General features: G+C 71.8%; 96 protein-coding genes and 1 pseudogene (2 of these 97 running past the window's edge). 49 read left to right on the forward strand and 48 right to left on the reverse strand.

The window, feature by feature from the left end:
• Together ACMTAK_RS08445 and ACMTAK_RS08450 are read right to left on the reverse strand one after the other, a co-directional pair.
• Window positions 1–906: the 5' portion of a YceI family protein gene (locus ACMTAK_RS08445; RefSeq protein WP_413812828.1), read on the reverse strand. Its footprint begins 9 nt before the window's first position; the window shows 906 of its 915 coding nt (coding positions 1–906); the start codon lies at window positions 904–906; its stop codon lies beyond the left edge, outside the window.
• Between the two features lie 91 nt (window positions 907–997).
• Window positions 998–2,746 carry an FAD-dependent oxidoreductase gene (locus ACMTAK_RS08450; RefSeq protein WP_413805608.1) on the reverse strand — a complete coding sequence of 583 codons (1,749 nt, stop codon included), beginning with the start codon at window positions 2,744–2,746 and terminating at the stop codon, window positions 998–1,000.
• Window positions 2,747–2,935: 189 nt separating this feature from the next.
• Here ACMTAK_RS08450 and ACMTAK_RS08455 point away from each other — a divergent pair, with 189 nt between their 5' ends.
• From ACMTAK_RS08455 to fxsT, 6 genes are all read left to right on the forward strand, one after another.
• Window positions 2,936–4,780 (forward strand): sigma-54-dependent Fis family transcriptional regulator, encoded by a 1,845-nt coding sequence (locus ACMTAK_RS08455; RefSeq protein WP_413805609.1) that lies wholly within the window; start codon window positions 2,936–2,938, stop codon window positions 4,778–4,780.
• 65 nt (window positions 4,781–4,845) lie between these two features.
• The gene (locus ACMTAK_RS08460; protein ID WP_413805610.1) at window positions 4,846–5,403 is read left to right on the forward strand and encodes a hypothetical protein; all 558 of its coding nucleotides are present in this window, start codon (window positions 4,846–4,848) and stop codon (window positions 5,401–5,403) included.
• 69 nt (window positions 5,404–5,472) lie between these two features.
• The gene (locus ACMTAK_RS08465) at window positions 5,473–6,618 is read left to right on the forward strand and encodes a phosphorylase family protein (protein ID WP_413805611.1); all 1,146 of its coding nucleotides are present in this window, start codon (window positions 5,473–5,475) and stop codon (window positions 6,616–6,618) included.
• 383 nt (window positions 6,619–7,001) lie between these two features.
• Window positions 7,002–8,498 carry a VMAP-C domain-containing protein gene (locus ACMTAK_RS08470; protein ID WP_413805612.1) on the forward strand — a complete coding sequence of 499 codons (1,497 nt, stop codon included), beginning with the start codon at window positions 7,002–7,004 and terminating at the stop codon, window positions 8,496–8,498.
• Window positions 8,495–9,676 carry an AAA family ATPase gene (locus tag ACMTAK_RS08475; RefSeq protein WP_413805613.1) on the forward strand — a complete coding sequence of 394 codons (1,182 nt, stop codon included), beginning with the start codon at window positions 8,495–8,497 and terminating at the stop codon, window positions 9,674–9,676. Before ACMTAK_RS08470 ends, ACMTAK_RS08475 begins: the two co-directional genes overlap by 4 nt.
• The gene (gene fxsT / locus ACMTAK_RS08480) at window positions 9,673–14,037 is read left to right on the forward strand and encodes an FxSxx-COOH system tetratricopeptide repeat protein (protein WP_413805614.1); all 4,365 of its coding nucleotides are present in this window, start codon (window positions 9,673–9,675) and stop codon (window positions 14,035–14,037) included. Before ACMTAK_RS08475 ends, fxsT begins: the two co-directional genes overlap by 4 nt.
• A 46-nt stretch (window positions 14,038–14,083) precedes the next feature.
• Here the strand turns inward: fxsT and ACMTAK_RS08485 are convergent, their stop codons facing one another.
• The 3 genes from ACMTAK_RS08485 to ACMTAK_RS08495 form a co-directional block, all read right to left on the reverse strand.
• A complete protein-coding gene (locus ACMTAK_RS08485) occupies window positions 14,084–15,922 on the reverse strand; it encodes an HEXXH motif domain-containing protein (protein ID WP_413805615.1) in 1,839 nt (612 codons plus the stop codon).
• A 48-nt stretch (window positions 15,923–15,970) separates the two neighbouring features.
• Complete coding sequence (locus ACMTAK_RS08490) at window positions 15,971–16,156, reverse strand: hypothetical protein (protein WP_413805616.1); 186 nt, start codon at window positions 16,154–16,156, stop codon at window positions 15,971–15,973.
• A gap of 162 nt (window positions 16,157–16,318) precedes the next feature.
• Window positions 16,319–16,684 (reverse strand): DUF4232 domain-containing protein, encoded by a 366-nt coding sequence (locus tag ACMTAK_RS08495; RefSeq protein ID WP_413805617.1) that lies wholly within the window; start codon window positions 16,682–16,684, stop codon window positions 16,319–16,321.
• Between ACMTAK_RS08495 and ACMTAK_RS08500 the strand changes: the two genes are divergently transcribed.
• The gene (locus tag ACMTAK_RS08500; protein ID WP_413805618.1) at window positions 16,677–17,063 is read left to right on the forward strand and encodes a hypothetical protein; all 387 of its coding nucleotides are present in this window, start codon (window positions 16,677–16,679) and stop codon (window positions 17,061–17,063) included. The two genes, ACMTAK_RS08495 and ACMTAK_RS08500, sit on opposite strands and share 8 nt — an antisense overlap.
• A gap of 275 nt (window positions 17,064–17,338) precedes the next feature.
• Window positions 17,339–17,758 (forward strand): LysM peptidoglycan-binding domain-containing protein, encoded by a 420-nt coding sequence (locus tag ACMTAK_RS08505; RefSeq protein ID WP_413805619.1) that lies wholly within the window; start codon window positions 17,339–17,341, stop codon window positions 17,756–17,758.
• An 87-nt stretch (window positions 17,759–17,845) separates the two neighbouring features.
• On the opposite strand, the gene ACMTAK_RS08510 is transcribed toward ACMTAK_RS08505, so the two are convergent.
• Both ACMTAK_RS08510 and ACMTAK_RS08515 read right to left on the reverse strand, forming a co-directional pair.
• On the reverse strand, window positions 17,846–18,115 hold the full coding sequence (locus ACMTAK_RS08510; protein WP_037952439.1) for a DUF1876 domain-containing protein: 270 nt from the start codon (window positions 18,113–18,115) through the stop codon (window positions 17,846–17,848).
• A 32-nt stretch (window positions 18,116–18,147) separates the two neighbouring features.
• Window positions 18,148–18,795, reverse strand: a pseudogene (locus ACMTAK_RS08515) (phosphoribosyltransferase); the annotation flags it as partial.
• A 139-nt stretch (window positions 18,796–18,934) separates the two neighbouring features.
• Here ACMTAK_RS08515 and ACMTAK_RS08520 point away from each other — a divergent pair.
• Window positions 18,935–19,174 (forward strand): hypothetical protein, encoded by a 240-nt coding sequence (locus tag ACMTAK_RS08520; RefSeq protein WP_413805620.1) that lies wholly within the window; start codon window positions 18,935–18,937, stop codon window positions 19,172–19,174.
• Window positions 19,171–19,929 (forward strand): DUF72 domain-containing protein, encoded by a 759-nt coding sequence (locus tag ACMTAK_RS08525; RefSeq protein ID WP_413805621.1) that lies wholly within the window; start codon window positions 19,171–19,173, stop codon window positions 19,927–19,929. The genes ACMTAK_RS08520 and ACMTAK_RS08525 overlap by 4 nt, the downstream gene beginning before the upstream one ends.
• 18 nt (window positions 19,930–19,947) lie before the next feature.
• On the opposite strand, the gene ACMTAK_RS08530 is transcribed toward ACMTAK_RS08525, so the two are convergent.
• Genes ACMTAK_RS08530 through ACMTAK_RS08545 form a run of 4 tightly spaced genes read right to left on the reverse strand, consistent with a single transcriptional unit; the run spans window position 19,948 to window position 24,251 of the window.
• The gene (locus ACMTAK_RS08530; protein ID WP_413805622.1) at window positions 19,948–20,772 is read right to left on the reverse strand and encodes a carbohydrate ABC transporter permease; all 825 of its coding nucleotides are present in this window, start codon (window positions 20,770–20,772) and stop codon (window positions 19,948–19,950) included.
• Window positions 20,769–21,677 (reverse strand): carbohydrate ABC transporter permease, encoded by a 909-nt coding sequence (locus tag ACMTAK_RS08535; protein ID WP_413805623.1) that lies wholly within the window; start codon window positions 21,675–21,677, stop codon window positions 20,769–20,771. Before ACMTAK_RS08535 ends, ACMTAK_RS08530 begins: the two co-directional genes overlap by 4 nt.
• Entirely contained in the window at window positions 21,674–23,092 is a 1,419-nt protein-coding gene (locus tag ACMTAK_RS08540; protein WP_413805624.1) for an extracellular solute-binding protein, read from the reverse strand. Before ACMTAK_RS08540 ends, ACMTAK_RS08535 begins: the two co-directional genes overlap by 4 nt.
• 22 nt (window positions 23,093–23,114) lie before the next feature.
• A complete protein-coding gene (locus ACMTAK_RS08545) occupies window positions 23,115–24,251 on the reverse strand; it encodes a carbohydrate kinase family protein (protein ID WP_413805625.1) in 1,137 nt (378 codons plus the stop codon).
• A 142-nt stretch (window positions 24,252–24,393) separates the two neighbouring features.
• Here ACMTAK_RS08545 and ACMTAK_RS08550 point away from each other — a divergent pair, with 142 nt between their 5' ends.
• The 8 genes from ACMTAK_RS08550 (at window position 24,394) to ACMTAK_RS08585 (ending at window position 33,207) form a co-directional block, all read left to right on the forward strand.
• Window positions 24,394–25,155, forward strand: coding sequence for a DeoR/GlpR family DNA-binding transcription regulator (locus ACMTAK_RS08550; RefSeq protein WP_413805626.1), 762 nt, complete (start codon window positions 24,394–24,396; stop codon window positions 25,153–25,155).
• Window positions 25,152–26,492: a 6-phospho-beta-glucosidase gene (locus tag ACMTAK_RS08555; RefSeq protein WP_413805627.1), complete on the forward strand. Its 1,341-nt coding sequence runs from the start codon at window positions 25,152–25,154 to the stop codon at window positions 26,490–26,492. The genes ACMTAK_RS08550 and ACMTAK_RS08555 overlap by 4 nt, the downstream gene beginning before the upstream one ends.
• Window positions 26,493–26,770: 278 nt before the next feature.
• Window positions 26,771–27,532 (forward strand): DeoR/GlpR family DNA-binding transcription regulator, encoded by a 762-nt coding sequence (locus tag ACMTAK_RS08560; protein ID WP_020866433.1) that lies wholly within the window; start codon window positions 26,771–26,773, stop codon window positions 27,530–27,532.
• Between the two features lie 52 nt (window positions 27,533–27,584).
• Window positions 27,585–28,934 carry an ABC transporter substrate-binding protein gene (locus ACMTAK_RS08565; protein WP_413805628.1) on the forward strand — a complete coding sequence of 450 codons (1,350 nt, stop codon included), beginning with the start codon at window positions 27,585–27,587 and terminating at the stop codon, window positions 28,932–28,934.
• The gene (locus tag ACMTAK_RS08570) at window positions 28,931–29,896 is read left to right on the forward strand and encodes a carbohydrate ABC transporter permease (protein ID WP_413805629.1); all 966 of its coding nucleotides are present in this window, start codon (window positions 28,931–28,933) and stop codon (window positions 29,894–29,896) included. Before ACMTAK_RS08565 ends, ACMTAK_RS08570 begins: the two co-directional genes overlap by 4 nt.
• Window positions 29,893–30,771, forward strand: coding sequence for a carbohydrate ABC transporter permease (locus ACMTAK_RS08575; RefSeq protein WP_413805630.1), 879 nt, complete (start codon window positions 29,893–29,895; stop codon window positions 30,769–30,771). The genes ACMTAK_RS08570 and ACMTAK_RS08575 overlap by 4 nt, the downstream gene beginning before the upstream one ends.
• Window positions 30,768–31,757 carry a zinc-dependent alcohol dehydrogenase family protein gene (locus ACMTAK_RS08580; RefSeq protein WP_413805631.1) on the forward strand — a complete coding sequence of 330 codons (990 nt, stop codon included), beginning with the start codon at window positions 30,768–30,770 and terminating at the stop codon, window positions 31,755–31,757. The genes ACMTAK_RS08575 and ACMTAK_RS08580 overlap by 4 nt, the downstream gene beginning before the upstream one ends.
• Before the next feature lie 79 nt (window positions 31,758–31,836).
• Window positions 31,837–33,207 carry an NAD(P)/FAD-dependent oxidoreductase gene (locus ACMTAK_RS08585; RefSeq protein ID WP_413805632.1) on the forward strand — a complete coding sequence of 457 codons (1,371 nt, stop codon included), beginning with the start codon at window positions 31,837–31,839 and terminating at the stop codon, window positions 33,205–33,207.
• A gap of 26 nt (window positions 33,208–33,233) precedes the next feature.
• Here ACMTAK_RS08585 and ACMTAK_RS08590 read toward each other — a convergent pair whose 3' ends face one another.
• Window positions 33,234–34,001, reverse strand: coding sequence for an HpcH/HpaI aldolase family protein (locus ACMTAK_RS08590; RefSeq protein WP_413805633.1), 768 nt, complete (start codon window positions 33,999–34,001; stop codon window positions 33,234–33,236).
• A gap of 212 nt (window positions 34,002–34,213) precedes the next feature.
• Here ACMTAK_RS08590 and ACMTAK_RS08595 point away from each other — a divergent pair, with 212 nt between their 5' ends.
• Window positions 34,214–35,011, forward strand: a complete 798-nt coding sequence (locus ACMTAK_RS08595; protein WP_413805634.1) for a DeoR/GlpR family DNA-binding transcription regulator — start codon at window positions 34,214–34,216, stop codon at window positions 35,009–35,011.
• Between the two features lie 113 nt (window positions 35,012–35,124).
• On the opposite strand, the gene ACMTAK_RS08600 is transcribed toward ACMTAK_RS08595, so the two are convergent.
• The gene (locus tag ACMTAK_RS08600; protein ID WP_413805635.1) at window positions 35,125–35,694 is read right to left on the reverse strand and encodes a snapalysin family zinc-dependent metalloprotease; all 570 of its coding nucleotides are present in this window, start codon (window positions 35,692–35,694) and stop codon (window positions 35,125–35,127) included.
• A 158-nt stretch (window positions 35,695–35,852) separates the two neighbouring features.
• Here ACMTAK_RS08600 and recQ point away from each other — a divergent pair, with 158 nt between their 5' ends.
• Window positions 35,853–37,742 (forward strand): DNA helicase RecQ, encoded by a 1,890-nt coding sequence (gene recQ / locus ACMTAK_RS08605; protein ID WP_413805636.1) that lies wholly within the window; start codon window positions 35,853–35,855, stop codon window positions 37,740–37,742.
• Between the two features lie 215 nt (window positions 37,743–37,957).
• On the opposite strand, the gene ACMTAK_RS08610 is transcribed toward recQ, so the two are convergent.
• Both ACMTAK_RS08610 and ACMTAK_RS08615 read right to left on the reverse strand, forming a co-directional pair.
• Window positions 37,958–40,111, reverse strand: a complete 2,154-nt coding sequence (locus ACMTAK_RS08610; RefSeq protein ID WP_413812829.1) for an OmpL47-type beta-barrel domain-containing protein — start codon at window positions 40,109–40,111, stop codon at window positions 37,958–37,960.
• A gap of 62 nt (window positions 40,112–40,173) precedes the next feature.
• Window positions 40,174–42,651, reverse strand: a complete 2,478-nt coding sequence (locus ACMTAK_RS08615; protein WP_413805637.1) for a ThuA domain-containing protein — start codon at window positions 42,649–42,651, stop codon at window positions 40,174–40,176.
• Between the two features lie 223 nt (window positions 42,652–42,874).
• Here ACMTAK_RS08615 and ACMTAK_RS08620 point away from each other — a divergent pair, with 223 nt between their 5' ends.
• Window positions 42,875–43,879: a multicopper oxidase domain-containing protein gene (locus ACMTAK_RS08620; protein WP_413805638.1), complete on the forward strand. Its 1,005-nt coding sequence runs from the start codon at window positions 42,875–42,877 to the stop codon at window positions 43,877–43,879.
• 75 nt (window positions 43,880–43,954) lie between these two features.
• Here the strand turns inward: ACMTAK_RS08620 and ACMTAK_RS08625 are convergent, their stop codons facing one another.
• Together ACMTAK_RS08625 and ACMTAK_RS08630 are read right to left on the reverse strand one after the other, a co-directional pair.
• A complete protein-coding gene (locus ACMTAK_RS08625; protein WP_413805639.1) occupies window positions 43,955–45,148 on the reverse strand; it encodes a S1 family peptidase in 1,194 nt (397 codons plus the stop codon).
• A 142-nt stretch (window positions 45,149–45,290) separates the two neighbouring features.
• Window positions 45,291–46,001, reverse strand: coding sequence for a FadR/GntR family transcriptional regulator (locus ACMTAK_RS08630; protein WP_413805640.1), 711 nt, complete (start codon window positions 45,999–46,001; stop codon window positions 45,291–45,293).
• Between the two features lie 232 nt (window positions 46,002–46,233).
• On the opposite strand from ACMTAK_RS08630, the gene ACMTAK_RS08635 reads away from it, so the two are divergent.
• On the forward strand, window positions 46,234–47,505 hold the full coding sequence (locus ACMTAK_RS08635; RefSeq protein WP_413805641.1) for an SLC13 family permease: 1,272 nt from the start codon (window positions 46,234–46,236) through the stop codon (window positions 47,503–47,505).
• A gap of 38 nt (window positions 47,506–47,543) precedes the next feature.
• Here ACMTAK_RS08635 and ACMTAK_RS08640 read toward each other — a convergent pair whose 3' ends face one another.
• From ACMTAK_RS08640 to ACMTAK_RS08650, 3 genes are all read right to left on the reverse strand, one after another.
• Window positions 47,544–49,961 (reverse strand): glycoside hydrolase family 65 protein, encoded by a 2,418-nt coding sequence (locus tag ACMTAK_RS08640; protein WP_413805642.1) that lies wholly within the window; start codon window positions 49,959–49,961, stop codon window positions 47,544–47,546.
• A gap of 98 nt (window positions 49,962–50,059) precedes the next feature.
• Entirely contained in the window at window positions 50,060–50,515 is a 456-nt protein-coding gene (locus ACMTAK_RS08645; RefSeq protein ID WP_413805643.1) for a lamin tail domain-containing protein, read from the reverse strand.
• 247 nt (window positions 50,516–50,762) lie between these two features.
• Window positions 50,763–51,506 carry an SDR family NAD(P)-dependent oxidoreductase gene (locus ACMTAK_RS08650; RefSeq protein WP_413805644.1) on the reverse strand — a complete coding sequence of 248 codons (744 nt, stop codon included), beginning with the start codon at window positions 51,504–51,506 and terminating at the stop codon, window positions 50,763–50,765.
• A gap of 252 nt (window positions 51,507–51,758) precedes the next feature.
• On the opposite strand from ACMTAK_RS08650, the gene ACMTAK_RS08655 reads away from it, so the two are divergent.
• Window positions 51,759–54,320 (forward strand): PA14 domain-containing protein, encoded by a 2,562-nt coding sequence (locus ACMTAK_RS08655; RefSeq protein WP_413805645.1) that lies wholly within the window; start codon window positions 51,759–51,761, stop codon window positions 54,318–54,320.
• Window positions 54,321–54,377: 57 nt separating this feature from the next.
• Here ACMTAK_RS08655 and ACMTAK_RS08660 read toward each other — a convergent pair whose 3' ends face one another.
• Entirely contained in the window at window positions 54,378–55,043 is a 666-nt protein-coding gene (locus ACMTAK_RS08660) for a TetR/AcrR family transcriptional regulator (RefSeq protein ID WP_413805646.1), read from the reverse strand.
• 201 nt (window positions 55,044–55,244) lie between these two features.
• On the opposite strand from ACMTAK_RS08660, the gene ACMTAK_RS08665 reads away from it, so the two are divergent.
• The 9 genes from ACMTAK_RS08665 to ACMTAK_RS08705 all read left to right on the forward strand — a co-directional run bounded on the left by ACMTAK_RS08665 (window position 55,245) and on the right by ACMTAK_RS08705 (window position 66,628).
• Window positions 55,245–56,852, forward strand: a complete 1,608-nt coding sequence (locus tag ACMTAK_RS08665; protein WP_413805647.1) for a fatty acyl-CoA synthetase — start codon at window positions 55,245–55,247, stop codon at window positions 56,850–56,852.
• Window positions 56,853–56,970: 118 nt separating this feature from the next.
• Window positions 56,971–58,413, forward strand: a complete 1,443-nt coding sequence (locus ACMTAK_RS08670; protein WP_413812830.1) for an MFS transporter — start codon at window positions 56,971–56,973, stop codon at window positions 58,411–58,413.
• Window positions 58,414–58,944: 531 nt separating this feature from the next.
• Window positions 58,945–60,093, forward strand: coding sequence for an LLM class flavin-dependent oxidoreductase (locus ACMTAK_RS08675; RefSeq protein WP_413805648.1), 1,149 nt, complete (start codon window positions 58,945–58,947; stop codon window positions 60,091–60,093).
• Window positions 60,093–60,605: a GNAT family N-acetyltransferase gene (locus tag ACMTAK_RS08680; protein WP_413805649.1), complete on the forward strand. Its 513-nt coding sequence runs from the start codon at window positions 60,093–60,095 to the stop codon at window positions 60,603–60,605. The genes ACMTAK_RS08675 and ACMTAK_RS08680 overlap by 1 nt, the downstream gene beginning before the upstream one ends.
• A 178-nt stretch (window positions 60,606–60,783) precedes the next feature.
• On the forward strand, window positions 60,784–61,692 hold the full coding sequence (locus ACMTAK_RS08685; RefSeq protein WP_413805650.1) for an amino acid ABC transporter permease: 909 nt from the start codon (window positions 60,784–60,786) through the stop codon (window positions 61,690–61,692).
• Window positions 61,689–62,477, forward strand: coding sequence for an amino acid ABC transporter ATP-binding protein (locus tag ACMTAK_RS08690; protein ID WP_121825730.1), 789 nt, complete (start codon window positions 61,689–61,691; stop codon window positions 62,475–62,477). The genes ACMTAK_RS08685 and ACMTAK_RS08690 overlap by 4 nt, the downstream gene beginning before the upstream one ends.
• Window positions 62,474–63,727: a dipeptidase gene (locus ACMTAK_RS08695; RefSeq protein ID WP_413805651.1), complete on the forward strand. Its 1,254-nt coding sequence runs from the start codon at window positions 62,474–62,476 to the stop codon at window positions 63,725–63,727. Before ACMTAK_RS08690 ends, ACMTAK_RS08695 begins: the two co-directional genes overlap by 4 nt.
• A 46-nt stretch (window positions 63,728–63,773) precedes the next feature.
• Window positions 63,774–64,718, forward strand: coding sequence for a transporter substrate-binding domain-containing protein (locus tag ACMTAK_RS08700; RefSeq protein WP_413805652.1), 945 nt, complete (start codon window positions 63,774–63,776; stop codon window positions 64,716–64,718).
• Window positions 64,719–64,726: 8 nt separating this feature from the next.
• Window positions 64,727–66,628, forward strand: coding sequence for a CocE/NonD family hydrolase (locus tag ACMTAK_RS08705; RefSeq protein ID WP_413805653.1), 1,902 nt, complete (start codon window positions 64,727–64,729; stop codon window positions 66,626–66,628).
• Between the two features lie 21 nt (window positions 66,629–66,649).
• On the opposite strand, the gene ACMTAK_RS08710 is transcribed toward ACMTAK_RS08705, so the two are convergent.
• The 14 genes from ACMTAK_RS08710 to ACMTAK_RS08775 all read right to left on the reverse strand — a co-directional run bounded on the left by ACMTAK_RS08710 (window position 66,650) and on the right by ACMTAK_RS08775 (window position 76,966).
• Window positions 66,650–67,741 (reverse strand): DUF5937 family protein, encoded by a 1,092-nt coding sequence (locus tag ACMTAK_RS08710; protein WP_413805654.1) that lies wholly within the window; start codon window positions 67,739–67,741, stop codon window positions 66,650–66,652.
• Between the two features lie 122 nt (window positions 67,742–67,863).
• Window positions 67,864–68,169 (reverse strand): gas vesicle protein K, encoded by a 306-nt coding sequence (locus ACMTAK_RS08715; protein WP_413805655.1) that lies wholly within the window; start codon window positions 68,167–68,169, stop codon window positions 67,864–67,866.
• A complete protein-coding gene (locus tag ACMTAK_RS08720) occupies window positions 68,159–68,383 on the reverse strand; it encodes a gas vesicle protein (protein ID WP_413805656.1) in 225 nt (74 codons plus the stop codon). Before ACMTAK_RS08720 ends, ACMTAK_RS08715 begins: the two co-directional genes overlap by 11 nt.
• Window positions 68,380–69,189: a GvpL/GvpF family gas vesicle protein gene (locus ACMTAK_RS08725; protein WP_413805657.1), complete on the reverse strand. Its 810-nt coding sequence runs from the start codon at window positions 69,187–69,189 to the stop codon at window positions 68,380–68,382. Before ACMTAK_RS08725 ends, ACMTAK_RS08720 begins: the two co-directional genes overlap by 4 nt.
• Complete coding sequence (locus ACMTAK_RS08730) at window positions 69,186–69,578, reverse strand: gas vesicle protein (RefSeq protein ID WP_413805658.1); 393 nt, start codon at window positions 69,576–69,578, stop codon at window positions 69,186–69,188. Before ACMTAK_RS08730 ends, ACMTAK_RS08725 begins: the two co-directional genes overlap by 4 nt.
• Window positions 69,575–70,048: a gas vesicle protein GvpO gene (locus tag ACMTAK_RS08735; RefSeq protein WP_413805659.1), complete on the reverse strand. Its 474-nt coding sequence runs from the start codon at window positions 70,046–70,048 to the stop codon at window positions 69,575–69,577. Before ACMTAK_RS08735 ends, ACMTAK_RS08730 begins: the two co-directional genes overlap by 4 nt.
• Window positions 70,049–70,051: 3 nt before the next feature.
• The gene (locus ACMTAK_RS08740; protein WP_413805660.1) at window positions 70,052–70,303 is read right to left on the reverse strand and encodes a gas vesicle protein GvpG; all 252 of its coding nucleotides are present in this window, start codon (window positions 70,301–70,303) and stop codon (window positions 70,052–70,054) included.
• Window positions 70,304–70,305: 2 nt separating this feature from the next.
• On the reverse strand, window positions 70,306–71,091 hold the full coding sequence (locus tag ACMTAK_RS08745) for a GvpL/GvpF family gas vesicle protein (protein WP_413805661.1): 786 nt from the start codon (window positions 71,089–71,091) through the stop codon (window positions 70,306–70,308).
• Window positions 71,091–71,534: a gas vesicle protein GvpJ gene (gene gvpJ, locus ACMTAK_RS08750; protein WP_413805662.1), complete on the reverse strand. Its 444-nt coding sequence runs from the start codon at window positions 71,532–71,534 to the stop codon at window positions 71,091–71,093. The genes ACMTAK_RS08745 and gvpJ overlap by 1 nt, the downstream gene beginning before the upstream one ends.
• Before the next feature lie 30 nt (window positions 71,535–71,564).
• Window positions 71,565–72,587 (reverse strand): SRPBCC family protein, encoded by a 1,023-nt coding sequence (locus tag ACMTAK_RS08755; protein WP_413805663.1) that lies wholly within the window; start codon window positions 72,585–72,587, stop codon window positions 71,565–71,567.
• Between the two features lie 5 nt (window positions 72,588–72,592).
• Window positions 72,593–73,093, reverse strand: coding sequence for a hypothetical protein (locus ACMTAK_RS08760; protein ID WP_413805664.1), 501 nt, complete (start codon window positions 73,091–73,093; stop codon window positions 72,593–72,595).
• Between the two features lie 143 nt (window positions 73,094–73,236).
• The gene (locus tag ACMTAK_RS08765) at window positions 73,237–74,382 is read right to left on the reverse strand and encodes a glutathione-independent formaldehyde dehydrogenase (RefSeq protein ID WP_413812831.1); all 1,146 of its coding nucleotides are present in this window, start codon (window positions 74,380–74,382) and stop codon (window positions 73,237–73,239) included.
• Between the two features lie 187 nt (window positions 74,383–74,569).
• On the reverse strand, window positions 74,570–76,087 hold the full coding sequence (gene glpK, locus ACMTAK_RS08770; protein ID WP_413805665.1) for a glycerol kinase GlpK: 1,518 nt from the start codon (window positions 76,085–76,087) through the stop codon (window positions 74,570–74,572).
• Between the two features lie 36 nt (window positions 76,088–76,123).
• On the reverse strand, window positions 76,124–76,966 hold the full coding sequence (locus ACMTAK_RS08775) for an MIP/aquaporin family protein (RefSeq protein WP_413805666.1): 843 nt from the start codon (window positions 76,964–76,966) through the stop codon (window positions 76,124–76,126).
• 227 nt (window positions 76,967–77,193) lie between these two features.
• Here ACMTAK_RS08775 and ACMTAK_RS08780 point away from each other — a divergent pair, with 227 nt between their 5' ends.
• A complete protein-coding gene (locus ACMTAK_RS08780; RefSeq protein ID WP_413805667.1) occupies window positions 77,194–78,465 on the forward strand; it encodes an FAD-binding protein in 1,272 nt (423 codons plus the stop codon).
• Between the two features lie 19 nt (window positions 78,466–78,484).
• On the opposite strand, the gene ACMTAK_RS08785 is transcribed toward ACMTAK_RS08780, so the two are convergent.
• Together ACMTAK_RS08785 and ACMTAK_RS08790 are read right to left on the reverse strand one after the other, a co-directional pair.
• Window positions 78,485–80,878, reverse strand: a complete 2,394-nt coding sequence (locus tag ACMTAK_RS08785; RefSeq protein ID WP_413805668.1) for a phosphoketolase family protein — start codon at window positions 80,876–80,878, stop codon at window positions 78,485–78,487.
• 115 nt (window positions 80,879–80,993) lie between these two features.
• Window positions 80,994–81,881: a universal stress protein gene (locus tag ACMTAK_RS08790; protein ID WP_413805669.1), complete on the reverse strand. Its 888-nt coding sequence runs from the start codon at window positions 81,879–81,881 to the stop codon at window positions 80,994–80,996.
• Window positions 81,882–82,137: 256 nt separating this feature from the next.
• Between ACMTAK_RS08790 and ACMTAK_RS08795 the strand changes: the two genes are divergently transcribed.
• The 7 genes from ACMTAK_RS08795 (at window position 82,138) to ACMTAK_RS08825 (ending at window position 89,126) form a co-directional block, all read left to right on the forward strand.
• Window positions 82,138–82,740, forward strand: a complete 603-nt coding sequence (locus tag ACMTAK_RS08795; RefSeq protein ID WP_413805670.1) for a CBS domain-containing protein — start codon at window positions 82,138–82,140, stop codon at window positions 82,738–82,740.
• On the forward strand, window positions 82,737–83,642 hold the full coding sequence (locus ACMTAK_RS08800; RefSeq protein WP_413805671.1) for a universal stress protein: 906 nt from the start codon (window positions 82,737–82,739) through the stop codon (window positions 83,640–83,642). Before ACMTAK_RS08795 ends, ACMTAK_RS08800 begins: the two co-directional genes overlap by 4 nt.
• Window positions 83,643–84,168: 526 nt before the next feature.
• Complete coding sequence (locus ACMTAK_RS08805) at window positions 84,169–85,023, forward strand: universal stress protein (protein ID WP_413805672.1); 855 nt, start codon at window positions 84,169–84,171, stop codon at window positions 85,021–85,023.
• A gap of 78 nt (window positions 85,024–85,101) precedes the next feature.
• A complete protein-coding gene (locus ACMTAK_RS08810; RefSeq protein ID WP_413805673.1) occupies window positions 85,102–86,169 on the forward strand; it encodes an alcohol dehydrogenase catalytic domain-containing protein in 1,068 nt (355 codons plus the stop codon).
• A 16-nt stretch (window positions 86,170–86,185) separates the two neighbouring features.
• Window positions 86,186–87,019 (forward strand): universal stress protein, encoded by an 834-nt coding sequence (locus tag ACMTAK_RS08815; RefSeq protein ID WP_413805674.1) that lies wholly within the window; start codon window positions 86,186–86,188, stop codon window positions 87,017–87,019.
• A 66-nt stretch (window positions 87,020–87,085) separates the two neighbouring features.
• Window positions 87,086–88,489, forward strand: a complete 1,404-nt coding sequence (locus ACMTAK_RS08820) for a nicotinate phosphoribosyltransferase (protein ID WP_413805675.1) — start codon at window positions 87,086–87,088, stop codon at window positions 88,487–88,489.
• Window positions 88,461–89,126, forward strand: coding sequence for a CBS domain-containing protein (locus tag ACMTAK_RS08825; RefSeq protein ID WP_413805676.1), 666 nt, complete (start codon window positions 88,461–88,463; stop codon window positions 89,124–89,126). The genes ACMTAK_RS08820 and ACMTAK_RS08825 overlap by 29 nt, the downstream gene beginning before the upstream one ends.
• An 81-nt stretch (window positions 89,127–89,207) precedes the next feature.
• On the opposite strand, the gene ACMTAK_RS08830 is transcribed toward ACMTAK_RS08825, so the two are convergent.
• Window positions 89,208–89,789 (reverse strand): Rv1733c family protein, encoded by a 582-nt coding sequence (locus tag ACMTAK_RS08830; RefSeq protein ID WP_413805677.1) that lies wholly within the window; start codon window positions 89,787–89,789, stop codon window positions 89,208–89,210.
• A gap of 147 nt (window positions 89,790–89,936) precedes the next feature.
• On the opposite strand from ACMTAK_RS08830, the gene ACMTAK_RS08835 reads away from it, so the two are divergent.
• The gene (locus tag ACMTAK_RS08835; RefSeq protein WP_413805678.1) at window positions 89,937–90,641 is read left to right on the forward strand and encodes a response regulator; all 705 of its coding nucleotides are present in this window, start codon (window positions 89,937–89,939) and stop codon (window positions 90,639–90,641) included.
• A gap of 123 nt (window positions 90,642–90,764) precedes the next feature.
• The gene (locus ACMTAK_RS08840) at window positions 90,765–91,769 is read left to right on the forward strand and encodes an Acg family FMN-binding oxidoreductase (protein ID WP_413805679.1); all 1,005 of its coding nucleotides are present in this window, start codon (window positions 90,765–90,767) and stop codon (window positions 91,767–91,769) included.
• A gap of 234 nt (window positions 91,770–92,003) precedes the next feature.
• Here ACMTAK_RS08840 and ACMTAK_RS08845 read toward each other — a convergent pair whose 3' ends face one another.
• Window positions 92,004–93,716 carry a sensor histidine kinase gene (locus ACMTAK_RS08845; protein ID WP_413805680.1) on the reverse strand — a complete coding sequence of 571 codons (1,713 nt, stop codon included), beginning with the start codon at window positions 93,714–93,716 and terminating at the stop codon, window positions 92,004–92,006.
• A gap of 191 nt (window positions 93,717–93,907) precedes the next feature.
• Here ACMTAK_RS08845 and ACMTAK_RS08850 point away from each other — a divergent pair, with 191 nt between their 5' ends.
• Complete coding sequence (locus ACMTAK_RS08850) at window positions 93,908–98,497, forward strand: glycoside hydrolase family 2 TIM barrel-domain containing protein (RefSeq protein WP_413805681.1); 4,590 nt, start codon at window positions 93,908–93,910, stop codon at window positions 98,495–98,497.
• Between the two features lie 28 nt (window positions 98,498–98,525).
• On the opposite strand, the gene ACMTAK_RS08855 is transcribed toward ACMTAK_RS08850, so the two are convergent.
• Together ACMTAK_RS08855 and ACMTAK_RS08860 are read right to left on the reverse strand one after the other, a co-directional pair.
• Window positions 98,526–99,029 carry an NUDIX domain-containing protein gene (locus ACMTAK_RS08855; RefSeq protein WP_413805682.1) on the reverse strand — a complete coding sequence of 168 codons (504 nt, stop codon included), beginning with the start codon at window positions 99,027–99,029 and terminating at the stop codon, window positions 98,526–98,528.
• Window positions 99,030–99,079: 50 nt separating this feature from the next.
• Window positions 99,080–99,850, reverse strand: a complete 771-nt coding sequence (locus ACMTAK_RS08860; RefSeq protein WP_413805683.1) for a class I SAM-dependent methyltransferase — start codon at window positions 99,848–99,850, stop codon at window positions 99,080–99,082.
• A 141-nt stretch (window positions 99,851–99,991) separates the two neighbouring features.
• Here ACMTAK_RS08860 and ACMTAK_RS08865 point away from each other — a divergent pair, with 141 nt between their 5' ends.
• The 5 genes from ACMTAK_RS08865 to ACMTAK_RS08885 all read left to right on the forward strand — a co-directional run bounded on the left by ACMTAK_RS08865 (window position 99,992) and on the right by ACMTAK_RS08885 (window position 104,572).
• On the forward strand, window positions 99,992–100,540 hold the full coding sequence (locus ACMTAK_RS08865) for a winged helix-turn-helix transcriptional regulator (RefSeq protein WP_413805684.1): 549 nt from the start codon (window positions 99,992–99,994) through the stop codon (window positions 100,538–100,540).
• Window positions 100,541–100,601: 61 nt separating this feature from the next.
• Window positions 100,602–101,066: a DUF2267 domain-containing protein gene (locus ACMTAK_RS08870; protein WP_413805685.1), complete on the forward strand. Its 465-nt coding sequence runs from the start codon at window positions 100,602–100,604 to the stop codon at window positions 101,064–101,066.
• 992 nt (window positions 101,067–102,058) lie between these two features.
• Window positions 102,059–102,760: a peptide deformylase gene (locus ACMTAK_RS08875; protein ID WP_413805686.1), complete on the forward strand. Its 702-nt coding sequence runs from the start codon at window positions 102,059–102,061 to the stop codon at window positions 102,758–102,760.
• 202 nt (window positions 102,761–102,962) lie between these two features.
• Window positions 102,963–103,718 (forward strand): GNAT family N-acetyltransferase, encoded by a 756-nt coding sequence (locus ACMTAK_RS08880; RefSeq protein ID WP_413805687.1) that lies wholly within the window; start codon window positions 102,963–102,965, stop codon window positions 103,716–103,718.
• On the forward strand, window positions 103,715–104,572 hold the full coding sequence (locus ACMTAK_RS08885; protein WP_413805688.1) for a lysophospholipid acyltransferase family protein: 858 nt from the start codon (window positions 103,715–103,717) through the stop codon (window positions 104,570–104,572). The genes ACMTAK_RS08880 and ACMTAK_RS08885 overlap by 4 nt, the downstream gene beginning before the upstream one ends.
• Before the next feature lie 135 nt (window positions 104,573–104,707).
• Here ACMTAK_RS08885 and paaK read toward each other — a convergent pair whose 3' ends face one another.
• Window positions 104,708–106,015 (reverse strand): phenylacetate--CoA ligase PaaK, encoded by a 1,308-nt coding sequence (gene paaK, locus ACMTAK_RS08890; RefSeq protein ID WP_413805689.1) that lies wholly within the window; start codon window positions 106,013–106,015, stop codon window positions 104,708–104,710.
• Between the two features lie 257 nt (window positions 106,016–106,272).
• Here paaK and ACMTAK_RS08895 point away from each other — a divergent pair, with 257 nt between their 5' ends.
• Entirely contained in the window at window positions 106,273–106,791 is a 519-nt protein-coding gene (locus ACMTAK_RS08895; RefSeq protein ID WP_413805690.1) for a hypothetical protein, read from the forward strand.
• Window positions 106,792–106,968: 177 nt separating this feature from the next.
• Here the strand turns inward: ACMTAK_RS08895 and ACMTAK_RS08900 are convergent, their stop codons facing one another.
• The 6 genes from ACMTAK_RS08900 to ACMTAK_RS08925 all read right to left on the reverse strand — a co-directional run.
• The gene (locus ACMTAK_RS08900; RefSeq protein WP_413805691.1) at window positions 106,969–107,745 is read right to left on the reverse strand and encodes a sugar phosphate isomerase/epimerase family protein; all 777 of its coding nucleotides are present in this window, start codon (window positions 107,743–107,745) and stop codon (window positions 106,969–106,971) included.
• Entirely contained in the window at window positions 107,742–109,685 is a 1,944-nt protein-coding gene (locus ACMTAK_RS08905; protein ID WP_413805692.1) for a DUF2264 domain-containing protein, read from the reverse strand. The genes ACMTAK_RS08900 and ACMTAK_RS08905 overlap by 4 nt, the downstream gene beginning before the upstream one ends.
• A 50-nt stretch (window positions 109,686–109,735) precedes the next feature.
• A complete protein-coding gene (locus tag ACMTAK_RS08910) occupies window positions 109,736–110,716 on the reverse strand; it encodes a hydroxyacid dehydrogenase (protein WP_413812832.1) in 981 nt (326 codons plus the stop codon).
• Between the two features lie 47 nt (window positions 110,717–110,763).
• Window positions 110,764–111,675 (reverse strand): carbohydrate ABC transporter permease, encoded by a 912-nt coding sequence (locus tag ACMTAK_RS08915; protein ID WP_413805693.1) that lies wholly within the window; start codon window positions 111,673–111,675, stop codon window positions 110,764–110,766.
• Window positions 111,675–112,634, reverse strand: a complete 960-nt coding sequence (locus ACMTAK_RS08920) for a carbohydrate ABC transporter permease (protein WP_256649549.1) — start codon at window positions 112,632–112,634, stop codon at window positions 111,675–111,677. The genes ACMTAK_RS08915 and ACMTAK_RS08920 overlap by 1 nt, the downstream gene beginning before the upstream one ends.
• A gap of 66 nt (window positions 112,635–112,700) precedes the next feature.
• A protein-coding gene (locus tag ACMTAK_RS08925; RefSeq protein WP_413805694.1) for an ABC transporter substrate-binding protein crosses the window boundary here: on the reverse strand, window positions 112,701–113,767 show its 3' portion. Its footprint extends 253 nt past the window's final position; 1,067 of the gene's 1,320 nt are visible here — the last part of the coding sequence; its start codon lies beyond the right edge, outside the window — the gene reads right to left on this strand; its stop codon occupies window positions 112,701–112,703.

A 113,767-nucleotide genomic window follows, 5' to 3' on the forward strand; every position in this document is an offset into this window, starting at 1 on the left:
CGGCGTCGGCGTGTCGTGGTTGCGGTACATCGCCTGGATGTCGAGTTCCAGCTTGACCGTGGGGCCGACCACGGCGATGCCGCGGGCGAGCATGTTGCGCCAGTTCAGCGTGTAGTCCTCGCGGTGGAGTTCGGCCGTGGCGAGGGCGGCGCAGCGCAGTTCCTGTTCGTAGCCGCCGTTGACGGCGCCGAGGTACGTGGTGTCCAGGGTCACCGAGCGGCTCACGCCGTGCATCGTGAGGGGGCCCTGGAGGGTCCACTTGGGACCGCTGCGCCAGGTGAAGCGGTTGCTGGAGAAGTGGATCTCCGGGAAGTTCTCGACGTCGAGGAAGTCGGCGGAGCGCAGGTGGGCGTCGCGGGTGTTGTTGCCGGTGTTGATGCTGGAGGCGTCGATGACGACCTCGACGCGGGAGTCCTCCATCCGCTCGGCGATGTGGATACCGCCCCGGAAACGGGTGAAGCGGCCGTGCACATTGGCCATGCCGACGTGGCGGGCGATGAAGCGGATGGCGGTGTGCGGCGGGTCGAAGAGCCAGGTGCCGGGCGGGGGGAGCTCAAGCGCTTGCGAGGGCTCCATCTGCACCCTGCGGGGAGGTTCGCTCTGGCCGGGGGCGATGTCGACGGTAAGGCGGTTGGGCCGCAGACCGCTTCCGGTGAGCAGCACCGTGTACTGCCCCGGCTCGAGCGTGGCGAGGAACAGTCCATGCGGATCGGTGGTGGCCTTGGCCACCGTACGGGCGGCGCCACGCGTCTCGGTGACGGTGACCTCCACGCCGCCCAGGGCCTGGCCAACGGGGTCCAGGACCTCGCAGCTGAAGGCTCCGGCACCCACGGGGAGGGGGAGTCTCAGTCCTGATCCTCGGTCCGGACGCCTGGTGCGCATGCGCCGGAGCAGTGCGAGGGGCATTGCAGTCATCTCACTAACGGTTTCTCTGGGGATGGGGGGGCGCGTCCATGATGAAGCCCCAGGTCGGGCTCCGGACGGCGGGGGGTGGGTGTCAGCCGTGGCCGAGGATCTTACGCAGCGCGCCGAGCAGCAACGCCCGTGCCTGCGGGGAGGCTTCGGCGTGGCGGAAGCCGATGTGGTTGTCGGGGCGGGTCAGCAGGGCGCCGCAGTCGCCGATTTCGCGCAGCCGGGCCCAGTCGCCGTAGGGGTCCTCGTACTCCTGGCCGGGGCCGATGGAAACGGTGGCGAGTTCGACGCCCAGTTGCTGACGGACCGCCGCGGCCGCCTCCTCCCAGCAGCCACCGCCGATGCCGGTGAAGAGGGTGAACCGGCCGTGACCGCCGAGGTCGAGGGTCGACAGCCGCTCACGGCCCCGGACGACCCAGGCGTGCGGCAGCTTGGCGCCGGGATGGGTGGTGGGCTGGTGGTGCAGCTCCGGGTCGCGGTCGAAACCGGGGTCGGGGGTGCCGTCGGAGACGACGGCGTCCGAGACGTACCGCTGGTTCATCTCCACACCGTGCGCGTTGAACTCGTACACCTTGGCCGCGATGGCCTCGCGCAGCCGCTGCCGTTGCTTGGCGCCCTCGGGTGTGGCGTCCTTACGGGCGTCGACATTGCGCCACATCTGCTCGGGATCGGAGGTGGAGAGCAGATCCAGCGCCTCGAAAACCGGCGCGGTCTCACCGATGCTCCGGTTGGCGCGCTCGACGGTCTGCCGTCCCACCGGGGCCCGTTCGGCGGAGTAGGTGTCAAGGAGGGCCGGGGCTGCGGTTCCGTCGAGGACCAGCCTGAGCTTCCAGGCGAGGTTGTAGGCGTCCTGGATGGAGGTGTTGGAGCCCAGCCCGTTGGACGGCGGATGGCGGTGGACGGCGTCGCCCGCGCACAGCACCCGCCGGTCGGCGTAGGTCTCGGCGTACAGATGGTTGACGGTCCACGCCGAGGTGGAGGTGATGCGCACGGGGATCGTGTCGTCGCCGAGCAGCCGGTGCACCACGGACCGCGCGAACTCCTCGGTGAGGTCCGGCGGGCCCGCGTCGAGGTCGTAGCCCCACACCACCATCCACTCGGTCCAGGGGCGCACACAGCGCACCAGGCCCGCGCCGATGCCGCCGACGGTCGCGCCGGGGGCGAGCACCCAGTAGAGCGTGGAGGGGCGATGGGCGGTCAGACGGGTCAGATCCGCCTCGAAGACGATGTTGAGGCTGCCCGCGACACCCATCCGGCCGACCGTGGGCAGTCCGGCGTTCTCCACGACGCGGCTGCGCCCGCCGTCGGCGCCGACCAGATAGCGGGCCCGGACCCGGTAGGTGTCCCCGCGCAGCCGGTCCTCGACCAGCGCGGTCACGGCGTCGTCCGACTGCTCGTGGGAGAGGTACTCGGTGTGGAAGCGCAGCGCGGTGCCCCGGGAGACCGCGGCGTTCACCAGCACCGGTTCCATCAGGTGCTGCGGCATGTCGCACATCCGGCTGGGGCTGGCCAGTTCGTGCCCGGCCTGGACGAGCGGGTCATTGCCCCAGGAGCGCAGCCGCCCCAGCTCCTCGCCCGCGAGGCTGGTGCAGAAGACGGTGTTCCCCATCAGCGGCTGCGGGGTGGCCAGGGCGGTGACCTGGTCCTCGACGCCGAGGTCGCGCAGCACCTCCATGGTGCGCTGGTTGGTGATGTGCGCGCGGGGCGTGTCCGCCAGGCCTCCGTACCGGGTGACCATGACGTTGGGCACGCCGTAGGTGCTCAGGGCGAGCGCCGTCGCGGCTCCGGCGGGGCCGCTGCCCACGACCAGTACGTCGGTCTCGACGGTCTCCACTGCTGAAGGGCTCCTCTCGGTCCTCTCCCCGTCCTCTCCCCCGTGATGGCCGGTCTCCCGGCTCCACCGTGATGGCCGGTCCGCGGCCCGATCGGTGATCGCCGGCCGGCCATTGATGATCTTGTTCCAGAACCCGGACCCCGAGGTGTCTCATTTCGAAACAGTGGCGACGTATACGGTGGAGAGGTTGTGACGACCACCGACGACACCCCCGCCGACCCGGCCCTCTCGTCGCTGCGCCGGGCGCGGGACCGGTTCTTCAGCGGACGGCCGCCGGGCGACGGGGTCCCCGAGGACCTCGCCCAAGCCTGGCGGCGGGCGCGGTTCTTCGGCGTACCGCGCGATCTGGCGACCCCGCCCAGGGTCCGGCCGCCGGTGGACTCACCGCTGCTGGCCGCCGCGCGCCCCGTGCTGGACCGCGTGGCGCCCACGCTGAGCGGCGCGATGGGGCTGATGCTGGTCGACTCCCGCTGCCGGGCGCTGTGGTCGGGCGGCGGCCGTTACACCGGTACGCCCGAGCCCGACGGGATGGCCGGTCTCGATCTGTCGGAGAAGGCGGTCGGGCACAACAGCGCCGCGCTCGCGCTGCGCACGGGGCGCCGGGCCGAGGTCCACGGCCCGGAGCACTTCCTCGATCTGTGGCAGGAGGTGTCGGCGGTCAGCGTTCCGCTGTACGAGCCGATGGCGGGCCGCCCGGCCGGCACCGTCACCGTGGTGGCCCCGCTGGCCGAGGGCCGCACCGCCCACCCGGGCGCGGCGCTCGCCGAGGCCACCGCGCACGCGATCGAGACGGAGCTACGGGGCCGGGCGCGCCCGGCGGAGCGGGTGCTGCTGGACGCTTATCTGCGGCAGCGGGCCGAGGGGGCGGCGGTGGTGGCGCTCGACGGCAGCAGCCGCCTCGTCAGCCCGGAGGCCGCGCGGCTGCTGTCGCACGAGACGCTGGCGTGGCTGGAGCGGCATGCCACGGCCCTCCTCAGGGACGCGGATACGGGACCGGCGACGGGGCCGGATACGGGGCCGGATACGGGGCCGGAGGAGATCCCCGTACCGGACGGCGAGATCCCCGTACCGGACGGCGCCGGGCTCACCGTAAGGATGACGCGCCTGATGCACGGCGGCGAGGTCATCGGGGCCGTGGCCACGGTGTGCACGGCGGCCCGGCGGGCGCGGTCGGCGGAGCGGCGGGGCCATGACCGGCTCCCGGGGCTCGTGGGCACGTCCCGGCCCTGGCGGCTGACCGTCTCCCGGGCGACGGAGCTGGCGCGGACCGTGGAGCCGCTGCTGCTGATCGGCGAGCCGGGCGTGGGCAAGACCGCGCTGGCCCGCGCCCTGCTCGGCCCGCGGGGCACGGCCGCGCCGCGTGTCGTCGACGCCGCCGAGCAAGCGCCCGGCGAGGTCCCGCGCTGGTGTCGCGCGCTCGCGGAGCTCCCGGAGCCGGAGGCGGACGGCGGCACGCCGCCGCTGCTCCTGCGCCACGCCGAGCGGCTGGGCCAGTCCGATGTGGCCGCGCTGCTCTCGCTCCTGGCCGAGCGGCCCGCGGTGCCGCTGGTGGCGACGCACACCCCGGACGCGCCCACCGGTCCGTGTCTGAGCCGGCTGCTGGGCATCCTCGCGGCCCGGTCGGTGACGCTGCCGCCGCTGCGCGAACGCGTCGAGGACATTCCGGCGCTGCTGGCGGGCCTCGCCCGGCGCCCCTCCCCCGGGCGTCCCCCGCTGACCTGGAGCCTGGACGCGCGCCGGGCGCTGGAGCAACACACCTGGCCGGGCAATGTGGCCGAACTCGCCCACGTCGTACGGGAGGTGGCCGAGCGCCGCCGGGCCACCGGGCCGGTGCGGCGCGAAGAACTGCCGTACGGGCTGCGGGTGCCACCGGCCACCCGCCGGCTGAGCGGTATCGAAAGGGCGGAGCGCACCGCGATCCTGGAGGCGCTGCGCCGGCACGGGGACAACAAGGCGCGGGCCGCCGAGTCCCTGGGCATCGGCCGGGCCACGTTGTACCGGAAGTTGCGGGCGTACGGAATGGACCAGGCGTAGCGGCGGAAACAGTCACCAGGGGGCCGGTCACACCGGAGCCGGTCATGGGCCGCGGAGGGGGCACGGTGACGCGAGACAACAGCGCCGAGAGCGAGGCGGTCACGGGCAGGCTGCTGATCCTGGAGTACGAGCAGGTGAAGGAGGAGCAGCGGGCGCGGATCGGGTTCCGCGACAATCTGCTCTACGCGACGCTGGCCGCGATGGCCGCCATCATCACCTTCTCCCTCCAGAGCCATGGGCGCCCGGAGCTGCTGTTGCTGCTGCCCCCGGCGTCGGCGCTGCTGGGGTGGGCCTATCTGGTCAACGACGAGAAGATATCGGCCATCGGACGGTATGTCCGGGAGGATCTGGGGCCCCGGCTGACGGCGCTCGCCCCGGGCCGGCCGCCGGTGTTCGGCTGGGAGCGGGCCCATCGCGACGACGGCCGCCGGGTCTCCCGCAAGCGGCTTCAGCTCGCGGCGGACCTGCTGCTGTTCACGGTGGCACCGATCGCCGCGCTCATCGTGTACTGGGTGTCGGAGCCGGTGCGGGCGGTGCTGCTGGCGGTGTCGGTGGCGGAGGTGGCGCTGGTCGTCGTACTGGCGGTGCAGATCGTGCTGTACGCGGATCTGCACCGGCCGTGATGTGCGAAGACCCGTGGGAGCTCGTCGGGCTCCGTAAGGTGTCGGCAAGGGCAGTCCTAGGGGGGATCCGTGGGCGCTGAGGGCGATGGGGGTACGGCGCGGGCCGATGTGGTGGTCCTGACCGCGCTGGAGGTCGAGTACCGGGCGGTGCGCGCCCATCTGGAGGATCCACGTCCGGTCCAGGCGGAGCGGGGCGCGCTGTTCGAGCTGGGTGTGTTCCGCGACCGGTCCGCCGAGCGGAGCGTCGCCATCCATATGACGGGCCCCGGGAATCCGGGCGCCGCGGCCTCGGTCGAGCGGGCGGCGGCGCTCTTCGCGCCCCGGGCGGTGCTGTTCGTGGGGGTGGCGGGCGGCGTCAAGGATGTCGCGCTGGGCGATGTGGTGGCCGCCGACGCGGTGTACGACTACGAGACCGGCAAGGACACCGAGACCGGGTTTCTGCCCCGGCAGAAGACCTATCAGTCCGCTTACGGGCTGGTGCAGCTGGCCCGGCTGGTGACGGCGGGCGACACGTGGCAGCGGCGGATCCACCCGGGGGACGACGCGCCGCGCCCCCGTGCCCATGTGAAGCCCCTCGCGGCGGGCGGCCGGGTGGTGGCGCACCACCGCTCGGACGTCGGGCTCAGGCTCGCGGCCAGTGCGGGTGACGCGCTCGCGGTGGACATGGAGGGCTTCGGCTTCCTCGCCGGCGCGTATGTCAATCAGCAGCTGGACGCGCTGGTGATCCGCGGCATCTCGGATCTGCTCGGGGACAAGGGCGAGGCGCACGACAAGCGCTGGCAGCCGGTGGCCTCCCGGAACGCGGCCGCCTTCGCCTTCGAGCTGATCGGCCGCATCCCGGTCGCGGCGGACGCCGCGACAACGGTCCGACCGCTCGCCGCCGGTACGCGATCCCTCGCCGCCGGTACGCCGCCCGAGGGCCCCCGGCGGCGCAGGCTGGCCATCCGTGACCTCGGCGTACTCGCGGACACCCTGCTGGCCGTGCCCGGGATGACCTCCCCCGTGCGCTGGCAGCAGCTGCTCGACGAACTGCCCACCGTCGGCACCGCGGTGGGCCGTCAGTCGGCGAGCCGCGCGGAGGCTCTGTCCCTGCTGCGCGTCTGCGAGGCGCGGCGGGCGATGGGCGAACTCGTGGAGGTGGTCGCGGTGCTCGCGCCGGACGATCCGGCCGCCGCCGAACTCGCCCGGCGCGTCGCGGAACTCGGATTGGAGTGACCCTCCTCACCCTCCCGCCCCCGCGGGCGACGGCCGCGGGCCGCCCTCATCCGCGCCCACTCCGGGCCACCCGGGAGGGCGCCCCCGCGCGAGCTCAGCGGAACCGTCCAGGTGGGCCCCTGAGGAGGACGGCCCTCCGCCTCGCGGTCGCCGTGGACGCGGGCTCCCCCGTCCACCGCCGGGAGGTGTCCCGGCCGCGCCCGGGGCCCGCCCCGGGCGCGGGGGACGGTGCCACAGACATACTCGCCAGGGGTGTCACGAGAGGCTTGCGGGGCATACAAGTTGTCCCGGAGTCCCGGCGGGTGGCACCCGCGTATGGCAGGGTCTCCGGCGGGATCATCGGCGGCGGGGACCGATGATGCGGCCTCGGGGGAGGGCACGGCATGGCGGCCATGGGGGAAGGTGGCCTGAAATCGGTCGGCAACCTCGTCACGGCGTTGAAGGAGTTCCGCTGTCTGACGGATCCGGATCTGCGCACGCTGTGTCTGGATCTGGTCGCCATGGAGCTGGAGATGACCAGCGTCCCCGTGCGCGCCCACCGGGTGACCGACTACTTCCTGGTGGAGCTGGCCCGCGAATGCCTGGAAAACGTGCGGATCATGCACGCGCTACGCGCGTCCCTCGCGGTGATGGCGGCGGCGGACGAGGACGCGATCAAGCGGCTCGACTCGGTCATGGAGCAGCTGACGGCCCGTCCGGCGCTGCCCGAGACCGCCATCGCGAAGCTGCGGTCGCTGCTGGAAGGGCTGGAGATCGAGCAACTGGGCCAGTTGTGCCGTACGGCGGCGGGGCCGCTGCAGGACGTCCCCGCGGTCACCGGCCCGTGGCACGCCTTCGAAGTGCTCAGCCGGATGAACGCGCAGCCGGGCGGGCTGCCGCCGCAGCTCGCCCTCGTGGAGTACCTCGCGGCGGCGGCGCGTCCGCTTCAGCGGGCCGACGCGCTGCGCGACTGGGCCGATGAGCAGGCGCGGCAGCTGGGCCTGACGCCCCAGCTGCGGTCGCTGCGGCAGCAGGTGGGGCATGCCGCCCCGGCCGGTCCGGTGGACGCCTATCTGGTGATCCGGCTGCTGCCGCAGGAGGAGGCCGGGGCTTACGAGCTCTCGTCCTGGCACCAGTACGACCCCACCGGCTGGCATCCGGTCCGCGGCCCGGTCACCCAGGTCACCGCGGAGACCGCGGAGCGGGCGGTCCAGACGCTGGTGTACCAGGCGGCCGAGGAGTGGGACGACGCCCGCGCGATCCACATCGAGTTCATGCTCGGCCAGGATGACCTGAATCTGCCGGTCCACCGCTGGCGTCTGGAGCTCGACAGTGAGCTGCCCATCCCGCTGTACATGCACTACCCGGTGGTCGTACGGAGCCTGGAGCGCAGCCGGACCAGGCGCTGGCACCGGGAGTGGAAGCACCGCTGGAACCTCCTCGACCAGCAGCCCGAGCGCGCCAAGCAGCTCGTCGTGGACGGCGAGGACCCGGACAGCCCGCGCTCCGGCGACCCCACCGCCCTGCTGGCCCGGCTCAAGGCCGATCCGCAAGTGGTCGCGCTGGTTCTGACCTCGCCCCCGGGCATGACGCCCGAGGGCACCTCGGAGGCGCTGACCGCCTGGCGGGCCGGGATTCCGGTGGTCGCCTGGGACGGCCGGGCGACCCGGGCCCCCGGCTTCGTCCAGCAGCTGAGACAAAATCAGGCCGACGCCAGCGGGAACCTGGCACGGCTCCGCGAAGCCGTGACAGAGTTACGTCTGGACGCCCATACGATCGACTCCGCGGAGCGGGAGCATCACCTGGGGCAGCATGTGGTGCTCGTTTGGGACGACCCGACCCGTCCCGTGGAACCGCAAGGGCGCATTACGGGGCCGGACGAGGGGGTGGGTGGTCGATGAGCGACGAAGAGCCTGCGCGGCGCCACAACGGACGGTTCCACCAGGATTCCGGTTCCGCCTCGGCCGCCCTGCCGTCCGGGATACCGCGCCCCTGGTGGATCTACCAGGGCACCGGACGCCCGCTGCACGATGTGAGCCTGGAGGAAATCCTTCCGCCGCCGCCCCCGTGGCGCGCCTTCGGCGGGGTCTCGGCCTGCCCGGTCGAGGGCAACGGCCGGTCCGGCGCGTTATCGGACGCGGACGACACCCCGACCGAGCCCCCGGCGCCGTCGGAGGACGAGCAGGACGCCGCCCGGCGGCTGGGCACCACCCCCCTCGGGGTGCGCTCCGACCCGGAGGAGGCCGATCTCGTCAACGCGGCGCTGATCCTCAGGCGTCCCCTTCTGGTGACCGGCCGCCCGGGCACCGGCAAGTCCACGCTCGCGTACCGCATCAGCCGGGAGTTGGGCCTGGGCCGGGTGCTGCGCTGGCCGATCACCACGCGTTCGACCCTGCGGTCCGGGCTTTACGGCTACGATGCCGTCGGCCGTGTGCACGCCGCCGCGGCCGGCCAGGCGTCGGAGGGGGACACGTACGAACCCGGACCGGAGGACATCGGCGACTTCCTCCAACTCGGGCCGCTGGGCACGGCGATGCTCCCGCACCGCCTGCCGCGCGTCCTGCTCATCGACGAATTCGACAAGAGCGATATCGATCTGCCCAATGACCTCCTCGACATCTTCGAGGCCGGCGAGTACGCCATCCCCGAGCTGGTGCGCATCCGCAGACGCCGGCCGGCCGTATCGGTCCTCACCGACGACCCGGAGCGCAGTACCGTCATCGCCTCGGGGCGGGTGCGCTGCCGCGCCTTCCCCGTCGTCGTCATCACCAGCAACGGCGAGCGGGACTTTCCGCCCGCGTTCCTGCGGCGCTGTCTCCAGCTGCGGCTGCCCGACCCGGACGCGGACCGGCTCGCCGCGATCGTGGCCGCGCATCTGGGGCGGGCAGACGATCCGCGTGCGCGGGAGCTGATCCAGATGTTCCTCGAGCGCAGCGAGCGCGAAGGCGGCCTCGCCGCCGACCAGTTGCTCAACGCGGTGTATCTGGTGACGTCCCAGTCACATGTTCCGGGGCCCGAGTGGGAGGAGCTACTGCAGGCCGTCTGGCATCGGCTGGACAGCGCAGCGGGCTCGACATGACACACGACCCAGGCGGCAGGTCCGCCGGGCCGGGCCCACGGGACCTCGACTGGCGGCAGCTCGCCGACGCCCTGTGGCTGGCGGTCTGCAAGGCCGAGACGGACCGTGGCCCCGGGCCGCCGGACCCCGGCCCCCTCCCCGGGACACCGGAGGCGGACGCCCCGCCGCCCGGTGACGAGCCGTCGGACGAGCCGCGGCAGGACCGGCGGGGGGAGCGCCCCTCGTCCGGGCCCGAGGCGGCGCCCGCGGTGTCGGCACCGCTGCTCCCCGCGGAGCTGGTCGGCGTGTCCGCGCCGCCCGGCGAGGCGGAGCCGGCGACCGTCGCGGAGGCCTTCGTGCCCGCGCGCCGGCCGTCCGCCGACGGGCCGCCGCTGCCCGAGCGCGCCCTGTCCCGGGCGCTGCGGCCGCTCAAGCGCACCGCGCCCTCGCCGGTCGAGACGGAGGTCGACGAGGAGGCCACGGCCGAGCGCGCGGCGCGCGAGGGGCTGTGGGTGCCCGACCTGGTGCCCGTGCGCGAGCGCTGGATGGACGCCGTCCTGCTGGTGGACTGCGGCAGTTCGATGGTGGTGTGGCGGCGGACGGCCGCGCATCTGGTCACCGTGTTACAACGCACCGGCGCCTTCCGGGATGTGCGGGTGCACCGGGTGAATACCGACCATCCGTTACCCGAGGAGGACCGGTCGCCGGTGGCGGGGATGCCGCCGCGCGGCAAGCGGACGGTGCTGGTGCTGACCGACGGCATCGGCCCGGCCTGGGCCGATGAGAGCGCCCAGCGCGCGCTGGCCGGCTGGGCGCGGCAGGCGTCGGTCGCGGTGCTGCACGTCTTGCGCCAGGGCCGCTGGCACCACACCGGAGTGGCGCCGGAGCGGGTGCGGGTGCGGATCCCCGAACCGGGCGCCCCCAACGGCAGCTGGCGGCGGGCGGACGGCGGCTCCTGGCCGGGCGGCGCGCCGCCGGTCCCGGTGCTGGAGCTGGACGCGCGGTGGATGGCCAACTGGGCGCGGCTGGTGGCCCGCCCGTCGGCGCGCGGCGAGGACACGATGGCGCTGCTGCCCGGGGTGCCCGCCGAGCGCTGGGATCCCGAACCGGAACCGAGCGCCTGGGACCGCGTCTTCCGGTTCCGCGCCACCGCCTCGCCGAGCGCCTTCCGGCTGGCGTCCCGGCTGGCCGCGGCCCCGTTGAACATTCCCGTGATGGAGTTCGTGCAGGGCATCCACCAGCCGGAGGGCAGTCCGGGCGATCTGGCCGAGATCCTGCTGGGCGGGCTGCTGCGCAAGGTGGGGACCGCCGACCCGCTGGACGAGACGGGTATCGGCTACGAGTTCCACGACGGGGTGCGCGAGCTGCTGCTGTCGGCCGGGATGCGGGACGAGTCGCTGTACATCCTCGGCAGCGTCCTGGACCGGCTGGGCCGCCGCTGGAAACCGCTGCTGATGCTGCGGGATCTGCTCAACCACCCCTCGGGCTCGGTGGGGGACCTTCCCAGGACGGAGCGGCTGCTGCCGTACATCCGTCTTCAGGAGCAGGTCTACCAGGCTCTTTCGGGGCCGTATCTGGAGGGTGCGCGCTCCTTTCGCGCCCTGGTCCTGGCCCATCAGGCGCTCGTCCGCTCGGGGGAAACCCCGCCCGATCCAGTTGAAGACGCATCACACAGGGGAAAATATGTGGTCTCCGAGGCGGTTGCGGCCATGACTGACTCCACGACTCCCCGACCAGACCCGCTGTCCCAGGCCGACGATTCACCATCCCCGCCGGCGCACGGCACGCCGGGCCCGGCGGGGGAGCATCTGAGAGGAACATTCGTGTCCGTGACCGCTGCCCGGACCCTGCCCACCGTGGAGGAGCGCCAGCCCGGGGAACCCCCGTCCATCTGGGGAAATGTACCGCCCCGGAACAACAACTTCACCGGTCGGCAGACGTTGCTCGACACTCTCCACGAGCGGCTGAAGAGCGAGGGCACCGCCGCCGTGCTGCCCGAGGCCCTGCACGGGCTGGGCGGGGTGGGCAAGTCACAGATCGCCCTGGAGTACGTCCATCAGCACGCCGCCGACTACGACGCGGTCTGGTGGATCCCGGCCGAGCGCCCCGAGCAGATCCGCCAGGCGTTGGTCCAGCTCGCCGACCGGCTCGGACTGCACGCGGGCATGGAGGCCAACACGGCCGTGCCCAGCGTGCTGGACGCGCTGCGCACCGGACGCCCGTGCCGCAACTGGCTGCTGGTCTTCGACAACGCCGAGGAGCTGGAGACGGTTCGGCCGTTCTTCCCCGCGGGCGGGCCGGGCCGGATCCTGGTCACATCGAGGAACGCCCAGTGGTCGCGCGCCGCCCGCACCGTCGAAGTGGACGTCTTCGAGCGGGAGGAGAGCATCGAGCTGCTGCGCCGCCGGGGGCCGGAGCTGCCGCGCGACCAGGCGGACCGGGTCGCCGACGCCCTCGGGGACCTTCCGCTGGCCATCGAGCAGGCGGCCGCGTGGCTCACCGAGACGGGGATGCCGGTCGACGAGTATCTCCAGGTCTTCGAGGACGAGCGGGCCGATGTCTCCACCCGACGCAATGAACTGCTGGCGGCGGGCGTTCCGGTGGACTACCCCGAACCGGTCGCCGCCGCCTGGAACATGTCGCTGCGGCGGCTGGCCGAAACCCATCCCGGTGCGCTCCAACTCCTCCAGATGTGCTCGTTCTTCGCGCCCGAGCCGGTTTCCCGCCGGCTCTTCTCCGGCGTGCGCGGGGTATCCCTCTCCCCCGAGCTCTCGGAGGTGCTGCAGGACCCGATCAAGCTCGGCCACGCGATCCGTGAGATCAACCGCTACGCCCTGATCAAGATCAATCACCGCAGCAACACGATCGAGATGCACCGGCTGGTGCAGGCCGTGCTGATCGGCCAGATGTCCACACAGCAGCAGGCGGACATGCGGCACAGCGCCCATGTGCTGCTGGCCTTCGGCGACCCCAATGATGTCGCTCCCGCGAACTGGGGGCGGTACGCCGACCTCCTCTCCCATGTCCGGGCGTCGCGCGCGATGGAGTGCGATGACAAATGGGTGCGGCAGATGGTGCGGAATCTGGTCCGCTTCCTCTATGTCTGGGGCGACCACGAGGGCGCGCTGGAGCTCGCCACCCAGGTGCGCAGGGAATGGGTGGCGAAGCTCGGCGAGGACAGTGCGGAGACGCTGGCCGTCTCCCGGACCCTGGGCCATGTGCTGACCGTGCTCGGCCACTTCAAGGAGGCCAGAGAACTCAACAGCCGGACGTTGGAGCTCCAGCGCGCCAAAGATGGCGACGACCACGAGAACACCCTGGTGACTCAGGGCGCGGTCGCCGTGGACACCCGCTACCAGGGTGACTACGCGCGCTATGTGGAGTTGGAGAAGGACCGCTGGACCAGGACCCTGCGGCTCTTCGGGGACGAGGACCCGTACTCCATCGCCGCGACGAACGACTACGCCGTGGCGCTGCGCGCGGCGGGGGACTACGAGCACGCCAGGCAGCTGGACGAGGGCGCACGGCGCACCGCTGGTCTGGTGCTCGGCGAGGACGCCCTGCTCACCATCCTGGTGGAGGCCAACCTGGCCATCGACGTCCGCGAGGGCAGGGACTATATGGCGGCCCGCGACATGCTGGAGCAGACCTGTAGCCGTGCACGCCAATTGTTCCCGCCGAACGCGCCCACCGTGGTCTACGCCCTGCGCAACCTCGCCGTGGCGCGTCGTAAGGCGGGCGACCACGAGGGCGCGCTGGACCTCAGCCGGGAGGTGCTGGAGCGCTACCGGCTGCGCTACACCGAGCCCAACCTCCACATCACCAACACGGCCTTGGCCCTCTCGATGGATCTGCGGCAGACCGCCGATCTGGAAGGCGCCCGTGAGGTCGGCCGGAAATGTCTCGACGATATGCGCGTCCTGCTGGGGGAACGGCATCCGGCGACCCTGGGCGCGGCGATCGACCTCGCCGTGACGCTGCGGCTGCTGGGCGAGACGGATGAGGCGCTCGCGCTGAACAAGGAGACGCTGCCGGTGCTCGTCGAGCGTCTGGGGGCCGACCATCCCACGTCGCTGGCGTGCGCCATCAACACGGCCAGCGACCACTACACCCTCGCGGACTACCAGGAGGCCCACGACCTGGACACCACGACCCTCGCTGCCTGCCGGTCCCGGCTCGGTGAGGACCACCCCACCACGCTCGCGTGTGCGGTCAATCTGTCGGGGGATCTGCGCGCACTGGGCGAGGGCAGGCAGGCGGAGGAGCTGCACCAGGACGCGCTCGGCCGGCTGCGCCGGGTGCTGACGGCCAGCCACCCGGCGACGGTCGCGGCGGCCCGGGGGATCCGGGCGGACTGCGATGTGGAGTCGATCTCCATCTGAACCGGCGTTCGCGTCGCCGTTCGCGGGGCCCCGTGCCGCGCGCCGTTCACCCGCGCGTAGGCGTCCCGATCCACCGCGCCAGAGCCACCGGATCGGGACCCGTGTCCGGCGCGGTGCGCAGCTCCCGGTGGACGGCCAGGACCAGTTCGGGGTGGTTGAGCAGGGTCGTCCTGGCCGCGCCGTCCGGCAGGCCGAGCGCGAGCCCCGCCCATGCCGCGATGTCGTCCGGGTCCGCTTCCAGACGGGCCCGGTAGCCGCGCAGCGCGGCCGCGGTGTCCCCCGCGGCCCAGTCGAGGTCGGCCCGGTCGGGGGCGTCACCGCCCCCGGGCAGCCCCGCTCCCCCGGATAACCCCCCGGACAGCCCCGCTCCCCCGGATAACCCCCCGGACAACCCCGCTCCCCCGCCCTCGCACAGCCGCGCGAACCCCGCCGGATCCGCGAGCCGGAGCCGGGCGAGCGCGGGGCGCGCCGACGCCTCCGGACGGGTCGGCCGGACCGAGGTGCCCGGCAGCTCCCCGGGGGGGTCGGTCCGCTCCCGCCAGGCCCGTGCCCACTGTGCGGTCGGCTCCGGGTCCGCCGCCAGGTGGCGCATGCGGTGGACGAGCCGGTGATCGTGGATCAGATCCGACGCCAGGCGCTTCGGCACGGAGGGCACCCGCTGCGCGAGCCACAGGGTGAGCCGGTCCTCCAGCCGGTGGAGGAACTCCTCGCCCCTGGGGGTCAGTTCGGCGTGAGCGAGGAGCGTGCGCAGCCCCGAGGCGGTCTGCGCCCGGCGCAGGGCGAACTCGAACGCGGCGGTGTCCCGGGCCGGTCCGGGCTCGGCGCGCCGCAGCCGGTCCCACCAGAATCCGGTCACGCCCAGGAACGCGTAAACCCCCTGAAGGAGCCCGCGCAGCGGTCGCGGGTCCAGCCGCCAGGGCGCGTAGTGGATCTCCTCCAGGCCCCCTTCGATCAGGGGCACCAGATCCATCAGAGCGCTGAGCTTGATGTGCTGGGCCTCGTGTACCAGCGCGGCGGCGAGGGTCAGCGGATCCGTGGCCCCGTTGAGCAGCACACAGCCGTACGCCTCCGGCGATGAGGCGCTGAACGGTTCGGGCCAGGCGGCGTACGGCACGGGCACGACGGAGGACAGGCAGGCCCCGATCCCCCGCGGGTCCACCTGGCGCTGTTCCGAGACCAGCCGCCACGCATCGCCGAATCTCTCCTGCCAGCCCTGCCACTCTTCGCCGCCGAGCCGCTCGGGCTCCCGGATCCGGAGAAAGTCACGATAGGGGTCGAGGTCGTCGACAAGGGGGGCACAGACAATCCCCTGGTGTTCTCCGCGCAGCCGCCGCAGCCCGTGCCAACCGGGAGCGTCCTCGGAGAAGTCGGCGGGCAGCGTCACTGAATGCGGGCCGGATGAGACCGCCGCCTTCTGCCCGCTCATGACGACCTCGACGACATCGGTCGTGTCCGGAATGCGGGCGAATCCCAGGGCCGGCAATATCACCCCGTCCTCGCGCGCCGGGACAACGCCACGAAAGTCGATTCCGGCGAGAAGAGCGGCCGAGGCGGCTGTGGCATGCAGATGACCGACCGCGCTCCACAGCGGTCCGTCCCCCGATTCCAGACCGCGCAGCCTGCGCAGACAGCGGTTGAGCCATACGCCCGTGGGAGGGTGCAGCAGCAGCCTGTCCACGGCTGCCGGGGAGCGGTTCTCGGCCCGAATCAGCAGGTGCCAGGCCTCCCGGGGCGAGGGAAGGGGGCCGGGCAGGGCGGGGTGCGCGGAGGCGATGTCCACCAGGGCGCGCAGCAGCAGTATGGTCCGGCTGCGCTGTCCCGACCTCAGCTCGGCCACGGCCGAGGGGCCGCCCGAGCCCCGCGCCAACTCGGCGAAACACTCCACCGATAAACGATGGTTGAGACCCCGCGTGGCGGAGGACGTCATAGCCGGTTAACTCACACATTCGCCGGTCGAAGACGACGACGACGAGTTGCCGCCGACCGTCGGCGGGCGCTGGACGATATCCAGCAGCCGCTCCGTCACCGCGGAAAGCCCTTCGTGCCGGTCGAGGTCCTCGAGTGTCGCCCCCGAAAGGTCCAGCAGCTCCGTCTCGACCTCGGTCGCGACCCGCTCCATGACACCGTCCCCCTCCGGACGCTCCCTAACGGCTCATATGAGGCATCCCTATGGTGGCCTACCCCTAATGATTGCGAAAGAGTGAACACGGCCAGTCGGCGCCTGCGTTGTCAAGATTTTCGGACACTTCCGCGCGCCTGGGAGCCCCCCGATATGCCGGTGTCATCCCCCGGTTCCGGATTGCATCGCCTCGACCTCGAACACGCCTCCGCACACCCGGAACGACCGCGCCGAGACGTTCATCGCGTCGAAGGAATCCGGCGGATAGACCCGGACCCGCGTGGCGGTGCGCCGGCACGGGGTGTCGTTCATGCCCTCGTTGAGCGTGTGCAGACTGCTCGAGGCGCTGCCGCCGGGCGGCAGGGAGACCGGGGAGCGCGTGGGGCCGCGCCGGGTGGCGGGGTCGCCAATCACCGCGCCGGTGGAGTCGAGCAGCGAGACACCGGGGTATCCGGTGAGGGTGCAGGTCGTGGAGGACTTGTTGGTGAACACCAGGGGCAGATACACATTGCCGGCGCCTATGTCCATCCGGCCGACCGCCAGCGTCAGCTGCGCCTTGGAGCAGACGCGGCGCACCCCGGACGCGGCGGCGGGCCGCGAGGAGGACGGGCGCGAGGAATGCGCCGAGGGCGGAGGGGACTGCGCGGTCCGCGAGGCGGGCCGTTCGTTCCGGGAGGAGCCGCTCTCGGACGAGGCCGAGGAGGCGGCCGAAGGGGAGGAGGGTGGCGCGGCGGAGGCGGAGGTGACGGACGAGGCGCGCCGCGCGGAGTCCCCGTCCCCGGTGTCGCTGCCGCACGCGGTGACCGTGGCCAGCGCGCCGATCAGCAGGGCGCATAAGACGGGCGGCCGGGACCGCGCTGCCGTCGTGCGCCGAGTCCTGCGCCGAGGAGCCGAACCGTTCCGTTGACTCATGAGCGACCTCCCGAGGTCAGCGGTCTGCCGGGGGTCACCGGCATCGAGGGCGGGTGCCCCGATGCCTCCGGTGCATTCCCCCTGGGACTCCCTTCCCCGCGCGCGTTCTCTTATGTCCGGGGCACATTGATCGCGTCGGGGCTCAAATTCCTCACATTGGATTCTCTACCGCAAACATCCGAACGCCTTGTCCACGTCGGAACCCTGGGATTACTGTTCGGCAGCCATCGCACTCGCCAACTGACGTACCAGGACAGGAAGAAGGACTCCATGGCCGCACGCGGACGTCATCGCCGGCCCCGGCCCCACCGTGTCTCCCGCACCTCGCTCGCGATCACCGCGGGCGGCGCCGGCGTCGCCCTGCCCCTCATCGGCATCGGCCAGGCGAACGCCGCCTCAGCCCCCGCGCCCACCTCGCCGACCCCGGCCGCCACCACCGTCACGGCCGTCACGGCCACGAAGGCCCAGCCGCTGCTCATCGTCCCGAAGGCCGTGCCCGAGCCACCGGCCAAGGCTCAGCCCCGGGCCGGGTCGTACACCGTCGTCCGCGGCGACACCCTCTCGCGGATCGCGGACCGGCAGGGAGTGGCGGGCGGCTGGGAACGGCTCTACGAGATCAACCGCCAGGTCATCGGCGCCGACCCGGATCTGATCCGGCCCGGCCAGCAGCTCACCCTCGGCCACCGCTGAACGAGCCCGCGCACGGGCAGCGCATACGCACAGGAGCCTCCGCCCGCGGTGGACCACCGCGGCGGACGCTCCTTCGCCTCAACGGCCTTACATCACCAAATGCGCCTTGGAATGGGTGACTTCCTCAATATCGCCGCCCGCCTTGCCGATCAGCCGGTGCGCCAGATTGGTCAGTGCCCGCGCCGCCGCGATCTCCTCGCCGACCCTCGGCTGTGCCGGGTCGTCGGGGTTGCGGTTGGCACGGCCCTGGGCCAGCATCTCCGTACCGTCGTGCATCCTCAGCCGGACGACCGCTTCGGTCAGCGGACCGATCTCACGGAACTCCATCTGAATGTCGCATCCCACGATCGTCTCCATCGCGCTCACCTCCTGCGTCACCTTCCAGGATGCGCCTCACCGGACTCTCCGGTCGACCGGGACAGCAACTCCACCACCTCGTCGTCCGCGGTCTGCGAGAAGTCCTCGTACCACTCCCCCACCGCCGCGAAGTCCGAGGGGGTGGAGAGGGCCACCACCTCGTCGGCGTCCTCGCGCAGCGCGGCGACCGCGTCCGGCGGCGCCACCGGCACGGCGAGGACCACCCGCGCGGCGCCCTGGGCCCGTGCCACCCGGCAGGCGGCCTGGGCCGTGGCGCCGGTCGCGATGCCGTCGTCCACGATGATCACGGTGTGGCCCTCGACCGGGATCCGTGAGCGGCCCTGCCGGAACCGGTGCGCCTTGTCGGCCAGCTCCTCCCGCTCGGCCCGCTCCACCTCGGCGAGATCCTTCTCATCGGCCCGGCTCATCCGGACGATCGCCTCATGGATGACCCGTACATCGCCCTCGCCGATGGCGCCGAACCCCAGCTCCCGGTGGTAGGGGACGCCGAGCTTACGGACGATGATCACGTCCAGGGGCGCATGGAGCGCCCTGGCCACCTCGAAGGCCACCGGCACCCCGCCCCGCGGCAGCCCGAGTACGACCGGGTTCTCATCCGCCAAGGGGCGCAGCGCCTCGCCGAGGCGCCGCCCGGCGTCCGTCCGGTCAGTGAAGATCATGACTCACCCCCATTCCTGAAGGACTCATCCACGTATCAAGCCGATATCCATCAAACCGGCGGTCCGTCCATCCGCGCACCGGCGTTTCCCGGCCGCCGGCCGGGGCGCGCGGATACCGGAGACCCGGCACCCTGGAGGTATGGAGAACGCCACCGGCCCGGACGAGTCCGATTACCCCGTCTTCGTCGAGTCAATCGAGGCCGACGGCCGCTACCGGCTGGTGCGGCTGCGTGGCCTGGGGTGCGAACCGCTGGAACGGGAGGAGTTCGAGCCGCGCGTCCGGCAGGTCTTCCCCGATATCGACCTGGACGACCCGGCCCAGGTGCACTGGGAGGACCGGCCCGGGCAGTGGCCGCCCTGGCATCCGGGCGAGGCATGACCGCTCTGATCGGCACCTCGGGATGGCAGTACCGGGACTGGCGCGGCGATCTCTACCCCGAGGGCTGTCCGCAGCGGCTGTGGCTGGAGGAGTACACCCGCGCCTTCGCCACGGTGGAGAGCAACAACGCCTTCTACCGGCTGCCCTCGTACGACCAGTTCGCCACCTGGCGGCAGCGGCTGCCGGAGGGCTTTGTGATGGCGCTCAAGGCGAGCCGCTACCTCACCCACATCAAGCGGCTGCGCGATCCGGAGGAGCCGGTGGAGCGGCTGATGTCCCATGCGGCCGGGCTCGGCGACCGGCTGGGCCCGGTGCTGGTGCAGCTGCCGCCCACCCTGCGGGCCGACGGCGAGCTGCTGGACCGCTGCCTTGGCTGCTTCCCCTCCGGGACGCGGGTGGCCGTCGAACCGCGGCACCCCTCCTGGTGGACCGAGGAGATCCGCGCGGTGCTGGAGCGCCGCTCGGCCGCGCTGTGCTGGGCCGACTCCGGCTCCCGGCCGGTCACCCCACTGTGGCGGACCACCGGGTGGGGGTATCTGCGCTTCCACGGCGGCCTCGCCCGCCCGGCCCCGCGCTACGGGCGCCAGGCGCTGACCACCTGGGCGCGGCGGATCGGGGACACCTGGCCGGCCGACGCCGAGGTCTACGCGTACTTCAACAACGACACGGGCGGGGCGGCGGTGCACGACGCGGCCGTCTTCGCCCACGCCGTGGCCCGCCTCGGCCGCCCGGTCAGCCGCACCCCCTCGGCATAAGCCCGGTGCCCGCCGGGCTCACTCCTTCACCGCCCCGCCCAGCATGCCCTCGATGAACCGGCGCTGGAGTGCCACATAGACCACGACCACCGGCAGGGCGATGAGCACCGAGGCCGCCGCGAGCAGCGCCGCGTCGGAGCTGTGCTGGCCCTGGAAGAAGGCGAGGCCCAGGGGGACCGTGCGATGGGCCTCGTCGCTGACCATCACCAGGGCCATCAGGAACTCGTTCCAGGTCCACATGAAGGTGATCACGACCATGGTGGAGATCGCCGGGCGGCCCATCGGGACCAGCACCCGCCACAGCGTGGTCCAGGTGTTCGCCCCGTCGATCCGGGCCGCCTCGATGACCGCCCGTGCGCTGCCGCGGAAGTACGTGCGCATCCAGAAGACCCCGAAGGCCAGGGACTGCGCGGTCTGCGGCAGGATCAACGCCCAGTAGCTGTCGGTGAGTTCGGCATAGCGCAGATCGAAGTAGAGCGGGACGACCAGCGCCTCCTGGGGCAGCGTCAGCCCGATCACGAAGAGGTGGAACAGCACCGTGGAGCCGGGGAAGCGCATCACCCCGAAGGCGTACGCGGCGAGGATGGCCAGCACGGTGGTGGCGGCCACCACGACCGCCGTGACCAGCACCGAGTTCCCCAGATAGGTGCCGAAGTGGCCACGGCTCCAGGCGTCGGCGAAGTTGCTCCAGTGGAGCCCGTCCTTGGGCAGTGAGAAGCCGGTGTCCAGGGAGTTCTGTGAGCCGAAGGCCGTGGAGAGGATGCCGATCACGGGGGTGAGGGCGAGGACGGTGAAGAGGGCGAGGATGCCGTAGGTGACGTTGCGTTCCAGGCGTGTGGTCATGCCCGCCGCCCTTCCACGAGCCGGGAGACCGTGACGGTCAGGACGAAGATCAGGACCGTGAGGGCCACGCCGACGGCGGCGGCCGAGCCGACCTGGTTGGTCTCGAAGGCCCGGTGGTAGACCTCGTAGGCGGGGACGGAGGTGGCGTTTCCGGGGCCGCCGCTGGTGGTGATGTAGATCAGGTCGAAGTTGCGCAGCCCCGCCACGATGGTCAGGGTCAGCGCCACCGCGATCTGCGGCCGCAGACCGGGCAGGGTGACGGTGCGGAACTCGCGCAGCGGTCCGGCGCCGTCGATCCGCGCCGCCTCGTACAGCTCGCGCGGGATGCGCTGGGCCCCGGCGAGGAAGAGGACCATGCACAGCCCGGTGCCGACCCAGGTGCCGACGACGCCGACGGCGGGCAGCGCCCAGGTGTAGTCGCCGAGCCAGGGGCGGGCGAGGCCACCGAGGCCGACGGCGCGGAGGGCGTCGTTGAGCAGCCCGTCGGGGGCGAGGATCGAGCGCCAGGCCACGCCGACCACGATCAGCGCCAGGACCTGCGGCAGGAACAGCACCGTACGGAAGAAGGTCATCCCCCGGACCCGGGCCCGGGACATCACGGCGGCCAGCAGCAGCCCGATGGCCACCGGCAGGGCCGCGTAGAAGACGAGCAGCAGCAGCGCGTGGAGGAAGGGGGCGCGCAGGCTCGCGTCGGTGAACAGCGCGCGGTAGTTGTCGAATCCGGCGGGGGTGGCGACCGTCAGCCCGTCCCAGTGCACGAAGGACAGCCACACCGACTGCCCGAACGGGTAGAGCAGGAAGACGGCGTACACGATCAGCGCGGGCAGGATGTAGAGGTAGCCGATGGCGCGCGGCTCACCGGGCGCGCGGCGGCGGTAGGCCCTGGTCAGGGCGGCGAGCCTCATCGGGGCCCGGCCGAGGTGTGCTGCTCGCGCTGCTTCTTCATGAAGGCCCCGTAGTCCTTCTGGAGGGTCGCGGCGAAGCTGTCCGGGGAGGTCTTGCCGCTGACCACGCCCTGGAGGGCGGCCGAGAGGGTGTCGTAGAAGGTGGGGGTGGAGTAGTCGAGGTACGGGACGAGTCCGTCGGCGGCGCTCAGCCGCTTCCATCCGGCGATCATCTGGCCGTCGGCGCTGTCCGGGCTCACTCCCGCCGCGGCCTTCGCGGGGACGGCGGGCAGTACTCCGTGCCGGGTCATCACGTCCGCGGCGTGTGCGTCGGTGAGGAAGTCCAGATAGGCGGCGGCCACCTCCGGGTGGCGGGAGCGGGAGGTGATGGACCAGGCCAGGCCCTGGCCACCGGTGGTGACGGGGGCGCCGCCGGCCTTGGCGGGCGGGGGCGGCATGATGCCCAGCTTGTCCCCCATGGGCTTCTTCAGGTCGGCCAGCTGCCAGGTGCCGGTCAGCAGATACGCGCCGTCGCCGGAGGCGAACTTCTTGGCCGCTTCGTCGTAGCCGAGGCCGTTGGCGCCGCCGGGCAGATAGCCGCGCTTGGCCCAGTCGGCGAGGGTGGCCGCGGCGTTCTTGGTGGCGGCGTTGTCGAAGCCGTCGCCGCGGCCGAGGACGGTGTCGCGGGCGTCGGCGGCGCCGAGCTGGTCGTGCAGCACCCCGAAGGTGTGGATGGCGGGGTACTTGTCGAGGTTGCCGAATTGGATCGGCAGCTCGCCGCGGTCCTTGAGCCGGGCCAGGCCGTCGGTGAACTCGCCCCAGGTGCGCGGCGGTTGGAGCCCCGCCTTCTCCAGCACGTCCTTGTTGTAGTAGAGGCCGATGTACTCGCCGGTCTGGGAGATGCCGTACAGCCGCCCCCTGCCGAAGTCGTTGCCGTCGGCGGAGACCCGGTTGAGGCCCAGCAGGGTGGCGGGGTAGCGGGTGTTCCAGTCGTAGATCCCGGCGTAGTTGTCCAGCGGGGCGAGCAGCCCGGCCCGGACGAAGGCCACCATGTCCGGGTAGCCCTGGTTGGCCTGGATGACATCGGGCGGATGGTTACCGGAGACGGCCAGCTTCAGGGTGGTCTTCAGATCGGTGAAGCTCCGGGCGACCCGCTTGATCCGCACATTGGGGTACTTCCGCTCGAACTCCCGGTTCAGCTGCTGTATCTCGCCGTTGGTCCCGCCACGTATCTCCTGGTCCCACACGGTCAGCGTGGTCTTTCCGGCCTTCGCCGGATCGGGTATGGCGGTGGCCGCGCCGGTCCCGGCACCGGCGGCCCCCGAGCCGTCGGTGCCGGGGACACACCCCGCGGCGAGCAGGACGACGCCGATGGCGAGCGCGGCCGGGACGGCTCTGCCGCGTGTCCGGCGCGCCCCGGTACGGGCGAGTTCCATGGGGTTCTCCTCGATGCGGTGATCAGGACCGCCGGGCGTCGTCATGCACCCGGAAACCGATGGTGGGCAGGGCCCGCAGCCGTGGGCAGCCGCGCACCCGGTCCGGGATCAGATCGCCCAGGAAGGCGTAGCGGCGGGCGAGTCCGGCCGCGTCCGCCCCGCCGTCGGCCGCCCGGCGCGCACGGTTCCACCAGGCGGCCACCTCCGGCCAGCCGGGCGCGGCCAGGGAGCCGCCGAAGTGCTGGACGGACAGGGCGGCGGTGAGGTTGGCGAAGGCGAGCCGGTCGGCGAGCGGCCAGCCCGCGAGCGTGCCGGTCATGAACCCGGCCACGAAGACATCGCCCGCGCCGGTCGGGTCCAGCGCGTCCACGGGCAGCCCAGGCACCTCGGCGCGCTCCCCGGTGAGCGAGTCGATGGCCACGGCGCCCTCGGCGCCCCGGGTGACGACGGCGATCGGCACCAGCTCCGCCAGGGCGCGCACCGCCCGCTCGGGGCTGTCGGTGCGGGTGTAGCGCTGGGCCTCGGCGGCGTTCGGCAGGAAGGCGTGGGCGTAGGGCAGATCGGGGAGCGCGGCGGGGTCCCAGCGGCCGGTTTCGTCCCAGCCGACATCGGCGAAGATCTCGCTGCCCTGGGCGTGCGCCCGGCCCACCCAGTCCTCCTGGCGCCCCGGTTCGAAGGTGGCCACACAGGCGCGGGAGCGGGGCGGTGCGCCCCGGACGGCGGGCGGTGGGGCCGGGTGCTCATGGGTGACCATGGTGCGCTCGCCCTCGTACGCCATGGAGACGGTGACCGGCGAGTGCCAGCCGGGGACACGGTGGGAGGGGGTGAGGTCCACGCCCTCGCCGAGGGCCAGGCTCTCCCAGCAGTAGTCGCCGTAGACATCGGTGCCGAAGGCGGCGGCGAGCGTGGTGTGCAGGCCCAGCCGGGCCAGGGCGGTGGCCATGTTGGCGATGCCGCCGGGGCTCGATCCCATGCCGCGCGCCCAGGACTCGGTGCCGCGGACGGGGGCGTGGTCGAGCCCGGTGAAGATGATGTCCAGGAACACGGTGCCGGTGAGGTAGACGTCGTGCTCGGGGTCCGTGGAGGCGCGCAGCGCCGCGAGCGGGTCGATCGGGTGGATCGGGTGGTTCGGATCGGGGGTTCCGGCCGTGGTGCTCACCGACGTGCCTTTCCTTGTGCGGCAGGGCCTGTTCGCGCCCAGGACCCTGGTGGCGTGAGCGACACCTTGCACCGCACCCGGGGTGAATGCAAGAGGTCGATCAGAGTCGCGCACACTCGCTCACCTGGAGTACGTTTCCACCATGCTGCGAGAGAGCCGCCACGAGAAGCTGCTGAGCATCCTCGGCGAGGAGGGCGTGCTGCCCATCGGGGAGATCGCCACGCGTCTCGGCGTCAGCGAGGCCACGGCCCGGCGGGACATCACCGAGCTGGGCCGGGCGGGGCGGCTCACCCGGGTCTACGGCGGCGCGGTGGCGGCGCCCACTCAGGACGAGGAGCGCCCGTTCAGCGAGGTGGTGGTCGACGACCTGGCCGACAAGGAGGCCGTGGCCCGCGCCGCCGCCGAACTGGTGGCGGACGGCGATGTGCTGCTGCTGGACATCGGCACCACCACCCTCCAGCTCGCCAAGCTGCTGCGCTGCCGTCCGGTCACCGTGGTGACCAGCAATCTCGCGGTCTACGACGAGCTGCGCGACGACCCGCGGGTGACCCTGATCCTGCTGGGCGGGCAGGTGCGCGCCAACTACCGCTCCGTGGTCGGCTTCCTCACCGAGTCCAACATCCGCCAGCTGCGGGTCGGCCGGCTCTTCCTCGGCGCGAGCGGGGTGCTCCCCGACGGCAGCGTGCTGGACAGCACCCATGTGGAGGTGCCGGTCAAACGGGCCATGCTCGGCGCGGCCCGGGAGGTGGTGCTGCTGGTCACCGCGGGGAAGTTCCCCGGTGACACGGGCCTGGCCCGGATCTGCGGACCGGAGGGCATCGACACCCTGATCACCAACAAGACCTCCGACCCGGCGACGCTCGCCGTGTTCCGCGAGGGCGATGTGGAGGTAGTGACCGTATGAGGCTGACCGTGCTGGGCGGCGGAGGGTTCCGTATGCCCCTGGTGTACCGGGCGCTGCTCGATGACACCGGGGACGCGGCGGGGCGCTGCACCGAGCTGGTGCTGTACGACACCGACCAGCGCCGGCTGGACGCGATCCGCGCGGTCCTGGCCGAGCAGGCCACCGGCCGCCCCACCGCCCCCGCGGTCCGGGCCACCACCGATCTCGACCAGGCGCTGCGCGGCGCCGACTTCGTCTTCTCGGCCATCCGCGTCGGCGGTCTGGAGGGCCGGGCGAACGACGAGCGGATTCCGCTCGCCGAGGGGGTGCTGGGACAGGAGACCGTCGGCGCGGGCGGGGTGCTCTACGGGCTGCGCACCCTGCCGGTGGCGCTGCGGATCGCCGAGCGGATCGCCACCGTGGCCCCGGACGCCTGGGTCATCAACTTCACCAACCCGGCGGGCATGGTCACCGAGGCGATGCAGCGGGTGCTCGGCGACCGGGTGATCGGCATCTGCGACTCCCCGGTCGGCCTGTGCCGCCGCGCCGCGCGGGCGGTCGGCGCCGATCCGGACCGGGCCACGTACGACTATGTGGGGCTGAACCATCTGGGCTGGCTGCGCCGGGTGGTGGTGGACGGCCGGGACCGGCTGCCGGAGCTGCTCGGCGACACCGGCGCCCTGGAGTCGTTCGAGGAGGGCAAGCTCTTCGGCGCCGAGTGGCTGCGGGCGCTGGGCGCGCTGCCCAACGAGTATCTGCACTACTACTACTTCAACCGGGAGGCGGTGGCCTCGATCCGGCAGGCCCCGGCCACCCGTGGCGAGTTCCTCCGCGACCAGCAGGCCCGGTTCTACGAGACGGCGGGCTCGGGCGCGCCCGGGGCACTGAGGGAGTGGGAGCGCACCCGGCTGGAGCGCGAGGCCACGTACATGGCGGAGAGCCGCGAGGCCACGGGCGGCTGGGAGCGCGACTCCTGCGATCTGGACGGCGGCGGCTACGACCGGATCGCGCTGGCCATCATGCGGGCCATCGCCCGCGATGAGCGCGCCACGCTGATCCTCAATGTGCGCAACCGGACGGCCGTCCCCGGTCTTGACGAGGACGCCGTGGTGGAGGTGCCCTGTCTGGTGGACGCGGGCGGGGCGCGGCCGCTGGCGACCGGCGCGGTGGCGCCGGACCAGCTCGGCCTGATGCTGTCGATCAAGGCGGTGGAGCGCTCGGCCATCGAGGCGGCCACGACCGAAGCGGGCAGCGATTCGGGCATCGCCCGCGGTGCGGCCCTGCGGGCCCTGGCGCTTCACCCGCTGGTGGACTCGGTCAAGGTCGCGGGCCGGATTCTCGACGCCTCCGGGGCATAGCACATGTCCGTTCGGGCATTCCCCAGTATCTGAACCCGCCCGGACGGGCTCCGTTCACGCCCTCTTTCGGCAAACGGGCGAGAAACGGGCCCGCCGGGTGGACAATCAGGCATCCGGGTTCCTCACGGTCCGTTGCCTCATCCGCCATGACCTGCTCTTATAACGGTTGTAAAACGGGCGCATACGGTCACGATCTCTGTGGTGCCAAGACTGGCTTCCCCTGTTGCACGCTTGTAAAACTGCCACGCAAGCCGAAAGACCTAGGCAGGAGGTGCGGCGTGGACGCGGAGGAACGCCGTCGGGAGATCCTCGACACGGCTCGCCGTGCCGGCGTCGTCGACGTCGGCAAGCTCGCCGCCGACCTCGGGGTGTCCAAGGAGACGGTCCGTCGCGACCTGCGAGTCCTGGAACAGCACGGACTGGTGCGGCGCACCCATGGCGGCGCCTACCCCGTGGAGAGCGCCGGTTTCGAGACCACCCTCGCCTTCCGCACCACCATGCACGTACCGGAGAAGTCGCGGATCGCGACCGCGGCGGCCGATCTGCTGGGCGATGCCGAGACGGTCTTCATCGACGAGGGGTTCACCCCGCAGCTGATCGCGGAGGCCCTGCCCAGGGACCGGCCGCTCACCGTGATCACCGCTTCCCTCACGACCGCCACCGGCCTCGCCACCCGTGACAACACCACCGTGCTGCTCCTCGGCGGACGGGTGCGCGGGGGCACGATGGCCACCGTCGACCACTGGGCGACGCATATGCTCTCGGGCTTCGTCATCGACCTGGCGTTCATCGGCGCCAACGGCATCTCCCGCCAGTACGGCCTGACCACCCCGGATCCGGCGGTCAGCGAGGTCAAGGCGCAGGTGGTGCGGGTGTCCCGGCGGAAGATCTTCTCCGGGGTGCACACCAAATTCGGAGCCGTCAGCTTCTGCCGGTTCGCAGATGTCTCGGACTTCGAAACGATCGTGACCGACACGGGTCTACCGCTGACCGAGGCACACCGCTATTCGCTGCTGGGCCCTCAGATCGTCAGGGTCTGACGCCCTTCCCTCGCTGTTTTTCCTTCCCCACGTCCCTTCGATTGGACCCGTTATGCCAGTCCTGACTCTTCGTGCTGCCCGGATACCGGTGGTGGCCCTGACCGCGGGCGCGCTCCTGACCGGTTGCGCCGGTATGGGGGGCGGCAGCTCAGGCGACAAGACCATCCGCGTCCTGATGGTGAACAACCCGCAGATGGTGGACCTGCAAAAGCTCACCAAGAAGTATTTCACCAAGGAAACGGGCATCAGGGTCGATTTCACGATGATGCCCGAGAACGAGGTCCGCGACAAGATCAGTCAGGACTTCGCCAATCAGGCGCGCCAGTACGACGTGGCCACCATCAGCAATTTCGAAGTGCCGTTCTACGCGAAGAACGGCTGGCTGATGCCGCTCGACGGCTACGCCGCCAAGGACAAGGCATTCGACCAGAAGGACGTCCTCCCCTCGATGCGGCAGTCGCTGACCGCCGAGGACGGCAAGCTCTACGCCGAGCCCTTCTACGGTGAGTCGTCGTTCCTGATGTACCGCAAGGACGTCCTCGCCGAGAAGCATCTGAAGATGCCCGAGCGGCCCACCTGGCAGCAGGTCGCGGACATCGCGGCCAAGGTGGACGGCTCCCGCAAGGGGATGAACGGCATCTGTCTGCGCGGACTGCCCGGCTGGGGTGAGCTGATGGCCCCGCTGACCACGGTGGTCAACACCTTCGGCGGCACCTGGTTCACCAAGGACTGGAAGGCGAAGCTGGACTCGCCGGAATTCACCAAGGCGACCAAGTTCTATGTCGACCTGGTGCGCAAGCACGGTGAGGCCGGAGCGGCCCAGTCGGGCTTCGCCGAATGCCTGAACAACCTCACCCAGGGCAAGAGCGCCATGTGGTACGACGCCACCTCGGCCGCCGGGTCGCTGGAGGCGAGCAAGTCCCCGGTCAAGGGCAAGATCGGATATGTCCAGGCACCGGTGGTGAAGACCCGGAGCTCGGGCTGGCTCTACACCTGGGCGTGGGGCGTCCAGAAGGCATCGCGCCACCCCGACAACGCGTGGAAGTTCATCTCCTGGGCATCCAGCAAGAAGTACGAGTCCCTGGTCGGCAAGACCTTCGGCTGGGCCAATGTGCCCGCGGGAAAGCGGTCGTCCACCTACACCACTCCGGAGTACCGCGAGACCGCCGGCAGCTTCTCCGAGGAGACCCGTAAGGCGATCCTCAGTGCCAAACCGCGTGATCCGGGAGTGCAGCCGCGGCCGACCATCGGCATCCAGTTCGTCGACATCCCCGAATTCGCCGACCTCGGCACCAAGGTCGCCCAGGAGATCAGCGCCGCCATCGCCGGAAAGCAGTCCGTCGAGACGGCATTGAAGAATTCGCAGAAGCTGGCCGAGAAGGTCGGCGAGGAGTACCGATGAGTAATCCGACGACGGCAGTACCCGTGAGTGGCCAGCGGCCACCGAGCGCGGCCCCCACCTCCGCGGGGCGCCCCACGGCGACCCGGAACCGGGCCCGGGAGTGGGCCACCCGGGCACCGCTGCTGCCCGCGCTGATCTTCCTGATCGTGGTCACCCAGCTCCCGTTCGTGGCCACGCTGGTGATCTCGCTCTTCGACTGGAACTCCTTCCGGCCCGACCGCCGTGCGTTCGCGGGGCTGGAGAACTACAAGACGGTGCTCAGCGACGAGTCGCTGCGCGAGTCCATCGTCACCACCGTGCTGCTGACCGCCTCCGTGGTGATCGTCAGTGTGGTGCTGGGGCTGCTGCTGGCGCTGCTGCTGGACCGCAAGTTCCGCGGCCGGGGCCTGGTCCGCACCATGCTCATCGCGCCGTTCCTGCTGGTGCCGGTGGCCTCGGCGCTGCTGTGGAAGCACGCGCTGTACAACCCCGAGTACGGCCTGTTCAACGGCGTGCTCAACTGGCTGGGCGGGCCCCAGCCGGAGTGGCTCACCGATACGCCGCTGATCGCGGTGGAGGCGTCGCTGATCTGGCAGTGGACGCCGTTCATGATGCTCATCCTGCTGGCCGGGCTCCAGAGCAAGCCGCTGGACATGGTCGAGGCGGCCCGGCTGGACGGGGCCGGCAACTGGCAGATCTTCCGCTTTCTGACGCTTCCGCATCTGCGCCGCTATCTGGAGCTCGGCACCCTGCTGGGGTCCATCTACATCGTGCAGAACTTCGACGCCGTCTTCACCATGACCCGCGGTGGCCTGGACACCGCGAACCTCCCCTACACCATCTACGAAACCTTCTACAACGCCCACGAGTACGGGCTGGCATCGGCGGCGGGAGTCGTGGTGGTGATCGGCACGATCATCATCGCCACCTTCGCGCTGCGCGTGGTGTCGTCCCTCTTCCGTGAGGAGGCGTCCCGCGCATGACCGCCGTGAGCACCCCGGTGCCCATCACCTCCGTTCCGGAAGCCACCCGCCGGGCCAAGCGGCGCGGTGCCGCGCTCGGCGTGCTGGCCTGGTTCGTCGGCATCGTCTTCGTACTGCCCGTGCTGTGGATGCTGTTGACCTCGTTCCACTCCGAGGCCGACGCCGCCACCAACCCGCCGTCGCTGGCCGCTCCGCTGACCCTCGACGGGTACAAGGACTTCTTCGGTGTGGGCGGCGGGGCGAGCCCCTGGCCCGCGCTGCTCAACTCCGTGGGCACATCCCTCTTCTCCACCTGCTTCGTGCTGCTGCTGGCGCTTCCGGCGGCGTTCGCGCTGTCGATCCGGCCGGTGCGCAAGTGGACGGATGTGATGTTCTTCTTCCTGTCCACGAAGATGCTGCCGGTGGTGGCCGGACTGCTGCCGGTGTTCCTGTTCGCCAGGAACATCAGCTTCCTGGACAACGTCTGGCTGCTGGTCATCCTCTACACCTCGATGAACCTGCCGATCGCGGTGTGGATGATGCAGTCCTTCCTGGCCGACATCCCGGTGTCGATCATCGAGGCCGCCCAGATGGACGGGGCCCGGCTGCCCACCATCCTGTGGCGGGTCGTGGCCCCGATCGCGGGTCCGGGCATCGCCGCCACCTCGCTGATCTGTTTCATCTTCAGCTGGAACGAGATGCTCTTCGCCCAAGTGCTCACCGGTGTGGTCGCCCAGACCGCCCCGGCGTTCCTGACCACCTTCGTGACCAGCCAGGGGCTGTTCCTGGCCAAGGTGTGCGCCGCGTCGATGGTCATTTCCCTGCCGGTGCTCGCCGCCGGTTTCGCCGCCCAGGACAAACTGGTCCAGGGCCTGTCGCTAGGAGCAGTCAAATGAGGGCCGCAGTCATCGAAGCGCCCGGGAAGGTCACCGTCGCCACTGTCGCGGACCCCACCCCGGGTCCCCGTGAGGTCGTGGTGGATGTGGCGGCCTGCGGGCTGTGCGGCACCGATCTGCACATCCTGCAAGGGGAGTTCGCGCCCACGCTGCCGATCGTCCCCGGGCATGAGTTCGCCGGTGAGGTCGTCGGTCTGGGCAGCGATGTCACCGAGGTGGCGGTGGGCGACCGGGTCGCCGTGGACCCCTCCCTGCACTGCCATGAGTGCCGCTACTGCCGGATCGGCCGGGGCAATCTGTGCGACAACTGGAACGCGATCGGGGTCAGCGTCCCCGGCGGGGCCGCCGAGTTCGCGGTGGCCCCGGTGGCCAACTGCGTCAAGCTGCCCGAGCAGGTGGACGTGGCCGACGCGGCCCTGATCGAGCCGCTGTCCTGCGCGGTGCGCGGCTATGACGTGCTCAACGGCAACCTGGGCGCCGAGGTGCTCATCTACGGCTCCGGCACCATGGGGCTGATGATGCTGGAGCTGGCCAAGCGGACCGGCGCCACCAGTGTGGACATGCTCGATGTCAACTCCGAGCGGCTGTCCACCGCCACCACCCTCGGCTGCTCCCGGTCCGCCGCCTCGGCGGACGAGCTGGACCAGCCGCGGGGCTGGGACGTGGTCATCGACGCCACCGGCAACCAGGCCGCCATTCAGGACGGCCTGGGCCGGGTGGCCAAAGCCGGAACATTCCTGCAGTTCGGTGTCTCCGACTACGCGACGCGGGCCACCATCGAGCCGTACAAGATCTACAACCAGGAGATCACCATCACCGGCTCGATGGCCGTGCTGCACAGCTATGAGCGTGCCGCCGGGCTGTTCGCGAGCGGGGTGCTGGACCCGAAGATCTTCATCAGCCACCGGATGCCGCTGGAGGAGTACCCCGAGGCGCTCGACCAGTTCAAGGCGGGAGTGGGCCGGAAGATCGTGGTCGTCCCGTAACCGTGTGTGGTTGACGGCCCAAGCCCGGGGTACCAGGCTTGGGCCGTTATCGATCACGGTCGGCGGGAGGTGCGGGCAAATGGGCAAGGGCGACGCCGTGGTGGTGGGCGGGGGTCTCGCGGGCACGCTGGCGGCGGGCGCGCTCCTCGGCCACGTCGACACGGTCACCCTGGTGGAGCGCGACCGCTACCCGGACCGGCCCGCCTTCCGCAAGGGCGTGCCCCAGGGCCGCCATCTGCATGTCTTCCTCAGTGGCGGGCGGCGGGCCCTGGAGCGGCTGTTCCCCGGGCTGAACGGCGAGTTGGAGGCGGCGGGCGCGCACCGCCTGGAGGCGCCGCGCGATGTGATCACCAAGGGCGGCAACGGCTGGCAGCGCCGCTTCCACGAGGGCAGACACGCCACCACCAGCTGCACCCGGGCGCTGTTCGACGCCACCGTACGGGCGCGGGTGCTCGCCGAGGCCGAGGGATCCGGGACCCGGGTGGAGGTGCTCCAGGGCACCGAGGCCGTCGGGCTGCTCGGCGGCGCGGACCGGGTCACCGGCGTACGGGTGCGGGCGCGGGACGCCGGGCGCGCCGAGCGGGAGTTACCCGCCGATCTGGTCGTCGACGCCTCGGGGCGCGGCTCGCGCGCCCCCAGGTGGCTGGCGGAGCTGGGCGCTCCGGTACCGCGCGAGGAGGTCGTCGACGCCGGGATCGGCTACTGCACGCAAGAGTTCCGGCCCGCCGAGCCGCTGGACATGGTGATGGTCATCCAGCCGCGCCCGGACTGTCCGCGCGGTGCGGCCTGGTCCCCGGTCGAGGGCGGCACCTGGCTGCTGACGCTGGGCGGGGTGCGCGGGCACCATCCGCCGACCGAGAGCTCGGAGGTGCCCGGCTTCGTCAAGTCCCTGGGCGAGCCCGCGCTGTACGAGCACCTGCTGACCTGTGAGCCGGTGTCCCCGCCGTACGGGTTCCGCGACACCTCCAACCGCCGCCGCCACTACGACGCCCCGGGCGGGGTGCCCGAGGGGTTCCTCGCGGTCTCGGACGCCGCCTGCACCTTCAACCCGATCTACGGTCAGGGCATGGCGGTGGCCGCCCTCAGCGGGCTGGCCCTGCGCGGCTGCCTGGCCGAGGGGGGCCTGCGGCCCGGTTTCGCGGCCGCGGCGCAGCGCGCGGTGGCCCGGGCGAGCGACACCGCCTGGCTGACCGCCGTCGGCGCGGACCGCCCGTACGCCACGGACGCGGACGCCACGCCGCCGGGGGCGGCCGAGCGGCTGCGGAGCTGGTACGTCGGGCGGCTGGCGGACCGGGCGGCGATCGACCCGGTGGTGGGCGCGGCGTTCCGCGATGTCACGTATCTGGCGGCGGGCCCGTCCCGGCTGCTGTCCCCTTCGGTCGCCCTGCGGACGGTGCTGCTGCCGAGGGCCCGGGGTCTGACGGACCCGCCGCTGCGTGTGGAGAGCTGACCCGGGACGGCGCCGGGAGGGTGCGCTCAGCCGGTCGCGTCGCGCAGATGCGCGGCCGCCGCCTGCTCCAGGTGGGCCAGGTCGCTGCTGACCGTGGCGAAGGTGAAGCCCTGGGCCAGGCGCTTGGCGGCGGTGGCCCCGTCGGGGCAGTGGATACCGGCGGCGATGCCCGCGGTCCGCGCCTCCTCGGCGACCTTCGCCAGCGCCGCCTCGAACTTCTCCGCCACCGAGGTGTCCGTCGAAGTACGGCCGCCGAGCGCGATGGTGAGGTCGGAGGGGCCGATGTAGACGCCGTCGAGCCCGTCCGTGGCGCAGATCTCCGCGGTGTTGGCCAGCCCCCGGGCCGTCTCGATCATCACGACGCAGGCCACTTGCCGGTTGGACTCGGCCGGGGCGGGGCCGACGCGCAGACCCGAGCGCATCGGGCCGTAGGAGCGCACCCCGAGCGGGGGGTAGCGGCAGTGGCTCACCGCGGCGGCCGCCTCCTCGGCGGTGTTGACCAGTGGGACGATCACCCCGCGGGCGCCGGCGTCGAGGGCCTGGCCGATCCAGAAGCCGTCGTTGCCCGGGACGCGCACCATACCGGCGGCGGTGCCACGGGCGTCGATGGCGGTCATCGCGCCGAGTGTGCCCTTGTAGTCGAGGAGGCCGTGCTGGGCGTCGACGCAGATGTAGTCGTAGCCCAGCCCGGCCAGGCGCTCGGTGCCGACGGGATTGTCGAGGACGACCCAGTAGCCGATGATCCGCCTGCGGGCGCGCAGCCGGTCCGCGAAGTCGGCGGGGGAAGTGTTCATGCTGTCAGCTTCTCTCCTTCGGCCAGTTCTGTTCGGCGAGTTGCGCGGCCTCTTCGCTCCATGCGTGTTGTGAGCGGCACGCTCGCATGGTTGCACGTAACACGCAAGAGCCTCCCCCGCGTCCGCGACGAAACAGCGCGAAACGCGCAGACTGATAGGGTTGCTCAGGGCTGCGCAGAGTCGCGCAGAGTTACGGAAGGATGGGGGCCGCGATGCGTCAGGAGGTCGGGGCGGAGGAGCGCGGGCGGCTGCGCGCCGTGGACCGCCGGGAACTGATCGCCCGGATGATCCAGACCGATGGCACGGTCGTCGTGGAGGAGCTGGCCCGATCGCTGGAGGTGACGCCCTCCACCATCCGCCGGGATCTCGCGCTCCTCACCGAACAGGGCGCCATCGCCCGCACCTACGGCGGCGCGATGAGCGCGGGTCACACCGCCGAGCCCACCCTGGGGCAGCGCAGCGGACTCGCGGTCGCCGAAAAGGACCGCATAGGGCGCTGGGCGGCCGCGCGGATCGGACCGGGCGACACCGTCATCCTCGACGCCGGCACCACCACCGGACGGCTCGCCCACCATCTGCGCGCCCGCGGCGATCTGACCGTGATCACCTGCGGGCTCACCGCGCTGCGCGAGCTGGCCGAGGCGGACGGCATAGAGCTGCTCAGCCTCGCCGGGACCCTGCGCCATGTCAGCCAGGGCTTCGTCGGGCCGCTCGCCGAGCTGACCCTGTCCCGGCTGACTGCCGACAAGGTGTTCCTCGGCGCCGACGGGCTGGACGCGCGGCTGGGGATCTGCGAGGCGAGCCTCCAGCAGACCTCACTCAAGGAGATGATGGCCGACCGCGGCAAGGAGGTGTACGTCCTGGCCGACAGCAGCAAGCTGGGCCAGTCCCCGTTCACCGCCTGGGCCCCGCTGGACCGGCCGTGGACGCTGGTCACCGACAGCGGCGCCACCGATGACCAGCTCGGCCCGTTCCGGGCGCTGCCCGACACCGAAGTGATCACCGTCTGACGGCACACCACCACGGTGGCGGGGACGGTGAGGGTGACGGGCTGAGCGGGCCGGGAGCCTGGCTCCCGGCCCGCTCGGTCCCGATGCGTCGGGTCAGTCCCGGCCCGCTCGGGTCAGTCCCGGTACATCCGCGGCGTCGCGGCGGCCGTCGCGCCCGCGCCCACGAGGCCGAAGCTGTCCTCGACCTCGGCCTTCTCGGCGGCGTTCGGGTTGGGGTTGGTGCAGGAGACCCCGGCGGTGGAGCCGGACATCAGGCTCGAGCACGGCCCCGGCTTCATGTCCGGCAGACCGAGGATATGGCCGAGCTCGTGTGAGGAGATCCGCACCGTGTTGTAGCCCTCGTCGACGGCCTCGCGGCCGAAGTAGATCGTGCCGCTGCCCAGACCGGTCGAGAGGGTGCGGGGCCAGCCGTTGTCCGCGATGATGCGGACGTTGGCTCGCTGCCCGGACGTGGCCGGCTTCAGCTGGACGTTGACCACGCTCTCGTTCCAGATCGCCGCGCCCTTGGCCACGGCGTCCTTGAACTCGGCGGCCCCGCTGGCGTCGTACGTCACCGTCCGCGCGGCGGCGGTGTGCTCCGCCGGGGCGGCGGAGGCGGGGGCGGCCACGGCCTGTCCGGCCGTCAGGGCGAGCACCGCTGTCACCGCGGCGGGTAAGGCACGTACGAACTTGCTGGATCTCACGATCGGCCTCCTCGTGGGGGAAGGATGGACGGGGCAAGTGGGCATGAGCATGGCATGTCGCCGCCTCATCGGCCACTGTGCCCACCCACCTTCTCCTATCCGGCCGGTTGTCCACAGGCGGTCACCGCGAGTACCTCCCGGCACCCTAGAATCGCCGGATGGCTCTCCCCGACACCGACCCCGACACCGGTACCGGCCCCGATATGAGCGACGCGCCCGGCCCCGAGACGAGCGAGGCGCTCGGCGTTCTGCACCGCGTCTTCGGTTACGACTCGTTCCGGGGAGGGCAGCAGGAGATCATCGACCATGTGGTGGCCGGTGGTGACGCGCTCGTCCTCATGCCGACCGGCGGTGGCAAATCGCTGTGCTACCAGATCCCGGCGCTGGTGCGGAAGGGCGTCGGCGTCGTCGTCTCCCCCCTGATCGCACTGATGCAGGACCAGGTCGACGCGCTGCGGAACCTCGGGGTGCGGGCCGGGTTCCTCAACTCCACCCAGGACCTGGACGAGCGGCGGATGGTCGAGGCCGAGTTCCTCGCGGGCGAGCTGGATCTGCTCTATCTCGCCCCGGAGCGGCTGCGGGTCGAGCACACGCTGCGGCTGCTGGACCGGGGCCAGGTCTCGCTGTTCGCCATCGACGAGGCGCACTGCGTGGCACAGTGGGGGCACGATTTCCGGCCCGACTATCTGGCCCTGTCCGAGCTGCACGAGCGCTGGCCCACCGTGCCCCGGATCGCGCTGACCGCGACCGCCACCGAAGCCACCCACACGGAGATCGCGTCCCGGCTGAAGCTCCAGGACGCGCTGCACTTCGTGGCCAGCTTCGACCGCCCGAACATCCAGTACCGGATCGCCCCCAAGAACGAGCCGAAGAAGCAGCTGCTGGAGCTGTTGCGCACCGAGCACCCGGGCGAGGCGGGGATCGTGTACTGCCTGTCCCGCTCCTCGGTGGAGAAGACGGCCGAGTTCCTGGTGGCCGAGGGCATCGACGCGGTGCCGTACCACGCGGGGCTGGACGCGCGGACCCGCGCCGAGCACCAGGCGCGCTTCCTGCGCGAGGACGGTCTGGTCGTCGTGGCCACGATCGCGTTCGGCATGGGGATCGACAAGCCCGATGTGCGGTTCGTGGCCCATCTGGACCTGCCCAAGTCGGTGGAGGGCTACTACCAGGAGACGGGCCGGGCCGGGCGTGATGGACAGCCCTCCACCGCATGGCTGGCGTACGGGCTCCAGGACGTGATCCAGCAGCGGAAGATGATCGACACCTCCGAGGGCGACGACACCCATCGGCGCCGCCTCGGCGCCCATCTCGACGCGATGCTGGCGCTGTGCGAGACGGTGGAGTGCCGCCGGGTGGGCCTGCTGGCGTACTTCGGCCAGCAGTCCACCCCCTGCGGCAACTGCGACACCTGCCTCACGCCCCCGGAGTCCTGGGACGGCACCATCCCGGCGCAGAAGCTGCTGTCCACGGTGGTGCGGCTCAAGCGGGAGCGCAACCAGAAGTTCGGCGCGGGGCAGATCATCGACATCCTGCTCGGCAAGAAGACGGCCAAGGTCATCCAGTTCGACCATGACGCGCTGTCGGTGTTCGGCATCGGGACCGAGCTGCGCGAGGCCGAATGGCGCGGGGTGGTACGGCAGTTGCTGGCCCAGGGCGTGCTCGGCGTCGAGGGGGACTACGGCACGCTGGTGCTCACCGACGCGAGCGCGGAGGTGCTGAACCGGCAGCGCGAGGTCAGGCTGCGGCGCGAGCCGGAGAAGGCGTCGCGCACCGCGAAGGCGAAGACGGGGGCCTCGGGGAAGGCCAAGAAGGCCCCGGTGGATCTGCCGGAGGAGGCCGTGCCGGTCTTCGAGCGGCTGCGCGCCTGGCGGGCGGCGACCGCGAAGGAGCAGGGCGTCCCCGCGTATGTGGTCTTCCACGACGCCACCCTGCGCGAGATCGCGACCCGTGCCCCGGCCACGCTCGAGGAGCTCGGCACGGTGAGCGGGGTCGGCGAGAACAAGCTGGTGAAGTACGGCCAGGGAATTCTGGACACCCTGGCGTCCTGACCGCTCCAACCTACTGACGGTACGTCAAACCCCCGCTCCCGCAAGCCGGGAGCGGGGGGTTTGGCAGGTCCGGAGCACAGGGGTTACCGATGAGTGTTACCTGAGGTAACGTCAGGGCCCGTGGCCCGTGGCCCATGGTCCGTGGCCGCCGGGGACTGGGGTGCTCCGGCGGCCACTCACCCTCGCGCCGTTCCTCATGCCGTACGCGGCGGTTCCTACAGCTCCTTGATGCGGATGTCGCGGTACGAGATCACATCATCGGTGCTGTGGACCTGGAGACCGATATAGCCGGAGGAGTACCGACGGCCGTCCGTGCCGGGGTCGTCCGAGCGCGGCGGAGTGAACTCCTGGCCACCGGTGTTGTCGAACTCATTGAGCAGCACACCGTTGCGGTAGATCGAGAAGTGCTGACCGACCACCCGGATCTCATAGTCGTTCCAGCTGCCCTTGGGGGTGACCCCCGCCCCGGCCAGACCGACCCGGTCGAAACCGTAGATCGATCCGGTCTTGTACATATCGCCGTCCGGGCGGTCGAGGATCTGCACCTCGTGCCCGTACTTGATGGCGACCCACTCCGGGCGGGACTCCTCGGGATGGTCATGGACGTACGGGAAGCGCACGAAGACACCTCCGTTGGCATTGCCCGTCCCGGGCGCGTCATCACGGAACTGGAGCTTCAGCGAGAAGTCGTCATAGGTCCGCTGCGGGAACCACAGCATGCCCATGCCCTCGACCGAGGTGCTGCTGGTGATGCTGCCGTCGTCATTGAGACCGAAGGCCCCGCCGCCCACGTGCTGCCACTTGTCCAACGACTTCTTGGTGCCGTCGAACAGCGGGCGGTAGCCCTCGTCCTGACCGGGCTTGCCGATTCCGGACTGCTTGGCCGCCTTGTTGATCGCCCGGTACTCGCGCTGGTCGATGACGCCGTCGGCGAGCAGCTTGTCGGTGACGGCGGTGACGTGCTTGAGGAAGAGGGCGTGGGAGGACCAGTCCTTCTCGTCCTCGATCAGCTCATTGATGGTGCAGCGGCTGCGGGTGATGCGGTTGGGGACGCCGGTGTCCACCGTGCCGACGATCACCGTGAGGCGCTCGTCCCACTCCGGACACGCGGGTGCGGGCACCCCGCCGCCCTCGGCCACGGTGAAGGCGATCTGGCGGGCCTCGGAGGTGTTGCCCGCCTTGTCGGTGGCGCGGTACGCCACGGTGTGACGGCCCACCCGGTCCACCACCACGGGGGTGGTGTAGGCGAGGTACGGGCCGCTGTCCAGGGAGTACTCGACCTTCTCCACCCCGGAGTCGTCGTCCGCGGCGGTGAGCGTGACCTTGGCGCTGCCCACATAGCCGCCGTCGGAGTTCTTCACGCCGTCGACCTGCGCGGAGGTCACCGGGGGGATGGTGTCCTCGGCCGGCGGTACCACCACCGTGAAGTCCACCGACTTCACCTCCGACACATTCCCCGCCTTGTCCGCCGCCCGGAAGCGCACGGTGTGCGCGCCCGCGTCGTGGACCATCACCGGACCCGTGTAGGGCTGGAACTCCCCCTGGCCCAGGGCGTAGTCGATCCGGTTGACCCCGGAGCCGGTGTCGGAGGCGGTGACGGTCACGGTGGCCATGCCGATGTACGCGCCGGACGGGTCCCTCTCACCGGAGACGGTGGCCGAGGTCTCCGGCGGTGTGGAGTCGTCCGTCGGCGGCGCCACCACGGTGAAGTCCACCGACTTCACCTCCGACACGTTCCCCGCCTTGTCCACGGCCCGGTAGCGGATGGTGTGCTGCCCGACCTGGTGGACCATCACCGGGGCGGTGTACGGCTGGAACGCCCCGTCTCCTTCGGCGAATTCGATCCGGTCCACACCGGAGCCCTCGTCGGTGGCGGACACCGAGACGGTGGCCATCCCGATGTACGCGCCGTCCGTGTTCTTCTCGCCCTCGACCTTCGCCGAGGCCTCGGGCGCGGTGGTGTCCTCGCCCCCGCCGCCGTCGGTGACCACCAGGATGCCCTGCATCTGGCCGTGGCCGGGGATGGTGCAGTGGTAGCGGTAGCGGCCGGGGCTGAGGGTGACCTCGGCGGTGTGCTTGCCGCCGCTGTCGTCCGAGGGGTTGGCGAGGATGTTCAGTGGGACGTCGTTGTTGTACTCGGGGTCGGAGACATCGAAGGTCAGGGTGTGCGGCATCCCCATGGTGTTGCCGGTGGCCGTGCTGTTCTCGAAGACGATGGTGGTCTTCCCGGCGACCGCGGTGGTGGGCGCCGAGGCGTACTTGGTGATGTCGTCACCCGCGGTCCAGGTGAGGGTCTGCTGGACGGCCTGCCGGGTGTCGTCCTGGCCGTAGGCCGCCGTCGCCGTCGCCGAGCTCAGCCCGAGGACCATGAGCAGTGCGGCGAGCAGCGGCAGCCAGGGTCTGATGGGTTCGGGGCGCCTTCGTTTCACGGTCACTCCCCCTTCCTGGCCAGATCCTGGGCGAGCGGAGTGGGCTCACCGCCGTTGTACGTGATGTGCCACAGCGCCGACTTGGAGTCGGAGGTGAAGAAGCCGCGCCCGTAGTCGAGGACGTAGAGCGAGCCGTCCGGGGCGAACTTCCAGTCCATGAGGTTGCGGATGCCGTCGGCGCCCACCGGGATGATCTTCTTGAGGGACTCGGCATGCACCGGCAGCCCGCCCTTGCCGACGGTCTTCGGGTCGGTCAGCACCGCGTGGCGCGGCTGGTCGGCGTCGTAGAAGTCGCCGACGAACCACTTGCCGTCCCAGTACTGGGGCCACTTGGTGGTGCTGTCGCTGGTGGCGTCGTAACGGTAGACCGGGCCGTTCATGGTGGCCTGGCCGCCGCCCTTGAGCCATGGCAGCAGGTACTTGGCCTCCGACGTCTGGTAGCTGGGGATGCCGTTCGCGTCCCGCGGATAGTCGGGGGCGCCGCCCTGGGGCGAGTACCAGATGGTGTTCGCGGTGATGGGCGGCAGGTTCACCAGACCGTCGTTGTTGGGCGACTCGTTCTTGGGGTGGTCGCAGTCGTACCAGCCCAGGGGCTTGGTGGGATCGGGCAGATTGCGGTCCCGGTAGGGCTGCTTGTTGCCCATGCAGAACGGCCAGCCGTGGTTGCCCGCCTTGGTGATGGCGGCGAAGGTGTCGTACTTGGCCGGGCCCCAGGTGGTGCTGGGCTCGCCCGCGTCCGGGCCGACCCAGCCCGCGTAAAGGATGTCGGTCTTCTGGTCCACGAAGATCCGGGCCGGGTTGCGCACCCCCATCACATAGATCTCGCCACGTGTCTTAGCCCCGCCCTCGTCGGGCTCCTTGCCGGTGAAGAGATTGCCCTCGGGGAGGGTGTAGGTGCCGTCGTCCTCGGGGTGGATCCGCAGGATCTTGCCATTGAGGTTGTGGGTGTTGCCCGCGGTGCGGCGGGCGTCGGCGAAGGAGACGCCCTTGTAGTTCGGCTGTGGGTTGTTGCCCGAGTAGCCGTCGCTGAACTGGGAGGAGTTGTTGTCCCCGGTGGCGATGTAGAGATTGCCCTTGGAGTCCCAGCTCATCCCACCGCCCGCGTGGCAGCAGCTGTGGATCTGGACCGGCCAGGAGAGCAGGACCTTCTCCGAGCCCAGGTCCAGCTTGTTGGTCTTCAGGTCCAGGGTGAACCGGGAGACGCGGCGCTCGGCCATCTGGGTGTCCCGGTTGATCCGGGAGTGCGGGGTGTAGTGCAGATACACCCAGCCGTTGGTGAGGAAGTCCGGGTCCAGCTCGATGCCGAGCAGCCCCTCCTCGACCTTGATCAGCTCATCGCCGCCGCCCTTGTTGCCGAAGACGGTCAGGGCGCCCGCGAGCGTCACCTTGCCGGTGGCCGGGTCGTAGACATGGATCTGCCCCTGGCCCTTGCCGATGTCCGGGTCGTTCCAGTCGGTGACCACGGGCGCGCTGTTGTCGCCGCCGCCCCGGCCGATGTACAGCACCCGGCCGTCCTTGGCGACCACGAGGCCGTGCGGCTCGCCGATCTGGTCGGACTGGCCCGGCTGATTGGGCTTGGTGACGCGCTCGGCCTTGTAGTTCGCGTTGATGGTGGCCTTGCAGTCGGCGCGGGAGAGCCGGGTGGTCCACAGCAGCGCGCCACGCAGATGGGCGCGGAAGTCGGTCTCCTGGAAGGTGGACACCGTGCCGCCCATACCGGTGTAGAAGGAGCGGCCGCCGTCGTAGTCACGGCACCAGGAGATCGGGTGGTCCGCGCCGTTGGCGCCGGCGCCCGGCTGGTAGCTGGACTCGCGGACCCGGGCCACGGTGTGCACGGTGCCGGAGGGGTTGTCCTTCCAGTTGGTCCAGGTGTCGGTGCGCTTCCACTCCAGCGGCAGCTCCTTGGTGGCCGGGTGGACGCGGTCGCCGACCTCCACCACGGCCCGCTGGGCGGTGGCCGGGCTGGTGGTGGCCGGGCGGGCGCCGATCAGCCCGCTGAACCAGTCGGAGTACGGCTCGTTGCGGGCCGCGTCATGGATGCCGAGGAAGCCGCCGCCCGCCTCCATGTACGCCTCGAGCCCCGCCTCCTGCTCGGGGTCGAGCACATCGCCGGAACCGGTCAGGAAGACCACGGCGTTGTACTTGCCGAGCCGGGGCCGCGTGAAGACCGAGGCGTCGGCCGTGGCGTCGACGGTGAACCGGGTCGCCGCGGGGCCCTGGTTGCCGATCCGCTCGATGGCCTCGATACCCGCGTTCACCGTGGCCGGCTCGTCCCCGGCAGAACCGTGGAACACCAGGACCCGGACGTTGTCACCGCCGGGCGGCGACGGCAGCGTGAGTGGCGCACGATCCTCGGGCCGGGCGCTGGCGGGGGTCCCGCCGAGCAGGGTCGCGGTGAGGGCGCCGAAGAGCAGTGCCGCCACCCCCGCGCGTCTCCTTCGCAGCCGACCGACTGCCAGCCCTCTCCTCTTTGAGGGCATTTGGTACGGTATGTCCCGCATTGGTCACCCATCCCTCTCACGTACCGATAACACCGCTGAAGGAAGCTAGACGGCTTTTCGCAAGTCGCCAATAGCTATGACCGCAACTCAACGAACTTTGTCCTGAGTGTGGATGAACGGGCATCCCCCGGCTACCGTGAAAGCACCCCGGGGCATCTGCGCATCGTCAACGGCAGGGGATCCACAGCGATTTGGGAGAACGATGAGCGACGCACCCGGCTCCACCTCCAGACGCGGTCTCAGCAGACGGCTCTTCACCGGCGGCGCGGCCGCCGCGGCCGTCGGACCGCTGGCCCTCACCTCCCCCGCCGCCGCGAAGGCGCCGAAGGCCTCGTCCGGCGGGGTCAGAACGGCGGCCGCGGGCGGTACGGTCCGCCATCTCAAGCTGTACGCGGAGAAGCTGCCGGACGGTCAGATGGGTTACGGGCTCGAGAAGGGCAAGGCCGGCATCCCCGGTCCGCTGATCGAGCTGACCGAGGGCGACACCCTGCACATCGAGTTCGAGAACACCATGGACGTCACGGCCAGCCTCCATGTGCACGGCCTGGACTACGACGTCGCCAGCGACGGCACCCAGCTCAACCGCAGCGCCGTGGAGCCGGGCGGCACCCGCACCTACACCTGGCGCACCCACGCCCCGGGCAAGCGCGCCGACGGCACCTGGCGGCCGGGCAGCGCGGGCTACTGGCACTACCACGACCACGCGGTGGGCACCCCGCACGGCACCGGCGGCCTCCGGAAGGGGCTGTACGGGCCGGTGGTGGTGCGGCGGGCGGGCGACATCCTGCCGGACAAGCAGTTCACGATCGTCTTCAACGACATGACGATCAACAACAAGGCGGGGCATGACGCCCCCGAGTTCCGGGCCACGGTGGGCGACCGCGTCGAGATCATCATGATCACCCACGGCGAGTACTACCACACCTTCCATATGCACGGGCACCGGTGGGCGGACAACCGCACCGGGCTGCTGGAGGGCCCGGACGATGTGAGCCGGGTCATCGACAACAAGATCACCGGGCCCGCCGACTCCTTCGGCTTCCAGGTGATCGCCGGGGAGAACGTCGGCGCGGGCGCCTGGATGTACCACTGCCATGTGCAGAGCCACTCCGACATGGGCATGGCCGGGCTGTTCCTGGTCGCCAAGGCCGATGGCACCATCCCCGGCTACGACCCGCACCGGCTGTCGGCGTACCGCCCGGGGTAGCCGCCGGAGCGACACGACGGGGCGGGCCGCCGGGCCCGCCCCGTCGCCTTGTCGCCCCGTCGCCTGGTCGCCCCGTCAGGCGGTGTGCAGCCGCAGGCCGTACACCGACAGGATCTCGTTGACCGGCTGGTACCAGGTCTCGCCGCCGCTGGAGCAGTTGCCCCAGCCGCCCGAGGTCACACCCTGGGCCTGGTCGCCGCTGATGAACGAGCCGCCGGAGTCGCCGCCCTCGGCACACACACTGGTCTTGGTCATCTGGTACACCGCGCCCTGGCTGTAGTTCACGGTCTCGTTCTTGGCCAGGACCGTGCCGCAGCGCCAGTGGGTGGTGGAGCCGGACCGGCAGATGGAGGCGCCGACCGGGGCCTCGGCGGAGCCGCGGACCAGCTGGTCGGGGACGGTGCCCCAGCCGAGTACCACCGGCACGGTCCACCAGCCGCTGCCGACGCTGACGTAGGCGTAGTCGTTGCCGGGGAAGGAGGAGCCCTGGAAGTTGCCGATGTACGAGCCGTCCCAGCCGCTGACGGAGCCCCCCGCCTGGCCGCAGTGCCCGGCCGTGACGAAGCCGCCCTGCACCGAGAAGCCTATGGAGCAGCGGACGTTGCCGGTGTAGTACGGGTCGCCGCCGACCGTGCCTGCGGCGAAGGTCGTCGGCGCCTGGGCGGGGGCCTTCTCGACGGTGACCGGGACGGAGGCCGAGCGCTTCGCCTCACGGAGGAACGCGCGCACGGCGGCGTCGCCCTCGCTCCCCTGCCGGACCCGGATCACGACGGCGCCCGCGCGGGGGTCGGTGCTCCAGCTGCTCACCCCGGACGGGGCGGCCTGCTTCCGGGCCTTCTCGTCCAGCCGCGCCTTGGCCGCGTCGAGCGCGTCGGCGCTGTGCTTGACGACCCGGGTGGTGGCGCCCGTGGCCCGTACCGACGCGGCCCGCTCGGCGCTGGTGACGCCGACCACCAGCTTCCCGCTGCCCGTGTCGAACCACGAGCCGCCGTAGGAGGCGCCCGCGGCGCGCTTGGCCTTGGGCTCCAGCCGCATGGCGGCGGCCTCCTGGCCCAGCCGTTCCCGCGCCTGGTCCGCGGTCAGGCCGAGGTCCCGGCCGAGCGCGCGGACGAGGGTGGCGGACGGCGCCGGCGCGGCGGCGGGCTTCGCCGCGGGGGCGTCGGCGCCGGATGCCGCGGCGGCGGTCGAGAAGGCCCCGCCGGCGCCCGAGAGGGCGCCGAGAACGAGGAGTGCGGACAGTCCGGCACGGACAACGGGCTTCCGTCTCATGGAAGTTCCCCTTCTGCTCAGCAGGTGAGAGCGCTTTCACGTGTCGATCGCGCAGAGCCTAGCGAGCCACCGGGGAAAGTCCAGACCAAAGCCGTGATCGGTCACGGTCGGGCAGGAGGTCGGGCAGGAGGCCGCCGCGGACTCAAGGGGCTTCGTCCGGATTCCAGTTGAGCAGCCGGACCTGGGCGACCGTGCGGACATGGCGGCGCATGGCCGCGGCGGCGGCCTTGGGGCGGCGCTCGGCGATGGCGTCCAGGATGCGCTGGTGCTGGGCGAGTGAACGCCTGGGGCGGCCGGGCTGGCGCAGCGACTCCTCGCGGCTCTCGGCGATCTGGTCGGCGATCGAGCGCATGAACTCGGCGAGCAGCGGGCTGTGCGCGGCGGCGGTGACGGCGGCGTGGAAGCGGCGGTCGCCCTCGACGCCGTGGCGGTCGGACTCGATCTCGTCCTCCATCCAGTGCAGGGCCCGCTGGAGGGCGATGAGGTCGTCGTCGGTGCGGCGCTCGGCGGCGAGTTCGGCCAGCTTGGTCTCCAACGCCTCGCGGGCGTCGAGCACATCGGGCAGCCGGCGGCGGCGCTCCACCAGCCGCTCGACGGGCTCGGTGTCGAGGCTGTCGCGCAGCAGGCACATCCCGCCGCCCTGGCGCACCTCGACGAGCCCCTGCACCTCGAGGACGACGATGGCCTGCTTGACCGAGGCGCGACTGATGCCGAGGCGCTGGGCCAGCTCGCGCTCGGTGGGCAACCGGTCGCCCGCCTTCAGGCCGCCCTCCTCGACGTAGGTGCGCAGTCTCTCCAGCACCTGCTCGTACAAGCGCTGACGGTTCATCGGGCGCAGCGCGTCCTCGACCATACGGGCTCCCCCCATCGCGGTTTGTGATGGACCCGATTCGCAGCGTAGCACCGGGTGGCCGGGCGGTGTGGTGGTTGTGCGGTCCGGTGGAGCAATGGTCAATTGGCTGAGCCAATCTGCCACCGATGTCTTGACGGCCGAACCACCGGGCCCTCAACGTGAGTCAGCCAGCAGGCCACTTGGTCCGACCGTCCCCGGTCCGCCGACCGGGTCCCCGTGACGGGAGCGCTCGATGTCCGACGAATTGATCTCGATACTCGTGCTGGTGGTGGTCTTCGTCATCGCCACCACCCGTTCGATCAACATGGGCGCCCTGTCCTTCGCCGCCGCCTTCGGCGTGGGCGAGCTGGTCGCCGACTTCAGCGCGGACCATATCTTCGCCGGGTTCCCGGGCGATCTGTTCGTCGTGCTCGTGGGGGTGACGTATCTGTTCGCCCTCGCCCGGGCCAACGGCACCACCGACTGGCTGGTGCACGCCTCGATCCGGCTGGTGGGCGGGCGGGTCGCGCTGATCCCGTGGGTGATGTTCGCGATCAGCGGGGCGCTCACCGCGATCGGGGCGGTGAGCCCGGCGGCGGTGGCGATCGTCGCCCCTCTCGCGCTCTCCTTCGCCGCGCGGTACCAGATCAGCCCGCTGCTGATGGGCGCCATGGTGGTGCACGGCTCCCAGGGCGGTGGCTTCTCCCCGATCAGCATCTACGGATCGATCGTCAACGGCATCGTGGACCGGGAGAAGCTCCCCGGCAACGAGATCACGCTGTTCCTCGCGAGCCTGGTGGTCAACCTGATCATCGCCGCCGTCGTCTTCGTCGTCTGCGGCGGGCTGAAGCTCCCCAGGACCGCCGTCGCAGCCGATGAGAAGCGGGAAGACGGGGCGGAGGAGGCACCGGCCGACGCGGAGGGCCGTCTCACCCCCGCCCGTATCGCCACGCTGGCCGCACTGGTGGCGCTGGTGGTCGCGGTGCTCGCCTTCGATCTGGACGCCGGGCTCACCTCGATCAGCCTCGCCGTGGCCCTGAGCGTCTTCTGGCCGGACCACGGCAAGAAGGCGGTGAACGAGGTCACCTGGCCCACCGTGCTGCTGATCTGCGGTGTGCTCACCTATGTCGGGGTGCTGGACGAGATGGGCACCATCGACTACGCGGGCAAAGAGGTCAGCGACATCGGGATTCCGCTGCTCGCCGCCCTGCTGCTCTGCTACATCGGCGCGATCGTCTCCGCCTTCGCCTCCTCGGTGGGCATCATGGGCGCGCTGATCCCGCTCGCCGTCCCCTTCCTCGCCCAGGGCGACATCGGGGCGGTGGGGATGATCGCGGCCCTCGCGGTGTCGGCGACCGTCGTCGACGTCAGCCCCTTCTCCACCAACGGTGCGCTGGTGCTGGCCAACGCGCCGGACGTGGACCGGGACCGGTTCTTCCGGCAACTGATGATCTACGGCGGGATCATGGTGGTGGCGGTGCCGCCGGTCGTCTGGCTGGCGATGGTGGTCCCCGGCATCGGCTGAGCGGGCCGACGGGCAACCGGCTGGGCGGGAAGGCGAGTTCAGCCCGGCGGCAGCGGAACCCAGTGGGACTCGCCCGGGGCCACGGTCAGCGAACGGTCGGCGAGCCGCACCTCGATCGGGCGCTCCTCCGAGTCCGGCACGCTGATCCACAGCCGCCCGGACCGCACCCGCAGGGCGACGCCCCAGTGGCCGCGGTAGCGCATCGAGAACCGGAACTCGGACAGCCCGGACGGCTCGGGCAGCGGCACCGGGTCCAGCCACAGGGCGTCCTCACGGGTCTCAAGACCGGTCAGCCCGCGCTGCACCAGATCGAGGGTGCCGCCCATGGCGCCGAGGTGGATGCCCTCGCCGGTGGTGCCGCCCTGGACGTCCGCCACATCGCCGAGCAGCGCCTCCTGGCAGTACCGCCATGCCTCGGCCCGGCGCGCCCGCGTCAGCACCCAGCCGTGCACCAGCTCGCTGAGGGTCGAGCCGTGGCTGGTCCGGGGCAGGTAGTACTCCACGGTGTCCCGCCAGATGTCGTCGTCCAGGGCGTAGCCGAGCCGCCGGAAGAGGCCGGCCAGTTCGGCGGGGCCGAAGAGATAGCCGAGCATCAGCGCGTCGGCCTGTTTGGAGACCTGGTAACGGTTGACGGAGTCGCCCTCGGACTCCAGGATCCGGTCCATCCGGCGGATGTCGTCGTAGCGGGCGCGGTAGCCGTCCCAGTCGAGCTCGACCAGCTCCCCGTAGCCGTCGAACTGGCTGATGACGCCCTGGTGGAAGGGGACCAGCAGCCGCCGTGAGACGTCCTCCCAGCGCTCCGGCTCCGCGCGGTCCAGGCCCACCCGCTCGAACAGCGCGCGGCGGCGCGGCTCGGGCAGGGTGCGGGCCAGCTCCAGGGCCCGGTCCAGCACCCAGGCGGCGGTGACGTTGGTGTACGCGTTGTCGTCGATCCCGGGACGGACGGCGCCGGGATAGCCGTCGTGGTACTCATCGGGCCCGACCACCCCGCGGATGCGGTACCGCCCCCGCTCCGGATCGAGAACGGCCGTGTCCGCCCAGAAGCGGGCGATCTGCAACAGCATCTCCGCGCCCTTGGTGTGCAGGAACTCGGTGTCGCCGCTGGCCTGGCAGTACTGCCACACGTTGTACGCCACCGCCGAGCCCACATGGTGCTGCAACCGGGAGTTGTCCGGCAGCCAGCGGCTGGAGCGCGGGTTCAGATGCAGGGTCTGGGTCTCCTCGCGCCCGTCGCTGCCGCTCTGCCAGGGGTACATCGCCCCGGCCCGACCGGCGTCCGCGGCGGCGCGGCACGCCTGGGCCAGCCGCCGGTGGCGGTAGTGCAGCAGGGCCCGGGACACCTCGGGGAAGTGGAGGTTCAGATACGGCAGCACGAACAGCTCGTCCCAGAAGACATGGCCGCGGTACGCCTCGCCGTGCAGGCCCCGGGCGGGGACGCCCACGTCCAGCTCCGCGGTGTGCGGGGAGAGCGTCTGGAGGATGTGGAACAGGTGCAGCCGCAGGATGTGGCCCGGCGCGCCGGAGACCTCCAACGCCGCCTCGCGCCACAGGTGTTCCCATGCGGTGCGGTGGGAGGCGAGCAGCTTCCCGAACTCCGGCGCCCGGGCCACCCCGTCGAGGGCGGCCTGGGCCGGATCGCTGATCGCGGGGTCCTTGGAGGTGTACAGCGCCACGGTCTTCTCGACGGTGGCGGGGGCGTCCGGCGCGAGCGGCACGGCCAGGGTGCGCATCGCCGCGCCGTGGGTGAGCCGCTGCCCGGTGCCGGTGGGCGTTCCGCCGCGTACGGCCAGGGTGCGCGCGGCCATGGCCACGCGCACCTCGGAGCTGGTGGTGCGGCAGCTCAGCCATACGGTGTCGGGGCCCGCGGCACCGGTGCGATGGTCGACGAGATGGCGGCCGGCCAGCGCGTCGTAGCGGGCCACGCCGGTGTTGGCCACGGCACCGTCGAGCCCCGACTCCAGCTCGACGGTGCCGGACCAGCCCTCGGCCCGGAAGGTGGTGCGCAGGGCCGCCAGATGCGGATCCCCCATGTGGACGAGGCGCTGCTGCTCGACGTGGAGCACCCGGCCGTGGCCGTGGGTGAACCGCAGCCGCCGCATGAGGGTGCCGTGCCGGAGGTCGAGGGTCTGCCGGTAGCCGGTGAGCTCGTCCCCGTCGGGGGTGAGCCAGCCGCCGGGGCCCGCGGACCGGTCCGGGTCGCGGACGCGGTAGCGCAGCGGCAGCCAGTTCGGCAGGTTGACCATGTCCTCGTTCTCGACCTGGCGCCCGCCGACCACCGAGGTCAGCCGGTTGTAGCAGCCCGCCACATAGGTGCCCGGGTAGTGGATGTCATCGGCGGCCGTCTCGGGGGCCGCGCCCCGGGTGGCGACATAGCCGTTGCCGAGCGTGCACAGCGACTCCCGCAACCGCTCCTCGCCGGGCTCGTAGCCCTCGTACTCCCACACCCAGTCCGACACGGCCGCTCACCGGCTCTCCTCCTCGACACCACCATTGTGGTCCGGGCCGGAGGACTTCACCGGCTGCGCCGCGCCCCCGCGCGGCGCGCGGCGCGCGCTCAGCAGTTCGTGTAGTCGACCCGGCTGTTGTTGTACGAGCAGGTGTCGACCGTGGAGCCGCCGGTCTTGCGGAGGGTGGCCTTGTCGCGGTCGTTGTTCCAGACATACGCCCGGCGGTCCTGGTACTTGGTGGCCGAGGTGTCGGCGCCGGAGCCGGTCCGGACGGTCACCGTCCTGCCCGCGCCGAGGGTGTAGCCGGGGAAGGTGTACTTGTGGTTGCTCGAGTCGACGAGCACCCAGCCCTTGAGGCTGACCCCGCGCGAGGTGGAGTTCTTGATCTGGACGTACTCGCCGTTGAGGCTGGAGTTGCTCCGGTTGTCCGTGCCGGGCGAGTCGTAGTAGATCTTGGAAAGGTGTACGGAGCCCGCGGCCCCGGCGGGTGCGGCCGGGTATAGCAGGGCGATCGCACAGCCGGCGGCGAGCGCCGCGCCGATGCGGACGGTGTGTGCGGACATGAGTCCCCCCTTGCGTTGGTGCGTGGTGAATAACGCAGGACGGACGGGCGGCCGCACCCGAAGATGGTTTGGAGTCAGCGAGCTGACTCCTTCGGTGCGGCCGTCCGTCCGTCTTCCCCCACCTGTGTGGAGGACCAGAGTGGACCATGGCCGGAACGCGGCGGCAGGGCTGCGCGGCCCTTGCTCCAGGGCCGTACGGCCCTGGCGCGCTTCCGATTCCCCGCCCCCGGCGCGGGGTGAGGCCGGGTCAGCGGCCGTACTGCGCCCCGCCGTTGATGTGCAGCACCTGACCGGTGACATACGCGGCCTCCGGGGAGGCCAGATAGCGGATGGCGGCCGCGATCTCGACGGGCGTCCCGGGCTGCCCGGTGAGCGTCTGCCCGATCTGCTGGGCGATGAACTCGGGGGTGCCGCGCTCGCCGAAGAACTCGGTGTCCTCGACATAGCCGGGCGCCACCGCGTTGGCGGTGGCGCCCTCCGGGCCGAGCCGCCTGGCCAGCTCGAAGGTGTAGGTGTGCAGCGCGGCCTTGGTGCCGCCGTACGACCCCGGGCCGCGCAGCGACGCGACCGAGGACAGGTGGACGATCCGGCCGCCGGGCCGGGTGAGGTGGGGCAGCAGCGCCTCGGTGAGCAGCACGGCGGTCAGCACGTTGGCCTCGAAGTTCCGCTGGTACTGACCGGCGATGCCCTCGAGGGTGCCGTCGTTGGAGGGCGCGACATTGCCACCGGCGTTGGTGACGACGACATCGACCCCACCGTCCGCGGTGATGAACTCGGCGGCCCGCCGGGTCTGCTCCGGGTCGCTGAGGTCCGCGCTGGTCCAGGTGACCAGGTCGGCGCCGTGGGCGGCGTTGAGCTTGTCCGCCGCGGCGCGCAGCACCTCGGCGCGGCGTCCGAGGATGACCACCCGGTCGCCTTCGGCGGCGAAGGTCTCCGCGGTCGCCAGTCCTATGCCGGTACCGCCGCCCGACACCACGATCCGTCGCCCCATCACGGGCCTCCTCAGTGCAGCTTGTTGAATATTGGTCACATCTATGAACAAGCACGCTAGGAAGAAAGCGCATTCCCGTCAAGGCTCAGTACCCAACAGCCGGGCTGTTGCCTTGCGTTCACTATTGACAGGTTCTGTTGGAGATGGCGCAATGGCGGCGCCCCACTTGTCCCAGCAGCAGCCGAAAAGCTGTTCCAGCAAGGAGGACATGTGCGTTTTCGTTCATCTTTCGCCAGATCCGTGGTCGCGACCGTGACCTTGGCGCTTGGCGCGCTCGGTCTGCTGACCGCTCCCGGTCCGGCCGCGGCCGACACCCGCTCCGACGACCCCTCGATCGTCCATGGCCTCCGCGGCGACTACTACCTCCAGTCCGCCCCGGGGGCCTTCGACTTCCACGAGCTGAAGGCCACCAGCCTCGACCCCGCCCTCGACTTCGGCAATCTGGAGCCGCGGCTGCAGGCCACCACCGGACGGTCCGACGACGTCAGCGTCCGCTGGACCGGCCAGATCACACCGGAGCGCTCCGGTGCGCACACCTTCTCGATCACCGCCGACAACGGCTTCCGGCTGTGGATCGACGGCAAACCGGTCATCGACCACTGGGTGGACGACTGGGACAAGGAGCAGACCTCCCAGCCCGTCGAGCTCACCGCGGGCAAGGCGTATGACATCAAGGTCGAGTACTTCGAGCACTACGGCGGCTCCAACTTCCACCTGGCCTGGACCCCGCCGGGCGCGGCCAAGGCGCCCGTGCCCGCGTCCGCCTTCCGGCTGCCCGCCGACTTCGACTACGACGGCCCGGTGGCCGGCGCCGTCCAGCCCGACGGCCGGACGCTGCTGCTGGACTTCGCCCGGCCCCTGACCACTCCCCCGGCCGATCTGACGTCGCATCTGTCCGCCGTCATCGGCGGCGCGCAGTGGCCGCTCGGGCGCGCCCGGCTGGACGCTGCCGATCCGTCCCGGCTGCTGCTCTCCCTGAAGGAGCCGGTGGTCGGCCGCGGCGGCGAGGCCATCGTGCGCTACGACGGCGAGGGCGGCCTCGAGGACGGCGACGGCGCCATCGACCCGTATGTGTCCTTCGGTGGCAACAAGTCGACGTATCAGCTGAGCACGCCCTGGGCCAAGGACGTCGGCCCGGACAACGCCCACCCCGAGTACCCGCGCCCCCAGCTGACCCGCGACCAGTGGCGCAATCTCAACGGCAGCTGGGAGTTCGCCGCCGCCAAGGAGGGCCAGAAGCCCCCGGTCGGGCAGAAGCTCAAGGAGCGGATCCTGGTGCCGTATCCGGTGGAGTCCAAGCTCTCCGGGGTGGAGCGCCACGAGGACCGCATGTGGTACCGGCGGACCTTCACCGTCCCGGCCGACTGGAAGGTCGGCCAGGACAAGCGGTTGCGGCTGAACTTCGACGCCGTCGACTGGCAGGCCGAGGTGTATGTGAACGGCAGCCGGGTGGCCGACCACCGCGGCGGCTACGACCGGTTCAGCGCCGATGTCACCGACGCCCTGCGGCCGGGCCGCACCCAGGAGCTGATCGTCGGCGTCTACGACCCGACGGACGCGGCCGACGGCGAGAACCCGCCGATGGGCAAGCAGCGCCTCGACCCGAGCGGCATCTTCTACACCCCCTCCTCCGGGATCTGGCAGACCGTCTGGATGGAACCGGTCGCCACCGACCACGTGGACACCCTCAAGCTCACCCCGGACGTCCCCGGTAAGGCCCTCACCACCGAGGTCCGCGGGGTGCGGGACGGCGTCCCGGTCACCGCGACCGCCTACGACGGGGGGCGCGTGGTCGGCACCGCCACCGGGCGCACCGGAAAGCCGCTGACCGTCCCCGTGCCCTCCCCGCATCTGTGGTCCCCCGACGATCCGCATCTGTACCAGCTGAAGGTGACGGTCGGGCGGGGCGCCTCGGCGGACCGGGTGGAGAGCTACTTCGGCATGCGGAGCATCGCCGTCAAGGAGGTGGACGGCAAGCGGCGCACCGTGCTCAACGGGAAGCCGATCTTCTCCATGGCCACCCTCGACCAGGGGTTCTGGCCCGACGGCCTGCACACCGCGCCGACCGACGAGGCCCTGGCGTACGACCTGAAGATGCACAAGAGCATGGGCTTCAACTCGGTGCGCAAGCACATCAAGGTCGAGCCCGACCGCTGGTACTACTGGGCCGACCGGCTGGGCCTGATGGTGTGGCAGGACATGCCCGCCATGAACACGGTCACCCCGTCCGAGAAGGCTCAGGCGCAGTACGAGCACGAGATGAAGCGGATGATCGACCAGCACGTCAGCAGTCCGTCGATCGTCATGTGGGTGACCTTCAACGAGGGCTGGGGCCAGTACGGCGGCCCGAAGGTACCGGCGCTCGCGAAGGGCTGGGACCCCAGCCGGCTCATCAACGGCGCCAGCGGCTGGAACGACACCGGCAACGGCGACCTCGCGGACATCCATGCCTACCCCGGCCCGGGTGATCCGCGCCCGGACGCCTCACGGGCGGGGGTCACCGGCGAGTACGGCGGTCTTGGCCTGGCCATACCGGGGCACGCCTGGCCGGTGCAGCACACCTATGTCGGCGTGGACAAGGACCAGTACACCGACGAGTATCTGAAGCTGCTGGACAAGGTGCGCGGGCTGGTCGCGTGCAACGGCAGCAGCGGGGCCGTCTACACCCAGATCACGGATGTGGAGGGCGAGCTCAATGGGCTGCTCACCTATGACCGCAAGGAGATCAAGCCCGATGTGAAGCGGCTGCGCCAGGCCCATCAGGCGCTGATCCGCGACGCGGCGGACCCGGCGTCCATGGAGTGCACCGGCTAGCCGCACGGCCCGGCCACCGGTGATGACCCGTTCCGGGGCGCGCTGCCCCGGGGCGGGTCATTCCGCCGCCAGCGCCTCGACGACGGCCACCGTACGGTCCACCACCACGTCGTACAGCCTGCTGTGCGCCCGCGGCAGCCGCGCCAGCAGCGGGGCCACCACCTCCCGCTCGTCCGGGGGGTAGAGGGCCAGCGCCTCGCTCAGGGCGTCCAGCTTGCGGGCTGAGACCGGGCCGCGGTGGGTCTCGTAGACCGCGTGGCCGATGACGGTGGAGCCGATGAGGGTCACGGCCAGCGCGAGATCGTCCTCGGTCAGCTTCAGGGGGCGCAGCATCCGGGTGATGGTCACCAGGGAGGAGATCCGGGCGGGCTGCTGGGTGGCGGCCATATAGGGGAGCAGCTGGCGGTAGGGCAGCAGATAGTCGCGGCTGTTGTGCATCCAGGCCCGCAACCGCTCCTGCCAGGTGTCCCCCGGCGGGTCCCTGTGCTGGGCCTCGGCCAGGACGCGGTCGGCCACGGCCTGGAGGAGGTCGTCGCGGTCGGGGAAGTAGCGGTAGAGCGCCATGGGGGCGGAGCCGACCGCTTCGGCGACCCTCTTGACGGTCAGCGCGGTCTCCGGCTCGCGGACCGCGAGCTCCGCGGCGCTGCGGACGATCTGCTCGCGCGACAGACGGGGCGGGCGCCCACGTCCTCTGCGGACGGTCCCCTCCGCGGTTCCGGCCATCCGGTGTCCCTTCGCTCGCCCCCGTCGTGGCCCCAAGGCTACGCAAGGTCGCTCGGGCGCCGCTCGTGGCCGTCCGGCGCCGTGAACCTCGTGGCCGCCGACACTTCGGACCTCACGGCCGTCCGGGGCCTTGAACGCCGCCCCGCGCCGTGCCAGCGTGACGCCCTGTCCGGCCCGTCCGAGCCCCCGGGAGACCTGACGATGACCGCATCCGACCTGCCCGTGGACATCGTGCGCGCCCGCCGCCACGGCATCGCCGATCTGCTGGCCCGCACCGCGGCCCGGCTGCCCGCCAGGACGGCGGTCGGCGAAGGACCGCTGCGCCAGACCTACGCCGACCTGGACGCGCTGGTGAGCCGGACGGCCGGGGCCCTGGCCGCGCGGGGCCTCGCCCAGGGCGATCGGGTGGTGCTCCTCGCCCGCAACTCCCACGGCTTCGTGGTGGCGTACTTCGCGCTGGCCCGGCTGGGCGCGGTGTCGGTGCCGGTCAACTTCATGCTGACCACGTCCGAAGTGGCGTATGTACTGGACCATTCGGGAGCGGTCGGGATCATCGCGGGCACGGATCTGCTGGATGTCGCCGAGGGTGCGCTGGCCGAGGCCGCACCGCCCCGGATCGCGCTCCGCGCGGCGCTGGGAGGCGGGCGCGCCGGGTGGGAGGACTTCGCCGCGCTGGGCGCGGAGCGGGGGCATCCGGTCCCCGATCCCGCCCTTGAGGACGACGATCCGGTGCAGCTGATGTACACCTCGGGGACCGAGTCGCGGCCCAAGGGCGCGATCATGACGAGCCGCAATCTGATCGCGCAGTATCAGACGGCGATCGTGGACGGCGGGATGTCGGCCGACGATGTCGAGATCCATGCGCTGCCGCTCTACCACTGCGCCCAGCTGCACGCCTTCCTCACCCCCGACATCCAGCTGGGCGCCACCTGTCTGGTGCTGCCGGGCCCGGACCCGGCGACGCTGCTGGCCACGATCGAGGCCGAGCGGGTGACCAAGCTGTTCGCCCCGCCCACGGTGTGGATCGCGCTGCTGCGCCACCCGGAGTTCGACGGCCGCGATCTGTCGTCGCTGCGGAAGGGGTACTACGGGGCGGCGCCGATGCCGGTGGCGGTGCTGGCGGAGCTGCGCCGGCGGCTGCCGGGGCTGGCGCTCTACAACTTCTACGGGCAGACCGAGATGTCCCCGATCGCGACCGTGCTGGGCCCGGCCGACCAGGAGCGCAAGGCCGGTTCGGCGGGGCGGGCCGCGCTGAACGTCGAGACGCGGGTGGTGGACGAGGCGGACCGGCCGGTGGAGCCGGGCACGGTCGGCGAGATCGTCCACCGGGGCCCGCACACCATGCTCGGCTACTGGCGGGACCCGGAGCGCACCGCGGAGGCGTTCCGCGGCGGCTGGTTCCACAGCGGCGATCTGGGCGTGCTGGACGAGGAGGGGTGCCTGACGATCGTCGACCGCAAGAAGGACATGGTCAACACCGGTGGGGAGAACGTCTCGGGGCGCGAGGTGGAAGAGGCCGTCCACACCCATCCGGCGGTCGCGGAGGTCGCGGTGTTCGGGGTGCCGCATCCGTACTGGATCGAGGCGGTGACCGCGGTGGTGGTGGCCAAACCGGGCCATGAGGTGACGGCGGAGCAGATCCTCACGCACTGCCGGGAGCGGCTCGCTGGGTTCAAGGTTCCCAAGTTCGTCCGGCTCACCGGGGCGCTGCCGAAGAATCCCAGCGGCAAGATCCTCAAGCGTGAACTGCGGGAGATCTACCGCGACATGGCCGAGGAACCGACCGGCGACCGGGGCGGCCATATTTGACGTACCAGTTACACAAAATTGTGCGACACTGCTGCCGCACTGATGTGAATCGGCCATGCCCCGACGAAGGACCACCGTGACTTCCTCACCTCCGACCCCCGATGCCCCCGAAACGGCGATGACCGCCCACCCGCCGCGCTCCGGCCCAGTGGTCGCCGTCCTGGCGTTCGGCGGGATCGTCGTCTCCCTGATGCAGACCCTGGTGGTGCCGCTGGTCCCGGACCTTCCGGAGCTGCTGCACACCTCGGCCTCGGACGCCTCCTGGGCGATCACCGCCACCCTGCTCGCCGGCGCCGTGGCCACCCCGGTGCTGGGCCGGCTCGGCGACATGTACGGCAAGCGGCGGACGCTGCTGCTCAGCCTGGCGATGCTGGTGGTCGGATCGGTGGTGTGCGCGCTCTCCGACACGCTCGCGCCGATGATCGTCGGCCGTGCGCTCCAGGGCTTCTCCGCGGGTGTGATCCCGCTGGGCATCAGCATCATGCGCGATGAACTGCCCGCCGAACGGCTCGGCTCGGCGATGGCCCTGATGAGCTCCTCGCTGGGCGTCGGCGGCGCCCTCGGCCTGCCCGGCGCCGCGGCGCTGGCCGAACACGCCGACTGGCATGTGCTGTTCTGGGTCTCGGCGAGCCTGGGCGCGGTGGTGATCGCGCTGGTGCTGGCGGTCGTACCGGAGTCCCCGGTACGCGGCGGCGGGCGGTTCGACCTGGTGGGCGCCCTCGGGCTGTCGGCCGGGCTGCTCTGTCTGCTGCTGGCCATCTCCAAGGGCGCCGACTGGGGCTGGGCCAGCGGTGTCACCACCGGGCTGTTCGCCGCGGCGGTGGTCGTACTGCTGCTGTGGAGCCGGTGGGAGCTGCGGGTGAGCGGGCCACTGGTGGATCTGCGCACCACCATGCGCCGTCAGGTGCTGCTGACCAATCTGGCCTCCATCGTCATCGGCTTCGCGATGTTCGGGATGTCTCTGGTGCTGCCGCAGCTGCTCCAGATGCCCGAGGCCACCGGCTACGGACTGGGCCAGTCGATGATGACCGCCGGTCTGTGCCTGGGCCCGTCGGGTCTGGTGATGATGGCGATCTCCCCGCTGTCCGCGCGGATCACGGCCACCTCGGGCCCCAAGACATCGCTGATGCTCGGCGCCGGGGTGATCGCCGTCGGCTACGGCATGGGCATCTTCCTGATGGACGCCGTGTGGCAGATCGTGGTCATCTCGTGTGTGATCGGCGCCGGGATCGGCCTCGCGTACTCCGCCATGCCCGCGCTGATCATGTCGGCGGTGCCGGTGTCCGAGACGGGCGCGGCCAACGGGCTCAACACCCTGATGCGGTCCATCGGCACCTCGACCGCCAGTGCGGTGGTCGGCGTCGTCCTCGCCCATATGACCACCGCGTTCGGGCCCGTCGAGCTCCCATCCCTGGACGGCTTCCGCACCGCCTTCGCGATCGGCGGCGGCGCCGCGCTGGTGGCGCTCGCGGTCGCCGCGCTGCTGCCGGGCCGCGGTCCGGACCGGCTCACGGCCACCTCGGAGCGGCCCGGCACACCGCAGCCGGTGGCGGGCCGCTGAAAGAGGGCCCACGGAGGTCCGCCGCGTGACAGGGGCCGCGCCCCTGGATCCCGGGGCCCGGCCCCGGGGCGGTGAGCGGAGCAGCCCGCCGCGGGCGCCATGATCCGCCGGACACCCTCAGGCCGCGGCCCAGGCGACTTTCGCAGCCGCCCGTATCCCCGCTCGCCCACACCACGGCGAGGGGGATACGGGCGGCTTTGCCGTGACGGCGGCGCATAGGGGCCATCATGTGGACAGCGGTTGACGGATCGGCCCACGCGGTGCTGAATGATGCGAGTGAGGACTGAGCTGCCCCTGGTCACCCGCGACCACATCGACTTCGGTCGGGTGTGGTCCGCCTCCTGTTCCGGCTGACCCGGCAGCGAGCCGTCCGACCGGCCGCCCTCCTCTGATCCATCCCGGGCCCCTCGCCCGTCGTTTCCCGAGCCTGACGCGCCATCACCCCCGGTAGGCCAACGCCGCTTTCCGGGTCCGTGGCGCTTCCCGCTTTCTCACCTTCCTCGGCTTCTCCGCCTTCCGAAAGGTCACCCCATGCCCGTGGAGTTCCTCGGCATCGCCGCCACCAACGACGCCTCCGAGACCGGGCCGCGCTCCGGCGCGGCCTTCGACAAGGAGTACACCCTGCGGCTCGCCCGGGCCCATGAGGACCACGGCTGGGACCGGGTGCTGTTCGCCTACGGCTCCGGCTCGCCCGATCCCGCGCCCGCCGCCGCGTACATCGCCGCCAGGCTGGACCGGCTCCAGCTCCTGCTGGCCCACCGGCCCAACGTCTCCTATCCGACGTACGCCGCCAAGACGTTCGCCACCCTCGACCGGATCAGCGACGGCCGGCTGACGGTGCACTTCATCACCGGCGGCAACGACCACGAGCAGCGGCGTGAGGGCGACACCCTCACCAAGGACGAGCGCTACGCGCGCACCCGCGAGTACATACGGATCGTGAAGAAGATCTGGACCACCCATGAGCCCTTCGACCACGAGGGCGAGCACTACCGCTTCCACGACTTCGTCAGCGACGTCTTCCCGGTCCAGCGGCCGCGCCCGGGGGTCTCCTTCGGCGGCTCCTCCCCCGCGGCCTACGCGGCCGGTGGAGCCGAGGCCGACATCTACTGCCTGTGGGGCGAGCCGCTGGAGCGGACCGCCGAGCAGATCGCGGCGGTGAAGGCGGCCGCCGCCGCGGCCGGGCGGAGCGACGTGCCGAGGATCCAGGTGGCGTTCCGGCCGATCATCGCCCCGACCGAGGAGCTGGCCTGGGAGAAGGCGCACCGCACGGTGGACGCCATCCGCGCCCGCAAGGAGCGGGGCGAGGCGACGACCGTGCGCCACCACCGCAGGGGCGCCCCGGAGGCCGCGTCTCCTCAAAACACCGGTTCTCAGCGGCTGATCTCCATCGCCGAGGCGGGCGAGCGCTACGACCGGGCACTGTGGACCCCGACCGCCGCCGCCACCGGTGGCGCGGGCAACTCCAACGCCCTGGTGGGCACGCCGGAGACGGTGGCGCAGGCGCTGCTGGACTACTACGACCTGGGCGTGGACATCCTCTCCGCGCGCGGCTACGACCTGCTGGGCGACGCGATCGACTTCGGCCGCCATGTCATCCCGATCGTCCGCGAAGAGGTCGCCAAGCGGGACGCCGAGCGCGCGGCCCGGGGCCCGCAGACCCTCGCGGCGGTGCGCTGATGACCTCCGTGGTCGAGCCGCAGCCACAGCCACAGGCACAGGCCCAGGCACAGCTGACGGTGGTCCGGGTGACCGTGGACGACCCGCGGGTCGAGCCGCTGCTGCGCGAGCTGGCGCATGAGTACGCCACTCGCTACGGCAGGGCGGCCGACGGTGAGCTGAACCGCTATCCGGCCGAGGAGTTCGCCCCGCCGCACGGGGAGCTGCTCCTGCTGCTGGACGGCGGTGAGCCGGTCGCCGGGGGCGCGTACCGGCGGTACGACGAGCGCACGGCGGAGCTCAAGCGGATCTGGACGCACTCGGGCCACCGGCGGCGCGGGCTGGCCCGCCGGGTGGTGGCGGAGCTGGAGCGGTCGGCCGCCGAGCGCGGCTACCGCCGGATCTACCTCACCACCGGGCCCCGCCAGCCGGAGGCGCGCGGGCTGTATCTGGCCACCGGCTACACCCCGCTGTTCGATGTCTCGGCCGATCCGGAGAGCATCGGTCCGCTCCCGTTCGAAAAGGGGCTGTAGGCCCGGCGGAGGCGCCCTCCGCCACGGCGTGCCCGTCCGTCCGCCCGGCCGCTCCGGGCGGACGGACGCATTCCCCCGTTTACGGTTGACCGTTCTGTGTCAACTGTTGCCGGGCACCCGTGGGTGCGGTTTTAGGATGCGGTAATTCTGCCGCGACCCGACCGTCCGAAGGCATGCCATGACCAAAGTCCTGAACGTCGATGCACTACCTGAGCCGTCCGTGCTCAAACGCGCGAAGCGACGGCGTCCCGGACTTCTGGTAGCCAATGCGATCGTGCTGGTACTGGCCGCGATGGCGGTGACCACGATATTCACCAACCCCCGTTTCGAATGGGAAACCGTCGGCAAATACTTCTTCGAGATCCGGGTGATGAAGGGCATCGGGGTCAGTATTGGAATGACTGCGGCGACCATGGTGCTCTCCTTGGTGTGCGGCACCGTGGTCGCCTTGATGCGCATGGGCAATTCCCGGCTCATGTCCATGGTCGCGGCCGCCTTCATCTGGGTTTTCCGCTCCATTCCGATGCTGGTGCAGCTGCTTTTCTGGTACAACCTCGCGGCCCTCTTTCCGACGCTGTCCCTCGGCATTCCCTGGGGGCCGCGTTTCGTCACCTTCGATTCGAACAGCGTCATCGGCCCGCTGACCGCCGCGATCATCGGCCTGACCCTCCACGAGACCGCCTACATCGCGGAGTTGATCCGATCCGGGCTGCTGGCTGTGCCCGATGGACAGCGTCAGGCGGCGTCCGCACTGGGATTGACGCCGACTCAGATCTTCTTCCGCATCACCCTCCCCCAGGCACTGCGGGTGATCGTCCCCCCGATGGGAAATGAGCTGATATCTCTCCTCAAGGCCACCTCCCTGGTCAGCGTGATCACCCTGGCCGACCTGCTCTACTCGGTCCAGCTGATTTACGCCAAGAACTTCCAGACCGTTCCACTGTTGATCGTGGCCGCCATTTGGTACATGATCATCACTGGCGCCATTACTCTTCTTCAGCAGCGCCTGGAACGACGTCTGGGACGACACACCCTGATTTCGGCCGACAAGGTCGGGAAAGTGAAGAGGATCGAGCACTCGGTATGACCGCGGCATCGCAAATGGAATCGCAGGCCATCGTCTCCCTGCGTGGGATCCGCAAGTCGTTCCGCGGCACCGAGGTGCTGCACGGCATCTCCCTGGATATCCACCGAGGTGAGACGGTCTGCCTGATCGGTCCCTCCGGATCCGGGAAGAGCACACTGCTGCGCTGTGTCAACCACCTCGAAGTGCCCGACCAGGGCGTGGTGGTGGTCGACGGCAGCGTGATCGGCTATCAGCTGCGCGGGCGCACCCTGCATGACCTCGGCGCCCGGGAGCTGGCCGCCCAGCGCTCGGCGATGGGCATGGTGTTCCAGAGCTTCAATCTGTTCCCGCACCTCACCGCCCGCGAGAACATCGTGGAGGCCCCGCGCCGGGTGCTCGGGCTCTCCAAGGCCGCGGCCGACGCGCGGGCCGTGGAGCTGATGACCCGGGTGGGGCTCGCCCACAAGCTGGACAGCTATCCGGACAAGCTCTCCGGCGGCCAGCAGCAGCGGGTGGCCATCGCCCGCGCCCTGGCGATGCGCCCCAAGGTGATGCTCTTCGACGAGCCGACCTCCGCCCTGGACCCCGAGATGGTGCAGGAGGTCCTCAGCGTCATCAAGGACCTGGCCCGCGACGGCATGACGCTGGTCGTCGTCACCCACGAGATGCGCTTCGCCGCCGATGTGGCCGACCGGATCGTCTTCATGGACGACGGCCGGATCGTCGAGGAGGGCACCCCGGACGCGCTGCTGCGCGCTCCCTCACACGACCGCACCCGCATGTTCCTGTCGAAGGTCAGCCCATGAGCACCGAACTCCCCCTGCCCGCCAAGACCGCCCGGCGCCTGAAGCTGTGGGACTCCTACCGCTCGTACCAGTACCTGGCGGCCGGGGAGGACTACCGCGCCTTCGAGCTGGCGCCCGCGCTCGGGCGGGTCCCCGGGGCCGCGCTGGAGTGGAGCGAGGACGTCGAGGTCCGCGCGCGGGACTTCGAGGAGTGCCATCTGGTGATCTCCGCCCATGACCATCTCTCGCTGCGCCCCGCGGATCCGGGCGACTTCGCCGCGTACCGCCGCCAGGGCCGGGAGTCGATCCCCTACGAGGGCATCGCCCACTCGGGGGTCGACCTGTTCTTCGACGGCGGCCCGGCCGCAGTGAGCATGATCCGCTCCCATGCCCCCTGGGACTGGGACGACGCGGTCAGCGACCTGGCCATGCGCCAGGCGGACCTCGCCCATCAGCGGCTGGTGGCGCCCGTCCGCACCCTCGAGGACGCCGACCGGGCGCGGGCCGGCCACCAGGTGGGGGTGGTGCTGACCCTGGAGTCCGCCTCCCCCATCGGCAATGACGTCGACCGGCTCGATCTGCTCTACGGTCTGGGCGTACGGCTGCTCGGCCTGGTCTACAGCGAGAGCAACCAGCTGGGTTCGGGGCTCGCCGACGCCGGGGACACCGGTCTGACCCTGCTCGGCCGGCGGGCGCTGCGCCGGATGAACGACCTCGGGATCATCGTCGATGTCTCGCACAGCGGGGACGCGACGGCCCTGGACGCCGTGCGCCGCTCCACCGCCCCCGTGGTGATCACCCATGCCGGGTCCCGGGCGCTGTGGCCGACCCCGCGGATGAAGCCCGACGATGTGATCCGGGCCTGCGCCGGGTCCGGCGGGTTCATCGGCGTCGAGGCGGCGCCGCACACGACCATGACCGCCCGGCACCCGCGGCACGATCTGGACTCGGTGATGGAGCACATCGAGCGCTGTATCGATCTGGTCGGCATCGACCATGTGGCCTTCGGACCGGACACCAACTTCGGCGATCACACGGCCTGGCACCGGACGTTCGCCCCGCTCTTCGGCAAGGACGACGCGCACGACGGCAAGGCCCCCGAGCTGCCGCCGCACGAGGAGGTCGAGTACGTACGGGGCTGTGAGAACCCCGCGGAGGCCGTCGGCAACATGATCCGGTGGCTGTTCGACCGCGGCTACTCCGAAGCGGACGTGGCCAAGCTGGCCGGGGGCAACGTACGGCGCGTCGCCGAAACCGTCTGGGGCCGCTGACCGGTCCCGTACTTCCGCACCCCCCACCTCCCGGAATGGAGCACCCATGCGCAACCGTCCCCATGTCGCCGCATGCGCCCTGCTGGCCTGTCTGACCCTCGGCCTGTCGGCCTGTTCGGTGGACGACACCCCCGAGGACGGCAAGGACGGCAAGAGCCGTCCGGCGGTCACGCTCGCCCCTGAGCCCAAGGACAGCGCGCTGGCCGCCGAGGTGCCCCAGGCCTACACCAAGAAGACGCTGATCATGGGGGTCAGCGAGTACGCGCCGTATGTCACCTTCGAGTCCGACGGGAAGATCACCGGGCTGGTCCCCGACCTGGCCGCGCAGCTCTCCTCGTTGCTCGACATAAAGATCAAGGTGGAGCGGACCAACTTCGACGCGGTCATCCCGGGGCTGAAGTCCGGCCGGATCGACCTCAGCGCGCCCTCCGGTGACTTCACCGAGCGCCAGAAGGAGGTGGACTTCGCCGACTTCGCGCAGAGCAGTGTGACGATGATGGTGCTCGCGGACGGCTCCTTCCGCCCCAAGAACGGCCTCGATGTCTGCGGCCACAAGGTCGGCGTCGAGAAGGGCGCCGGAACGCAGAACGTGCTCGCGGCGCAGAACAAGCGGTGTGCCGCGAAGGGCAAGCCGCCGGTGGACGTGAAGCTCTACACCGATCTGCCCGCCGCCTCGCTGGCGCTGCAGAGCAAGCGGGTGGAGGCGGTGGCCGCGCCCAGCGCCTCCAACACCTCGGTGAGCCAGAACTCGCACGACCGCTTCGAGACGCTCGAGCTGAAGGACATGCTGGACCTGCCCGCCGCGACGGCCATCTACGGCATCCAGGCCAAGAAGGGCGTCGGGCTCGCGCCGGTGATCGTCAAGGGGCTGCGGAAGCTGTACGAATCGGGCACCTACGCCAAGCTCTTCGGCCAGTGGGGGCTGCCGCTGTCCACCGTCACCCGGGACCAGATCGCCCTCAACGGATCCAAGCAATCCCAGACCCAGTGAGATCTTCCATGGCACGAACCAGTCAGACCGAAACGACCGGCGACAGAGGACGGGCGGCCCGGGAGGAGCCCGCCCGCCCGCTGGGCGAGCGGGTGTGGCGACGCACCCTGCGCGTCCCGATGCGGGACGGGATCGTCCTGGCCGCCGATCTCTTCACCGACCGGGAGCGGCCGGGGCCCCGCCCGGTCATCCTGGAGCGGACCCCCTACGGCCGCCGGCAGACGCGCGACTCCGACCGCAGCCGCCACGACGAGCCGGTGCCCACGCCCGAGGAGACCTCGGCGTTCTTCGTCCGCGCCGGGTACCACGTGGTGCGCCAGGACTGCCGGGGCCGCGGGGACTCCGAGGGCACCTTCGTGAAGTACCTCGGCGAGGGGCCGGACGGGGCGGACACCATCGACTGGATCGCCGCCCAGCCCTGGTGCGACGGCCGGGTGGCCATGATGGGCGTGTCCTACTCGGCCCACGCCCAGACGGCCGCCGCGGCCGAGTCCCCCGCCGGGCTGTCCGCGATGTTCATGGACTCCGGCGGCTTCGCCAGCGCCTACGAGGCCGGGATGCGGATGGGCGGCGCCTTCGAGCTCAAGCAGATCACCTGGGCCTTCCGGCACGGTGAGGAGAGCCCCGAGGCGGAGCGGGACCCGCTGGTGCGCAAGGCGTTCGCGGGGACGGATCTGCGCGACTGGTTCACCGTGCTGCCATGGCGGACCGGTGTCTCACCGCTGCGCCAGGTGGACAGTTACGAGCGCTATCTGCTGGACCAGTGGCGCCATGACGCCTTCGGGGCGTACTGGCGCCAGCCGGCCATCTACGGGCGCGGCCACTACGACCGCTTCCCGGATGTGCCGACGCTGCACATGTCGAGCTGGTACGACCCGTATGTCCGCTCCACCATCGAGAACTTCACCGCCATGGGGCGGCTCAAGCGGTCCCCGGCGTATCTGGTGATGGGGCCGTGGAAACACGGGCTGCGCTGTGTCACCTTCGCCGGTGATGTGGACTTCGGGCCCGCCGCGACCCTCAGTGGCAATGTGGACGCCTCGTATCTGTCGTTCCGGCAGCGGTGGTTCGACGCGGTGCTGGGGGGCGGCGACCCGGAGTCGATCCCGCGGGTCCAGTACTTCCTGATGGGCGGCGGGGACGGCCGGCGGGACGAGGCCGGGCGGATGCGGCACGGCGGCCGGTGGCACACCGACGCCCAGTGGCCCCCGGCCGGAACCCGGGAGACCGCGTACTACTGCCACCCCTCGGGCGAGCTGAGCCGGGAGCGGCCGACGGCGACACGGGCCTGGGTGGAGTACGACTTCGACCCGAACGACCCGGTGCCCACGCTCGGCGGCCAGGTCACCTCGGGTGAGCCGGTGATGGTCGGCGGCGCCTTCGACCAGGTGCCGGACGAGCGGTTCTACGGTGCCCGCCCGCCGTATCTGCCGCTGAACTCCCGGCCCGATGTGATCTCGCTGGCCACCCCGCCGCTGGAGGAGCCGCTGGTGGTGGCCGGGCCGGTCACCGCGCGGCTGTTCATCTCCTCGTCCGCGCCGGACACCGACTTCACCGTGAAGCTGGTCGATGTGCATCCGCCGAACGAGGACTATCCGCACGGCTTCGCGATGAACCTCACCGAGGGCATCTTCCGCTGCCGCTTCCACAAGTCCTTCGAGCGCCCGGAGCCGCTGGAGCCGGGCGAGGTCTACGAGATCGAGATCCCGGCGCCGGACACGGCCAACCGCTTCGAGGCCGGGCACCGGCTGCGGGTGGACATCTCCTCGAGCGACTTCCCCCGGTTCGACGTCAACTCCAATACGGGGGTGCCGGAGGCGGTGAGCCGCCGCAAGGTGGTGGCGACCAACCGCGTCCACATGGACGCGGACCACCCCTCGGCGGTGCTGCTGTGGACCCAGCCGGGCTGATGGGCGGTCGGCGTACGGCCGTCACCGCATGATGGTCGTCAGCACGTCCTGCCCCAGCCGGAGCAGGGTGCTGGTGGCCAGCCGGTGGTAGACGTACTTGCCCTCGCGCTCGGACTCGATGAGCCCGGCGTCCCTGAGCTGGCGCAGGGTGCGGGAGACCTGCGTATCGGCGAGCCCCAGCCGCTGGGCCAGTTCGGAGGTGGTGATGGGCTCGCCCAGCAGATGGCGGCACAGCTCCATCCGGCCCAGGGACGCCAGCGCGGACATCCGGGCCCGCAGCTCGGCCTGGGTCAGCTGATCGGCCGTGCCGCCCTCCTGGGCGGCGAACTGGAGCACCACGGGGTGGCACTCCTCGTCCTTGACGGTCAGATGCGGCCAGACATGGACGGAGGGGAGCAGGAAGAGCGGGCGCGGGCCGATCTCGATCTCGGCGACCGCCAGCTTGTCGTAGCGCACCCGCGAGCCGCCCCGGGAGACCACCGCGGTGGGGCTGAGCCCGGCCAGCACCTCGGCCAGACCGCGCCGCCTGATGTCGGCACGGACCCGGGCGGCGGCCGACTCCAGCCGGTCGCGGACCGTGCGCCACTCGGAGGCGAAGAACGCCTCGGCGCAGGAGTCCAGGAAGCACAGGAGCCGGTCGCGCAGCCCCTCGGGCGAGGCCACCAGGTCGTGGGCCAGCTCGCCCCGCCGGAAGGAGCGCCGCTCGCACTGCTCCACATAAGCCTCGGCGGCCTCGGGGTCGGTGAGCAGGCTGCTGGCCGGGGGCACGGCCTCGCGGAAGCCGAGCACCCCCTGGGAGCACAGGCCCACGAACTCCTCGAGCGGCAGCTTCTCCAGATGGCGCAGCTCGTCCTCGAAGGGCTGGTCCAGCGGGAGCTCCAGCGGGAACAGCAGCCGGCAGCGGAGCCGGGCCCACAGCGGGGACAGTGCGCTCATCTCATGGGCGAGGGAGGGGGCGAGCGCCGTCCCGAGCCGGCGCGTCCAGCGCTGGGCCTCGGGGTGGTGGTCGGGCTCGGCCATGATGTGCAGCACCGACATGAGCTCGGCCAGCGATGACCGGCCGACGTGCACGTCGGCCGGCCGGGCGCGCTGGAGGTTGAGCGTGATCCCCACACCCGCACATTACTCGGCGGCTGCGGGAACCGGTCCGGGTGTCTCGCGAATCGGCACCGGACTGCCTGGTCAGAGGCTGGGCGGGGGGCTGGAACGGGTCCGGCCGGGGGTTTGGGGGCCGGTCAGCGGTCCCGGGGCAGCAGGGGGCCCAGCGGGCCCAGGTCCAGGTTGAGGTCGTCCTCGGTCAGCCCGAAGTGTTCCCGCAGCTCGGTCATGTTCCGTTCCAGGGCCATCAGTGTCAGCCCCAGCTCCTCGATCTGCTCATCGCTGATGCCGCCCTGCTCGACGCGGCGCAGCGCCTGCCGCTCCATGAGCTGCCGCAGCAGTTCGACGATGGTGAGCACCAGACCGGCGAGGCTCCTGCGGACCGACTCCTCGTCCACCTCGATCCGCCGGCCGGGCCGCCGGGGAGCGCGGTCATCCGTCATCGCGGTCCCCTTCGTGGCGATCATGACGATCCCCCTCCCGCCCCTCCTCGTTCTCCACCCGTACGGAGGCGATCAGGGCGCGCAGCGAGATCCGCACCAGGTCGATGTCGGCGATGCTCAGGGTGATCTCCCCCGCGATCACCACGCCTCCGGCGAGCACCCGGTCGAGCAGGTCGACCAGGGCCACCTCCCGCCGCTCGATCGCCCGGGTCACGACGGCGTCTCCTCCGAGTGGGCCTCTTCCACCCGTTTCGGCGGAGCGGTGAAGGAGTACGGCGGCCAGGGGCCGCTGACCTCCAGGGTGACGGCGGGGTAGCGCTCCCCCAGGTCGCTCACCAGGGCGGTGAACTCCTCACCGAGGGCGTCGGGCACCAGATAGGAGTTGTTCAGCACCATCCACCCCTCGTACGCGGCCAGCGCGGTGTCCTGCGGTGGATGGGCGGCCGTGGCCACCGCCAGCGCGGCGAGCGAGGCATGGACCTCCTCCGCCCGCTCGGTCGCGCGCAGATGCGCGGTCTCCTGGTCCTGCCGCTGGGCCCGCCGCCGCAGCAGATACGCGGTCCCGGGGCTCTCCTCGCCGTCGGTGGGCTCGTCCGGGTCGGGCAGGAAGGACCTGGGGTCGACATACGCCTTGACGCCCCACTCGGTGCGGTCCGCCACCCGTCGCAGCGTGGCCGTGAAGTCGTCCCGGCGCTCCTGGAGCATCGCCCGGACCCGGTCGTCGTCGTGGTAGAGCGTGGCGAAGCGCAGCGGGATGACCTGGCCGTGGCGGGCCGCGCCGTTGATCACCCGGTGGTGGGCGCGGGCGGTGCGCTCCAGCCACTCCAGATCCTCCAGATGGTCGCGCAGCGCGTCCTCGCCGAAGTCCGCCAGCGGTACGGAGCCCACGACGGCGGCCAGCCCCGCGCTCTCCACCAGGCGCACCGGCTCGTCCGCCACACCGGTGAGCTCCCGCGGCGGGGTGCCCTCCTCCGGGGCGGCCGTCACCGCGTACAGCCAGGTGGCGAGGGAACCGTTCACCGTTCGTCCTCCCGCTCCACGCCGTGGTCCTCGTGGCCGTCCTCCCGGCGCGCGCCGCGGCCGTCCTCCAGCTCGCCGACGCGCCGCCGCAGCCGCTCGTTCTCCTCCAGGACGTCGCGGGCGCCGGAGGACAGCGAGGGGTCGTGCTCCCACCAGTCGATGCCCATCTCCTTGGCCCGGTCCACGGAGGCGACCAGCAGCCGGATCTTGATCGTCAGCAGTTCGATGTCCAGCAGATTGATCTGGATGTCGCCCGCGATGACGATGCCCTTGTCGAGCACCCGCTCCAGGATGTCGGCCAGGCTGGACGGCTCGGCGCCCCCGCGGGCGGGTTCGCGCGCGGCGCCGGTGCGCCGGACCGGGGGGTTCCAGTCGGAGCTCTGGTTCATGTCCGGTTCTCCGCCCTGCCCCGGTAGTAGCGCTCGGTGCGGCGGTAGGAGACGAGTTCGCCGCGGTCGTCCAGCTCGACCTGGTACTCGGCGAGGAGGTCGGTGGAGTCCGGGATCCGGTGGGTCTCGACGACCTCGATGCCGATGGTCCAGCCGTCCTCCGTGCGCTCCAGCGAGGTGACGCCCTCCGGGGCCCGCCCGGTCAGCCCCCGCACATGGCGGGCGGCGCTGCGCGCGGCGTCGCGGGCCACGAGGGCGGGAGGCCGTGGGCGGGGGCGCTCCCGCTCGGGCTCGGGCCGGTCCCGTTCCGGCTCGTGTCCGCGCCGGTCGCGTTCCGGCTCGTCTCCGCGCCGGTCCCGCTCGGGCTCGGGCTCGCGCCGGTCGCGCTCCTCGCGGGGCCGCTCCTCACGGGCCCGGCGGCGTGGCCTCTCCTCGTGGTGGCGTTCCTCGCGGGGCCGTTCGCGGGGCACGGCTCATACCTCCAGGCCCCCGCCGGGCGGCCCCTGGGACATCAGCCTGCGCACCAACTCGTCCTCCTCCCGGGCCGCCTCCTCCTCGGTGAGCTCCCCACTCTCCCGGGCCTCCGCGACCTCCTCCAGCCGCTGCTTGATCACCCCGGGGTCGTACAGCTGCCGATCGGCCTCGTCATGGATGCGCTCGGCGATCCAGACGACGCCCCGCACCGGGGCCAGCGGCAACGTGGCCAGGCCGGTGAACAGTCCCATGGCTACTCGTCGCCTTCCTTTCCTTCGAGCGTCGCGTCGGCCACGAAGTCGTACGGCGCCAACGGGCCGAGCAGCCGCATCCGGACCCGGCCGTGCCAGTGCGCGGCGAGCTCCTCGGCCGCCTCCTCGAACGCCTGCCGCTTCGCGTCCTCCACCAGGAACGAGGCGTTGACCAGCCCTTCGGGGGACGCCGGCTCCTCCGACACCGAGCTCAGCGCGTACGGCGCCAGTCGCCGGTCGAGTTCCAGCGCGTCCACGCTCCGCTTCGCGGCGATGCTGTCCATGACGAGCTGACCGAGCTCGATCCGCTGCTCGTAGCCCGCGTCCTCGGGCAGCCCCCGCAGCTCGTCGCGGAGCCGTCTGGCCTCCGGCTGTTCGGTCACCACCTCGCGCAGCACGGCGTCCTGCTCATAGCGGGCCCGGACGGTGAGCTGCGTCAGGCCGCGGAGCCGGTCGAGGCCGCGGGCGAAGTCGTCGTGCCCCTCGGCCAGCAGTTCGTCCGCCACCGCCGCGGTGTCGCGCACCACGGTGCCGAAGCGGAACGGCAGCACCGGTGAGCCCTGCGCGGCCAAGTGGTCCAGCACCCTGGCGTGGGTGCGCAGATCCTCGGGGGTGCCCAGCGGTTTGTCGACGGGCACCTCGCTGACCACCGCGGCCTGGCCGCCCTGGCGGACCAGGGTCACCGGGGCCTCCGGGTCCCCGACGGCGGGCAAATCCTTCACCGACTCATCGGGCCGGTCGTCCGCGACGACCCCGTACACGTAGCAGGCACGTTCGTCCCCGGCCATCACCGCTCGCGCTCCCTGTGGCTGGGGGAACCCCTGGTGCGCCGGGGCCGCTCCCGCGCCTCGGCCTCGGGTTCCCGGTCCTCGTCGTCATCGTCCCGCAGCAGATCCGAGACCGATTCCTTGACGCCCTCCAGGGCGCCCTTGGTCTTCTTCTTGCCGCCGCTCTCCTGGATCTCGTCCATGAGGCCGGGCAGACCATGGGTTTCGGTGCCGCTGCGGGCGATGTCGAGTCGGTTGGTCGCCTCCGCGAACCGCAGATACGTGTCCACGCTGGCGACGACGATACGGGCGTCGATGGTCAGGATCTCGATGCCCACCAGGGACACCCGCACATACACGTCGATGACCAGGCCCTTGTCCAGGATGAGGTCGACCACGTCGACCAGGGCGCTGGAACTCGCCCGGTCCAGATACTGACTCTGCTGCTGCCGTGCTACGGTCACCGCGCTCACCCGTTCCGGGGGCGGGGTCCGTCAGCGGCGCACGCGGCGCCGTGCGGGCTCCTCGTCCTCGTACTCCTCTTCGTATTCGTCACGGGGCTCTTCGGCCTCGTACTCCTCGGGCTCCTCGTCCTCGTATTCGTCGTGGCGCTCGTCGTCCTCCTCGCGCTCCTCGGGCTCTTCCTCCTCGGGCTCTTCCTCCTCGGCCTCCTCCCGCCCCTCTCGCTCGTCGTCCTCCACGATCTCGCCGTCGCGCACCACACCGCGCCAGCCCACGACCTCGTCGGGGTCGAGCAGCACCTCGCGCATGAGGTGGCGGCGGAAGTGCTTCATCTCCAGGCGCACCCGGCGGCCCTGGGCGCGCCAGAGATTGCCGGTGCGCTCCATGAAGCCCTGCGGCCAGTACTCCAGGACGAACAGGATGCGGGTGAGGTCGGGGGCCAGCTCGTGGAAGGTGATCGTGCCGTCCACATGGCCCTTGTCGGCCCGCGACTTCCAGATGATGCGCTTGTCCGGCACCTGCTCGATGACCTCGGCGCGCCACTTGCGGTGCGACCAGAAGACCTGGGCCTTCCACTCGGACTCCGTCCCGGCCTCGTCCTCGCGGTCCTCCTCTGCCTCGTTCTGGACGTCCTCGACCTTCTTCATGTACGAGGGGAAGTTCTCCCACTCCGTCCAGAGGTTGTAGGTGAGGGAGAGGGGCGCGCCGACGTCCATCTGCTCCACGATGTTGGTGACCTTGAGCTTCTTGCCGCCCTTGCCGCCGCCATCGCCGCCGAGGCCCGGGATGATGCTCTTGGCCTTGTCGACGACCTTCTCCTTGACCTTCCCCTTGACCTGGTCCTTCATCTGCTCCTTGGCCGTGTCGACGACCTTGTCCCTCACCTGCTCCAGGCCACCCTTCAGCGCGCCCGTGCCGGGGTTGCCCAGGTGGGTGACCGATTCCAGGGCCCGTTCGCCCAGCGCCGCCAGCAGGCCCTGCGCCTCCTTCATCAGACGGTCGGTGGGCAGATCCCGGGCGAACTCTCCGGCCCGCCCCTTGGTTTCCTCAGCCATGGCCCTCACCTCTGGCTTCGCCGCGCGGGCCCTTCGGATCCGGTCCGCTTCCTGGTCTGCGCCGGACGGTCGGTCGGTTTGCGCTGTCCGCCGGCGCGCTCGCGCTGCCCGGCCTCGCGGGACCGTGCGGCGCTCCCGCGCTCCTCGCGCTCGTCGTCGTGCTCCGCCGGCTCCTCGTGCTCCCCGGCCTCCGGCTCCCGGTCCCCCGCACCACCGGTGCGCAGGGTCGCGGCGCGCCGCTCCAGCCGGTCGCTCAGGGCGTCCATGCGGTTACTGGCCGCCGACATGGCCGCATCCCGGCCCGCGGAGACCAGCCGGCTGCCGATGTCCTGGCCGAGCTTGCCGAGCTCGGAGGACTTCAGCTGCTGGGCGCTCGGTGGGCTGATACCGGAGCTGAGGCGCTTGCCCGCGGCGAGACTGGCGAGGCCGAGGACCAAGGTCCCCCGGTGGCCGCGTCCGAAGAGATAGCCACTGGCGAAGGCCAGTGCCACCCGGGAGTTCTTCATGATCGCTCCTCCTCCCGGAGCTGAACGAGACAGCCGTTCGGGTGCACAGAATCAAGTATGGTGCATATCGCCCTTTTCAGTGACTTTTAGGACACATGCGGCCGTACGGGATCGCCGAGCGAGGTCACGGCGCCGAGGGCCCGTCAGGCGGCGAGCGCCGGATGCAGCACCACTTTGGTGTAGCCCTCGACCCGCTTGTCGAACTTCTCGTACGCCTGCGGGGCCTGGTCCAGCGGCAGTTCATGGGAGACCACGAAGCTGGGCCGGGCGCGCCCGGCGATGATCAGGTCGCGCAGCTGGCGGTTGTAGCGCTTGACGTTGCACTGGCCCGTGCCCATGCGCTGGCCCTTCTCGAACATCCGGCCGATGGAGACCAGCAGCTGACCGCGTTTGGCGTGCTCATCGGGGCCGCCGGGGTCGGACGGGACGTACAGCCCCGGCACGCCGAGCCGCCCGGTCGGCCGCACCGTGTCGACCAGCGAGTTGAGCACCGATGCGGGCTCCTCATGGCTGGCGTCGTGCGCCTGGGCCTGGTAGCCCACCGCGTCGATGCCCTTGTCGGTGCCCTCGCCACCGGTACGGTCCATGATCTGCGGCACCGGGTCGCCCTCGCTGAAGTCGATGGGGACGGCGCCGATCTCCCTGGCCTTCTCCAGCCGCTCGGGGACCCGGTCGACCACGAACACCGTGGCGGCGCCGCGCAGCAGCGCGGAGTAGGCGGCCATCAGTCCCACCGGGCCCGCGCCGTAGACGGCCACGCTCTCGCCCGGGGAGACCTGGGCCAGCTCACAGCCGTGGTAGCCGGTCGGGAAGATGTCGGCGAGCAGGATGAAGTCGGTCTCGAGTTCATCGCCCTGGGGCAGCTTCAGGCAGTTGAAGTCGGCGAAGGGCACCCGCAGCCGATCGGCCTGGCCGCCCTTGTACGGGCCCATCGCCACATAGCCGTAGGCGCCGCCCGCGAAGCCGGGGTTGACGGTGAGGCAGAAGCCGGTGTCGCCCGCGAGGCAGTTCTTGCAGAATCCGCAGGCCACGTTGAACGGCATGACCACGCGGTCGCCCTTGGACAGCGAGACGACGCCGGACCCGGTCTCCTCGACCACGCCGAGGTTCTCGTGCCCGAAGACGATGCCGGGCTCGGCCGCCGTCCGGCCCTCGTACATATGCAGATCGGAGCCGCAGATCGCGCTGGAGGTGACGCGGACGAGCACATCGTTCGGATGCTCGATCCGAGGATCGTCGACGTCCCTCACCGCCACCGAGTAGGGCTTCTCATAGACGACGGCTTTCATCTGGATCACCTCCGCGTCGATCGCTGACAAGCGGCGGTGGTGGCGGACACGGCGCGCGTCCCAGGGTGACTCGGCCACCACCGGGTACTTCCAGCGAACCGCCACGGGACGCCCGGCGCAACCGGGTCCGACGCGGTCGTTTCGCCCCGGGTCCGGCGCGGTCGTTTCGCCCCGGGCCCCGCCGGGCCTACTCGACCGTGACCCAGTCCAGGGTGCGCTGGACGGCCTTCTTCCAGCCCGTGTACCCCTCCTTCCTGGTCCTCTCGTCCCACTGGGGCTCCCACCGCCTGGACTCGCTCCAGTGGGAGCGCAGCTCATCGGTGTCCCGCCAGAACCCCGTGGCCAGCCCCGCGGCGTAGGCGGCGCCCAGGGCCGTGGTCTCGGCGATGACCGGGCGGCTGACCGGTACGCCCAGCACATCGGCCTGGATCTGCATGCACAGTTCGTTGTCGGTGACCCCGCCGTCCACCCGCAGGACGTCCAGGTGGATGTCGGCGTCCCGCTCCATGGCCTCGACCACGTCCCGGCTCTGGTAGCAGATGGCCTCCAGGGTGGCGCGGGCGATGTGACCGTTCGTGTTGAAACGGGTGAGGCCGACGATCGCGCCGCGGGCGTCGGAGCGCCAGTACGGGGCGAAGAGTCCGGAGAAGGCGGGCACGAAGTACACCCCGCCGTTGTCCTCGACGGTGAGGGCGAGCCGCTCGCTGCCCGGGGCGTCGTCGATCATCTTCATCTGGTCGCGCAGCCACTGGACGGCCGAGCCGGTGACGGCGATCGAGCCCTCCAGGGCGTAGACCGGAGGGCTGTCGCCGAACTGGTACGCCACGGTGGTGAGCAGCCCGCTGGCCGAGCGGATCAGCTCCGCTCCGGTGTTGAGCAGCAGGAAGTTGCCGGTGCCATAGGTGTTCTTGGCCTCGCCGGGGGCGAAGCAGACCTGGCCGACCGTGGCCGCCTGCTGGTCGCCGAGGACGCCGGTGATGGGGGTGGCGGTGCGCAGCGGGCGGGACGTGCGGGCCTGGCCGTACGCCTCCAGGTGGGAGGAGGGGTTGATCGTCGGCAGCATGGCCCGCGGGATGCCGAAGATCTCCAGCAGTTCGTCGTCCCAGTCCAGCGTTTCCAGGTCCATCAGCATGGTGCGGCTGGCGTTGGTGACATCGGTGGCGTGGATGCCGGCACCGGGGCCGCCGGTGAGGTTCCACAGCACCCAGGCGTCGGTGTTGCCGAAGAGGGCGTGACCGGCCTCCGCGGCCTCGCGGACGCCCTCGACGTTGTCCAGAATCCACTTGATCTTGCCGCCGGAGAAGTAGGTGGCGGGCCGCAGCCCCGCCTTGCGGCGGATCACCTCGCCCTGGCCGTTCCGTTCGAGGGCGGCCGCGATGGTGTCGGTGCGGGTGTCCTGCCAGACGATGGCGTTGTAGTACGGGCGGCCGTTGCGCGGATCCCAGATCACCGTGGTCTCGCGCTGATTGGTGATGCCGATCGCGGCCAGGTCAGCGGGGGACAGCCCGCCCGCGCGGAGGGCGTTCTGCATCACCGAGTTGGTGCGCTCGTAGATCTCCACCGGGTCGTGCTCGACCCACCCCGCACGCGGCAGGATCTGGCGGTGCTCCAGCTGGTACCGCGCCACCTCGTCACCGTCGTGGTCGAAGATCATGAAACGGGTGCTGGTGGTTCCCTGGTCCACCGCACCGATGAATTCCGGCATGCTGCCGCCTCTCGTGGGTGGGGTCGCCCGGATCGGCTACTCGGGGGTCGGCGTGCGGCCCACCTCCGTTTCGGCCGTCGGGAGGAAGCGGCTGATCAGGACCTTGTAGAGGGCGGCGCCGACGAGCCCGCCGATCAGCGGGCCCACGATCGGCACCCAGAAGTACAGATCCCCGTACTGGTCCCGCCACGCGCTGCGGTATCCGGTGAGATAGCTGGCCAGCCGGGGGCCGAAGTCACGGGCCGGGTTGATGGCGTACCCCGCGTCGGCCCCCCACGCCATGCCGATCGCGACCACGATCAGCCCGATGACGAAGGGTCCCAGATTGGCCTTCGGGGCCGAGTTCAGCACATCGGTGACGGCGAAGATGAGCAGCACCAGGATCGCGGTGCCGATGATCTGGTCGCGCAGCGCGCCCCACTCGCTGACCGGAAGGGCTCCGTTGCCGGGGAGGGTGGAGAAGACGAACTGGGTCTTGAAGGTGTGCCCCGGGTCGGCGTGGCCCAGCGCCTCGGTGTAGTTCCAGCGCACCAGCAGAGCTCCGACGAACGCGCCGACCGTCTGGGCCACGGTGTAGGGCAGGACCTTGCTCCAGGGGAAGCCCTTGAAGGCCGCCAGGGAGAGGGTGACCGCCGGGTTGATATGGGCCCCGCTGAGCCGCGCCGCCACATACACACCCAGGGTGACGCCCAGCCCCCAGGCCCAGGCGATGGAGTCGTGATCGCCGAGTGCGCCCCGGGGCTTGGTGAGGTCGCCGCCCGCCACGACCTGCGCCACCACACCGCAGCCGAAGAGGATCAGCACCATCGTGCCCGCGAACTCCGCGCAGAGCTCGCCGAGCAGTACTGACCTCGGGCGTTGTGGTTTCGGGGCAGTCATGGGCCCATCGTCGGGGCGCTTCGGCATGGCGGCCCGTCCTGCTGGGCCGTCCGGGTCATGGAGGGGTCATGGACGAGTCATGGACCGGGGTCATGGACGGCGAAACCGGGTCTGTACGGATCAGGGTGCGGACCTGTACGAAGGTGCTGACAACATCACCCATCGCCCTCCCCTCACCCATCGCTCCCCCTCACCCACCGCCCTCCAGCCGAAACAGGACGACACGGATGCCGATCACCCAAGCCCCGACGAACTGGGCCGGGAACATCACCTTCTCCGCCGCCCGGCTGCACCACCCGGACAGCGTCGACGAGCTGCGGCGGATCGTCGGCTCCGCCGACCGGGTACGAGTCCTGGGCACGGGCCACTCCTTCAACCGCATCGCCGACACCGAGGGCGATCTGGTGAACCTGGACCGGCTGCCGCACCGGATGGAGATAGACCCCGGGAAGGGCACCGCGACCATCGCGGCGGGCATGCGCTACGCCCATGTGGCCCAGGCCCTGCACGCGGAGGGGTTCGCGCTGGCCAACCTCGCCTCGCTGCCGCACATCACGGTCGCGGGGGCCTGTACCACCGCCACCCATGGCTCGGGGAGCGACCAGCGCTGTCTGGCGGCGGCGGTCGCGGGGCTGGAGATCGTCGGCCCCGACGGCGAGGTGACCCGAATCGGCCGGGACGAGGACCCGGACCGGCTGAACGGGGCCGTGGTCGGGCTCGGCGGGCTGGGCGTGGTCACCGCCATGGCGCTGGACATCGAGCCCACCTTCGACGTGGCCCAGTGGGTGTGGACCGGGCTGCCGCTGGACCGGCTGGACGACAGCTTCGAGGAGATCTTCGGCGCCGCCTACAGCGTCAGCGTCTTCACCGACTGGCGCTCGGGCGAGGGCATGGTGTGGCTGAAGTGCCGCACCGATCTGCCCGGTCCCCCCGACCCCGGGCAGCCGTGGCTGGGGGCCCGCCCGGCCAACCGCCACCACCACCCGGTGCCCGCGATGCCACCGCTGCACTGCACCGAGCAGCTGGGCGCGCCGGGGCCGTGGCATGAGCGGCTGCCGCACTTCCGCCCGGACTTCACCCCGAGCAACGGCGATGAGCTGCAGTCGGAGCTGCTGCTGCCGCGCGAGGCGGCCTCGGCGGCGTTCGCCGCGCTGCGCGGCCTCGGTGACCGGATCGCGCCCGTGGTGCAGGTGTCCGAGGTCCGTACGGTCGCGGCGGACGAGCTGTGGCTGAGCCCCGCGTACGGCCGGGACAGCGTGGCCTTCCACTTCACCTGGGTCCCCGATCACGACGCGGTGATCGAGGTGGTGGCCGCCATGGAGGAGGCGCTGCTGCCGTTGGGGGCGCGGCCGCACTGGGGCAAGCTGACGACGGCCGCGCCGGAGCGGATCCTCTCCTCGTACGACCGGGCCGCCGACTTCGCGCGGCTGCTGGCCGAACACGACCCGGCGGGGAAGTTCCGCAACGCCTATCTGGAGGGCTACTTCCCCACCGGGTGAGAGCGGCACCGGCCGGTGTTCAGCCGGTCCAGGACCATTCGGCGACCTCGGGCATATCGGTGCCGTGCTCACGGATCCAGGCCTGGTGGCGGGTGCGGGCGTCCTGCATCCGCTGCCGTACGGCCGTGGCGCGCACCGCGAGCCCGGGGGTCCGGTCGATGACGTCCATCACCAGCCGGTAGCGGTCCAGGTCGTTGCGGACCACCATGTCGAACGGCGTGGTGGTGGTGCCCATCTCCTTGTAGCCGCGCACATGGAGGTTGGGGTGGACGGCACGGCGGTAGGACAGCCGGTGCACCAGCCACGGATAGCCGTGATAGGCGAAGATGACCGGCCGGTCGCGGGTGAACAGGGCGTCGAACTCGTGGTCCGTCATCCCGTGCGGATGCTCCTCCTTCGGCAGCAGCCGGGTCATGTCGACGACGTTGACCACTCGCACGGCCACATCGGGCAGATGGCGGCGGAGGATCCCGGCGGCCGCGATGACCTCCTGGGTGGGCACATCGCCCGCGGCGGCCAGCACCACGTCCGGCTCCCCCGCGCCGTTCTCGGTACCGGCCCAGTCCCAGGTCCCGGCGCCGCGGGCGCAGTGGGCGCGCGCCTGGTCGAGATCGAGCCAGTCGAAGCAGGGCTGTTTGCCCGCGACGACCACGTTCACGTAGTCGCGGCTGCGCAGGACGTGGTCGGCCACGCTGAGCAGGGTGTTGGCGTCCGGCGGCAGATAGACGCGCACCACCTCCGGGCTCTTGTTGAGCACATGGTCGACGAAGCCGGGGTCCTGGTGCGAGAAGCCGTTGTGGTCCTGGCGCCAGACATGGGAGGTCAGCAGGTAGTTGAGGGAGGCCACCGGGCGCCGCCAGGGCAGTGAGCGGGACACCTTCAGCCATTTGATGTGCTGGTTGACCATGGAGTCCACGATGTGCACGAACGCCTCGTAGCAGGAGAAGAGACCGTGCCGCCCGGTCAGCAGATAGCCCTCCAGCCAGCCCTGACAGAGGTGCTCGGAGAGAATCTCCATGACCCGGCCGCCGCGGCCGAGGTGCTCATCGGTGGGCAGGATGGACTCCTGCCACGCCTTGCCGGTGGCGCGGTAGAGGGCCTCCAGCCGGTTGGAGGCGGTCTCGTCGGGGCCGACCACCCTGAAGTCGCGGCGGTCGGCCGTGTCCTCCATGACCTTCTCCAGCAGCCCGCCGAGGACCCGGGTCGGCTCGTGCAGGGTCGCGCCGGGCTTGTCCACGGGGACCGCGTACCGCTCCAGGTCGGGCACGGGCAGCGAGCGCAGCAGCAGCCCGCCGTTGGCGTGCGGATTGGCGCCCAGGCGGCGATCGCCCTCCGGGACCTCGGCCAGGAGGTCCGGCCGGGGCCGTCCGTCGGCGTCGAAGAGCTCCTCGGGGCGGTACGAACGCAGCCAGCGCTCCAGCTGCCGCAGATGCTCCGGGTTCTCCCGGACGCCCGGCAGGGGGACCTGGTGGGCCCGCCAGGTGCCCTCCACCGGGACCCCGTCGACCTCCTCGGGACCGGTCCAGCCCTTGGGTGTACGGAGCACGATGACGGGCCAGCGCGGCCGCTCGGCAATGCCCTCCTCGCGGGCGGTGCGCTGGAGCAGGGCGATCCGGTCCAGCGCCTCGTCCAGGGCGTGCGCCATGGACCGGTGCACCTGAAGCGGTTCGTCCCCGGCGACGTGGATCGGCTCGTGGCCGTACCCCCGCAGCAGGTCGTCGAGTTCGGGCTCGGGCAGCCGGGCGAGCACCGTGGGGTTGGCGATCTTGTATCCGTTGAGGTGGAGGATCGGCAGCACGGCGCCGTCGTGGACCGGGTCCAGGAACTTGTTGGCGTGCCAGGAGCCGGCCAGCGGACCGGTCTCGGCCTCGCCGTCGCCGATGACGCAGGCGACCAGCAGCCCGGGGTTGTCCAGCGCTGCCCCGTAGGCGTGGGCGAGGGAGTAACCGAGCTCACCGCCCTCGTGGATCGAGCCGGGGGTCTCGGGCGCCACATGGCTGGGCACCCCGCCGGGGAAGGAGAACTGCCGGAAGAGCCGGGCCATGCCCGCCGCGTCCCGGCTGACGTCCGGGTAGACCTCGGAGTAGCTGCCGTCCAGCCAGGAGCCGGCGAGCACCGCGGGGCCGCCGTGGCCGGGGCCCCAGACGCAGATGGCGTCCAGGTCGCGGTCCTTGATGACGCGGTTGAGGTGGGTGTGCACGAGGTTGAGTCCGGGTGAGGTGCCCCAGTGGCCCAGCAGCCGGGGCTTGATGTGGTCCGGGCGCAGCGGCTCGGTCAGCAGCGGGTTGGCCAGCAGATAGATCTGGCCCGCCGCGAGGTAGTTGGCGGCGCGCCAGTGGGCGTCCAGGGCGCGGATCCGGTCGTCGGCGAGCCCGCCGCCCGGCGAGCCCGTCGTGGTCGGTGCGTCTGGCATGGACCTCTCCCTCGTGGTCTGCGGTGACGTGCCCGTCTCGTGGTGTCCAGTTGTGTACCCGCCGGTCGTGCCGCCGGTCGTGCGGCCTGCCGTTCAGTGCCGCTCCGGCACGAATTCAGTTCCGCTCCGGCACGATCACCACCGGGCAGGGCGCGTGGTGCAGGGCCGCGTGGGCGATGCGGCCGAGTTGCGGCCCGGCGGTGTGACCGTGGCCGCGGCGGGCGCCGAGAACCAGCAGATCGGCGGTGGCGGCCGCGTGGAGGAGCGCCTTGCGGGCCGTGCCCTCGACCGTCGCGAGGTACACGGTGACCTCGGGGTGTTCCCGTCGGGGGGCCCGCAGGGCGTCCTCCAGCGTCCGCTCCGCCCGTGCCCAGTGGGCACGCACCGGGTCCCCCTCCAGCAGCAGATCATCCGTCACCTCACCGGCGGGCGCGCGCCAGGCCCGTACGGCCTCCAGCGTGCGACCGGCCGCCCCGGCCTCGTGGAAGGCGAACCGGGCCGCGGCCGATGGACCGCCCGCCTCGCCGGGCTCGCCCACGCCGAGCACGATCCGGCCGAAGGCGCCGCCCCGGTTGGGCTCACCGCCCCGTACGACCGTCACCGGGCAGGTGGCGCGGGCGGCGACCGCGAGGCTCACCGAGCCGAGCAGCAGCCCGGCGAGTTCACCGCGGCCGCGGGAGCCGACGACCACGCCCGAGGCCTCCCGCCCGGCGCGCAGCAGCGCGTCCACCGGGTCCTCCGGCAGCACCTCGGCGGCGACCTTCACATCGGGCCCGCGGCGGCGGGCGCGCTCCGCGGCGGACGCGGCGATCTCCTCGTCCCTGATCTGCTCCCAGGGGCGCTCGGGGTCGGCGGCGGGCGCGATGCCCTCGTACCGCTCCCACAGCGAGGCGTGGACCAGCCGCAGCGGCACCGCGTGCCGGGCCGCGGCGTCCACCGCCCAGTCCACCGCCTGGAGGCTGTGGTGCGAGCCGTCGACGCCCACCACGAGGGGCAGCTCCACCGTTCCCACCACCTTCCGCGCGGCGATCCCGCGCTCATGCCGAACGCCCACGCGCCCCCTGTCACCACGCGCCCCCGTCCCGATGCCTTCACCCTCGTGCCCGTGCGTGATTCCACGCGAGGGGCGTTTCGGCCCTGTCAGGGGTCGTTCGGCCCAGGGCACCCGTTCGGGCCGAACGGTCCCGAGCGCACCCCGGGCAGCCCAAGAAGGGGGCCGGAGCGCCGTCCCACGCTGGGAGCGGACCGGGGAGGCATGAATGAAGCACCGCAAGATCGGCAATGTGATGACCGACGACGTCGTCCGGGTGAGCTCCAAGACGTCGTTCGACGAGGTCGGTGCGCTGCTCTCCCGGCACCGCTTCAGCGGGCTGCCCGTGGTGGACGAGGACGACAAGGTGATCGGCATGATCACCGGGACCGACCTCAGCGAGCCCGCCCGGACGGCCGGAGAGCTGATGTCGCGCCCCGCGGTCACCGTGCGCCCCCAGGACAGCATCGTGGACGCGGCCCGCGCGATGGACCGCCATCGCGTCGAGCGGCTGCCCGTCGTCGACGAGGAGGACCGGTTGATCGGCATCGTCACCCGCCGGGACCTGCTGCGGGTCTTCCTCCGCCCGGACGACGAGATCCGCGCCGAGGTAATCGACGAGGTGCTGGTCCGGTCGCTGTGGCTCGGCCCGCAGTCCGTCACGGTCACCGTGACCGACGGGGTCGTACGGCTGGAGGGGCGGCTGGACCGGCACAGCGAGATCCCCATCGCTGTCCGGATGACCGGGCAGGTGGACGGCGTGGTGGCCGTGGTCGACCGGCTCAGCTACCGGGTCGACGACTCCACGGGCCGGGGAGGTGCGCGGCGATGACCCGCCCGGCCGGCAAGCCGCTGCGGGACGGCCGGGTGGTGGTGGGCCTGGATGGCTCCGACAGCGCCTGGGCCGCGCTGGACCGGGCGGTCGCCGAGGCGCGGCGGCGTGACGCCACGCTGGAGATCGTGCACGCCTGGCCCTGGGCCCGGACCGACCCGCTGGCCTTCGACCCGGACAGCGAGCCGCGGCGGCCCGCGGTGGAGATCGCCAGGACCGTGCTGCGGCTGGCCATGTCGCGGGCCCAGGAGCAGGATCCGCAGCTGCGGATCGTGCCCACCCTGACGGCCCAGGACGCGGTGCCCGAGCTGCTGAGGATCGGCGAGGACGCCTCGCTGATCGTCATCGGCACCCGAGGGCTCGGCGGTTTCACCGGGCTGCTGCTCGGCTCGGTCGGGCTGCGGCTGGCCGCCCACACCCGGCGCCCGCTGCTGGTGGTGCGCGGCGGGTCCACGGGGGCCTACGGGCCCGAGGGCCACGGCAAGGTGCTGGTCGGGGTGGAGAGCGGCGCGGACGCGGCGGCGGCCCGCTTCGCCTTCGAGGAGACCGCCCGGCGCCGGGCCCGGCTGCGGGTGCTCTACGCCTGGCCGAAGCCGAGGGTCTTCGCGGGCGATCACGCCCTGCCCGCACGCGAGGTGGTGGCGCTGCGCGCCGAGCGGGAGCAGACGGTGGCGCACGGGATGGTGGCCGGGCTGCGCGAGGAGTTCGGGCACGTCCGGGTGCGGGAGCACACCACCCACAGCGCCCCCGCACAGGCCCTGGTGGAGGCGTCGCGGGCGGCGGACGTCCTGGTGCTGGCCGTCCACCGGCGGACGCCCCGGCTCGGCATGCAGCTCGGTCCCGTCACCCATGCGGCACTGCACCATGCGCACTGCCCGGTGGTACTGGTACCGGTCGAGTAGACACCGATCGGTTGTAGACACCGATCGGTTGTAGAGCGCGGGTTTCGTTTCGCGCCTTCGGCGCCTTTGAGCAGCGGGGCAGGGGGCGGGGGCTCGGGTCTCGCCACCGGCCGCCGGGCCGGTGGGGGCGGGACCGGTGGCGGCTTCGGGACTCGGTGGCCGAAGCTCCTCCGGACCGCGGGCGGCGGGTCCGGTACCCCCTCGCGAAAAACGCTTGATCTGGCGCAACTGTTTCATGAAGCGATGTTCAGGGGCGCCGGGTCGAACCCGGGCGGCGGAAAGGGCCGTAAGACCTGGTCCCCGGGGCCTCCCCGGGACCGGTCGGCCCTGTCGGCGGCGGCCCGGTCATGGTCCGCTGGAGATGGCACCGGGGGCAACCGGCAGACGCGGAGAAGCGGAGATCCCACTACCGCGCACCGCGCAATCAGGGCCCGCGAGAAGTGGGCGCCCCCGGCGCCATGAGCGGTCCGCACGCCCCGGGGGTTGAACCGAGGTGCCGAGTGGGCCCGCCGGGAAGGAGACAGCGATGGCGCGCCCCGTCACCGTCGGACTGGACGGTTCCGACGAGAGTCTGGCCGCCGCCGGCTGGGCGGCCCATGAGGCCCGTTCGCGCGGTGCGCCACTTCGGCTGGTGAACGCGTGGCCTGGGCCCGAGCAGAAGGATCTGACCCCGGGCCGGGAGGCCGCCTGGCAGTACTGGTCCGAGCGCGCCCTGCGCTCGGCACACGCCGAGCTGGACGCCGACCACCCGGAGACGACGATCCTCACCGCTCAGATCTCCGGTCTGCCCGCGCCCGTCCTGCTGGCCGAGGCGGAGCAGGCCCAGCTGCTGGTGGTGGGGTCCCGCTCGATCGGCGTGGTCGCGGGCTTCTTCCTCGGCTCGGTGGGCCTGGAGCTCGCCGCGCGCTCCATGATCCCCGTGGTCCTGGTGCGGGCGGACGGGCACGAGGAGCGGCACGGCGATGTGGTGGTCGGCGTGGAGCCGCGCGAGCCGTGCGACGACATCCTGGAGTTCGCCTTCGACGCCGCCGCCCGGCGCGACGGTGTGCTGCGGGCCGTCTACGCCGACCGGGTCCCCGCCATCCGGGGCGACGCCCCCTGGGTGGTGGACGTGGGGCTGAGCGACGCGCGCAAGGAGGCGGAGCTCGCGCTGGGCGAGGTGCTGGCGCCGTGGCGGGACAAGCACCCCGAGGTGCGGGTCTTCGAGGAGGTCGCGTCGGACAGCCCGGCCCGGCGGCTGGTGGCCGCGGCGGCGGGTACGACGCTGATGGTCGTGGGCCGCGGTCCGCGCCGGGTGGGGTTCGGCCCCCGGCTGGGGCCGGTCACCCAGGCCGTGGCGCACCACGCCGCCTGCCCGGTCGCGGTCGTGCCCCAGCGATGAGCCCCCGCCCCGTGACGTGACGAGGCGCCCAAGGCGACTCAAGACAATCGGAGGAAACCGGAGGAAAGGGAAACGGCCATGAAAGCACTCGTCTTCCACGGGCCGGAGCGGTCCTCCTGGCAGCAGGTGCCCGACCCCGAACTCGAGGCCGCCACCGACGCGATCGTCCGGATCGACACCACGACCATCTGCGGCACCGATCTGCATATCCTCCGCGGCGAGATGCCGGACGTCGAGCCCGGCCGGGTGCTCGGTCACGAGGGGGTCGGCGAGGTCGTCGAGACCGGTGCCGACGTCCGCGGGATCCGTCCCGGCGACCGGGTGCTGATCTCCTGCATCTCGGCCTGCGGCCACTGCCGCTTCTGCCGGGAGCGCGGCTACGGGCAGTGCCGTGGCGGCGGAGGCTGGGTCCTGGGCCGTACGGTCGACGGCACCCAGGCCGAGTATGTGCGGGTGCCGTTCGCCGACCTGTCCACGCATCCGCTGACGGGGTCGGCCGAGGGCCATGACGCCGTGCTGCTGGCGGATGTCTTCCCCACCGCGTACGAGGTGGGCGTCCTCAACGGCCGGGTGGGGCCGGGCGATACGGTCGTCGTGGTGGGCGCCGGGCCCGTCGGGCTGGCCTCCATCGCCACGGCGCAGTTCTTCTCCCCCGGCCGGACCATCGCCGTCGATCCGGACACGGCCCGGCTGGACGCCGCCAAGCGGGTCGGCGCCGACGCGGTGGCGGACTCCGCCGAGGACCCGGAGCGGCTGGTCGACGATCTCACCGAGGGGCTCGGCGCCGATGTGGTGATCGAGGCCGTGGGGAGCCCGCGGTCCTTCGAGACCTGCACCCGGATGGTGCGGCCGGGCGGCCGGATCGCCAACGTGGGGGTGCACGCCCGGCCCGCGACGCTGCATCTCGAAGAGCTGTGGATCAAGAACGTGACGATCACCACCGGGCTGGTCGACACCTACTCGACCCCCACCCTGCTCTCCCTGCTGTGCGCCGGGCGGCTGCCCACGTCCACGCTGATCACCCATCTGTTCGAGCTGGACCAGATGGAGGAGGCCTACGACATCTTCGCCCACGCCGCCGACACCGGCGCGATCAAGATCGCGCTCGGCGAGGCCGCCCGTCCGCTGGTGGCCCGGGGGACGTGAGCGGGAGGCGATGCGCATGGGAGCACCCATCACCGTCGGGGTCGACGGTTTCGCCGAGAGCCCGCCGGCCGCGCACTGGGCGGCGCGCGAGGCGGTGCTGCGCGATCTGCGGCTGCGTCTGATCCACGTCTGGAACCCGCCGTCGCCCCCGGCCCCGGCCCTCCCCCACGAGGACGACCAGAGCTACTGGTCGCAGCGGTTGCTGACCGACCTGGTGGACGAGTTGCGCGACACCCACCCGGGGCTGCGGGTCTCGGCCGAGCTGGTGCCGCGCGAGACCGTACCCGCCCTGCTGGACGCGGCCCGGGACGCCGAGATGCTGGTACTGGGCTCGCGCGGCCGCGGCACCCCCGGCGGCTTCGTCCTCGGATCGACCGGCCGCCAGATCCTCGCGCACGGGGTACACCCGGTGATCATGGTGCACGCCGACGACCAGCCGCTGACCGCCGATGTGGCCGTCGGAGTGTCCCTGCGACGGCCGAACGAGGAGGCGCTGCGGTTCGCCTTCGACGCCTCCGCCCGGCGCGGCGGTGTGCTGCGGGCCGTGCACGCGGGCACGAACGGGCCGGGGGTCGAGGAGGCAGCGGGGGACGAGGAGGAGCCGGGGGCGGAGGGCGCGCTGGACGCGGCGCTGCGCCCCTGGCGGGAGCAGTACCCCGGGGTGCCGGTGGCGGAGGCCTTCACCGCGGAGCGCCCGGCGCTCGGCGTGGTGCACACCGCGCCGGGCTCGGGGCTGCTCGTGCTGGGCCGCGACGAGACGGAGCCGGGCCCCGTCCCCCACCTGGGCTCGGTGATCCACGCGGCGGTGCACCACGCGCCGTGCCCGGTGGCGGTCGTCCCGCGCGGCTGATGCCCGGAGGGAGACGAGTGATGCCCGGAGGGAAACGGGCGATGTCCGGAGGGAGGCGAAGGTGACGTGTCGGAGGCGATGACCACCGACCTCTACGAGGTGACGATGGCCCTGTCGTATGTGCGCGAGGGCATGACCGCCCCGGCCACCTTCGACCTCTACGTCCGCGATCTGCCGCCCGAGCGGGGCTTTCTGGTGGCCGCGGGCCTGGAACCGGCGCTGGACTTCCTGTCCGGCTTCCGCGTGGAGCCCGAGGACGTGGCGGCGTACGCCGCGGCGATGTGCCGTCCGTACGAGGACGTGGAACCGCTGCTGGGGCTCGGCTTCGACGGCGGGGTGCGGGCGGTGCCCGAGGGGCGGATCGTCCTCGCCGGGGAGCCGCTGCTGGAGCTGACCGCGCCGCTGCCGCAGGCCCAGCTGGTCGAGACGTATCTGCTGGGGCAGCTGAGCCACCAGACCACCATCGCCTCCAAGGCGGCGCGGTGTGTGGTCGCCGCGGAGGGGCGCCCGGTGGTGGACTTCTCGCTGCGCCGCACCCACGGCCCCTGGTCCGGGCTCCAGTCGGCGCGGCTGGCCGCGATGACCGGCTTCACGGCGACCAGCAACGTGGCGGCGGCCGCGGCCTACGGGATCGAGGCCACCGGGACGATGGCGCACTCGTACATCGAGGCGTTCCCGGACGAGGAGACCGCGTTCCGCGCGTTCGCCCGTACCCACCCCGGCCCGGTCACCTTCCTGGTGGACACCTATGACACGGCGACCGGCGTGGCCACCGCGGCGCGGGTGCTGCGCGAGCTGGACCCCGGGCCCCTCGGCGCGATCCGGCTGGACAGCGGCGACCTCGGCGAAGAGGCGGTGCGGGCCCGGGAGATCCTCGACGCGGCGGGGCTGCCGGAGGCCCGGATCGTGGCGAGCGGCGGGCTCGACGAGTACGCCATCGAGGAACTGATCCACTCGGGCGCGCCGATAGATGTCTACGCCGTGGGCACCCGGATGGGGGTGTCGGCCGACGCCGCCTCCCTCGACACCGCGTACAAGCTGGTCGCCTACGACGGGCGGCCGGTGATGAAACTGTCCTCGGCCAAAGCCACGGCCCCGGGCGGCAAGCAGGTGTGGCGGCGCCCCGGCTTCGCCGATGTGATCGGCGAGCGCGAGGAGCTTCCGCCCCACGGCGGCGCGCCGCTGCTGGAGACCGTGATGCGGGAGGGCGTACGGACCGCGGCCCCCGACACCCTCGACCGCGCCCGGCGGAGGTTCGACACCGATCTCGCGGGGCTGCCGCCGCACGCCCGGCGGATCCGCCACCCGGTCCCGCCCCGGCCCTCCACCTCCGCCGGGCTGGCCCGGCTGGCGGGTCAGGTGCGCCGCCGGATCGAGGTCCGGTCGGCGGCCGGCGCCGCGAGGCGGGCGGAAGACAGGCAGCGTGACGAAGGAGGATGCCGTGCCCCGGAGTGCGCACATCGTGAGTGATGTGATGACCCATACCGTCGTCGCCGTCGGCCGCGAAGCGCCGTTCAAGGAGATCGTCAGAACCCTGGAGCAGTGGAGGGTGAGCGCCCTGCCGGTGCTGGAGGGCGAGGGCCGGGTCATCGGCGTGGTCTCCGAGGCGGATCTGCTGCCCAAGGAGGAGTTCCGCGACAGCGATCCCGCGCGGGTGGCGCAGCTGCGTGACCTCCCCGGCGTCGCCAAGGCGGGCGCGGTGACGGCCGATGAGCTGATGACGTCCCCCGCCATCACCGTCCGCGCGGGCGCCACCCTCGCCGAGGCCGCGCGGATCATGACACACAAGCGGGTCAAGCGGCTCCCTGTGGTGGACGAGGAGGGGAGACTTGAGGGCATCGTCAGCCGCGCCGACCTGCTGAAGGTGTTCCTGCGGCCGGACGAGGACATCGAGGACGAGGTGCGCCGCGAAGTGGTGACCCATCTCTTCCCGGCCCAGGGCGAAACCGTCCGGGTGAGCGTGAACGAGGGCGTGGTCACCCTGACCGGACGGGTCAAGGAAGCCGTCCTCATCCCGGCGGCGGCCCGCCTCATCCGCGCGATCGAGGGCGTGGTCGACTTCGACAACCAGCTCACGGCGGCGCCCCATACGACCCAGCGACGGTAGGCGCGCCGTCCGGCGGGCCCAGGTGCCGGGAGGCCAATGAGCACCGCGCAGGGTTCCTGACCGTCCGGGCGCGGCCATGCGTCAGCGGATGTGGCGGCTCCAGCGGGGGCCGACCTCCGCCCAGGCGCGGCCCCATTCCTGGGTGCGGGCGCGGTCCAGGCGCCAGCGCGCCACGCCGCGTCCGGCCAGCGACACCGCGCCCACGCCCGCCGCGGCGGACGTCCCGGCGAGCACCGCGCGGGTGGCGATCTGCTCGGGGGTGGGCGGCCGCTGGACCAGGCGGCCCCGGCCATCGGTCCAGACCTCGGTGGCGGTGCCCGCCTTGCTCCCCTCGTGGACCCGTGCCGTACCGGTGTGGACGGCGCCGTCCGGGCCGGTCCACCGGACGATCGCGCGCACCTGGCCGGTGGTGGAGCCGTCGGCGGCGGGCTGTGCGACGGGCGCGTCCTCCTTGAGCACCGCGGGCACCCGGTGCCGGTCCGCCCGCTCCTGCCGCAGTGACGCGTCCACGGCGGTGCCCGCGGCCACCCCGGCCGCCGGGCCGCCGACCGCCATCACCAGGCCGGTCACGAGCACGACCCACGCCTCGATCACATCCGAGCGGCGTCTGAGCGGATTGCGCCGCCATCGCCACATCCGCCGCCCCTGCACTTGCGTGCCCATGTCGTGACCGTCGCACGCGCGGGGAGGGCGGGACGAGGGCCGGGCAGCCCCCTTGGGGGCCCGTTCGGCCCTGGTACCGCGCTGACCTGCTGCGCCAGGATTCCCACCGGGGGCCGGGCGGACGGCGGACGAACGGTGCGAGAGCCCATGACGGAGACCGAAGCGACACGAGCGACACCGGCGACGCCCATCAGGGTGTTCGTCCTCGACGACCATGAGGTCGTCCGGCGCGGACTGCACGATCTGCTGGACGCCGAACCGGACATCGAGGTGGTCGGCGACGCCGGGACCGTGGACCACGCGATGGCCCGGGGCCCGGCGCTGCGGCCCGACGTGGCCATCCTGGACGTACGGCTGCCGGACGGGGACGGCATCACGGTCTGCCGTGAGCTGCGGTCCCGTATGCCGGGTCTGGCCTGTCTGATGCTGACCTCGTTCGACGACGACGATGCCCTGCTGGACGCGATCATGGCCGGGGCGGCGGGCTATGTGCTGAAGCAGATCAAGGGGTCGGACCTGGTCTCGGCGGTGCGCACCGTGGCCTCCGGCCAGTCGATGCTGGACCCGGCCACCACCGCCCGGCTGATGAGCACCCTGCGGGGCGACACCGCCCCGCAGGAGCCCAGGGACGAGGTGCTGGCCGGGCTGTCCCCGCGAGAGCGGGAGATCCTCGTGCTGATCGGGGACGGGCTCACCAACCGGCAGATCGGCAAGCGGCTCTTCCTGTCCGAGAAGACGGTCAAGAACCACATCTCCCGGCTGCTGGCCAAGCTGGGTGTGGAGCGCCGCATCCAGGCGGCGGTGCTGGCGACCCACTCGTCCCCGCGCCCCGACGACGGCCATCCGGGATGACGCCGAATGGCCCGGGATGGCCCGGGGCCGGGGCCGTACGGCCCTGCCCGTACCGCTGACGGCTCGACCACCCTGATGGACGGCCCACCACCACTGACGGCCCACCGGCGAGGAGAGGACCCCATGCAGCCCGCAACGCTCGACGCGGCGATCCTGGAGAAGCTCATCTCCGCGGCCGTGGCCGCTCCCTCCATCCACAACACCCAGCCCTGGCGCTACCGGCTGAACCCCGACACCGTCACCCTGGAGGTCCGGGCCGCCCCCGAGCGGGCGCTGCGGTACGCCGATCCGATGGGCCGGGCGCTGAGTGTCTCCGCCGGGGCCGCCGTGTTCAACCTGCGGGTCGCCGTGGCCCACTTCGGCTGGGACCCGGTGGTCCGGCTGCTGCCGTTCCGGTCGCAGCCCGATCTGCTGGCCACGGTGCGCCTGGCCGCGTCGCCCACCGACCGCACCGGGCGCCATGACGACGGGCGTGACGACCTGTACGACGTCATCTGGCGGCGGCACAGCAGCCGCTCCCCGTACTCCGCGCGCCGGCTGCCCGCACGGGTGCTGTGCGACCTGACGGAGGCGGCGCGCGCGAACGGGGCCACGCTGTGGCTGGCGGACCCCGAGGAGACCGCATGGCTGCTGCGGCTGACCGCCGAGGCGGAGCGGCGCGTCTCCGGGGACCCGCGCCGGCCCGCCGAGAGCCGTACCTGGATCCGCGACACCGGGCCGTACGGAATCCCCCCGAACGCCCTCGGCCCACGGGACGCCACCGGACGGCTGCCGATGCGTGACTACCTCGGCCCGCGGCCCGACGGCCGCCGGGGCGACGATCGGCCCGCCGCCGCCCCGTTCGAGCCCCACCCGACCATCGCCGTGCTGACCACGGACCAGGACCGGCGCACCGACTGGCTGCGGGCCGGGCAGGCGCTGGAACACGTACTGCTGCTGGCGACCTCGCACGCGGTCCGGGCGTCCCTGCTGCACCAGGCGCTGGAGTGGTCCGATCTGCGGTGGTCGCTGAGCGACACCCGTCCGGCGCCCGGCCATGTGCAGATGCTGATCCGGCTGGGTTACGGGTCGGTGGGCCCGGCCACGCCGCGCAGCGGAGCGGCCGAGGCGCTGGACAGGCACCGCTGACCCACCACGGGCCGGCGTTCGTCGCCGTACCACGCGACCGCCGCCCGCCATGGCCCGGCCACCGCCTGCCGCCACGCCACGCCGCGCCGCGCCACGAGCCACCGCCTACCGCCACGCCACGCCACGAGCCACCGCCTACCGCCGCGCCACAAGCAACCGCCGACCGCCACGCCACGGGCCACCCCCATCTCACCGCGCCCCGGCCGGCGCCCATCGCCGCGGCCCGGCCACCGCCTACCGCTCCGGCAGCGGTACGCCCCACACCAGGCGGGTGCCGCCGCCCGGCGGCTCGCCGAGTTCCAGCTCACCGCCGAGCTTCTCGGCGCGCTCGGCCATGTTCCGCAGTCCGCTGCGGCGGCCGCCCTCGGGGATGCCCACCCCGTCGTCCGTGACCGTGAGGGTCAGCCGCCCGGACGCCACGATCAGGGAGATCTCGGCGGCGTCGGCCTCCGCGTGCCGGGCGATGTTCGACAGCGCCTCGGCCAGCACGGCGACCATGTCGTCCGCGACCGAGCGCGGCACATCGGTGTCGACCAGGCCCTCGGTGCGCAGCGAGGGGGTGAAGCCGAGCGCGGGCACGGCCTCCTCGATGGTCTTCGCGGTACGGACCCGCAGCCCCTGGACGGCGGGGCCCGCCTCGTGCGAGCGCAGCCCGAAGATCGTCGAGCGGATGATCTTGATGGTGTCGTCCAGGTCGTCCACCACCCGCAGCAGCCGTTCGGAGCCCTCCGGGTGCTGGACGAACCGCAGGGTGGACTGCAGCGTCATCCCGGCGGCGAAGAGCCGCTGGATGGCCAGGTCGTGCAGATCGCGGGCGATCCGGTCGCGGTCCTCGAGGAGGGCGAGTTGCTCGGCGTCGCGCCGCCGCTCGGCCAGTTTCATCGCGATCGCCGCCTGGCCCGCGAAGCCCAGCAGGGTATCGGTCTCGATCTGGGTGAAGACGGGGCTGTCCGCCACCCGGGCCAGCGAGAGCACCCCGCCCACCCCGTCCCTCGTCCGCATCGGCACCGCGACGGCCGGGCCGAGCCCGTCCCAGCGCTGCGGGCCGACCGTGATCCGCGGGTCGTTCTGGACATCGGTGCTGGTGACCGGCTCGGAGGCGGTGAAGGCCGCGCCGCCGAAGGTGCCCCGGCGGGGCAGCACAAGACCGCGGTGCGCCTCGGCGTCGGTGCCCGCCGCCAGTGCGACCTGAAGCTCGTCGGTGCCGGCCACCGGCAGCATCAGCACGCCGAGGTCGGCGGAGAGGATCCGGCGGGCGTGCTCGACGATCAGCTCCAGGACCCTGGTCTCGTCCACTCCGGACAGCAGGCTGCGGGTGACCTCGGCGTTCGCCTCCAGCCAGCGCTGGCGGTGCTGGGCCTCCTCGTACAGCCGGGCGTTCTCGATGGCCACCCCGGCGGCCACGGCGAGGGTGGACAGCACCATCTCGTCCTGGCCGTCGAACTCCTTACCGCCGCGCTTCTCGGTGAGGTAGAGGTTGCCGAAGACCTCGTCACGAACCCGGATGGGCACTCCGAGGAAGGAGCGCATGGGCGGGTGGTTCGGCGGAAAGCCGTAGGAGGCCGGGTGCTCCGAGAGCTCGGCCAGCCGCAGCGGCCTGGGGTGGCGGATCAGCTCGCCGAGCAGCCCGTGGCCCGACGGCAGCCGCCCGATCGCCTCGGCCCGCTCCTTGCCGACGCCCACCGGCAGGAACTCGGCCAGTCGCTGGTCCTCGCCGATGACGCCCAGCGCCCCGTATTCGGCGTCCACCAGCACCACCGCGGCCTCGACGATCCTCCGCAGCACATGCGAGAGATCCAGCTCCCGACCGACCGAGAGCACCGCTTCCAGCAGGCTGTGCACCCGGTCCTGGGTGCCACGCACCCCGTCGATGCGCACCTGCAGCTCTTCCAGCAGCTCGTCCAGCCGCAGCCGGGGCAGGTACTCCGTACTCCTCGCGCTCTCCATACCCACGGTGCCTCCGTCGGCCCCGCCGCGCTCGGCACGGCATTCCGCACGGCCCTCACTTCTTTCACGGTAGCCGCGCCGGGCCGACGGTGAGTACTGCGAGACATCTTGGCGCGAGGGTGCGCGTTGGCTAATGTTCGGGTCTGTTCGTTCTGGAGCGTTTCCACACCCACAGAAGGGTGGACCACCAGATGTCCCGACGCCCCCGACGTCGCCTCCCCCTCCCCCGTTTCCCCTCGCTCTCCCGGCTCCCCCGGCTCGCCGCCGTCGCCCTGGCCCTCGCGCTCGCCGTCCCCGCCGCCCCGGCGACAGCGGCGGACACCCCCGATCCCCCCGCGGATGTGTCCAAGCTGCTGGAGGACCCCGAGGTCACCGCGGTCGGACAGGAGCCCGCGCACGCCCGGCTGACCCCGTACGACGACACCGCCGAGGCCCTCGAAGGCGGCACCAAGAGCCACTGGACCGCCTCGCTCGACGGCACCTGGAAGCTCCACATGTCCGACCGCCCCGAGGAGGTGCCGAAGGACTTCTTCACCGAGGGCTACGACACCTCCAAGGGCGGCTGGCGCAGCGTGAGCGTGCCGCACACCTGGCAGACGGACGGCCTGGACCATCCGGTGTTCCGGAACATCCCCACCGAGATGTATCCGGACGACCCCCCGAAGGTCCCGCACGACGTCAATCCGACCGGTGCCTACGTCAAGACCTTCGAGCTGCCCAGGAGCTGGGAGAAACGGCGGACGTTCCTCCGCTTCGAGGGCGTCACCAGCGGTTATCTGGTGTGGGTGAACGGCTCCTACGCGGGCTATGACCAGGGCGGCTACACCCCGGCCGAGTTCGACATCGGCGACCGGCTGCACCCGGGCCGCAACACCATCGCGGTGCAGGTCCACCGCTGGGGTTCGGGGTCGCATCTGGAGGACTACGACCAGTGGCGGTTCTCGGGCATCTTCCGCTCGGTCGGGCTGTACTCCACCCCGGCCGAATATCTGCGGGACATCACCGTGAAGACCGATCTGGACGCCCAGTACCGCGACGCCCGGCTGAGCGCCGAGGTCGAGGTGGCCGCCAAGGGCCCGGAGCGCGCCTCGGACGACCGTAAGGTCCTCGGCACCCTCTACGACGAGCGCGGACGCAAGGTGACAACGATGTCGGGGACGGTGGGCGGCGGCGGTGGCTCCACCACCCTCACCGCCCAGGTCACCAACCCGGCCAAGTGGACCGATGAGACACCGCACCTCTACACCCTCGTCGTCCGGCTCACCGGCGCCGACGGCACGGTCACCCACACCACCGCACAGCCCGTGGGGTTCCGCGAGATCGAGATCAAGGACAGACAGCTCCTCGTCAACGGGAAACGCATCCTCGTCAAGGGCGTCAACCGCTCCGAGACCGACCCCGACACCGGCCGCCACGCCACCCGTGAGCGCACCGCCTCCGACGTCTCGCTGATGAAGCAGCTCAACATCAACTCCGTGCGCACCTCGCACTACCCCTCGGATCCATACCTCTACGAGCTGGCCGACGCGCGCGGTCTGTGGATCGACGACGAGGTGGACATCGAGACCCACCATCACGACGCCTGCCCGGACGACTGTCTGGCGGAACGGCCAGAGTGGCAGGCGGCGTTCATGGACCGCCTCACCGCGATGTACGAGCGGGACAAGAACCACCCCAGCGTGCTGATGTGGGACACCGGCAACGAGGCCGGACTGGGCAAGGCCCACTACGCGATGGCCGACTTCCTGGACCGCGAGGACCCGGCCCGGCCGGTCTACCACCAGCCCAACAGCCCGGACGGCGACGCCCCGTTCGCCGATGTCTGGGGCCCGCGCTACCCCTCCCCCTCGGGTCTCGAGGAGAAGGCGAAGGCCACCACCAAGCCGATCATCATGGGTGAGTACGCCCACGCCATGGGCAACTCGCTGGGCAACTTCCGGGAGTTCTGGGACGTGGTGCGGAAGTACCCCCAGGTCCAGGGCGGCTATATCTGGGACTGGGCGGAGCAGAACATCACCCAGCCACTGCTGACCACCCCCGACTCCTCCGGCAACGACATCCTCTCGTACGTCTCCGGAAAGCCCGGTCTGGTGGCGGGCCACCGCGGCAAGGCGCTGGAGCTGTCCGGTCTTGACGACTTCGTGGAGGTCTACCGCGACCCGAGGCTGGACGCGGTGTCGGACGCCCTCACCCTGGACGCCTGGGTGAAACCCGCCGACTGGACCGGCTCCTTCACCATGATCGCCAAGGGCGACCACAGCTATGCGCTCAAGATGCGCGACAAGGACACCCTGGAGTTCTTCGTCTACGGCGACGGGGACTGGCACACCGTGTCGGCCGATGTCCCAGAGGGCTGGTACGGCTCATGGCACCGCGTCTCCGCCACCTTCGACGGCCGGACGCTCCGGCTGCTCATCGACGGCAAGCAGACCGCGTCGGCCGACTGGACCGGCAGCGTGGGTTACTCCGCGCAGCCGGTGAACGTCGGCCGCAACCCGGAGACCGACCAGGAGAACATCCGCACCCGGATGGCACACGGCTCCGTCGACCAGGTCCGCGTCTACCACGAGGCGCTGAGCCCCGATCAGCTGGCCGCCGACCCCAGCGGGGACGCGGTGCTGGCACTCGACTTCGACCGGCTCGACCGTAAGGGGGACTTCCTGTCCTACGGCGCCGGAACCGGCGGGGTCGACGGGGTGGTCTCCTCCGACCGCACCGTCCAGCCGGAGGCCCGCACCATGGCGGCCGTCCACGCCCCGATCCGGATCTCGGGCGACGAGGCACGCGCGGGGCGGGTCGAAGTACGCAACGAGCGGTCCTTCACCGGCACCGGCGACCTCCGGCTGCGCTGGCGCATTACCGAGGGCGCCCGCACCCTGGCCCAGGGCAGCCGCGGCCTCGGCCTCGCCCCCGGTGAGCGGAGCACCCTCCAGCTGCCCAAGCCGCCCGCCAACCCTAGGGACGCCGACCGGCAGCTGACCGTGGAGGCGGTGCAGGCGGCGGACACGGCCTGGGCGAAGGCCGGACACCGGGTGGCGGTCGAGCAGTTCGACATCGGCGGCCGCCAACTCGCGGGCACGACACCCGCGCGGGCACCGGGGAAGGTGAAGGCCACCACCTCCGGCGACCGCCTTACGGTCACCGGCGACGGCTTCAGTTACGGCTTCGACCGGGCCAGTGGCGAGCTCGTCTCCATGAAGTCCGGTGGCCGGGAGCTGCTCGGCTCCGGCCCCGAGCTGGACGCCTGGCGTGCCCCGGTCAGCAATGAGATCGGCTCCGAGGAGGGGCCCTGGCGCGAGGCGGGCCTGGACCGGCTGCGCACGAAGCCGGGCAAGGTCACGGTGGACGAGCGCAACGGCGAGGTCGTCGTCACCGTGCCCTCCTCCGCCGCCGCGCCCGGCGTCAAGGACTCCTCGTTCGCCCAGACCCTGCGGTACACCGTCAGCGGCTCCGGGGAGCTGCGCCTCGACCACCGCGTGGAGGCCCGGGGCGCGGCGCGCAAGGTGCCCTATCTGCCCCGTATCGGGCTCTCGCTGCGCATACCCGACCGCTACGACCGGTTCAGCTGGTACGGGCGCGGGCCGCAGGAGAACTACAACGACCGTAAGGACGGCGCCCCCGTGGGGGTGTACTCCACCGACGTGGACGGGCAGTTCGCCGGATACACCAAGCCGCAGGACTACGGGAACCACGAGGACGTCCGCTGGGCCTCGCTGTCCGACGGCAGCGGCGGGCTCCTGGTGTCCGGGGACTTCTCGGCCGGGGTGACCCCCTACACCGGGATCGACCGCGCCGCCTACCCGTTCGCCCTCCGCGAGGACCCGGGAGGCAACACCCTGCACCTTGACCACGCGGTGAGCGGGGTGAGCGAGACGTTCCACACCGTGCTGCCCGAGTACCAGGTGCGGCCCGCCCAGGAGTACGCCTACACCCTGCGGCTGCGCCCGCTCACCGGCGCCGAGGCCCGCACCGGCACCCCGCGCGGCCCGGTGGTCTGCGCCCCCGAGGCGAAGCTCACCGCCGCCGACACCACGGTCCCGGCGGGCGGCTCCACCTCGGCCGAGCTGACCGTCTCCAACCCCTGTGACACCCCGCTGCGCGATGTCACGGCCGCCTTCGGCCTGGCCGAGGGGTGGACCGCCGAGCCCGGCACCTTCGACCTCGGCGATCTCGCGGCGGGCCGGACCACGACCGTACGGACCACGATCAGCCGTGGTGAGGGCAGCCCGGACGGTCCGCGGCCCGCCGTGGCCGATGTCCGCGCGACCTCGGCCGGTGGCGCGCGGGTGAGCGGCTCGGCATCGGCCGAGCTCGACGGCACGCCTCCCCCGCCACGCGGCGAGACGGCGGTGTCCACGCTCGACTTCATCACCGCGGACAACGGCTGGGGCCCGGTCGAACGCGACCGCAGCAACGGCGAGTCCGCCCCGGGCGACGGCAAGACCCTCACCATCGACGGCACGGCCCACGAGCGCGGTCTCGGCACCCACGCCGACTCCACGGTCGAGGTCTTCCTGGGCGGCAACTGCTCGACGTTCACCGCGCGGACAGGCGTGGACGACGAGGTGGGGGCCGACGGCAGCGTCGTCTTCGAGGTCTACGCCGACGGCGAGCGGGTGTACCGGGGCGAGACGGTGCGCGGCTCGGATGCGGCCGTACCGGTGGAGGCCCGGGTCGAGGGCGCGCAGCGGCTCCGGCTGCGGGTCACCGACGGCGGCGACGGCAACGCGCATGACCACGCCGACTGGGGAGCGGCCACGGTGCACTGCGGAACGCGATGACATGACATCCGGTGGGCGCGGGTCCCGGTCATTCGCCGCCGGGGCCCGCGCCCTCCGCGCCCTCCGCACTCCGGAGCAGCTCCTCCAGCCGGTCCAGGAACACCCGCTGCTTCGTCACCATCTTCCGGCGGGCCTCGTCCAGGCCGAACCAGGCGACCCGGTCGATCTCGGGGAACTCCCGCATCCGGCCGGAGCCCTTCGGCCACTCCATGGCGAATGTGCCGGGAGTGATCTCCGCCGGGTCCAGTTCGCCCTCCAGTGCCCAGGCGATGACCAGCTTGCCCCCGGTCTGGGTCACGGAGCCCAGCGGAACCGGCTCCCCGCCGGGCGGGGCCACGCCGAGTTCCTCCTGGAACTCCCGGCGCGCGGCGGCCTCCGGGGGCTCGTCCTCGTCGTACTCCCCCTTGGGCACCGTCCAGGCGCCCTCGTCCTTGGTGGCCCAGAACGGGCCTCCCATATGGGCGAGCAGAACCTCGACGGCCGGGCCCGCGCCCCGGTACAGCAGGAGTCCGGCGCTGCGCTGAGGAGTCACGGTGCCCAGTGTGCGCCCAGGCGGCCGGGGCGGGGCACCGGGCTCACCGTTCAGCCCTTACGGGCGTAGCCGAGGTAGGTGACCAGTGGCCGGGCGTCCGGGGCGAGGACGAAGTCGACGATGGGCGGGATCTGCTCATCGGTGATCCGCCCCCGGCGGCGCGCCATGGTGGCCTTGACCAGGCTGCGCGGATCCTTGGGCTTGAAGTCGCAGACGTCCTCGTTGCGCAGCCCCTGCCGCTCCAGGGCGGCGGTCAGCTCGGCGGGGGTGCGCAGCCGGGCCGCCGTGTAGCGGCCGGCGGGCATGATCCGGGTCATCGGGACGCGCTGGAAGGCGCCGAGGTAGATCAGCCGGGAGAGCAGGGTGCGGTTGACGGTGTCGTAGATCAGCACCCCGCCGGGCCGCAGCACCCGGGCGGCCTCCGCGAGCACCCGGTCGAGATCCGGGGTGATCTCGAAGGTGTCCGCGTAGTAGGCGAGGTCGAACGCGCCGTCGGCGAGGCCGAGTCGCTCGGCGGGCGCGGTGCGGTAGTCGATCCCGGGGTGCTCGCGCTCGCCCGCCTCCCGCGCCATCTCGGTCGCGGTGGCGGAGGGGTCGACGGCGACGACGTCGAAGCCGAGACCGGCCACCCCGCGGGCCAGCAGCCCGCGGCCGCTGCCCACGACCACGGCGCGGCTTCCGGCCCCGGAGAGGTCCACGCTCTTGAGCGTGGTGCGGATGTACTCCAGACGGCTGTCCTGGAAGGTGACGGCCCTGATCTGACGGCCGTCGACGGCCTCGGGCGACCGTGAGTCCAGTTCGATGTGCGGGGCGGCGGCCATCGTCTTCTCCCTCACGGGGTGCGCGGATTCGCGGGTTCGCGGATTCACCGGTGCCTGGGGCGGCCCGGACGGGCTTGCCGGGTTCCCCGAAGAAACCTAACACCCTTAAGTTCCCTCAGGGAACTCGGGTAGGGTCGGGTCATGACCCGTACTCCGCTCGCCGATGTGGCCTGTTCGATCGCCCGTGCCACCGATCTGTTCGGCGACGCCTGGACGGCACTGATCATGCGGGATGTGCTCACCGGGGTCACCCGCTTCGACGATCTCGCCCATGACCTGGGCATATCGCGTAAGGTCCTGGCCGCCCGGCTGTCCCGGCTGGTCGAGGAGGGGGTGCTGGTCCGGGAGCGATACCAGGAGCGGCCGCCGCGTGAGCACTATCGCGCCACTCACAAGGGCGAGGAGCTCTATCCGGTGCTGCTCGCGCTGATGGAGTGGGGCGACCGCTGGTACTCGGGCCCCGCCGGGCCCCCGGCCCGGATCCGCCATCTCGGCTGCGGGCGGGACACCACGCCGGTGTCCGCGTGCGCCCACTGCGGGGAGCCCCTGACGGTCGGCAACACCACCCAGCTCCCGGGCCCCGGCGGACGCACCGGCCCCGGCACCCGGGTGCTGGGCCCGCTGCTCGCCGCACGGGAGGACACTCCGGGGGCCGGGCACCCGGAGGGCGGGCGCCCGGCGGCGGTTTGAGCCAACGGCACGGGGCACTCGGCACAGCAAGCCGGGCACCCGACCACGAGGAGCGCCGACCATGCGCTACGAAGAAATGACGGGCCTGGTCCAGGCCCGGGCCCAGCTCCCCGACCGGCAGTCCGCCGAGCGGGCGGTACGGGCGACGCTCGAGACGCTCGCCGAGCGCATCCCCGACGGGCTGGCGGACCATATGGCGGCCCAGCTGCCGCAGGAGGCGGCGGAGCCGCTGCGGCGCGTCGCCGCCTCCCACGAGGGCTCGCCCGAGGAGCGGGCGTACCGGCGGGACCACGGCGAGCGGTTCGACCTCACCGGCTTCGCGGGCCGGATCGCCTGGCGCAGCGAGCGCACCGAGGAGGAGGCGCTGCGCGAGGCGGCCGCCTTCTTCGAGGTGCTGGACTCGGCCGTGGACCCGGAGCTGATGGAGAAGCTGTACGGGGTGCTGCCGAACGACATCCGGGAGCTGCTGCCGAAGTCCCGGGCCGAGCAGAACGCGCCGACCGAGCCGGACTCGCGGACCGAGTAGGGTTCACGGCCCGCCTACGGGGTGCCCTGGGGGACCTTTCCCCTCCCCGCCCCTCCCCGATACCAGGGGCTCCGCCCCAGGACCCCCGGGGCCCGGGGCCGAGCCCCAATACGCGGCGGAGCTGGCACCCGCCCAGGGCCTCACGGCCCGCCTACGGGGTGCCCTGCGGGACCTTTCCCCTCCCCGCCCCTCCCCGATACCAGGGGCTCCGCCCCTGGGCCCCCGGGGCCCGGGTCCGAGCCCCGATATGGGGCGGAGCCGGCACCCGCCCAGGGCCTGGCGTACAGCACCCGCCTAAGCCTGAGGCGCAGCACCCGCCCGCCCAGGGCCTGGGGGCGGAGCACCGTCCGGGGCCTGATGCGCAGCACCCGCCCAAGACCTGAGGCGCAGCACCCGCCCAGGGCCTGGGGTACAGCACCCGCCCAGGGCCTGGGGGCGGAGCACCGCCCGCAGCCTGAGGCGCCCCGCCCTGGACCCGAGGCGAAACTCCCGCCCGCAGCCTGAGGCACCCCGCCCTGGACCCGAGGCGAGAAACCCCGCCCCGGACCTGAGGCGAGCCCCCCCGGGGGCCCGAGGCGAAACCCCGGCCGGGGGCTGGGGCGGAGCCCCAGATTCGGGAAGGGGCGGGGAGGGGACCAGCCCGCCGCAGGCGCCGAGCTCCGCCGGACACTCCCCGCGGCTGGGCGTGCCGCCGCCCCACCGCGTAGGGCCGGAAGGGCCGCCGCCCCACCGCGTAAGGCCGGGAAGGCTGCCGCCCCGCGTGCACAACGGGGAGAGCACCGCGGAGCGGCAGCGGCCGAGCCGGGAGACTCGGCCGAGCCGCGGGGGCGTGGGATGTTCCCCGGCGGCTCCTCAGCGTGTACGGACCCCATCGGTGCCCTGTTCACCTTTGTCCGATGGTGAGCACCCGAAGCACCCCTACACGAGGGCACCCGAACCCCGCCCCCGCCCCCGAATTGCCGTGGCGTGATCGTCTTGCCAGGCTGTCCCCCATGCCGACCACCACCCTGTCCGAGCTCGTCGACGAACTGCTCTCCGGGACCCGCCCGCTGCCGATCCTCTCCGCGGGCGTCCCCGTGCTCCGGCGACCGGCCCTGCCGTACGAGGGCCAGCTGGCCGCGGACCAGCTGGACCGGCTGCTGACGGCGATGCGGGAAGCCATGCACTCCGCGCCCGGAGTGGGGCTCGCGGCCCCGCAGATCGGTGTGCCGCTGCGGCTGGCGGTGATCGAGGACCCGGCGGAGGTGACGGCCGAGGTGCGCGAGGCGCGCGGCCGGGTGCCGCAGCCGTACCGGGTGCTGGTCAATCCCCGCTACGAACCGGTCGGCGACGGCCGGGCGGCGTTCTTCGAGGGGTGTCTGAGCATCCCCGGCTGGCAGGCCGTGGTCGGCCGCCCGGACCGGATCCGGCTGCGCGGGCAGGACGAGACGGGGCGGGAGCTGGACGAGGAGTTCACCGGCTGGCCCGCGCGGATCGTCCAGCACGAGACCGACCACCTCGACGGCGTCCTCTATCTGGATCTGGCCGAAACCCGCTCCCTGTCCTCGGCCGAGGCGGTAAGCGACTACTGGTCCCAGCCCACCCCCGCCACCGCGGCCCATTCGCTGGGCTTCCCGCTCCCGGGCGCCACCGGCGCCACCAGCGCCACCGGCGCCACCGATGACAGCGGCGGCACCGGCACTACCGCTCCGTAACCACGGCCGACCTGCGGCATGTTTTCGTCATCGACTGGCAGTCGCCGAATCACCGCACGGACACTGTGACGTACGTCGCCACGGCAAGACTGGTGGACGCCCCGGTACGCGCCGCCTCCGCGTACCGCACGGCGAGTGAGGCGTTTCTTCCGCTCTTCCCCAGTCCCCACCGCTCCTGACTTCCCTCGAACGGAGAACAGGAATGCCCGTGCTCACGACGTCCACGACGGCGCCCACCAGCTCGTACGTCACCTCGATCGCCCACACCCAGGAGCAGATCCACGCCGCCCAGCGGCTGCGCTACCAGGTGTTCGGCGAGGAGAGGGGCGGCCGGCTGGACGCGGCGGTCGACGGCCGCGACGTGGACGAGTTCGACGAGGTCATGGACCACCTGATCGTCACGGACACGGCGACGGACACCGTGGTCGGCACCTACCGGCTGCTGCCCCCGGGGCGCAGTGAGCGGCTCTACTCGGACACCGAGTTCAATCTGCGCGGACTTCCGGCCGAGGTCCGCTCGTCCATGGTCGAGGCCGGCCGCGCGTGTGTGCACGCCGACCACCGCTCGGGTGCCGTCATCAACCTGATGTGGGCCGGTCTGGCCCGCTATGTACTGCTGTCCGGCCACCGCTATCTCGCGGGCTGCGCCTCGGTGCCGCTGGCCGAGGGCGAGCAGGCCGCCGCCAACGCCTGGCTGCTCGGCACCACCAAGCACGCCGCCCCGCCGGAGATGCGGGTCCACCCGCTCGACCCCTGGATACCCTCGCGGCCGCTGGACGGCGAGCCCGGCTACGCCGATCTGCCGCCGCTGCTGCGCGGGTATCTGCGGGTCGGCGCCTGGATGTGCGGCTCCCCGCAGCACGACCGGGCCTTCAACGACGCCGACTTCTTCGTGCTGCTGGACACCGAGCGGATGAACGACCGCTACCGCCGCTACTTCCTGGGTGAACCCCAGTGACCGTCCCGACCGCGATGAGTCTGCCCGCACACGCCTGGGCGGCCTGGTCGCCGTGCACCACCGGCTGTGTCGCCCACGCCGCCGACCGCGTCCCGGCCACCCGGGTCGCCCGGCGGACCGCGGTCTTCGGCCGGGCGGTGCTGGGCGCGCTGGTGTCCGGCCGGCGGATCGCCGAGCCCGAGACGCTGCGGGCGCGGGCGGCGACGCTGCTGGACTCCCTGGGCATCCGGCTGGAGGTGGCGGGCGACAGCACGCTCAGCGCCCCGGGGACCACCGGCACGCTGATCGTGGCGAACCACATCTCCTGGATTGACATCATCGCGCTGCTGTCGATGGAGCCCGTGGTCATGCTCGCCAAGCGGGAGATCGCGGGCTGGCCGCTGATCGGCCCCATGGTCACCCGGGCGGGAACGCTGTACATCGACCGCGACTCGCTGCGCGAACTCCCCGCGACCGTACGGGAGATGGCGGCCCGGCTGCGCGACGGCCAGTCGGTGATGGCCTTCCCGCAGGGCATCACCTGGTGTGCGGGCACCGGCGGCAGCTTCCGCCGGGCCACCTTCCAGGCCGCGCTGGACGCGGGCGCGCCGGTGCGCCCGGTGACTCTGGACTACGTCCAGCACGGCGCCCCGACCACGGTGGCCGCCTTCGTCGGCGAGGACGACTTCGGCCACTCGCTGCGCCGGGTGATCCGCGCCGACGGGCTCACGGTGCGGGTGACTGTGCACCGGCCGCTGCGGCCGATGGGGGACGTCGACGACCGGCGCCGGGTCGCGGCGCAGGCCCAGGCGACCGTGTGCGGGGCGCGGCTGCCCCTCCATCACGAGGTCGCCGCCCTCGGGTTGGCACGCTGAGAAGACCTCGGGTTGGCACGCTGAGAAGACCTCGGGCCGACACGCCGAGTCCATGCGCCCCGGGTCCCGGCCTGTCCACGGACGGCGCCCGGGGCGGCTCGGCCCGGTGTCCGCTCAGCCCTCCCTCGCGTCCGCTCAGCCGTCCCTCCGCAGATCCTTGACCCGGCGGATCTTGCCCACCGAGCGCTCCAGCGTCTCCGGGTCCACGACCTCCACCTCGACCGTGAGCCCCACCCCGTCCTTGACTCCCCGCGCGATCGCCGTGGCGGCGTCCGCGCGCCGCTCGGGGCCGACCCCGGGGCGTGCCTCGATCCGCACCGTCATATGGTCCATCCGGCCGCGCCGGGTCAGCTCGAGCTGGAAGTGCGGGGCCACCGACGGGACCCGCAGCACGATCTCCTCGATCTGGCTGGGGAAGACATTGACCCCGCGCACGATGAGCATGTCGTCACAGCGGCCGGTGATCTTCTGGATGCGCCGGAAGGCGGGGCGGGCGGTGCCGGGCAGCAGCCGGGTGAGATCCCGGGTGCGGTAGCGGATGACGGGGAGCGCCTCCTTGGTGAGGGTGGTGAAGGTCAGCTCCCCCTCCTCGCCGCCGGGCAGCACCTCGTCGGTGAGCGGGTCCACGATCTCGGGGTAGAAGTGGTCCTCCCAGACATGCAGCCCGTCCTTGGTCTCCACGCACTCCTGGGCCACCCCCGGGCCCATCACCTCCGAGAGCCCGTAGATGTCCACCGCGTGGATGTCCATGCGCTCCTCTATCTCCCGGCGCATCTCCTCCGTCCAGGGCTCGGCGCCGAAGATGCCGACCCGGAGGGAGGTGGAGCGGGGATCGACGCCCTGCCGCTCGAACTCGTCCAGGAGCGTCAGCAGATAGGAGGGCGTGATCATGATGATCTCGGGCCTGAGGTCCTGGATGAGCCGCACCTGCCGGGCGGTCATCCCCCCGGAGGCGGGGATGACGGTGCAGCCGAGCCGCTCGGCCCCGTAGTGGGCGCCGAGGCCGCCGGTGAACAGGCCGTAGCCGTAGGAGATGTGCACCTTGTGGCCGGGGCGGCCGCCGGCCGCGCGGATCGAGCGGGCGATCACCTCCGCCCAGACCGACAGGTCGTGCTCGGTGTAGCCGACGAGGGTGGGGCGGCCGGTGGTGCCACTGGAGGCGTGGAGCCGCCGCACCTCGCTCTGCTCGACGGCGAACATCCCGAACGGGTAGCTGTCGCGCAGATCGGCCTTGGTGGTGAAGGGGAACCGGGCCAGGTCCTCCAGGGTGCGGCAGTCCTCGGGGCCGACCCCGGCCTCGCGGAACTTCTTGCGGTACAGCTCGACATGGTCGTACGCATGGCGCAAGGTGGCGCGCAGCCGGGTGAGTTGAAGCGTCCTCAGCTCCTCGGGGCTCATCCGCTCGGCGTCGTCGAGCGGAGCCGCGCTCAGCGGTTCCACCATGGCCGTCCAGCACCTCCGGATGCCGACCGAACATTCGGTTACCGTTCGGGCGCGGTCCAGTAATCCAGCATCCGACCTGGCTGTCAAGGGTCCGGACATCCCCGTACGCGCCCGGTCCGGCGCGGAAGGAGTGCGCAACGGGTGCGGAACGAGTGCGGAACGGCACGAGGCCGGTGAACGATCGGCGCCCTCCATCCGTACCCGTAGGCGCGAGGACGCAGCCGCACCCCGGATCCGACGATGCGAGAGGGCCTTTCATGTACGACGCCGCCGACGCCGACGCTCCGCACCCCGTCCGGACCGCTGCCGAGCGCGCCCCGCGCGCGGTGGCGGTCGTGGCGGCGGTGGGCGCGCTGCTCGCCATAGCGGGATGCGGCGGCGGGGGCGGAGACGGGGGCGGTAAGGCGGACGCCAAGGCGGAGACCGGAGGAAACGCCGCACGGCCGAGCGCCGGCCCCACGCCCAAGGCCGCGCGGGTGGAGCAACTCGCCTCGGCCGCCGGCTGCAAGCCAGAGTTCACCACCAAGGTGGACGACTACCGCCAGGCCGTCTGCAAGAACTCCAAGGGCAAGTTCCTCTTCCTCGACTTCGTCACCGCCAAGAACCAGCGCGACTGGCTGGAGACGGCGCAGATGTACGGCGGGGTCTATCTGGTCGGCAACCGCTGGGTGCTGTCGTCCTCGCCCCGGAAGAACATGGAGAAGTTCCGGGAGCGGTTCGGCGGCACCATCGAGGAGGGCACCTCCTACGGGGGCGCCTCCCACACCCCCGAGTGATCACCCGTCCCTCACTCGCGGCCGATCCCGTGCCCGGCGGATCTGTCCCCTCCCCGCCCCTTCCCGCCACCAGGGGCCCCGCCCCTGGGCCCCGGGGCCCAGGGCGGAGCCCCGGTTGTGGGAAGGGGCGGGGAGGGGAGCAGCTCGCCGCAGGCGTACGCGTGCCGCCGGGCACCCCTATACGTCGGCGAGCGCCCGCAGCGTGGCCGCCTCCCGGGGCAGCAGCCGCTCGTCGTCCTCCGGTACGAACTCCAGCAGGACGTCCAGCGGCGGGCCGTCGGCGGACATCTCCGCGCGGTGCGCGAGCAGCCGCTCGAAGGCGCTGCGCCACAGCGGGGCGCGGGCGGTCAGCGGGAGCCGGGTGGTCCCGGGCCACCAGGAGAAGGCGTGCACCGCCGCGATCCGGTCCCCCAGCGCGTCCAGCCCCTTCAGCGCCTCGGCGTCGGGCATGTCGACGGGCGGCTGCCAGTAGGTGGCGACGTCGGCGCGGTCCACCTCGTCCAGCAGCCGGAGGGTGTGGTCCGCGCCGTCGGTAAGGGTGTTGCGGTGGAACTCATACGCGAGTTCCACCCCCGCCTCCGCGGCGAGCGCGGCGGCGCGCCGGGTGTCCTCGACCACCGCGCGGCGGCCCTCCGGCGGGGTCTCCTCCGTGCCCGTTGCACCCGCCCAGATCCGGACGCGCGGGGCGCCGAGCGCCACGGCGGAGCGGAGGACCGCGTCGAACTCCTCCGGATCGCTGTGCCCGGCACGGTAGTAGGAGCCGTACGAGGCGACGGCGAGCCCGGCGTCCAGGGTGGCGTCGCGGACCCGCCGGGCGGTGGCCTCGTCGCCACGCGGCACATGGACGTCACCGCCCCATTCGACGCACTCCAGGCCCGCTCCGGCCACGGCGGCGATCACCTGGTCCGGGTCGAGCCGGCGCAGGGTCACCGAGCAGATGCCGAGCCGCGTCACGCCCCCACCTCCGTGACGGTGGGCGCGTCGTCCGCGCCGAAGTCCACCACGAAGGCCCGGCCGTCCGCCGGCCGTACGGTGACCGCGAGCCCGTTCACCTCGGCGGTGGCGAGATCGGCGAGCGGGGCCGGGTCGCGTTCCCCGGTGAGCGAGGCCAGCGCGACGAAGAGGGTGCCGGAGGGGTCCTCGCCGACGGTGCCGGTGAGTTCGGGGACCAGGGCCCACGGCCCGTACGCGGTGCCCTGCGGCGCCCGGACCGCGGTGGCGGTCTCCCAGCCGTGCAGTCCGAGGAGCTGACCGGTCACCTGTCCCCCGTCCAGCCGTATCTCGGCGCCCTCCTCGGTCTCCGCGGGGGTCCCCGGGGGCAGGGCGACGGCCCAGCCGCTGTGGTGGATCCGCGTCCCGGAGGGGACGCCCACGGTGCGGTGGACGCGCACTTCGAGGCGGCCTCGGACGAGGGTCAGGCTGTCGATGCGGATCGAAGGCACCTTGGGGCCGCCGTCGGGGAAGGCGGGGGTGTGGGAGGAGGCGAGCCAGTCGGGGCCCGCGGCCAGGGGGTGGATGCGCAGCCGGGCGGTGCGCACGCCGCGGTCTTCCAGGGCGATGTGGTTGTCGGGGGTGTTGTCCACGCTGGTGGGGCCGGTGCGGGTGGAGTAGGCGAGCCGGGCGTAGAGCGGATCGGCGGGCGCGTGCTCGGCCTCCCAGGGGCGGAGCTTGTAGCTGCCGTGGTTGTGCAGCCGCACCAGCCCGTCCCGGCCCGTGGTCTGGACGAGGAACCCGGCGGCGGGCAGCGCCAGCGCCCGGTCGGGACCCTCGGCGGGCGCGGCCTCCTCGGTCGCGGTCCACACCGGGTGGTCGGGCGGGAGCAGCAGGGCGAGGAACCCCTTGGACGCCCAGTAGGGCGAGCCGGGCCCGGAGTAGCGCTGGAGGGTCGCGGCGTGCGGCCCGTACCAGCCCAGGCTCAGCACCCCGTCGTCGGTCAGCGCCCCGCGGTCCAGGAAGTGGCGCAGCGCTCCGCTGAGGAGGCGGCGGGTGGCGCCGGGGGCGAGGGGGGTGTGGCCGGTGAGGGCGCCGAGTGCCACCGAGGCTCCGGCGGCGAAGCGATAGGTGAGGGAACGGCCGTGGTGGATGGGGGCGCCGTCGGCGTCGAAGAGCAGCGAGAAGCCTTCGAGGAAGGTGTGCAGCCGGGGGCCGAGCCGGTCCAGGAGCTCCCCGTCGCCCGCGAGATGGGCGTGGAGCAGCGGGTACATGTGCAGCGCCCAGCCGTTGTAGTGGTCGAACGACCGCCCGTCGCCGTCGGAGTACCAGCCCTGGCCCTGGTACCAGCCCTCCAGCAGGCCGAGCCCCCGCTCGATGGCGCGGGCCGTCTCGGCGTCGCCGCGTCCGACGGAGTCGAGGAAACCGGCCACGGTGAGGGGGAAGAGGTACCAGTTGTTGGGGGCGGGCTGGTGGCGCAGCGCGCCGCGCAGCCACTCCTCGGTGCGGTCCTGGGCGTCGGACGGCAGGGCCTCCCAGGTCCACGGCGCGGTCAGCCGCAGGCCCAGGGCCACGGACGCGGACTCCACCATGGGCTGGCCCTGGGCCCCGTGATGGCCGATCACCGGCCAGGACTCGGCGTCCCCGCGCCCGGGGGTGAGGGTCCCGCGGGCGATCCCCTCGGTGTAGCGCTCCAGGATGCCGTGCTGGTCCTTGCCCGAGGCCCCGGCGGCGCGGAAGGCGGCGAGGAGGAAGGTGCGGGCGAACCCTTCGAGCCCGTCGGAGCGCACTCCGGACCTGGACGGCGGGCCGGGCAGGTCGATCAGGGCCTGGCCGGGGGTGGCGTAGCGGAGGGCGGCGTGCAGCATGCCGTCCGCGGCGGCCTCCCAGTGGGCGCGGGTGTAGCCGGTGTGGGGGCTGAGGGTGCGGTCGTCGGCGGGGAGGAGGAAGGGGAGCTCGGGCATGGTGGGATGGGCCTCCTGGGGTCGCGGGACGTGAGAGGGCGCGCGCCCTCTTATGCCGAGCGGTCGAGGATCTCCGGTCGTACGGGGTGGGCGAAGGGGCGGCCGGTGACGTAGTGCTCGATCTCGCCGATGGCGAGGTCGGCCAGGCGGCGCAGCTCACCGCTCTTGGATCCGGCGATATGCGGGGTGATGAGCGCGTTGTCGCAGTCGTACAGCGGGGAGTCGGCGGGCAGCAGCTCCGGCACGGTGACGTCGAGGACGGCGCGGATCCGCCCGGCCACCACCTCCTCGGTCAGCGCCTCCTGGTCCACCACCGCCCCGCGCGCGGTGTTGATGAGCGTGGCGCCGTCCGGCATGGCGGCCATCAGCTCCCGGCTGACCAGCCCCTGGGTGGCGGGCAGCAGGGGGGTGTGGACGCTGATGACATCGCTGCCGGCGAAGAGTTCCCGCAGGGGCACCTGGCGCGCCCCGAGCTCCTTCGCCTCCTGAGCGGTGACGTACGGGTCGTACAGCAGGAGGTCGAGGTCGTACGGGCGCAGCAGCTCCATCACCCGGCGGCCGATGGCGGAGGCGCTGAGGATGCCCACCGTCCGGCGGTAGTTGCCCGCGTCCGGATAGCGCTCGTTCCAGTCGATCGTGCGCCGCTCGGCACGGTAGTCCCGGGCGATGTCCAGGACGCGCTTGTTGGACAGCAGGATCATGGCGACGGTGTACTCGGCGACGGGCACGGCGTTGGCCGCGGCCGCCGAGGAGACCGCGATGCCGCGCTCCCAGCAGGCGTCGGTGATGTGGTGGCGCACGGTGCCCGCGGTGTGCACCACGGCGCGCAGCCGGGGCGCGGCGTCGAGCGTGCGGCGGTCCAGGGGTGGGCAGCCCCAGCCGGTGACCAGCAGTTCGGTGTCGGCGAGGGCGCGGCGGGCGGCCGGGGTGGTGAAGTCGTCGAGGACGAGGCCGGGGTCGAGGTCGAGGAGGTCGAGGAGCCGGTCCAGGCTTCCGGGCCCGAGCACCTGACGGGCGGACCGCTCGGCCATGGCCAGGGCGGCGCGGGGTCGGCGGCGGGCGGAGAGGTGCGGTGCGGTCACTTGACGCTCCCTGCGGTCAGTCCGGACTTCCAGTAGCGCTGCAACAGGACGAACGCCACGATCAGCGGCACGACGGCGAGCAGTGAGCCGATGACCACGAGGGGGTAGTACTCGGGCGAGACGGTGGCGGCGCTGTTCCAGGTGTAGAGGCCGAGGCTGAGCGGATACAGATGCTGGTCGGAGAGCATCACCATCGGAAGGAAGAAGTTGTTCCAGATGGCCGTGAGCTGAAAGAGGAAGACGGTCACGAACCCGGGTCCGAGCATCCGCAGGCTGACCCGCACATACGTCTGGAGCTCGCCCGCGCCGTCGACCCGGGACGCCTCCAGCACCTCGTTGGGCACATAGCCGCTGCTGAGCAGGCGGGCGAGATAGACGCCGAAGGGGTTGAAGAGCACCGGGATGAAGACCGCCCAGAAGGTGTTGACCATCCCGATCTCGGAGGCCACCAGATAGAGCGGAAGGGCCAGCACCGTCGGCGGCACCATGACGCCGGTGAGGACCAGCCCGAAGAACTTCTCCTTGTGCCGGAACTCGTACTTGTCGAAGGCGTAGCCCGCGGCGACGCTGATGAGCGAGCCGACCAGGGCCCCGACGACCGCGTACAGCAGGCTGTTGACGTACCACTCGCCGTAGAGCCCGCCGTCCATGGAGAACAGGTCGGAGAGGTTGCTCGCGAAGGAGAAGTCGCCGAGGGAGAGGATGTCGCTGCCGAAGAGGGCGTTGGCGTTCTTGGTGGACGCCAGCACCAGCCACAGCGCGGGCAGCATGGTGTAGAGGGCGGCGATCAGGACCACGGCGTTGGCGATGCCGCGGCTGGTCAGCTTGGAGCCGCCGAAGGGCTTGCCGAGCGGCCTGGACGGTCCCCGGGAGGGGTTCACGGGGGTGGTGGGTGTGGTCGTGGTCATCACGCTCTCCGTTCCCGGCGGCCCGACCAGCGCGTCACGGCGTACGACAGGACGCAGGTGACGATCAGGAGGATGACGGAGGCCGCGGAGGCGAGTCCGTAGTTGTTGCGGCGGAAGGCCGCGTCGTAGATGTACATGTTCGGGGTGAAGCGGGAGTTGACCATCGGGGTGGCCTGGTTCATCAGCATGGGCTCGGTGAACAGCTGCAGCGCGCCGATCAGGGAGAACATGCACACCATCACCACGGAGCCCCTGATGATGGGCACCTTGACCTGGAGCGCGGTGCGGATGCCGCCGGCGCCGTCGATGGTCGCCGCCTCGATCACCTCGCGCGGCAGCGCCTGGAGCGCGGCGTAGAAGATGATCATGTTGTAGCCGAGGCCGCTCCACAGGGCGATGTTGACGATCGACGGGAGCACGGTGTGCAGACCGAGGAAGTCGATGGTGATGTCGGCCTGCGCGAAGAGCTTGATCACCGGGCTGAGCCCCGGGGTGTAGAGGTACAGCCAGATGACGGCCGCGATGATGCCGGGGACGGCGTGCGGCAGATAGAGCAGCATCTGCGAGGTCCGGCGCAGCCGGATGAGGCCCGAGTCGAGCAGCAGGGCGAGTGCCAGGGCACTGACGACCACGGTGGGAACGAAGATCACGCAGTAGAGGGCGATGGTGCCGAACCCGGAGAGGAAGCTGGGGTCCTGCAGCACCGCGAGATAGCTGCGCAGTCCGGTGAAGACGGTCTCCCCGCCGCCGAAGCCGAGCCCGCTGTGGTCCTCGCCGAAGAGGCTGAGGTAGATGGCGTATCCGACGGGGACGAGGAACACGGCGATGAGCAGCGCCGTGAAGGGGGTCAGCAGGACGGTGGCGGCGATCCGCTGCTGGCGCCGTCCGGTTCTGCGGGGCGGGTCGGCGGCGGCCGCCTGTGGCGGCGCCGTCCGTCTTGAGGACGTGACTGTGCTCACGGGGTACCTCGGCTCAGGCGTGGTGAGTACGGCTTTTGAAGGTGCGGTGTGGGTGGCGGGGCGGGCTCAGTCGGTGGTGACCGACAGGCCGAGGCTCTTCAGGTCGGGCATGGTTCTGCTCTGGGCTTCCCGCAGGGCCTCCAGGACGGTGCCGCTGCCGGCTCCGGCCCGGGCGAGCCCGTCGTCGCCGGAGGTGGTGGTCGAGACCATCCGCGGCCCCCACTTCCAGGTGGAGGTGATCATCTCGGCCTGCTTCCCGAAGAGGCCGAAGATGTCCTGTCCGGAGTAGTAGCTGGTGTCCATCTCCTTGCGGGCCACCGGGACCAGGCTGGGCACGGACGGGAAGGCGCTGCTGACACCGCTGGCGAGCTTGGCGCGCAGGGCGTCGGGGCTGGTCACCATCCAGGAGATGAACTCCATGGCCTCCTTGGGGTGCCGGCTGTCCTTGGTGACCATGAAGGTCGACCCGCCCTGCGTGCTCACCTTGGGCTTCGCCGGGTCCCACTGCGGCATCGGCGCGATGGCCCATTTGCCCTTGCCATCGGGGGTGGACGCCATCATGGAGCCCGCGGCCCAGGCGCCCGCCAGATAACCGGCCGTCTCACCGCTGCGCAGATGGGCCCGCCACTGCTGGCTGGAGCCTGGTTCGACACGCACCAGGTCGTCGTCCTTCAGCCGCTGCCAGTAGCCGGCGACCTTGCGGGTGGGGGCGTCGTCCATGGAGACGCGCCAGGTGTCGTTGGAGGTCCGGTACCACTGGGCCCCGGCCTGCCAGGCGTACCCGGCCATATAGAGGGTGCCGCCGGTGGTGAAGAGGCTGGCGATCCGCGAGCGGGGCTGTTCCTTCTTGAGCTTGCGGGCCGAACTCTCGAACTCCGCCCAGGTCTTGGGGACCGGGATGTGGTTCTTGGTGAAGATGTCCTTGCGGTACAGGAAGACCATCGGCTCGATGTCCACCGGTACGGCGTAGGTGCGCCCGTCGAAGGTGGTGAGGTCCAGCGCCTGCGGAAGGATCTTGCGGCGTACCGAGTCGGGCAGCAGCTTGGAGATGTCCCGGGGTACGCCGTCGATGGTGAAGCTGGGCAGCTGGGGGTATTCGATAGTGGCGACATCGGGGGCGTTGCCCGCGCGGG

The organism is Streptomyces lacaronensis (assembly GCF_047337785.1).
In the GTDB taxonomy this organism is placed as follows: domain Bacteria; phylum Actinomycetota; class Actinomycetes; order Streptomycetales; family Streptomycetaceae; genus Streptomyces; species Streptomyces lycopersici.

Coding starts and splice junctions, on each gene's coding strand:
- ACMTAK_RS08740 (WP_413805660.1), bottom strand. CDS start 70,303: ATGGGACTGTTCACCGGCCTGGCCACGTTGCCGCTGGCCCCGGTGCGG.
- ACMTAK_RS08565 (WP_413805628.1), top strand. CDS start 27,585: ATGCCAGTCCTGACTCTTCGTGCTGCCCGGATACCGGTGGTGGCCCTG.
- fxsT (WP_413805614.1), top strand. CDS start 9,673: ATGACACACGACCCAGGCGGCAGGTCCGCCGGGCCGGGCCCACGGGAC.
- ACMTAK_RS08570 (WP_413805629.1), top strand. CDS start 28,931: ATGAGTAATCCGACGACGGCAGTACCCGTGAGTGGCCAGCGGCCACCG.
- ACMTAK_RS08595 (WP_413805634.1), top strand. CDS start 34,214: ATGCGTCAGGAGGTCGGGGCGGAGGAGCGCGGGCGGCTGCGCGCCGTG.
- ACMTAK_RS08520 (WP_413805620.1), top strand. CDS start 18,935: ATGGAGAACGCCACCGGCCCGGACGAGTCCGATTACCCCGTCTTCGTC.
- ACMTAK_RS08865 (WP_413805684.1), top strand. CDS start 99,992: ATGACCCGTACTCCGCTCGCCGATGTGGCCTGTTCGATCGCCCGTGCC.
- ACMTAK_RS08525 (WP_413805621.1), top strand. CDS start 19,171: ATGACCGCTCTGATCGGCACCTCGGGATGGCAGTACCGGGACTGGCGC.
- ACMTAK_RS08470 (WP_413805612.1), top strand. CDS start 7,002: ATGGCGGCCATGGGGGAAGGTGGCCTGAAATCGGTCGGCAACCTCGTC.
- ACMTAK_RS08805 (WP_413805672.1), top strand. CDS start 84,169: ATGGCGCGCCCCGTCACCGTCGGACTGGACGGTTCCGACGAGAGTCTG.
- ACMTAK_RS08475 (WP_413805613.1), top strand. CDS start 8,495: ATGAGCGACGAAGAGCCTGCGCGGCGCCACAACGGACGGTTCCACCAG.
- ACMTAK_RS08610 (WP_413812829.1), bottom strand. CDS start 40,111: ATGGTCCTCGGGCTGAGCTCGGCGACGGCGACGGCGGCCTACGGCCAG.
- ACMTAK_RS08895 (WP_413805690.1), top strand. CDS start 106,273: ATGTACGACGCCGCCGACGCCGACGCTCCGCACCCCGTCCGGACCGCT.
- ACMTAK_RS08755 (WP_413805663.1), bottom strand. CDS start 72,587: ATGGCTGAGGAAACCAAGGGGCGGGCCGGAGAGTTCGCCCGGGATCTG.
- ACMTAK_RS08580 (WP_413805631.1), top strand. CDS start 30,768: ATGAGGGCCGCAGTCATCGAAGCGCCCGGGAAGGTCACCGTCGCCACT.
- ACMTAK_RS08590 (WP_413805633.1), bottom strand. CDS start 34,001: ATGAACACTTCCCCCGCCGACTTCGCGGACCGGCTGCGCGCCCGCAGG.
- ACMTAK_RS08490 (WP_413805616.1), bottom strand. CDS start 16,156: ATGGAGCGGGTCGCGACCGAGGTCGAGACGGAGCTGCTGGACCTTTCG.
- ACMTAK_RS08800 (WP_413805671.1), top strand. CDS start 82,737: ATGACCCGCCCGGCCGGCAAGCCGCTGCGGGACGGCCGGGTGGTGGTG.
- ACMTAK_RS08675 (WP_413805648.1), top strand. CDS start 58,945: ATGCCCGTGGAGTTCCTCGGCATCGCCGCCACCAACGACGCCTCCGAG.
- ACMTAK_RS08700 (WP_413805652.1), top strand. CDS start 63,774: ATGCGCAACCGTCCCCATGTCGCCGCATGCGCCCTGCTGGCCTGTCTG.
- ACMTAK_RS08660 (WP_413805646.1), bottom strand. CDS start 55,043: ATGGCCGGAACCGCGGAGGGGACCGTCCGCAGAGGACGTGGGCGCCCG.
- ACMTAK_RS08765 (WP_413812831.1), bottom strand. CDS start 74,382: ATGAAAGCCGTCGTCTATGAGAAGCCCTACTCGGTGGCGGTGAGGGAC.
- ACMTAK_RS08535 (WP_413805623.1), bottom strand. CDS start 21,677: ATGAGGCTCGCCGCCCTGACCAGGGCCTACCGCCGCCGCGCGCCCGGT.
- paaK (WP_413805689.1), bottom strand. CDS start 106,015: ATGGTGGAACCGCTGAGCGCGGCTCCGCTCGACGACGCCGAGCGGATG.
- ACMTAK_RS08730 (WP_413805658.1), bottom strand. CDS start 69,578: ATGAACCAGAGCTCCGACTGGAACCCCCCGGTCCGGCGCACCGGCGCC.
- ACMTAK_RS08615 (WP_413805637.1), bottom strand. CDS start 42,651: ATGCCCTCAAAGAGGAGAGGGCTGGCAGTCGGTCGGCTGCGAAGGAGA.
- ACMTAK_RS08840 (WP_413805679.1), top strand. CDS start 90,765: ATGCAGCCCGCAACGCTCGACGCGGCGATCCTGGAGAAGCTCATCTCC.
- ACMTAK_RS08625 (WP_413805639.1), bottom strand. CDS start 45,148: ATGAGACGGAAGCCCGTTGTCCGTGCCGGACTGTCCGCACTCCTCGTT.
- ACMTAK_RS08500 (WP_413805618.1), top strand. CDS start 16,677: ATGTCCATCCGGCCGACCGCCAGCGTCAGCTGCGCCTTGGAGCAGACG.
- ACMTAK_RS08780 (WP_413805667.1), top strand. CDS start 77,194: ATGCCGATCACCCAAGCCCCGACGAACTGGGCCGGGAACATCACCTTC.
- ACMTAK_RS08540 (WP_413805624.1), bottom strand. CDS start 23,092: ATGGAACTCGCCCGTACCGGGGCGCGCCGGACACGCGGCAGAGCCGTC.
- ACMTAK_RS08630 (WP_413805640.1), bottom strand. CDS start 46,001: ATGGTCGAGGACGCGCTGCGCCCGATGAACCGTCAGCGCTTGTACGAG.
- ACMTAK_RS08760 (WP_413805664.1), bottom strand. CDS start 73,093: ATGAAGAACTCCCGGGTGGCACTGGCCTTCGCCAGTGGCTATCTCTTC.
- ACMTAK_RS08775 (WP_413805666.1), bottom strand. CDS start 76,966: ATGACTGCCCCGAAACCACAACGCCCGAGGTCAGTACTGCTCGGCGAG.
- ACMTAK_RS08915 (WP_413805693.1), bottom strand. CDS start 111,675: ATGACCACGACCACACCCACCACCCCCGTGAACCCCTCCCGGGGACCG.
- glpK (WP_413805665.1), bottom strand. CDS start 76,087: ATGCCGGAATTCATCGGTGCGGTGGACCAGGGAACCACCAGCACCCGT.
- ACMTAK_RS08685 (WP_413805650.1), top strand. CDS start 60,784: ATGACCAAAGTCCTGAACGTCGATGCACTACCTGAGCCGTCCGTGCTC.
- ACMTAK_RS08860 (WP_413805683.1), bottom strand. CDS start 99,850: ATGGCCGCCGCCCCGCACATCGAACTGGACTCACGGTCGCCCGAGGCC.
- ACMTAK_RS08815 (WP_413805674.1), top strand. CDS start 86,186: ATGGGAGCACCCATCACCGTCGGGGTCGACGGTTTCGCCGAGAGCCCG.
- ACMTAK_RS08905 (WP_413805692.1), bottom strand. CDS start 109,685: ATGCCCGAGCTCCCCTTCCTCCTCCCCGCCGACGACCGCACCCTCAGC.
- ACMTAK_RS08745 (WP_413805661.1), bottom strand. CDS start 71,091: ATGGCCGGGGACGAACGTGCCTGCTACGTGTACGGGGTCGTCGCGGAC.
- ACMTAK_RS08665 (WP_413805647.1), top strand. CDS start 55,245: ATGACCGCATCCGACCTGCCCGTGGACATCGTGCGCGCCCGCCGCCAC.
- ACMTAK_RS08555 (WP_413805627.1), top strand. CDS start 25,152: ATGAGGCTGACCGTGCTGGGCGGCGGAGGGTTCCGTATGCCCCTGGTG.
- ACMTAK_RS08585 (WP_413805632.1), top strand. CDS start 31,837: ATGGGCAAGGGCGACGCCGTGGTGGTGGGCGGGGGTCTCGCGGGCACG.
- ACMTAK_RS08835 (WP_413805678.1), top strand. CDS start 89,937: ATGACGGAGACCGAAGCGACACGAGCGACACCGGCGACGCCCATCAGG.
- ACMTAK_RS08705 (WP_413805653.1), top strand. CDS start 64,727: ATGGCACGAACCAGTCAGACCGAAACGACCGGCGACAGAGGACGGGCG.
- ACMTAK_RS08690 (WP_121825730.1), top strand. CDS start 61,689: ATGACCGCGGCATCGCAAATGGAATCGCAGGCCATCGTCTCCCTGCGT.
- recQ (WP_413805636.1), top strand. CDS start 35,853: ATGGCTCTCCCCGACACCGACCCCGACACCGGTACCGGCCCCGATATG.
- ACMTAK_RS08510 (WP_037952439.1), bottom strand. CDS start 18,115: ATGGAGACGATCGTGGGATGCGACATTCAGATGGAGTTCCGTGAGATC.
- ACMTAK_RS08785 (WP_413805668.1), bottom strand. CDS start 80,878: ATGCCAGACGCACCGACCACGACGGGCTCGCCGGGCGGCGGGCTCGCC.
- ACMTAK_RS08620 (WP_413805638.1), top strand. CDS start 42,875: ATGAGCGACGCACCCGGCTCCACCTCCAGACGCGGTCTCAGCAGACGG.
- ACMTAK_RS08645 (WP_413805643.1), bottom strand. CDS start 50,515: ATGTCCGCACACACCGTCCGCATCGGCGCGGCGCTCGCCGCCGGCTGT.
- ACMTAK_RS08695 (WP_413805651.1), top strand. CDS start 62,474: ATGAGCACCGAACTCCCCCTGCCCGCCAAGACCGCCCGGCGCCTGAAG.
- ACMTAK_RS08880 (WP_413805687.1), top strand. CDS start 102,963: ATGCCCGTGCTCACGACGTCCACGACGGCGCCCACCAGCTCGTACGTC.
- ACMTAK_RS08715 (WP_413805655.1), bottom strand. CDS start 68,169: ATGACGGATGACCGCGCTCCCCGGCGGCCCGGCCGGCGGATCGAGGTG.
- ACMTAK_RS08845 (WP_413805680.1), bottom strand. CDS start 93,716: ATGGAGAGCGCGAGGAGTACGGAGTACCTGCCCCGGCTGCGGCTGGAC.
- ACMTAK_RS08670 (WP_413812830.1), top strand. CDS start 56,971: ATGACCGCCCACCCGCCGCGCTCCGGCCCAGTGGTCGCCGTCCTGGCG.
- ACMTAK_RS08850 (WP_413805681.1), top strand. CDS start 93,908: ATGTCCCGACGCCCCCGACGTCGCCTCCCCCTCCCCCGTTTCCCCTCG.
- ACMTAK_RS08910 (WP_413812832.1), bottom strand. CDS start 110,716: ATGGCCGAGCGGTCCGCCCGTCAGGTGCTCGGGCCCGGAAGCCTGGAC.
- ACMTAK_RS08575 (WP_413805630.1), top strand. CDS start 29,893: ATGACCGCCGTGAGCACCCCGGTGCCCATCACCTCCGTTCCGGAAGCC.
- ACMTAK_RS08795 (WP_413805670.1), top strand. CDS start 82,138: ATGAAGCACCGCAAGATCGGCAATGTGATGACCGACGACGTCGTCCGG.
- ACMTAK_RS08635 (WP_413805641.1), top strand. CDS start 46,234: ATGTCCGACGAATTGATCTCGATACTCGTGCTGGTGGTGGTCTTCGTC.
- ACMTAK_RS08505 (WP_413805619.1), top strand. CDS start 17,339: ATGGCCGCACGCGGACGTCATCGCCGGCCCCGGCCCCACCGTGTCTCC.
- ACMTAK_RS08530 (WP_413805622.1), bottom strand. CDS start 20,772: ATGACCACACGCCTGGAACGCAACGTCACCTACGGCATCCTCGCCCTC.
- ACMTAK_RS08870 (WP_413805685.1), top strand. CDS start 100,602: ATGCGCTACGAAGAAATGACGGGCCTGGTCCAGGCCCGGGCCCAGCTC.
- ACMTAK_RS08875 (WP_413805686.1), top strand. CDS start 102,059: ATGCCGACCACCACCCTGTCCGAGCTCGTCGACGAACTGCTCTCCGGG.
- ACMTAK_RS08650 (WP_413805644.1), bottom strand. CDS start 51,506: ATGGGGCGACGGATCGTGGTGTCGGGCGGCGGTACCGGCATAGGACTG.
- ACMTAK_RS08810 (WP_413805673.1), top strand. CDS start 85,102: ATGAAAGCACTCGTCTTCCACGGGCCGGAGCGGTCCTCCTGGCAGCAG.
- ACMTAK_RS08550 (WP_413805626.1), top strand. CDS start 24,394: ATGCTGCGAGAGAGCCGCCACGAGAAGCTGCTGAGCATCCTCGGCGAG.
- ACMTAK_RS08680 (WP_413805649.1), top strand. CDS start 60,093: ATGACCTCCGTGGTCGAGCCGCAGCCACAGCCACAGGCACAGGCCCAG.
- ACMTAK_RS08495 (WP_413805617.1), bottom strand. CDS start 16,684: ATGGACATAGGCGCCGGCAATGTGTATCTGCCCCTGGTGTTCACCAAC.
- ACMTAK_RS08830 (WP_413805677.1), bottom strand. CDS start 89,789: ATGGGCACGCAAGTGCAGGGGCGGCGGATGTGGCGATGGCGGCGCAAT.